Source organism: Galactobacter caseinivorans, assembly GCF_003640665.1.
GTDB lineage: Bacteria > Actinomycetota > Actinomycetes > Actinomycetales > Micrococcaceae > Galactobacter > Galactobacter caseinivorans.
This window is the reverse complement of the sequence record NZ_QQXL01000003.1, coordinates 1-115343: the sequence shown is the minus strand read 5'-3', so window position 1 is coordinate 115343 and position 115343 is coordinate 1. Positions and strand designations below refer to the sequence as shown.

Here is a 115343-nt window from a genome sequence, read left to right as displayed (position 1 = left end):
GGCTGCTCCTGGGTGTTCACGGCGCTCTGGCTGCCGCTCCAGAAACCGGTGCTACCAAACTGCGCACCGGTACCGCCCGAAATCTGCGAGCCGTCGATCGACGCGTTGCTCACGGGCATCTGGCTGGCAAACGCCCACGTGAAGTCGGCAGAGTTGCCGACCTTAAAACGCAGGGACTGCCAGCGGCTACCGCTGGTGTCCGTGGCGCGGCGCACGCGGTAGCCGTCTTCCATGTCCTGGGGTGCCTGGCCGCCGAGCAGTGCCTGCACCACATCGCCGGAGAGCTGCTTGGGAGCAAAACCAGCCGGGTTGTCGATGTTGGAGCGCACGTCCGCCGGGGTCCCCTGACCCGTGTAGTCATACGTCCAGCCTTCACGGCCACGGCCGATGAGGACCCAGCCGCCGCCGTCGGTGTTCATGTCGCAGTAGAACTGCTCCGGGGCGTCCATCTTCTTGGTGAGGAGCCAGTACAGCCCATCCTTGGTGGTCCTGGTGGTCTGCTTGATGTCCCAGCAGGAGGCCGCTGCGAGGGCCGAGGTGGACCCGTCGTAGTTCACGGCCTTGGGCGCATCCGCGGCTTGCGCGGGAGCTACTCCCGACGGAAGCACCAACCCCACCACGGCGAGTGTGGGCACGGCCAACGCGGCCAGCCATGCCTGTGCACGGCGCCTTCGGCGCGGTGTCTGGCTTCTAGTTTCCATCGGGTGCTGCCTTTCAGTCATGGGGAAGATCCCCCAACCCCAGATCTGTTGCTTGAGTGATGCCTACTTCTGTGACGCGCTCTTCCAAGACGAGAGAGGCATCTGGTGAGCCGGCGGGCAGTGCCCGGGCTCAAAATATCCGGGCCTTAGCAGCTCGGATCGTTGGTGAAGGAGTGACGCTCCACCACGTACCGGTCGCCCTTTTTGAGCATGTCGTAGACATGCACAGCAGTGCGGGTGCCCGGAGCGGACGCTGGATTCTCTACTGCCTTACCCACCTTGACCTCTACGGCCGAGCTGTCCAGGCAGACAAAAATCCGACTCTTTCCGTCCTTCAGATCAACGGTGCGCGGAGTGCCCTTGATGACTGGCTTCCCCGTGACGGTGCGTCCGTTGACGGCATTGTTGACGTATTCGCTTTGCAGCTCCTTCAACGCGGTTCCTGCTGCGTTGTCGTCAAACTCTGATTCGGCTTCCTTGGCGGCCCGCTTCTGGTCGCCTTGGCTCTTCTTGCTCGGCTCGCCGCTGGTTGCCGCGCCATCGAGGAAGGACGTGATGGCCTTGCTCTCTTCTGCGTGCGCCTTGCGGTAGGTCGGCGGAAGTGTTTTGGGTACGGTCTTGGCCGCGTCTCCCGTGGCCTTGACCTCGGGGGCGTCCACCTCGCCGGAGGCACCGGCGGACGGCGCTGCGGAGCCGGATTCAGAGGCCCCGGGAGTGGAAGAACCGGACGCCGCCCCGGACTCGGAGCCGCTCGGCGCAGCCGAACCGTCGGACGCGCTGGCGCCTGCCGTGGACGAGGCGCTGTCGGAGCCATTCCCCGCAGCGGCGGGGTCAGTGGATCCGGACTGGCACGCCGAGAGCGTCAGAGCGAGGCCCAGGCTGAGCGCGCCAACGAGGGTGCGGGTTGCGCCGTTCATGCGTTGCCTCCAGTTGCGGGGTGAGTGGTGCGTTGTGAGGGCGCCAGGAGAGATGTGGTGCGGCGCAGCAGCATGCCGCGGCGGCGGGGCGTGGAACGCGCCCGGTCAACGAGTTGGGCCAGGGCGTCCGTTGCCGGCTCCGGGTGAGCCTCGCGGGGCTCGCTTCTGGCCACCTCGGGGTGGGCAAGGCGCTGAGCCACCAGCTCCTGCAACGTGTCGAGGTCGCGAACCACGACGGCGTTCCCCTCGCTCTCCATAAGCGGGGTGAAGGCCAACTGGTGACCGTCCACGTGCTCACCAAGCTCGGGATCACGCGGGACCACCAACGGGATCACTCCCACCGCACGGGCGTCCAGGATGGAACCGGGCCCGCCCTGTGTGATCACCACATCCGCGCCGTCATACCAGCGCAGCAGCGTGTCGCGATCTGTGGCCTGCACGGACTCGATGCCGCCCTGGGGGGCACGGCTTGCACCGTGCTGAACCATGATCCTGAGGCCGGGATGCTGCTCTGCCAACGCCTCAGACCAGGCCACCAGGCGGTCAAAGGGGTGCATGTCGGTGCCGACGCTGATCACCAGACGGGGCCCGGACTGATCGCGGTGCTGGCCGGTCATAGCAGTGCCCCAATGTTGTTTGCTTCAGGGAAAGAACGCTTTTGGCGTTCCCATTGCACGCAGAACACATCCGAGAGCGGGTAGCAAAGCTTGGCAGTCAGCGAGGGAACCTCTACCCGGTCACAGCACTCCACGTAAGCGGTGGTGATACCCATGGCCCGCGCAATCGCGAAGAACGGCACCGCAACGCCGGCGCCGTCGGACACAATGACGTCCGGTCGCTCGGCGCGCAGCACCTGCACCGCAAGGGCCATGTTCTTGATGGCGTTGGGGATGTTGCGTGTAGTGGGCCAGTGGCTCCACACCACGCGCTCCCCCGCCAGCGCCAGCTCCGTGTCCGGCTGTTGGGCGGTGACCCAGAGCCGGTCATGCCCCTGCCACCAGCTGCGCAGGGCCAAAAGATGGGCCAGGTGCCCGCCGGGCGAGGTCACAAGAAGAATCTTCATCGCGAGGTGGCCCCCTTCCAGCCCTGGCGCTTGCCACGGTTGCTTCCCCTAGGGCGGCCGGTTTGTTCGGCGGCGGCCGACGGCGTGGGCGTGCCTTCCGGCGCGCTATCCGACTGCCGCTGCACGATCACGGTGTTCTCAGCCTGCTCCGCCTCGCCGAACCCGAGCGCCTGCATGCGCGCTTCCTCGGCGGCCTGGGCTGGGGTCAGCTGCGGGGCTGGCCGGCCAGCGCCTCGCAGGGTGCGACGCTTGGGGGCCGCGGCTCCCTGCTGCGGGGCCGCGTGACGGGCCGCGCGAGCCCGCGCTGACTCGGCCTCCGCCTCACGATCCGAAGCCCCCGTTGTGGGGTTCGCGACGCGCACTGCGGGGCCAACGGGCTCTGCAGCGGGCACGGAGGCGGCCAGGCCGCGGGGGTCCTGTTCGGGGGTGGGCAGCGGCCGGATGGGTGCGGGTTCAGTGGGAGCAGCGGGGGTGGGAGCGATTGCGGCAGGGGCGGCACCAGAGGCGGCGACGACGTTGCTGCGACGGCGCCCAGAGGAACGTGGCTTCTCAGCGAAGACAATCTCTACGCCGTAGCGCGTGTCGATGACTTGGTCCACGGCCTCAAGGAACTCGGCCACGGGGGTCTGTGCATCTGCCACCAAGACCGGCACCGCCACATCCGCGAGGCGGACAAAGCGGGACATGCCCAACTCCGGGGACACCTGGCGCAGCACCGAGGTGGTCTCCACTGCCTCTAGCAGTTGCGCGGTGGCCTGTCCGGTATCGATCACCTGTGCAGCGTCAATGACGGCCACGTCTGGGTTGCGCTGACGCTCATTCTCCACGGAGGCCATGCTCTGCAGCAGCGATTGGGCTGCCAGCGGGGAACCGGTAATGATCACAGCGGGGACACCTGGGCGGGTGCGCGCGAGCCGGTCCATGAGGCGGCGGACTCCCTCCATGTCGCCGTCCCAGTCCAGCACTTCGTGACCGCTCACGGCCGCGAGACGCCCGGCGTCGATCGCGTTCTTGGCCATGCGGTCCCGGAGCAGAACCATGGCAAAACCGGCCATGAGGCCCAAGAAGAGGCCAGCGAAGACCGCCACGACCACGGTGGGCATCCAGGAACGGGCCGAGGCCTGTGCCGGGTCAACCAGCTGCCCCGGATCCACGTTGACCTGCTGCTGCTCCGCCAGTGCCAACTCCAGCTGGGCCACGTTCTTGGCCAGCTCGGGATTGGACTTGGACTTGGCAATGAGCGCACTCAGGCGGTCCGAGCCGGCCTTCACGATGCCCTCGGCGCGTTCCTTGGTGTGATCCAGGTACGCCTGCGCCACGGCGTTAGCACGCTCGGCGGACTTGGTCCCGGAGGCCCCCTGGACGGTAAACATGAGGTTCTGGCTGCCATCCGGCGCGGCCACCTCCAGCTGACGAGACAGCTCCCCCGCGCTCGGGGACCCGCCCAGACGCTCAGAGGCCTTGTTCAGCACCACATCGGAGCTACCCGCGCGCGCCTCGGTTGACACGTTCACGGGGACGTTGGTGGTCGTGGAGAGGCCACCCGCAATGGGGTACAACTGCACGGTTGCCGTGGCCTTGGACTTGACCGGGTAGGCCATCACGGGGGTCTGCTGAAGGTTTGGTTGAGTCCAAGATTGCATAGCTGAGAGGCTGTGCTGGAAGGATGGCAGCCATGCCGAAGAATGTGTTCAGTGATGAGTTCAAGCGTGACGCTGTCGCGCTGGTCGAGTCGGGCATCCCGCAGAAGACAGTCTGTAAGGATCTTGGCGTCTCGAAGTCCGCGCTCCAAGCGTGGGTGCGCGACTCGAGGTTCCAGTCGCATGGGATGACCCCGTCGACCGATCCCGTGGAGCGGCGAGAGATGGCGCAGGCGGTGAAACGAATCCGTGAGCTTGAAATGGAGAACGAGGTCCTCCGCCGTGCAGCAGCGTATTTATCGCAGGCGCATATCACGCCCCCAAAATGATTTACCCGCTCGTCCGTGAGATGGCTGCGGCCGGCGCCCAGGTGAGGGTGCCGGTCGCGGTGGCGTGCCGGGTGCTGGGGTTCAGTGAGCAGGCCTACTACCAGTGGTTGCGGTCCCCGAAATCTGCGCGCGAGATCGAGGAAGCACACCTGATCGAGGTGCTGCGTGAACTGCATGAGGAGGACCCCGAGGGCGGGTACCGGGTGCTCGCTGATGATCTCCACGATCTCGGTTATCAGATCAGTGAGCGGCGGGTCTGGCGGCTGTGCAAGAGCGCTGGCATTCAGTCAGTGATCGTGAAGCGTAAGCGCCGCTACCCGCAGGCTGGCGAGCCGGTGGGTGATGATCTCGTGCAGAAAGACTTCACCGCCGGCGAGTTGGATGAGAAATGGCTCACTGACATCACCGAGCATTGGACGGGTGAGGGGAAGCTGTACTTGTGCGCGATCAAGGACGTCTGCTCGAACCGAATCGTGGGATACGCCATTGACCGCCGGATGAAGGCCTCGCTGGCGGTGAGAGCGCTCGAAAACGCGGTGGTGCAGCGCGGTTACCCGGAGGGCGTGATCGTGCATAGCGATAGAGGGAGTCAATTCCGAAGCCGGAAGTTTCAGAAGGCCTTGAAACGGTACCAGCTGCGGGGCTCGATGGGGCGCGTGGGTGCGTGCGGGGATAACGCGGCGATGGAATCGTTCTTCAGCCTGTTACAGAAGAACGTGCTCGACCGGAAGGCTTGGGCCACCAGGGAAGAACTTCGGCTCGCGATCGTGTCATGGATCGAGGGGAAATATCACCGCAAACGCCGCCAGCGCCGGTTGGGGAAGCTGACACCGGTCGAGTTCGAGACCATAATGAGAAGCGCCGTCGCTCTGGCGGCATAAACCCCGGACTCAACCAAACCCTCAGCAGACCCCGGCCACGGCCGTCACCACAAACACCACCAGCGCCACGATCAGCGCAAGCCGAGCGTGACGGCGCACGGACTGAAGCATCGGTCCGATGGCTGTGGTGCGGTCCTGAGCGGTCGTGGTCATCTGTGTGGGTCTTTCTGCTCGCCTTGCCTCTTCAACGTTCAAGAGGTGCGGTCGAGTCGGTGTGCAGAGGTGCTGTGCGGTTCCGGGCTAGCGCCCGCAGCCGCTGCTTAAGCGCTGGTGCCGAGGGGTACCCGGGCGGAGGATTCGATCAGGTCAAGTGCCGACCGGAGCCTGGTGGAGGAGGTTGAGGCGGTGTACGGGAAGTACTCCACGCGCACTCCCTGCTGGCCAAGACGGCGCTCCAAGTCGAGACCCTTTGGCGTGCCACGCCAGTCATCGCCCTTGAAGAACACGTCAAAACGAACGTCATCCCAGGTGAGCAGGCGGTCCACTTGGCGTTCCACGTAGACGGCGTCAACGCAACCCATGGCGGCCACGATCTGCACTCTCTCCTCCTCCGGAATGACCGGAACAATGCCCTTGGTTTCCAGGAGCACCGCGTCAGAGACCACGCCGGCGACCAGGTGGTCGCAGCGATCCGCACTGTGCTTCAGGATGTTCAGGTGGCCCACATGGAAGAGGTCAAAGGCGCCGGCGGCGTAGCCCACGGTGCCTTGGCGTTCCCGACCGCCTGCTCCTTGCAAAAGCCCGCGCATCAGTACGCGCCTCGACGAGTCGCCACGGCGCCGACGGTGCGGCCAAGCAAGGCGATATCACCGGCGACGGTCCAGCGCTGGACGTAGTGCAGATCAAGGGCGAGTGACTGATCCCAGTCCAGGTCGCTGCGTCCGCTGACCTGCCACAGACCGGTCAAGCCGGGCTTGACCTCCAGGCGGCCCAGCGCGTTGCTGTCGTAACTGGCGACCTCCTCTGGCAGTGCAGGGCGGGGGCCCACCAGCGACATCTGACCAAGGAAGACGTTCAACAGCTGGGGCAGCTCATCGATGGACGTGACGCGAAGCCACCGGCCCACCCGGGTGATCCGCGGATCATGCGTGAGCTTGAACAGCGGGCCAGCGGCCTCGTTCTGCTCCAGCAGCGCGGCGCGAATCTGATCCGCATCCTGGCGCATGCTACGGAACTTGAACATGGTGAACTGCTGACCGCGCAGGCCAACTCGGCGCTGTGTGTAGACAGGGGCGCCGGGCGTATCAAGACGCACAATCAGCGCGACCAGGAGCAGCAGCGGAGCCAGGATCAACAGGCCAAGACCGGACAACGTGATGTCCAGGCCGCGCTTGGCGATGCGCTGGGCCCAGTGGCCGGCGGCCTGGATTCCCGTGGCTTCAGGAGCCTCGGCGGCGGCGGCGGGGGCCGGCACGGTCAGCGTCTCAACCGTCAGAGTCTCAACGGTCAGCGTCTCAACGACCGGCGCATGGACCGCGGGCCGTGCTGTGACGACGGTGTGAACGGCTGCCGGGGCCTGGGTGGCGGCCGGCTCAAAAACATACGATGCAATGGCGGAGATATTCGCATTGCTCAGCGCAGAGAAGTAGCGTTCTTCAAACTGCTGGTGACTTTCAGCGGAGTGAATTTTTGCAAACTTCACCCCATCAACAAAAGTGCTCATTCTGTGTTCCCCCAATAAAGCTCTTGTATCTGCCCCTGCGCGGCAAGGGCTGACTCCAAGAAGCCATAGGGCCCCAGAGTTGGTGTGCTACCCCCCGCGCACTCGACACTGGCTCGTTGCCCCCAAGGCAACTAATACAGCGTCATACCCAAGGGTAGTCAAATATCTATCTCCGTCAACTCTGGGCACGGAGATATATCTTGAACTTTCTGAAGTTTCCTCCAAAAGCCCGTCTTAGCGCACAAAAACCCCGCTAAGACGGGTCCCACTCACGGCGGTCAGCCCTCCGTGAGTTCCGCCACGTTCATCCACTCTTCCTCAAGAGCGTCCACCTCAGCCAGGAGCTCGCGGCGCAGCTCGTCCTGCTGACGCACGGTCTCAAAATCCATGGCATCCGCGGCCGCTGCCAAGCGAGCATCGGCCTTGCTCACCTCTTGCTCCGCCTTCTTGAGGCGCCGGGTGATGCGCTGCATGTCCTTGCGGGCCTCGCGCAGCTCCGCCTCGCTTGGCCCCTCGCCAGCCGCGCTGGCACCGGCGCGTGCCCCAGAACCGCCACCGGCCGACGTCGGGCGGGAGTCACCCGCACCCACGACGCTTCCCTCGCCAGCCGCGCGGCGCTTCAAATACTCATCCACGCCGCCGGGCAGGTGGCGCAGCCGCCCACCCAGGACCGCGTACTGCTGATCCGTGACGCGCTCAAGGAAGTAGCGATCGTGGGAGACCACAATCAGCGTCCCTGGCCACGAATCCAACAGATCCTCCATGGCCGCCAGCATGTCGGTATCCAGATCATTGGTCGGCTCATCCAGGATCAGCACATTGGGCTGCTCCAGCAGGATGAGCAGCAGCTGCAGGCGCCGCTGCTGCCCACCGGAGAGATCCTTGACCGGCGTGGAGAGCTGCGCAGAGGAGAAGCCAAGCTTCTCCAGCAACTGACCGGGCGTCAGGTCCTGCGACTTGGACCCGCCGCCAAAGGTGTAAGAGGTGCGCAGGCCGGCCAGGACCACGCGCACCGGGTCCTTCATATGCTTCTCCAGCTCATCCATGCGCTGCGTCAGCGTGGCCACCTTCACGGTGCTGCCGCGCTTGACCACGCCCGTGGTGGGCTGCAACTCGCCAGAGACAAGCGACAACAGAGTGGACTTGCCCGCACCGTTGGGGCCAAGGATGCCGGTGCGCTCCCCCGGAGCAAGGCGCCACTCCACCTTGTTCAGCACCTTCTTCTCGCCGTAGCTCACGCCGGCGTCAATCAGGTCCACCACGTCCTTGCCCAGGCGTGCCACGGAGAGGGACTGCAAGGAGACCTTGTTGCGAATCTCCGGGACGTCCGCGATGAGCTCGTTGGCTGCGTCGATGCGGAACTTGGGCTTGGAGGTGCGTGCCGGGGCCCCGCGGCGCAGCCACGCCAGCTCCTTGCGGGCCAGGTTCAGGCGCCGCGCCTCAGAGGAGGCCGCCTGACGATCGCGCTCCACGCGCTGAAGGATGTACGCCGCGTATCCGCCCTCAAAGGACTCCACCAGCCGGTCGTGCACCTCCCACGTGACGGTGCAGACCTCGTCAAGGAACCAGCGATCGTGGGTCACGACCATGAGCCCGCCGGAAGCGGGGCTCCAGCGGCGCTTCAGGTGCTGGGCCAGCCAGGTGATGGCCTCAACGTCCAGGTGGTTGGTGGGCTCATCCAGGGCCAGCACGTCCCAGTCACCGGTCAGCAGCGCTGCCAGGGCCACACGGCGGCGCTGGCCACCGGAGAGATCCGCCACCGGCGCGTCCCAGTCCAGGTCGGAGAGCAGCCCGGAGATCACGTCGCGGACCTTGGGGTCCCCGGCCCATTCGTACTCCTCGCGGCCGCCCACCACGGTGTCGCCGACGGTGCGCGCATCCTCCAGGGTGTCCCCCTGATCCAGCACGCCGACCGTAACGCCGCCGCGCACGGTGACGCGGCCGCCGTTGGGCTCGCGCAGGCCGGATAGCATGCCCATGAGCGAGGACTTGCCGTCGCCGTTGCGGCCCACAATGCCAATGCGGTCGCCCTCGTTCACGCCCAAGGAGACGGAGTCAAAAACGACTTTGGTGGGGTATTCAAGATGCAGGGACTCGGCCCCAAGAAGATGTGCCATATCCCCTCAAGACTAGGGCAGGTGCGGGCCCGCCCACGACTCGGTTGCCGCGTGAGGACACGCACGCTGGCAAAGCACCTGCCCGACGGCGTGTGGCCGGGTGCGCGGTTCAGCGCAGCAGGCGGGCGCCCTGTGACGGCCCCTGGGCCGGGATGGCCCGGACCTCCAGCTCGTCGCTCAGTTGGGTCGCGATGCGTTTGGCCTCGCGGCCGTCGCGAGCCAGGACGGCCACGGTGGGGCCGGATCCGGAGACGAGGCTTGCCAGCGCACCGGCGTGCTTGGCGGCCTCAAAGACCTGTTCCAGCTCCGGCGCCAGGTGCACCGCTGCCGCCTGCAGATCGTTGCGAAGATGCGGCGCCACGGTTTCTGGGTCGCCGTCGCGCAGCGCGGTGACCAGCTCCGGATCGATGCCGATTCCCTCCGCCTCGCCCCGTGACGCGCTGGCACGCAACTCATCCAGGACCCCGTACACGCGCGGCGTGGAGAGGCCATAGCTGGCGGGGATCAGGACCCAGTGGCTTGGCTCCACGTGCAGGAGCGGGGAGAGCTCGTCCCCCACACCGAGACCCACGGCGGCCCCACCCGTCATGGAGAAGGGCACGTCCGCACCCAGGCGGGCACCCAGGCGCATCAGCTCGCCGCGGGAAAGTCCAAGGCCCCACAGCGCATCGCACGCCACAAGCGCGGCCGCAGCGTCCGCGGAACCACCGCCCATGCCGCCGGCCACCGGGACGTGCTTGGCAATGCTCAGGCGCACACCGCCCTCGTGCCCCGTGTACTCACACAGGAGCCGGGCCGCCTTGACGGCCAAGTTGTCCTCACCGGTCGGGACCTCGTCGGGTTCAAGGATGATCGTGGAGGCCTCGCTCATCTCCGCGTAGGCGGTGCCTGCCTCGGCGGGATAGGCGGTGACTAGTTCCTGCAGGTCGAGTGCCAGGTACAGGCTGGCCACGTCGTGGTAGCCGTCCTCACGCAGCGGACCCACCTGAAAGGCCACGTTGATCTTGCCCGGAGCGGCGGCGGTCGCGAAGTCCCTCACGACGTGGCCCCCCAGCGGAGCCCGTCGGGAGAGTGTGGTGCGTCAGTGATGGGGGGTGCGTCGATGGCGTTCGGCGCGTCCGAGGGGTCAAGCATCTCGCGCACGTCTGGCGCCTTGCGCGCGTCCGGCTGGCCGGCCACGTGCCCGGCCGCCTGCGCCGCCGCTGCGATGGCGGCAAACTCCTTGATACCGAGGGACTCCCCGCGCGCCTGCGGATCAACTCCGGCGGCCCGCAGGAACTCCTCGGCGGCCACCCCGCCACCGGCCCACCCGGAGAGGGCGGCGCGCAGGGTCTTGCGTCGCTGGGCAAAGGCGGCGTCGATCACCCGGAAGACGTCCACGCGCGCCACGTCCTGGCGCGGGGGCTCGTGCCGGGTGAACGCGACCAGACCGGAGTGGATCTTGGGTGCCGGCCAAAAGACGTTCTTGCCGATCACGCCCGCCTTGCGGGCATGGGCGTACCAGGCGGTCTTGACGCTCGGCACGCCGTACGTGCGCGAGCCGGGCCCCTCCACCAGCCGGTCCGCGACCTCATCCTGCACCATCACCAGACCGTGTTCCAGGCTCGGGACGGTGGCGAGCAGGTGCAGCAGCACCGGAACGGCCACGTTGTACGGCAGGTTGGCCACCAGAGCGGTGGGCTCACCCGCCACCTGGGTTACCCGCAACGCATCTGCGTGAATCAGGGTGAGATCCTCCTGCCGGCCCGGGCGCCACTGCGCCACCGTGGCGGGCAGACGCTGCGCCAGCGCCTCCTCGATCTCAATCGCCGTGACGTGGCGCGCCGCGTCGATGAGCCCAAGGGTCAGCGACCCAAGGCCAGGGCCCACCTCCAGCACGTGCTCGCTCGGGTCAATCCCGGCGGCCGCGACGATCCGGCGAATGGTATTGCCATCAATCACAAAGTTTTGACCGCGCGTCTTGGTGGGCCGGATGTCCAGCTCCTCCGCCAACTTGCGGATGTCCACGGCGCCAAAGAGCGGGCTCACCGTGGCCTCAGCGGAGGCGGCGGTCGGTGCGGAGCCCCCAGCGGAGTCCGGCTCGGAAGGAACCGAGGGCACCGAGGTGGCTGCGGTGCCTGCTGCGGCTGCGGGCTCTGTGGGAGGAGTCGACTGCGGATTCACCCGGTCAGTCTACTGGGGTCCCCCGGCCGGGCCGCGCGGGGCCGCTTGCCCGACGGCGCATGGCCACCGGGCGCGCACTGTCACCGGGCGCGCGCTGTCACCGGGCGCGCACTGTCACCGGGCGCGCCGCGCCCCCAACGCGACGACGCCGCCCCGGTGAGGGAGCGGCGTCGGGCAGTGAAGCGGTTGTCAGGGTTTAGCGCAGGCCCAGCTTGCTGGTGCACGCGGGCCACTGGCCCCAGCCCGCACGCTTTTGCAGCTTGCTGGCCACGGCCACCTGCTCAGAGGCGCTGGCCTGGTGCGGGAACGCGGCGTACTTGCCGCCGCCCATGGCGTCCCAGGTGGACTTGGTGAACTGCAGGCCACCGTAGTAACCGTTGCCGGTGTTGATGCCCCAGTTGCCGCCGGACTCGCACTTGGCGAGCTTGGACCACACGCCGGACACGCCGCCGGTGGAGGTGGTGCCGCCGGAAGAATCCTCTGCGGAGGAGCCGCCCTTGTCCTTCTTCGCCTTGGATTCCTTCTCCTTGGCTTCCTTCTTTGCCTCCGCAGCGGCTTCCTTCTTGGTCTTGGTCCCGACGGAGACCACCTCAGCCACCGGCTTCTTGGTGGTCTTGGCTGAGCTCTTCTTGCGGCCAAGCTCCTCGCCGTTGCGGTACCGCACCTCGTAGACGATCTCTTCCGAGCCGTCCTTGCCCTTGGTGGTGGTCTTCTTCTCTCCCACCACCAGATCGTCGTCCTCGATCTCCTGGGTCAGGTGCTTCAGGGAGCGCTTCTCTGTGACCTTCTTGGTGGAGATGTTGGCCCATTCCACCTCCATGCCGTCCGTGATCACGGTGTTGCCCGCGGGGCTGATCGTGTCATCAGAGTCAGCCGTGACGCCCTGTTCCTTCAGGAACCCGGCCACGTCAAGGGCGGTGGTGGTCTGCGTGCTGGTCTTGCCCGCACGGTTGAGCGTCACGCTCTTGGGCGTGGTGACGGAGAGCGGGCTGGCGGAGGAGGCCAGCTGAATGTTCTCTCCGAGGGAGAGCTTGCTCTGCTCTGACAGGCCCAGCTGATCAGCCAGGTCACCCGCGGTCTGCGCGGTGGTCTGGACCGTGCGAGGGGTGCCATCCACCACCACGGTGACGTCCCTGGCCAGGCGAACGTTGACGGTGGAGCCGTCAGCGATGGAGTCATCAAGGCCCGGCGAGACCTGGTCGTGGCCATCCACTTCGAGGCCAGCGGCCCGGAGAGCGTCATGCACCGTGGAGCCGAACGTCTGCACCGAGCGGGACTCCCCGTCCACGCTGAGCTGAACGGTCTTATCGCTGCTCACAAAAGCCGCGGTTCCTACGACCAGTGCACTCAAAGTAATGCCCTGGGCGCCCATCACGAGCCATCGTTTGCCGCGCTTATCCACGTGTGTCCTACCGTCGGAATCGATTGGGCGCAGTGCAATCCGCAAGCCCAAGGAGTGACTCAACCGTAACCTTTCCGTGACCTTGGGGCAAGAGAAGGTGACGGTGAAACAGCACACGCCGGCACGGGAGGGCCCCGATCAGCGCCGAAAGGAGCCGGCGTCAGCGCCGAAAAGAGCCGTAGACGTCCGCGGTATTGGCTCGCAGGGCGCGGCAGAAACCTTTCACGTCCACGCCGAGCGTCTCGGCGAGCGCCCGGACGGCGAGCGGGATAAGGTACGGCGCATTGGGGCGCCCACGGTAGGGCATGGCGGTCAGGAAGGGCGCGTCCGTTTCCACCAGGAGGCGCTCCGGGCCCACCAGCGCCAGGGCTTGGCGCAGCTCGTCGTTGTTCTTGAAGGTCGCGGTGCCACCAAAGGAGAGGTACCAGCCCTTCTCCCGCGCCACCCGGGCCATGTCCAGACCGCCGGAGAAGCAGTGGAAGACCACGGTCCCACCGAAGCGCTCCTCCTCGAGGATGCGCATGACGTCCTCATGCGCGTCCCGGTCGTGAATCTGCACGGCCAGGTGGTGCTTGGCTGCGATGGAGAGGTGGCGGCGGAAGGAGTCGTGTTGCGCGGCGCGGCCGCCCTCCCCCGTGCGGAAGTAGTCCAGCCCCGTCTCACCGATGGCGCGCACACGTGGGTGGGAGGCCAAGCGCGAGATCACGTCCAGTTCCGCCTCCAACGTGCCGCGCTCCGCGGCCACAGCCGCGTCGTTGGGGTGCAGGGCCACGGCGGCGAGGACGCGCTCATCGGCCTCCGCGGCCTCCACGGCCCATCGCGAGGATTCGGCGTCGCAGCCCACCTGCACCACGGCCTCCACGCCCACGGCGGCCGCGGCGTCAAGCGCGTCGCTCAGCGACACCTGAACCACGCCGTCGCGAAAGTCCAGGTGCGTGTGGTTATCCACGACGGGGAACGGCAGCGGCTCCGGGGCGGGCGGGTATTCCAGGCGGCGCTTGCGCCCGTCCCCTGCCTTGGTGGAGCGGCGGACGTGCTCGCCGGCTGCGCCAGACGGCCCTTCCCCGGCCTGCCCGTCCCCTGACTGCCCGTCCTCTGGGTGCGCCTGCGCTGCTGGTGCGACGCGCGGAAGGTAGGCGGGAGGGGTCTGACCGGGCACTGCGGCGGGAGAGAACGGCATGGCTTCCAGGGTAATGGGAGCGGGCCGGGCACGCAGAAGGGGCGTCGCATGCGCAATGCATCCGACGCCCCTTGGGTCCGCTGGAGCGTGCCTTCATGACACCTATCACCGGAACTGGTTCTCGCCCGCCCTCTGAGGCCGAGCTGAGGCGGCCCCGTGCTGGCGGCCGACCTGTCCAGCTTGGTGCCCACAAGCAAAAGTGTCAACGTTTGGTCTCGGGGCCGGGAGCCAGGTCACAACTGAGTTCACGAAGCGTCTTAGTGGGTCCCCAAAGTGCTCCGCATGCTAGCGCTCACATGCGCCCGCCCACTGGGGTACGGTGATTCTGCTCACGCCTGCCGCGCTTCAAGGAGTCACCTTGTCCTTCACCCTTCTGGACGTCCAGTCTGCCTCCCAGGCGCTCGAGGAATCGCTGGCCACCGTGGTGGACGGACACTCGCAGGTTTGCCACCGGATGGTGACCGTGTTGCTGGCAGGCGGCCACGTCCTCTTGGAGGACGTCCCGGGCGTGGGGAAGACGGTGTTGGCCAAGAGCCTGGCGCGCGCGGTGGACGGCACGGTGAATCGGATCCAGTTCACCCCGGACCTGCTGCCCTCCGACGTGACCGGCGTACAGATTTTTGATCGCCAGAGTAAGGACCTGCGCTTCCATGAGGGCCCGGTCTTTGCCAACGTGGTGATCGCGGACGAGATCAACCGGGCCCCGGCCAAGACGCAGTCCGCCCTGCTAGAGGCCATGGAAGAGCGCCAGGTCAGCACGGACGGCACCACCTACCCCCTCCCCACCCCGTTCATGGTGGTGGCCACACAGAACCCTTGGGATCTGGATGGGACCTACCCCCTCCCCGAGGCTCAGCGGGATCGTTTTATGGTGCGCCTCTCCCCCGGATATCCGGACGCGGAGGCAGAGGCCCGCATGCTGACACGGCACCGGGTCTCTGACCCGCTGGACGTGCTGCGCCCCGTGGCAGATGCGGCCACGATTGCGCACCTGCAGGGCCTGGTCACCGAGGTGCACGTGGCCGAGGAGGTCACCGATTTCTTGGTTCGCCTTGGACGCGCCACGCGTGAGCACCCGGAGATTCGCCTCGGGGTTTCCCCCCGCGCGCTGCTGCAGTGGATGCGCATGGCTCAGGCGGAGGCGGCCAGTACGGGCCGCGACTATGTGACGCCAAGCGACATTGTGGATGTGGCGCAGGCCGTGGCCGGGCACCGCGTGGTGCTTCACGTGCCGGACGACGCTCGGGGCACCGCGGCAGCCACCATCATCGAGGCGGTCCTCGCCTCGGTCCCCGCGCCCAGTCCCAGCGGACGCGGCGCCTTGGCCGGTCGCCGCTAGCCCGGGCCTGCGCGTGCGCGTCCCCCGCCCCACTCTGCGGGCCGTCCTCCTTGTCTTGCTTGGTGCCGCCCTCCTGGCGGCGGCGAGCTTCCTTGGACGCCCCGAGCTGGCCGCCTTTGGGGGCCTGCTCATCGCGCTGCCGCTGGCGGCGTGGCTGCTTGGTTGGTGGTGGGTGCGCCCCCGCGGGCCCCAGCAGGTGCGGGTCCAGCGGCGCCTGAATGAGACCCCGGAGGTGGGGGGCCAGTCCTTGGTGCGCCTCACGGTGGAGGGACATGACCCCGGCCCCGGGCGCGAGCTGTTGCGTGGGTTCCAGCCTCAGCACGCCACAAGCCGCGGCGACGAGCCCGTGACCTACCTGGCCCGTTTCCCGTTGCGCGGCGGCTACCGCCTTGGCCCCTTCCTCAGCATCAGGACCGACCCCTTGGGGCTGGTGCTGCGAACCCAGCCGCAGGACCCTGGGCACGAGCTCACCGTGGCCCTGCCGCCCTCCACCCAGGTCTCCGATGGCGACTGGGAGGAGCTGCTTCCCTCGCGGACCCAGAAGGGTTCCGAGGCGGATACGCTGACGCGCCCCTACCAGGAGGGTGATCCCTACCGGCGCATCCACTGGCCGGTGTCCGCGCGGCAGGGGCGCATGATGGTGCGCCCGGACGCCGAGGATCACGACGGCGTGCCCGCCGTGATGCTGGATCGCCAGAGCGCACACTACGGCGGAGCGCCCACCTGGGTGCATGAGCCGGGCGGCGGACGGACCGCCTCCACTGCCTCCTACGACGCGGCGCTACGCACGGCGGCCGCGGCAGCCACGGTGTTGCGCAAGGGCACCCCCGGCGCGGACATCGCGGCCTTCCCTGCGTGGACGCAGGGGCGTCTGGACACCCTGCTGGCCAGCTCGGTTCCCTCCCCCTCCACGGCGCAGCCCACTCTGGGCGCGGGCCTTGGCAGCCTGGTCATCATCACTGGCATCCCTGGGGACGCTGCGGCCACCTGGCCGGGACGGCACTCCCGCAGGCGGGTCACTGTTCTGATGCATGGGCCCGACGACGCTGCCCCGCCTTCCGCGGTCCTCGCGGCGTGGGAGCGGGCCGGCTGGACCTGGCGAACGCTCAGCGCACACACCCTGGCGGGTGCCTCGTGAGCGCCACCCTGATGGGCTCACCCGGGCAGCGCCCGCCCGTGGAGGACGAGCCGGGCCGACGCTCGGGCGGGGCCTACGCCGACGCGACAGCGGGCAAGCGAACCAAGCGGGCGGGCCTGGATCACCCCAGTCCCGTTCGCATCTCCAGCCCGCGCAGAGAGTTCGGCGAGCAGCTGGTGCTGCTGGTGATCGTGCTGCTGGCGGTCCTGCCCGTGCTTGGGCTGCTGGTGGACGGGGGCACCTGGTACGCGCCGCTCTTTGTTAACGCGGCCGCGGTGGCTCTGGTGGGATCCCTCTCCCGCATCGTGACCCGCCGCTCGTGGCCTGGTTGGGTGCTGCAACCGCTGGTGGTGGCGTCCACGACGCAGATGATTGCCGTCCCGGCGACCCAACGCTGGGGGCCATTGCCCGGTCCGGAGACGCTTGCGGGCCTGCGGGACGCGACCCAGAACCTGGCCTCCGCGCTCGCCAACGACGTGGCCCCCATCCAACCGGTCACGGAGGTGACCGCGTTCTCCGCGGCCTGCGTGGGGCTCCTGGTGTGGGTCCTTGACATGCTCTGCCGGGGCCGCCTCCGTGCCCCAGCGCTGGGGATTCCCCTGGTCCTTGCCCCCGCCGTTGCGTCATCCTTCAGCATCGAAAACCCCCTCGGCACGGTGGTCTTGGCGTGCGTCGGAGCCGCCGTCGTGGCGCTCCTTCTGCTCCCGCGCCGCCCACTACCGGCCCCGGTGACGCGGGGCAGCGAGGCCGGCACGCGGCGTCGGGCCTCTCTGCAGGCCGTCCGCGCCCTCGCAGCCACCGTCACCGTGGCGGCCGCCGCCGTGGCAGCTGCTGCCGCGCCGGCGCTCGTGGTCCCGGAACCGGAACGCGGCCAGTTCCCCGTGGGCTCGCGCTGGATCACCCCCGGTTCCTTCATGGGCGTGGACCCACTCCTTGACCTGAGCCGCGACCTGCGCAGCCCCCTCAGCCGCACCGTGCTGCGCTACAGCGCGCCGGCCGACTCGTCTGTGTACCTGCGCACCAACACGATCAGCGACCTGCTCGCGGCGCAGTGGCGCCCCTCAGAGGAGGGGTTCACGCCCTACCAAGCCGGGGACACGCTCGCCGCAGAACCGTGGGGCACCAACCAGGCGAATGCAGCAGACGGCGCGGGGAGCCCCAGCGGTGCGCCCGCACACGCGCCGACCGCACAGGAAATGGTGGGCACCGGGTACCCCAGCTGGGTCCTGAACGGCGGGGAGGCGGACAGCTGGACCGGAGAATCCACGAACCCGAACACCACGGAGGCCCAACGCAAGCCGGGCGCCGCGGTGGGGATCGACGCCGTGGGCTACGCCTCCCCCTGGGTGGCTCTGCCGCAGGACACCACCAAGGTGACGGGCCTGGACGGGTCTTTTGCGCAGCAACTGAGCACCGGCACCCTGCGCCAGCGCGCCAACCAGACCGTGGAGGGTGGCAGGTACACGGCCCAGCTTCTGCAGCCGCCCAGCTCCCAGCAGCTCAGTTCCTCCCCGTCCCTGAAGGACGTTGCCCAGGAAGGCCTCGACACCAACGGCGAAATCGCCGATCCGGCATCCGGGGCGCGGATTGACTCCGCCGATCCCCTGAAGGCGGATCAGGACCGGATCCCGGAGCCGGTGCGGACACTGGCGCAGCGAGTCGTCAAGGATGCCGGGGCACAAAACCGCCCGGACCGCATCGCCGCCGCACTGCGGGATCACCTCACCTCGGCCCAATACAGCTACTCCGAGCAGGCCCCGGTCTCCTCCAACGGGCGTTCCGGCGGCCTGGACATGGTGCAGCGCTTCCTGGAGACCAAGTCAGGCTATTGCGTGCACTTTGCCTCCACCATGGTGCTCATGGCTCGTTCCGAGGGCATCCCGGCCCGGCTTGCCCTGGGATACTCCCCCGGCACATCCAGCAAGCAGGCCGGGAACGTGGCAGGGGTGGAGGGGACCACCTTTGACGTGAACTCGCGCAACGCCCACGCCTGGGCGGAGCTGTACTTCGTCAACGTGGGCTGGGTGGCCTTTGACCCCACCCCCGGCCGCGCCGGAACCACCTCCGACGCCCTGGTGGAATCACCGGGGGCCAGCAGCAGCTCGGCGGCGCCGAGCACCTCCGCCAGCGCCACCCCCTCCAGCGCCGCGGCGGACCCCACCCGCACCACGCGCGATGCGGCTTCCTCGGCCGCCGACGCCACCTCCACTAGCGGCAACGCCCAGGCCGGATCCTCCCCTGCCGCAGCGCAGGCCCCGCCATGGCTGTGGCCCACAGTGGGGGCCGTCCTGGCCGCGGCCCTGCTGCTCGGTGGCGCGTGGGGCGCACGCTCCGCGCTGGCCTCGCGCCGCACCGCCACCATTGGCGCCGGCGGCCCAGGGGCCGCCGAGCTGGCCTGGCGCCAGGCCGCCCGCGCCGCAAGGCACGGCTCCTCCGCCTGGACGCGGCCCTCCCCGGAGGCCGCCGCCGCGTGGTTCCCGGACGGTGAGGCGCACGACGCCGCGCAGAGGCTCGCAAGCGCCGTCGACCGGGACCGCTACGGGCCGAGTTCGGGACGCGCCGGTGCCGCGCCGGAGACCGACCGCGCCGCGGGTGAGCGGCTGCTATCGGACCTGGACGTGCTCCGGGCCGCCGCGGAACAGCGCAAGCGCAAGCACTGACTCCGGCGGATGGGGCTGCAGCCCGGGCTGCGGCGGGGCACCGGCGGGGCACCGGCGGGGCACCGGCGGGGCACCGGCGGGGCTGGATAGGGGCACAGTGTTAGCCAAAGGTCACGGTTGCATCACGGCTTTCATCGCCCCATACTCAGAGAATCACTCGCGTTTTTTCGCCGGGTTCACGCCCGTCGCCCTGCACCCAGGAGCCCCTGCATGAACCCCTCCCTCCCCCCTGCCTTGACCGGCCGCCGCCTCGCGGGGATCGCGCTGACCAGCGGTGTGTTCTTGAGCGCCCTGGTCGCCGGTGCGCCCGCCGCATCAGCCGCTACCGTTCACGCGGGCTCCTCCGTGGCCGCACCCAGCGTGCATGCGACCGTGGTTGCCTCGCCGTGGGCCGCATCGGTCTCTGTGGCAAACGTTTCCGTCGCGACGACGCTGGCGAGGACCGCAGCCAACAAGTCCATCAGGAAGACCACGCTGAAGACCACCGCGGCGCTGAAACTGCGCAAGGGTAGGTCCACCAAGACGGCACGGCTTGCCACCCTGCCCAAGGGAACCAAGGTCACCTCCACCCTGCGTGCAGGCAACGGCTGGTACCGGGTGAGCCACAAGGGCAAGACCGGATACGTGTCCCCGAGCTACGTCAAGGTCCTCTCCGTCGCGCCAGCTCAGCCAGCACCCAAGAAGAAGGCCGCGAAGAAGAAGGCCACGCCCGGTAGCTTCTCCAAGCTCAAGGTGGGCTCAAACCTGAACTACCAGGGCTTGAAGTACTCGGTCCTGAACGGTGGGGTCAACAAGAAGCGGCCCGTTGGCCTCATGATGTACCTGGACGGCGACTACTACCCGGGCTACAAGGGTGCGGTCTCCAACTCCCCCACCGGATCCAAGGCCAAGGCCATGGCCAAGGTCGCGGCCAAGCGCAACATGCTGCTGGTCATGCCCAAGCACGTGACGGCCGGGTACACCCGGTCCATGGGCTACACCTGGTGGTACAAGTCCGGGACCACAGCGGGCTACATCAAGCGACTTGACTCCTACCTGCGCAGCACCGGCGGCATCTCCAAGTCCAACGTTTGGTACATGGGCTACTCCGGCGGAGCCGAGTACATCACCTACGAACTGGCCAAGCGCTCTCAGGACTCCTACGGCTACGGCGGCACCATCCTGCTGGCCGGAGGCGGCGCCCCGTCCTCCATCTCCAAGCCGAGCACGGCGTTCCGCACCAATTTCGACATGCACTGGGTGGTGGGCTCCAAGGACGGCTACGGCCAGTCCTCCAACGCCAACGAGTGGTCGGCGTACAAGGCCAGCGCCAAGGGCCGCGGCTACTTCACCTCCAAGGGCTTCAAGACCACCCGCACCGTGCTGGCCGGCAAGAATCACCATTCGTACAACCTGGCCTCCGTCATGGAGACCGGCTTCAAGGCCGGCAAGCGCTAACCAGCAGGTAGTGGGGCGAGCCAAGCGCCGAGCCCCCACCCGCCGCCGTCCGGCGCCAACGCAAAAGTGCCCCACCGGATTTCCGGTGGGGCACCTTGCGTTCATACCGACACTGGGCCGGCGGGGACAATCAACGGCCGGCGTAGGGATCGGCGATGCCGATGTACTGCACGGTGGAGTACTCGGCGATACCCTCGGCGCCGCCCTCACGGCCCAGGCCGGACTGCTTCACGCCGCCAAACGGGGCGGCGGCGTTGGAGATGACGCCGGCGTTGAAGCCGACCATGCCGAACTCGATCTGCTCCGAGACGCGGAACATCCGAGAGACATCCGCCGTGTAGAGGTACGAAGCGAGCCCGTACTCAGAGGCGTTGGCCAGGTCGATTGCCTGCTGCTCCGTGTGGAACGTGGTGATCGGGGCCACCGGCCCAAAGATCTCCTGGCGCAGGATCGTGGCGTCGTTGGGGACGTTGTTGAGGACGGTGGGCTGGTAGAAGTAGCCCTCGCCCTCCACCTTGTTGCCGCCCACGGCGACCGTGGCGCCCTCGGAGACCGCGGCCTCCACGAGCGCGTGGACCTCATCGCGTGCCTTGGAATCGATCAGGGGGCCAACGGTGGTCTCCGGCTCGGTGCCGCGGCCCGTCTTCAGCGCGGCCATGGCCGCACCAAACTTGGACGCAAACGCGTCCGCGACGGTGTCCTGAACAATGAAGCGGTTGGCTGCCGTGCAGGCCTCGCCCATGTTGCGCATCTTGGCGGCCATGGCGCCCTCAACGGCGGCGTCCAGATCGGCGTCCTCGAACACCAGGAACGGGGCGTTGCCACCCAGCTCCATGGAGGTGCGCAGCACGTTGTCAGCGGCGGCCTTCATCAGCTGCACACCCACGGGCGTGGAGCCGGTGAAGGAGACCTTACGCAGGCGGTGATCCGCCATGATGGGCCCGGAGATCTTGGATGCCGAGGCGGAGGAAACCACATTCAGCACGCCGGCGGGCAGGCCGGCCTCCATCATGACCTGCGCAAAGAGCTGCGAGGTCAGCGGGGTCAGCTTGGCCGGCTTGAGCACCATGGTGCAGCCCGCGGCGACGGCGGGGCCCACCTTGCGGGTGGCCATGGCCAGCGGGAAGTTCCAGGGGGTGATGAGCAGGCACGGGCCCACCGGCTTATTCTGCACAAGAATCTTGTTCTTGCCCTCGGGGGTGGTCAGGTAGCGACCGTAGTGGCGCACCGCCTCCTCGGAGAACCAGCGCAGGAATTCGCTGCCGTAGGTCACCTCACCCAGCGCCTCGGAGAAGGGCTTGCCCATCTCCAGAGTCATGACGAGCGCAAAGTCCTCCTTGCGTTCCTGGATGATGTCGAAGGCCTTGCGCAGGATGTCTGCGCGCGTGCGCGGGGCGGTCAGCGCCCACTCGCGCTGGGCGGCGTCTGCAGCGTCCAGAGCGGACAGTGCGTCCTCGCTCGTGGCCGAGGCCAGCGTGGCCAACACCTTGCCGGTCGCCGGATCAAACACGTCATAGGTGCCGCCATCGGAGGCGTCGCGCCATTCCCCATTGATCAGAAGACCCTTGGGGATGGAAGCGATCAGCTCCGCCTCGCGTTCCGCAGTCACGTTCATCTCTCTCCTTCGAAAAATGCCCTGGGTACAGCGGATGCCGCACACCAAGAACAACGGTAAGTCTTGCAAGGGCCGCGCCGCGAAAGCGTGACGTGACCCTCGCCGCATGCAGGTCAGAAGGGGCGACGCCGTGCGCTCACCCTGACGGGGCGAGTCAGCCCTTGCGTGCCTTCAGCACCGCCTCATACAACTCCCGCTTGGATACATTTGTTCCCTGGGCCACGGTGGCGCAGGCCTCCTTGAGCCGCTCCCCGGCGGCGATGGCTGCCTCAACGGCCGCGACCAGCGTTTCCGGGCGAACGGGCGGCGCGGCCGGGGCGCCGTCCACCACCATCACGATCTCGCCTCGCGGCGGGACCTCCCGCACGCCCTCCAGGAGGGCACCGAGGGTTCCGCGCCGAAACTCCTCGTAAAATTTGGTCAGCTCCCGGGCCAGGACGGCCCGGCGCTCGGCGCCGAACGCCTCTGCCAGGGCCTGAACCGTGGCCTCGATGCGGTGCGGGGCCTCATAGAAGACCATGGTGCGCCGCTCCCCGACCAGCTCATGCAGACGCTCGCGCCGCTCCCCCGCCTTGCGCGGCAAGAAGCCCTCGAAGGTGAAACGGTCGGTGGGAAGTCCGGATCCGGCCAGGGCCACCAATGCGGCGGAGGGACCGGGGATCACGGAGACCTGGATGCCTCGCAGAGCCGCCTCTTCCACCACACGAAAGCCCGGATCGGAGACTGTGGGCATGCCGGCGTCAGAGACCACCACGACCTGCGCGCCGGACTCCGCGGCGTCCACGAGTTCGCGGGCTCGGTCCGCCTCATTGTGTTCGTGATAGGCCACGGCCTTGCCGCTGAGCTTCACGTCCAGCCCGGCCAGCAGCTGGTGCAGGCGGCGGGTGTCCTCCGCCGCGACGACGTCAGCTTCTGCCAGCGCCCTGCGCAACCGCGGCGGCGCGTCCTCGAGATTTCCAATGGGCGTGCCGGCCAGGACGATGCGCCCGTCCTCGGGCTGATCGGATGAAGAGGTGCTCACCCACGCAAGCCTACGCGGCCCGACGCGACGGTCAGCGGCCAGCGCGTTGCCCTCCCCTGCGGACACCCGCCGGTAGAGTGACGCCCGTGAGTCAGACCGCCACCCCAGCCCGTGCACACACGGCACCGCTCGCTCCGGCGTCGGCCTTCTCGCTTTCCTCCCTCATGACCCGCCTCACGGGCACGACGACGGGTTCCTGGCGCGGCGTTCTGGGGCCTGCCGCCTTCTGGGTCCCGCTGGCCATCATGCTGGTGGCGGGGTTGCTGCGCTTCTGGAATCTGGATCATCCGGGCAAGATCATTTTTGATGAGACGTACTACGTCAAAGATGCCTGGAGCTATCTTCACTTTGGCTACGAACGCGAGTGGCCCAAGGACATAGACAAGGCCTTCGCCGAGGGCACCGCAACGCCCATGGACAAGCCCGAATACGTGGTGCATCCTCCGCTTGGAAAGTGGATCATCACCCTGGGAATGCTGGTTTTTGGCACCGAGTCCGGCCTGGGCTGGCGTGCAGGCTCCGCCCTCATGGGCACACTGGCCGTTCTCTTTGTCACCCTGGCCGCCCAGCGCCTGTTCCGCTCCGTCCCGTTGGCCGCCGTCGCCGGAATCTTCATGGCCGTGGACGGGCAGCAAATTGTCCTCTCCCGCACCGGCATCCTCGACATTTCCTACGGCGCCCTGGTGGCCCTGTGCTTCTACCTTGTCTTGGTGGATCGCGACTGGGGCCGACGCCGCTTGGCTCAGAAGGTCGCGTCAGCCGCCCAGGCGGGCGGCGGGGTCCCCAGCAAGGCGTTCATGAGTTGGGGCCCATGGGTGGCGCTGCGGCCGTGGCGCATTGCCCTTGGCATCTCCCTCGGTGCGCTGTGCTCCATCAAGTGGTCCGGGCTGGCGTTCGTTGGCGTGTTTGGTCTGCTCATTGTCTGGTGGGACTGCCAGGCACGCCGCACCGCCGGCATCCAGCACTGGCTCGCCGCCGGCGCAGTGCGCGATGGCCTCCCCGGCTTTGTGCAGTTGGTTCCGGTGGCGCTGGTGACCTACGTGGCCACCTGGACCGGCTGGTTCCTGAACCCCGGCGCCTACGGGCACGGACTCACGGCCAAGGCCACCGGCTGGGTCACCAACATCCCGGAGCCGCTACGGGATCTGTGGAACTACCATTCCACGGCGTACACCTTCCATCAGGGGCTCACGAGCCCGCACCCTGCCGCCTCCAACCCCTGGACCTGGCTCTTTGCCGGCCGCCCCGTGCTGTTTCAGTACGACACGAGCGAGTCCCACGGCGTGCCTTGCGACGCCGGCCAGAGCTGTATCCAGGTGATGACGGAGCTGCCCAACCCGGTGCTGTGGTGGGCCGGCACCGCCGCCCTTCTGGTGGTGCTGTGGGCATTCCTGGCCAAGCGCGACTGGCGCGCGCTCGCTCTGCTGGCCGGGATCGTGGCCGGCTACGTCCCGTGGCTGTTCTTCCCCTACCGCACCATGTTCATCTTCTACACCACCGGCTACCAGCCCTTCATGGTGCTTGCCGTGGTGTACGCGCTCTCCCTCCTTGCCCTTCCACGCGGCGCCAGCGCCACACGGATCAAGGTCGGCACCGCCGTGATCCTTGGCTTCACCGCCCTGGTGGTGGTGGTCTCCTGGTGGTTCTGGCCGGTCTGGACCGGGCAGACCATCACCCCGGAGATGTACCGGATGCGCATCTGGTTCCCCAGCTGGGGCTAGGACGCCGGCACCCCGAGCACCCCGAACACCCTGAGACTTCGTCGCTTTGCCACTCTCCACCACCTGTCACCCCCAAGGAGGGATCATGCAGGAATACAGCGCCGCCTTAGAGGTGGATCTGCCCCCGCACTTCAACACCACCCAGTTGCTACTTGACCGGGACGCGGCAGCGCTGCCGTACCCGCTCTACCTGGTGCAGCACCATCACACCGGCGAGTGGGTGGAGGTGGATACCTCCACGTACATCGACCTGGTTCGCTCCCTGGCCAGGGCGCTGGTCGCCGACGGCCTGCGTGAGGGCGAGACCGTGGCGATCATGAGCCACACCTGCTTTGAGTGGGCCCTGCTGGAGCAGGCCATTTGGTTTGCCGGCGGCATCAGCGTGCCCATCTATGAGACCAGCTCGGTCTTCCAGGTGCGGTGGATCCTGGAGGACTCCGGGGCGCGCCGCGTGTTCGTAGAGAACGCCGCCTGCGCCGCAGTGGTGGGCCGCGCTGCCTCCGAGTTGGGCGCGGCAGTGAAGGTCATGCGGATCGATGAGGCGCCCGCGGACGCCGTCCCCGATTCCACCCCGGTGCCGATGGCCCCCGGCGTCTCCTCCCTCGTGGCGAGCGGCCGTGAGTCCGGCGTGCCGCCCGTGGAGATCGAGTCCCGCCGCGCCAAGCCGGGGCTCTCCGACCCAGCCTCCGTGGTCTACACCTCTGGCACGGTGGGCCAGCCCAAGGGCTGCATCATCACCCACGCGAACTTCTCCCTGGTCGCCGCCAACCTCAAGGTGAGCATGGCGGAGGTAGTCCCCGCCGGCTCCCGCACGGCGATCTTCCTCCCCCTGGCCCACGTCCTGGCCCGAGCGGTCCAACACGCCTGCGTGCACACCGGCACCGTGGTGGCCCACACCTCCCCCGGCCGCGTCACCGTGGATCTGCCCGCCATCAAGCCCACCTGGCTCCTGGCCGTGCCGCGTATCTACGAGAAGCTGCAGGCCGGCGCGCTCAATAGCGCGGAGGCGGACGGCAAGGGCGCCATCTTCCGCCGGGCGGCCGCGGTAGCGACCCAGCGCGGACGGGACGACGACGCCGCGGCGCGCGGTGAGAAGGTTCCTCGCCGCCCGCTCCAGGCAGCCCAATACGCACTGTTTAACAAGCTGGTGTACCCCAAGATCCGGGCGGTCATGGGCGGCGAGGCGGCCTGGTCCATCTCCGGCGCCTCCGCCCTGAACCCGGACCTTGCCTACTTCTTCAACGGGGTTGGCCTGGGCGTCTTGGAGGGCTACGGCCTCACGGAGACCACGGCCCCTGCCCTGGTGAACCGCCCCGGCCATGCCCGCGTGGGCACCGTGGGCCAGCCCATCCCGGGCACCACGGTGCGCATCGCGGAGGACGGCGAGATCCTCCTGAAGGGCATCGGCATCTTTGGCGGCTACTGGCACCGCGCGGACGCCACGGCGCAGGCCTTCAACGAGGATGGCTTCTTCCTCACTGGGGACCTGGGTGAACTTGATTCCGAGGGCTACCTGCGCGTCACCGGCCGCAAGAAGGACCTCATCGTCACCGCGGGCGGCAAGAACGTCTCCCCCGCCCCGCTGGAGGAGGTCGTCAAGGCCGGGCGCATTGTGTCCCAGTGCGTGGTGGTGGGTGATGACAAGCCGTTCGTTGGCGCGCTGATCACCCTGGATCCAGAGGAACTGGATCCCTGGGCCAAGGCCAACGGCCTGCCCACCGGCCTCAGCTCGGCGGCGGCCGCCAAGGATCCCCGGGTTCTCGAGGAGGTCCAGACATACGTGGACGCCGCGAACCGCACCGTGTCCCGAGCGGAGGGGATCCGCAAGTTTGTGATCCTGCCCCAGGACTTCACGGAGGCGGACGGGCACGTCACGCCGTCCATGAAGCTGCGACGCAAGGCCGTGATCGAGTCCTTCTCGGAGGCCATCGACTCGCTTTACACGCGCTGACGCACCCGGGCCAAGCGGCCCGCACAACCCAGCACAACGCCGTCGGGCCCGGAACTGAGATGGATCAGTTCCGGGCCCGACGGCGTTCGGTACAGCCGGCGCGGCGGCCCACGGCCGCCGCGGGGGCTAGCTCAGGCGGAACTCGCGCTCGGCCTGGCGCAGCTTGGAGCGCTCGCGGCGCGCCCGCGTGGGCCAGGTGAAGATCAGGATCAGCAGGACCGCCACGGCCACGATCCCGGCCAGGGTCAGCGCGGCGTCCATCCAGAACTGCGGGGGGTACAGGCGGATCAGGGTGTCATCCATGAAGAACTCCCAGTTGCCGCCGGTGAAGAAGAGCTCATGGAAGCCGGTGAAGAAGGTCTGCCAGCCAAGCACCGCCATGGCGCCGAGCGCGGCGAAGAGGCCAAGTGTGACCCAGGCGCCGGCAAAGAGGCCGCGGCGGATTCCGCCGGCGTAGCGCGAGCGCAGCACCAGGAAGCTGATCGCGATGATGACCACGGCGATCACGCCAAGCAGGTAGGCCAGGTGCACCAGCGCCTGAACGTCAGCCATGTGCCCCACCTCCTCATCGCGGAAGAGCTTCACGCCGCCCGTGGTCTGGACGCCGTTGGGCGTCATGAGACCGCCAAGGTAGTCCCGACCGGCAAAGCTATTGATGAAGTTGAGCCCGTAGGAGCCAAAGGTCATGCGCTGCTCGCCGTTGAAGCCAAACTGATCCTGGGGGAACCCGGGGCGGTTGTACTCCAGCCACAGGAATCCGCCAGAGGCCACGGAGCGGATCGCGAGCACCACCAGCACCAGCGGCGTCAGGATTGCCACCACCCACTGCAGCACCCGCGGGAAGACCGGCTTGGTCTCCAGCGCGGCCTTCAGCGTGGTCTCGCTCGTCACACCGGGCACGTCCAGGCCCTCGGTGTCCTTGTAGCGCGTGGTCTCCGGCTCCGGCGCCGCCTCGCGCAGCGCGGCGGTGGCCGGGCTTGCCTGGGTGGTGGACTGCGGGGTGATGGGCTGCGCGGCGGTCTGAGTGGTGCGCTGCGCACTGGCTGTGGACGTCGCTGCGAAGGGCGCGGTCATGGGCTCGGCGATGGGGCGGTGACGGAGCACGGGCTCCTGCGCCGGCTCATCCTCCACGGGCTTGGCCGACGCGCCAGGGGCGTCGCCAGGCACCACGACGGGCACCACGACGGGCACGGCTTCGGTGGGCGGGCCGGAGGCCTCCAGGCGGGCCGCGCGGGCGGCGCTTGATTCGCCTGCGCCCGAGTTAGCCGCACCCGAGTCGGTTGCAGCCGAGTCGGTTGCGGCGGCAGATCCGGTGTCGGCAGGCGTGTCGGAGTCCAGGGAGCCGGGAACGTAGCTCTGGCCCGCGTACTCCCCGGCCTCCCACCACTCCGGCTCCTGGCCGCCGTTGGGGGGCTGGGGGGTCTGGTTCTGGCTCATGGGCTCCTCCGGGGAACAGGGTGGCTCCGGACCCGCCGACGGCGGCGCACGGTCAGTACTGCTGGCCGGCGCGCGAGGCGCGGAAGCCAGGGGGTGTCAGTGATCCTCAGGGACCAGGTGCAGGCCGGGCTTGGCCGGGGGTGGGGCATCTTCCCCGCCAAGCCGCTCGCGGGTGCGGCGCGGGGAGAGACGGCCCGCGGTGTCCGCGTCGCGCTTCTCCGCCTGATGCAGGGCATCTGCCAGAGCGTAGACATCGTCCCTGTCAACGCGTGGGCGCTGCTGCGGGATCTCCAGGCGAACAATCTCCCAACCACGCGGGGCCGTGAATCGGTCCACGTGGAAGGCGCACAGGTCATAGGTGTGCGGTTCAGGCAGGGTGGCCAGCGGCCCAAGGACGGCGGTGGAGTCCGCGTACACATAAGTCAGGGTGGCCACGGCCTCACGGCCGCAACCTTGGCGCGAGCACAAGCGTTGGGGTTCCACGGCGTTTAGCCTACTCGCTTGCGACGCCGCCCACCGGGTGAACCGCCGGGGCGGGGCGTTAGGCTTCACGTGTGCCAGCTCGCTTTTCGCTAGATCCCACCACCGCCCGCTCCGGCGTGCCCCGCCAGGGTCACGGACGCCGAAGGGACCGGCGGGGACGCTCGGGGCGCGGATCCCTGCTGCCGCCGGGTGTACCTGCGTCCCTGACGCGCCAGGAACGCTTCGAGGACCTCGTGACTGACTCCGCGGAGCGCCTGCGCGAGCGCTGGGGCACCAAGGTGGAGCGCATGTCCTTTGAGGTGGCCTTTGTCCCGGACGCAGAGGCGCTTCTGCGCGCCGAGGCTGAGGGTGAGGCGCCGCCCTTGGGCGCCAGCCTGCCTGGCAGGCGCCAGGAGCCCCCGCGCGTGATCGTCTTTCGCCGTCCCCTTGAGACGGTGGCGGGCAGCGCTGAGGCCCTGCCCTGGCTGGTGCACGACGTGGTGGTGGAGTTGGTCGCGGAGCTCCTGGCGATGCCCCCGGAGCGCGTTGACCCCGACTATCGCGGGGAGCCCCCAGAGCAGGATGACTGAGCAGGACGACTGATCCGGATGACTGTGCCGGACAGCGGAGCGCAGGCGCTCAGCCCAGCCCCGCGGCGTCGGGCGCTGCGCCCACCAGCCGGCGCTACGGCGTGAGGTTGACTCGCGCCGAGGACGGCGCGTCCTGCATCCGCGGCACTACGGTGGAGGCGATGCCCGCCTCACCCTGGGTGGTGAGCAGGGAGGCGTAGGTCTCGCCGCCTGACCCGGAAAGGCGCAGCGCGGCTGGCTTGCCCAGGTCCGTGACCTTGATGCTCTGGCTGGTGCCTGCACCGAGCTGAATCACCTTGGCAGGGCCAGACACGCCGTCCTGACCAATGGGCACCACGCTGACCTTGCCAGCGCCGGTGGGTGCAGTCAGTCGCAGGGTGGCGTCGCCAACGCTTGGCACCGCGACCAGCTGGTCTGTGGAGAGCTGCTCGGCGGCCTGGACGTAGGCCACGTCGCGAGGCTTGGCGGGATCGGTGCCGCGCAGCACGCGCGCCCCGGCCACCACGGAGTCCTCGGCCCGCACCACAAAGGTGTAGCTGCCCGCTGGCAGCGAGGAAACGCCGACGGAGGCCACACCGGAGGCAGGAACCTTGATGTCCTTGGCCACCGAAGTCTCCTTGCCGTCCCCGCCAAGCGCCACGAGTTCGGCGGTGGTCCCCTGCCCGGAGAAGTCGGTGATCTGCACCTGCGGGGTCTGCTCCCCCGCGTTCTCTGACACGCCAACGGCCTTGGAGGCCGCCTGATCCTGCAATTGGATCCCGGGCAGTGTCTGCGTCAGGCCCGGCCCTGCCGTCCCCTGAATCACATCGATTCCGCCCGGGGTGGTGCCACGCAGGATGCTCTGGTTGATGCTCGCGCCCACTGCCGCGCCGCTGGACTCCACCACAGCCGTGACGGCCTCGGAGTCCCGCGCGGTGCCGCCCAGGTTGATGGTGCGAGTTTCCCCGCCGCCCAGCGTGAACGGCAGCACCGCGCCGGTCGTGGCCACGCCGTCCGGCGTGCGCACCTCCACGGTGACACCAGCGGCGTTCTTGGAGGGATTCGTGACCGTCAGCACCGCCGTATGGCCCACCGTGGTGGAGGCGCCGGTGAGGACGGTGGAGTTGCTCGGGGCAGTGCAGGAGGGCGCGGCGAGCCCGGCCAGATCCCCGCCGCTCTGGCTGATGGTGCGGATCGCGGCGGCCTGGGAGCGCAAGCCACCTAGGGGCTGCACCCGCAGCCACGCGGCGTCGTTCTGCGTGATCCCGCTGGCCAGCGAGCTCTTGACGCCTGAGAATCCGTCGGTGGCTCGCACCGCTTCCTCTGCCGCCTTCTCTGCTGGGAGATCCGGTGAGAGGGTCTTCAGGTTCTTGTCCCCGGGGGCCAACAACGCGGCGCCAGGCAGGCGTTGGGCGTTGTCGCCGACGGCGATGGCCTTGATGCTGGACGCCGCCGCGGCCGCACCCGGTGCATACGCGCGGTCGGTCGGGGCGTCGTTACCGACGCGATGCACGGTGGGCGCGCAGGAGAAGACCGAGTCCCCGGCGGCCAGCTCCACGGCGGGCACCGGCATGGCTTCGTGTTGTGCGGAGGGCCAGACGCGATCGCCCACGGCGGCGGCCGCGGTGGCCAGCACCAGCAGGGTGCCGGAGGCGATGGCCACGGCCTTGCGGCCCTTGGAGGATCCGCTGCGGGCGGGAGTTTCTGTGCCCGACGGCGTTGTGCTCACGCTGGCCGCGCCGGTGCCCGACGGCGCCGGTGTGGTGTCTTTCTCGCGCTTGGGGCGCTTCGTTTTACCCTTCGTGGCGTCCGCGACCGGCCCGGCGGACAGGGCCTCCTCGCGGGCCTCCCTCCGACGCTCAGCGGCCGCCAGTGCCTCGGCGTCAGCAGAGTCAGCGGCCGGGGTCTCTGCCCCGTCGGCAGGCGCCTTGTCATCGGTACTCTCCTCAGCGGCGTCGACCGTCTGGGTCTTTTCCGCGTCGGCAACCTGAGGCTCGGAGGTCTCTTGGGCTCCCGTCGACGGCTTGGCCGCGGACGTCTCTTCCTCGCGCGGCGTTGCGTCGCCGGGCACCTTGTCCTGGGGGACCTCCGGGCTCATGCTTCCTCCTGGGCGGCGCGCGCTGCACTTGGCTTGCGCTGCGCCACCGACGGTCGATAAACGCGCTGCGTCAGCGCGTCAGCGCGCCAGGCACGCGGTACGGGAATGATGGAGAGCAGGGCAATAGCCAGGGCCAGTGCCGTGAGGATGAGCCACGGAGCGGACCACCACTGGCTGTACCAGACGCGCACCTCGCCGCCACCGGCGGGCAGTTCAAAGGCCTGCGCCCATTCCTTGCTGGCGCTGGTGAGTTCCTGCCCGTTGAGGCTGGCGTGCCATCCGGCGTTGGCGGACTCCGCCAAGACCAACAGCCTGCCCTCCGCCCCGGAGGGAACGCTGGCACGCTTCACCTGGCCCTCGCGGCTGGGAATCAAGCGCTGAAGAACGCCGTCGGCTGATTCGACGCGGACCCGAGCAGTAGAGGAACCCGTGGTGGTCACCTCTGAGGCCGTGCCCTCCTGCGCATTCACGCGCCAGATCCAGGCGTCATCGCCGGAGGCGCGCCCCACGGGGCTCAGCCCAGGAACCGCATCCAATTCGCGAGCCAGCACGTCCGCGCCGGTGTTGCCGGACCTGAGCACCACATAAGAGACCGCGAGCGAGCTGAGCTCCTTGCGGGCATCGATCTGTTCGCCGGAGGCCAGGGAGGCCACGGCATGGCGAATGGCCTGATCCGCGGTACTTGCCTCGGAACGGCCCGTGCTGGCTGGGTCCCAGGGCTGACCGGAGAGGCGCTGGGCGGCCAGCTGAGAGGAGAGATCCTCCAACCGCACGCCGTCGCCGGAGGCCAAGCTCGCCTCCAACTGGCCGTCCCTTGACACGCTGATCATCAGCGTTCGTTCGGCAAATTGGCCCAGCCCGCGATCCGCGGCGGTGGCCGGAAGCGGGCTGACCTGGGCTGGGTTGACCAGCTGGGCGGTGGCCAGGGAGTCCTGACCGGACTGGCCGGGAACCACGCGGGGAGCAACCCACAGCGTGGCAAGCGCCACCAGGCTGATCGCCACCAGGGTGCTGAGCACGCCTGCGGTGGCACGGGCGGCGGCAGGGGCCCGCACCAGCGAGGTGCCTGCCAGCGCCTCACGCTGCGCGGCGGCGGCCAGCAGGATGCTGAGGCCAAAGACGGAAACGAAGGACCCGGAATACGGGGACACCACTTGGGTCCCCACCACCGTGGCGTCCAAGTGAGCCAACGCAGTTCCACCGGTCACCGCCACCAAACCCACGGCGACCAGGACGCGGGAGCTGGTGGTGCCGGGCCCGGTCCGCACTAGCGAAAGCAGGGCCAACAAGCCCAGTGGCACGGCGACTACCAGCATGAGAATCACGGGCCAGGGGCCAGAGCCAAGCAGCTCAAAGCCCGGCAGCGCGCCGTTGGTCTCAACGGCCACCGGCCAGCCGAGCAACTGCTGCCACAGCGGGGCGGCCTCGGTAGCCCGGGCCACGCCGGGCTGCACCAGCAGCACGCGCGGGTCCGAGACGGCGCGAACCAAGAGCGGAAGGGCCAGCAGCAGGCCGGGCAGCGGCACCCACCAGAGGGCGCGCGAGCGGCGCGAAAGGACGGTTCCCACGATGCCGAACACCAGCAGCGGTAGCGCCAAGACGGGCTCCGCGCAGATCAGGACCGCGGCCAGCAGGGAGGCAGCGGCGGCCGCCGACCAGGAGGGAAGCTTTCCGGTCCCGGGGCGTGGATCCGCGCTGTCGCCGCGGGCGGCGCCGACGGCCCGCATCGCGGCCAGGACAAAGAGGGGCAAGATCACGTGCACCACGGCGGCGCCGGGGCGGCCCTGTGCCAGCGCAATCTGCAGGGTGGGAGAGAGGCCCCAGGCCAAAGCGCCAAAGAAGCGGAAGCCGGCGCTGCGGGTCAGCGCTCCCAGCGCACACCAGCCGGTCAGAGCGGCCAACGGCATGGCGAGCACATAGAGCGCCACGCCCGCCTGCTGCGGGTGACCAAAGGAGATCACGCCGCTGAACCAGAGCAGGAAATCAAAGGGATCCGGTGCGGCGGCCGCGCCGGTTCCGAGCGGCTGCCAACCACTGATGGCCCGGTCCCAGAGCATGCCGACGCTGGTGCCCTGCGGGATCAGCGAGCCACCCTGAGCCGCGGCCGCCCCCAGGAAGCGGTGCAGGCCGAGCAGGGAAAGGGCTGCGGTCAGGAGCACGGCGATCAGACCGCCGCTGGCGCTGCCGGGCGGGCGTCGTCCAGGCTCCAGTGCCTCAAAGCCGTCGTCGCCGCCGGAGGCCTCCGCGTTCAATGCGGGCGCGGCAGTGTCCTGGGGCAGCATGCGCTGCTCACGCAGGGAGCGGCGGCGCTCACGAACGGCGGAGGGAGAGACGAGCAGGGCCTTGACGACGCCGCTTGGCACGCGACGGTTTTTGGCCACGGAGCGCCGGCCCGCGGCCAGCTGCCGGGGGCGAAGCAAGCCAGTGGCTCCCGCGCCCAAGTCGATGACCGCCCCGGAGGGGTCCTTGGCCACCAGGCGGCCAATGGCCTTACCCAGGCCGGCCAGGAGCATCCAGACGGCAAGGAACGGCACCAGCGCGGCCGGCGCGTACTTCAGCCGGGTGTATGCGGCGGCACGGCGCTCGGCGCGCGGCCCGCTCACGGACTCCACCTCATCGCCGTGGTGCAGCACGTGCGCGTCCGGCACCATGATCACGCGGTGCCCAGCCAGCCATTCGCGCCGACCCAAATCAACGTCGTCGCCTATTCCAGGCAGAGCCGGGTCAAAACCGCCCAGCTTCTCAAAAATGTCGCGCCGCACCAGCATGCCGGCAGAGTTCACGGCGAGGACGTCGGAGGCGCCGTCGTACTGGCCCTGGTCCACCTCGTCCGGGCTCACGCGATTGAAGCGGCGCCCAGCGCGGGTCATGGACAGGCCAACGTCCTGGAGCCGGTCCGGATGCGCCGCATCCATCAGCTTGCCACCGGCCATGGTGACGGAGGGGGCCTTCTCTACCGCGTCCAGGAGCGCCTCGAGGGCGCCCGCCGCCGGGGCGGAATCGTCGTGCAAGAGCCACAGCCACTGCGCGCTCTGATCCCCCGGATCAATGGAGGGAAGGTGGTCAAGGGCCTGAGTAATGGCCCCACCAAAGGAGGCTCCCGGCGCGTCCAGCACCACGGAGTCGTCAGGAAGAGCGTCCACCAACAGCGCGCGACTGCCATCCGTCGATCCCGTGTCCACCCCCAGGCACAGCTCTGGGGCCCGCGTCTGAGCGGTCAGGCCCGCCAGCGTGGCATGGAGAAACGGTGCACCGTCGTGAGAAACGACGATGGCGGTGACATGCGCGGTGCCAGGAATCAGTTTGCTCGCTTCCGGAGTCGGCGACGCTCGCGCTCGGACAGGCCGCCCCAGATGCCAAAGCGTTCGTCATTCTTGAGTGCATATTCAAGGCATTCCGAGCGCACGGTGCAGCCGGAGCACACCTTCTTTGCATCTCGGGTTGAGCCGCCCTTCTCGGGGAAGAACGCCTCGGGGTCCGTCTGAGCGCAGAGCGATTCCGTCTGCCAGCCCAGCTCGCCCTCTTCTTCCTGACCCGGGAAAGTCCCGAGCGGGATCCACACCTGGTGGCCGGTGCGCTCGGCGGTGGAAGGCATCTCCGTGACGGGGGCCAAGGCCTCCGTCTCCGGGTGCTGCTCCAGCAGAGCCGTCGCCGCCTCGTCCAGCCCCTCGATGGAGCTATAACGCTGCCCCGCCTCGGGATCTGCCGGGTCCAGGAACCAGTCGCTGGGCACGGTCCGCGAACGCGCGGTCCGATCGCTCTCAGTGTTGGCGCTCTGGATTCGCTCGACGTACCCCATGGTGGTTCACCCTTCGTCTTGCTGACTGTCTTTACTACCCGTCTCGGCTCCCGTGCCCCACGGGCCGGCCCGGCCGCATTCGGGCGGTTCCAGGGACGGGGTCTCGCTCTAATTACACTTGTGTAAGTCGAGGCCGTCAAATGCCAGTTCGTGGATTTACGGCCAAAATCGCGGCATGTGCACCGCCCAGACGCTTATTTTCGAGATATTGGAGGAAATCATGGTTCCCACGATCGACGCAGCGCCCGCCTCACTCGGCACCTGGGCCAGCGCCCGGGCTGCCTCCACCTCCCCCGCACTCACGGATGTGAGCAGGCCGCCGGCTCGCGTTGAGCTCAGCGGCAGGGTGCTCGTGAACTGGTGGGCCAAGGACCTTGGCCTGTTGGAGAACGAGTTTTCCTTAGAACCAGGAATGCGCGTTCTCTTCCGCACTCCCGCGCACTGGCGCACCCTCCCCCTGGTCCTCGCAGCCCTGTCCCTGGGGGCCACAGTGCTGGAATCCGGGGACATTGCGGCCGCGGACGTTGACCTTCTGATCACGGATCAACCCACCGCGGCGGACGCGCTGGACGCACCGGAGATTTTGGCCGTCACGCTCCAGACCCTTGCGGTCGATTTTGGCTCGGCACTGCCCGCCGGCGTCATTGATCACGCGGCCGAGGTACGCGGCTATCCCGACCGCCTTGACCTCCAGGAGGCCACCGCGTCGCAGGCTCGCTGGGTCGCCGGGGCGGGCACAGCACATTCCCAGGGAACGCTCAGTGAATTTCTCGCGCTGGCGGCCGCGGAGGGCGCGGCTGGGGCCGCTTCAGCGACCACTTCACTGCCGGCGGCTTCTGGCGCGCTGCTTGCCACGGCGCAACTGCTGGCCGCCGGGAGCGCCGGGAGCGTTGTCCTGCACGACGGCGCGGCGCCGGCTGAGGCGCTCAGCGCCCAGGAACGCATCACGCGCGCAGGCGGCGTGGCGCTCTAGCCGACCACGCGGCGTCGGGCAGTCGGCGCAGAGCCGCCTTAGCCCTGCGAGGGGTCCTTCGCGTGGTTTTCCTCGCGAGCCACCTCGGCGTCCAGCGCCTCCTCCTCCATGGGAAGCGCCGGGTCAAAGCCGGCGGCGCCCTCCAGGTTGGCGGCCACGGCGAGCGCGTGCGCCTCTGCCTGGGTCATGGCCCCTGCGGCCACCTGGCTGTGCAGCAGCTCGTGGTCGCCGGCAAACTCCGGCTCCTGGTCAAGGGCCTCGTTGAAGACCCAGAAGCGGTAGGCGAAGTAGCGGAAGATGGTGCCGAGCACCAGGCCAACCACGGAGCCAGCAATGAAGATGGCAGCCTGGCTGTTCATGTTCAGCACGTACTTGGTGAAGGCCACGCAGCCGGCGGCGATGAGCAGGCCGATCGCGTTCATGAGGAAGAAGAGCAGGGCCTCGCGCCCGGCGTTGGCCTGCTTGCGGTGGCGGAAGGTCCACCAGCGGTTGGCGGCCCAGCTAAAGAGGGCGGCCACGACCGTGGCCCAGCCCTTGGCCCAGACCTCGCCCTGGTGGAGCGGGCCGTTCATCAGGTAAAGGAAGATGGCCGAGTCGATGACCCAGGCCACAGCGCCAACCACTCCGAACTTGGCGACCTCGCGCCAGAGCATCCGGATCAGTCCCAGCACTCGTTGGTACAGCTTGTTCACACTTGTCCTTACCTTGGCAGCCATGGGGTGCACGTCCCATGGACCTACCGGGCCCGTGGGCGCAACAATGACTACGTTGCGCGCGCAACAGTTCATCCTAGCGCGTGCTTTCTGTTAACGCGCTGGTGGCACGCCTCACTCTGACGGCGTTACGGGGCGTCTCTCAGCGGATCTCAAGGGCTGGTTCGCTAACCTAGTGTGGTGCGCACCCCAAAAATCGGCGTCATCGGTGGAGGCCAGTTGGCCCGCATGATGGCCCCCGCAGCCCTCAACCTCGGCCTTGAGCTCTCCATCTTGTGTGAGGCGGATGACGTGTCCTCCGCCCACGCGGTGGCCAGCGCCCCCATCGGGGATTACAAGGACATGGACACCGTGCTCAGCTTTGCCCGGGCGGTGGACGTGGTCACCTTTGATCACGAGCACGTCCCTCAGCCCATCCTGGCCGCCATGGAGGCGGAGGGCATCGCGGTGCACCCCGGCTCCTCCGCGCTGCTCCACGCGCAGGACAAGTTGGAGATGCGCCGCGCTGTGGCGCGCCTTGGCCTGCCCAACCCGGCCTGGGCGGAGGCCGCCACCACCGAGCAGGTCACCGAGTTTGGCGAGGCCACCGGCTGGCCCATCATCGCTAAGACCCCTCGCGGCGGATACGACGGCAAGGGCGTGCGCGTGGTTGGCCGCGAGGACGTGGAGGGGCTGCAGGAGTGGCTTGACTCCGCGAGCGTGCTCCTGGAGGAGAAGGTGGACTTCTCCCGCGAGCTCTCCATCCTGGTGGCCCGCAACCCCTCCGGCGAGGTCCGTGCCTGGCCGGTGGCTCACACCATTCAGGTCAACGGCGTGTGCGACGAGGTGATTGTGCCCGCCCCCGAGCTGGACCAAGCCGTGGCCGCAGCGGCCGTCTCCACCGCCACCACTCTGGCCCACGAGCTGGGCGTCACTGGCGTGCTCGCGGTGGAGCTCTTTGAAGTCCCCGGCCGCGCACCCGGCTTCATCATCAATGAGCTCGCTATGCGCCCGCACAACACGGGCCACTGGTCCCAGGACGGCTCCTACACCAGCCAGTTTGAGCAGCACCTGCGCGCCGTCCTTGACTGGCCGCTCGGGGAGACAGCCCCGTTGGCCGGCCCCACCGTCATGAAGAACTACTTGGGCGGGGACAACCAGGAACTTCACGAGGCCTTCCCGGCCGCGCTGGCCGCGGACCCCACCGCCAAGATCCACATGTACGGCAAGTCGGTGCGGCCGGGGCGCAAGATTGGCCACGTGAACGTGGTGGGAGTTCCCGGGGAAGATGTTGACGTGTTGCGCACCCGGGCGACACGTGTGGCGGGTATCGTGCGCGACGGCGCGTGATGAGTTCGCGTCGCATCCCCCCTTGCGGTGATGGGACGCAGGCACAAAGTCCGACGCCGGGTTGATCCGGGCGCGGGACGCGCGTGAAACGCTGGGCAAGCGCCGCAGTGACTGGCGTGGCAGTGATGATGAAAACCAAACGAAGGACCAAGGGCACCATGAGCACCGAGAAGCAGAACCCACGCGTGGGAATCGTGATGGGCTCCGACTCCGATTGGCCGGTCATGCAGGCCGCAGCCGACGCCCTGGACGAGTTTGGCATCAGCTATGAGGTGGGCGTGGTCTCAGCTCACCGCATGCCCCAGGACATGATTGATTACGGGCGCACGGCCCACGAGCGCGGGCTGAGCGTCATCATCGCTGGCGCGGGCGGCGCGGCGCACCTTCCGGGGATGCTTGCCTCCGTGACCCCCCTTCCCGTCATTGGCGTTCCCGTCCCGCTGAAATACCTGGACGGCATGGATTCCCTGCTCTCGATTGTGCAGATGCCCGCCGGCGTCCCCGTCGCGACAGTGTCCATCGGCGGGGCGCGCAACGCCGGCCTGTTGGCCGTGCGCACGCTGGCCGCCGGCACCGACGCGGAGGCGGGCCGGCTGCGCTCGGCACTGCTTGATTTCTCCGAGGAACTGCGCCGCGTGGCCCAGGCCAAGGGCCAGGCGCTGGCCGCCGCCCGGGCAGGGCAGGGCGCATGACGGGGACGCTCTTGAGGCAGGACGATCCGGTCCGCCACCCGGAGGATCAGACGGCCCCCGTGCGCACCAAGCGCGCCTGGACCCTCTGGCTCCTCACCCTTCTGGTCCCCGGCGGCGCGCAGATCGTGGCCGGAAACAAGCGCCTCGGCCGCGCAGCGCTGACCGTCACCATGACGTGCTGGGCGCTCATCTTGGTGGCCCTGGTGCTCTTGCTGGTGCAGCGTTCCTGGCTCATTTCCCTGGTGGCTCACCCCACGTTCCAGCTGATCGGCGGGATTGTCCTTGCCGCGCTGGCGCTGGGCTGGCTGGCCATCTTCCTCAATACCCTCAGCATCATTCACCCAGGGCTCTTGGCCCCGGGCATGAAGGTCATTGTCACCGTCGCCGTCCTGCTCGGTGTCGTCGCTACCACCGGATCCTTGGGCTACGGAAGCTATGTGTTGTTCAAGGGCCGCGCAGCCCTGTCCGGAATCTTTGCCTCCGGCCCACCCATCGACGCCGTGGATGGGCGCTACAACATCCTGGTGATGGGCGGGGACGCGGGCTCAGACCGCGTTGGCCTGCGCCCGGACTCCTCCGCCGTGTGGTCCATCGACGCCGCCTCAGGGCGCGCTGCGGTGATCTCCATTCCGCGCAATCTGCAAAACGTCCCCTTCCCCACCGACTCCCCCATGCACAAGGTCTACCCGGACGGCTACAGCTGCGGCGACGAGTGCATCTTCAACTCGATCTACCCGATCGTGGAGGAGAAGCATAAGAACCTCTACCCCGGCGTCTCCGACCCGGGCGCGCAGGCCACCATGGAGGCGGCCAGCCAGGTCACCGGCCTGAAGGTCAAGTCCTATGTGGTGGTGGACATGGGCGGTTTCCGCGAGCTGATTGACGCCATGGGCGGCGTGAACATCACGGCCGGCGGCTGGGTGCCGTACAACACCAAGAAGCCGTGGCCGGGCACCAACCTGAAGACGCACTGGTTCTCCCCTGGCAAGAAGCACTTCACCGGCAACCAGGCGCTCTGGTACGCCCGCAGCCGTGACTTCACCACGGACTATCACCGCATTCGCCGCCAGCAGTGCCTGCAACAGGCCATGATCAATCAGTTCACCCCGCAGAACCTGCTGACGAACTTCACCCAGATCATGGACACGGGCAAGCAGATCATTCACACCAATCTGCCCCAGGGCCAGCTCGGTGACTTTGTGAACCTGGCGGATAAGTCACGCAAGAATCCCTTCCTGCGCCTCACGCTCGGCGCGCCTGACTTTGGCATTCCGGGCAAGAAGTTCTCCACCTACCCGGACTACGACCAGATCCATGACCGCGTGAAGACCCTGGTCGCCACCGCGACGGATGAGGGCGCCAAGAAGGCCAAGGCGGACAAGGAATCCAAGGCGGCGGCCAGCCCCAAGTCCTCTTCCAAGTCCTCCAAATCCTCCAAGTCCTCTGACGGGGAGAACGAGAGCAAGCTGAAGAACGGCGAGGCAGCCGTGCCCACCAAGCAGCCCAACGGGGAACCGATCACCGAGAAGTACCTGGTGCAGCTGGAGTTGAACGGGCAGAACTCCACCATCGAGTCCATCGTCCAGAACAACGACGCCTGCTCCGCAGGCTAGACCCCCCACACCCAGGAGTAGACGTGCAGAAACTGAGCAACACCGTCCGCGACTATGCCTGGGGGTCCAAGACCTCCCTGGCCGAACTCTTTGGCCGCGAGCCCTCCGGCTCGCCGGAAGCGGAGCTGTGGATCGGGGCGCACCCGGGCGCGCCGTCCGTCTTGGAGCCCCAGGGGCTGCCGCTGGACGCGGCGATCGCCTCCGACCCCGAGGGCATGCTGGGTGCCGCAGTGGCCTCCGAGCATGGGCGCCTGCCGTTCCTGCTCAAGATCCTTGCCGCCTCTGAGCCGCTTTCCCTCCAGGTCCACCCGAACCTGGAGCAGGCCGCGGCCGGCTTTGCGGCGGAGGAGGCCACGGGTCCCGCGCAGGATGCCCCGGATCGCAACTACCGCGATGATCAGCACAAGCCGGAGATGATCGTGGCGCTGACGGCCTTCGAGGCGCTCAGTGGCTTCCGCGACACCGCCGCGAGCGCGCCGGCCTTTGACTGGCTGGCAGCCCATGTGGAGGTGGAGGGCGCGCGCAACGCGGCCCTGAACATCGCCGATGCGCTGCGCGCCGGAGACCTGGCCCCCGCGGTGGCGTTGCTGCTGCAAGCGGACGACGACGTGCGCCGGCTTGCGCTGCTCGGCGCGCGTGCCGTGGATGCGGCGAGCGACGACGCGGCCGCGACCAATCCGTCCCTTGGCCTGCTCCCCCGCCTGGCGGCCTTCCACCCCGGGGACACCGGCGCGCTCTTGGCGCTGCTGCTGCACCTGGTCTCGCTCAAGCCCGGCGAGGCACTCTCCCTCCCCGCGGGGAACATCCACGCCTACCTGCACGGCACCGGCGTGGAAATCATGGCCAACTCAGACAATGTGCTGCGCGGTGGGCTCACTTCCAAGCACGTGGACGTGCCGGAACTGTTGCGGATTGTGCTCTTTGAGCCGCTGGATCCGCACCGCGTCCAGCCGCTCTCCCCCGCGCCGGGCCTGGAGATCTACCGCTCCGGCTTTGCCGAGTTTGATCTGGCGCGCATCAGCCACGCAGAGACCCCGGTGACCCTGCCAGGCAGCGGTGCAGCCGCCGTCGTGGTGGTGGCTGGCAGCCTCACGCTCACCGCTGCCGACGGGTCAACCCTGGAACTGGAACGCGGCGAGAGCGCCTTCGTTGAGGGTCAGGATCTGCCGGTCACGGCGCAGGGCAGCGACGGCGTGGAAGCCTACCTGGGCTACACCGCAGGCTGAACCGGCCCGCGGCCCCTGCCACGCGGCGTCGGGCACAAAAAAACCGAGGTCCCCGTCCGCTTGCCCCTCCCAGGAGGGGTGAGCGGACGGGGACCTCGGTCGTGGTGGGGCCAGCCGCGATCAGCGGGTGAAGGGCTCCCACTTACTGCTGCGGTGCTCCGCCTCCACCATGCGCACGGTGCCGGACTTGGCGCGCATGACCAGCGACTGCGTCACAATGCGGTCGCCGCGGTAGCGCACGCCGCGCAGCAGGTCGCCGTCGGTGATGCCGGTGGCGGCGAAGTAGCAGTTATCGCTCGTGACCAGATCAGTGGTGGTCAGCACGCGGCCCAGCTCGTGGCCAGCGTCAAGCGCCTGCTGCTTCTCTGCCTCATCCTTGGGCCACAGGCGGCCCTGGATGACGCCACCAAGGGCGCGGATGGCGCAGGCGGTGACGATGCCCTCCGGGGTGCCGCCGATACCCATGAGCGCGTCCACGCCGGAATCGGGACGGACCGCGGCGATGGCCGCTGCCACGTCACCGTCCATGATCAGCTTGGTGCGGGCGCCGGACTCGCGAATCTCGCGGATGAGGCCCTCGTGGCGGGGGCGATCAAGCACGGTCACGGTGACCTGGGAGACCTTCTTGTTCAGGGCCTTGGCAATCAGCTGGATGTTCTGCTTGACCGGCAGGCGCAGGTCAACGAACTCCGCGGCGGCGGGACCCACCACCAGCTTCTCCATGTAGAACACGGCGGAGGGGTCAAACATGGACCCTCGCTCCGCCACGGCCAACACGGAGAGGGCGTTGTTCACGCCGAGCGCCGTGAGGCGGGTGCCATCGATGGGATCCACCGCGACGTCCACCTCGGGGCCGTCGCCGGAACCCACGTGCTCGCCGTTAAAGAGCATGGGCGCCTCGTCCTTCTCGCCCTCGCCAATGACCACAATGCCGTTGACGTTGACGGAGCCAAGCATGGCGCGCATGGCGTCCACTGCTGCGCCGTCTGCTGAGTCCTTGTCTCCCATGCCAACCCACGGGCCGGAGGCAATCGCGGCGACCTCGGTCACGCGCACCAGCTCCATGGCCAGGTTGCGGTCGGGCTCGGCGTCGCTGACGGAGAGTCGGGGGGACAGGTGCGAGTAGTCGTGTTCGGCGGTCACGGAGATCCTCTTCTGATCAGTGGCGCGCGGCGGCAAACGCCACCACACCGTGCGCGTTCCATCCTAGTCGCTGTCTGCTGGGGTGGCGGCGAGGGGCGATTGGGGTTGTGGAGTGCAGTGCGAGACAATGGCCGGGTGTCCCAGACTGACCCGTCGCCCACCGCACCCACGCCTCCGACTCCGCACACGCCGTCGGACGCTTCCGCCGCGCCCCGCGCGCCGCTCCCCGGTGAGCCCGGCTTCAAGGCCCCGCTCACGGAAAAGCAGCTCAAGCGCGCCAGCCAGACGGTCAAGGGCATGGTCATCTCCGTGGTGCTCACGCTGGCTGTGGCCCTGCCAGTGGTGTTCCTGAACCCGGGCAGCAACGTGGACACCTACCGCAACCGCATCAACGTGGACGAGATTGCGCAGCAGACCGTCACGACGCAGAACTTTCAGGCCATCTCGCCTCAGTTCCCGCAGGGTTGGTACGCCAACGCGGCCAGCTGGAATCCCGGAGCGGCGGACGGCGTGGGGTTTTGGCAGCTGGGCATCGTCAAGGACGACACCCACTACGCCAAGGTCCTGCAGGCGGACAAGGCCAATCCTTCCTGGATCTCGCTCGCGACGGAGGGCTCCGTGCCCACGGGGCAGACGGTGGATGTTGACGGGACGGCGTGGGAGCAGCGGGTGCTGCCCGCCTCCAAGAGCCCCCAGACCATCCTCACGACCAAGATCAGCGGCTACACCTTTGTGATCACGGCCGATCAGGGCGAGGACGCGTTCCTGACGGAGACCGCGCGCCTGGTGCAGGTTTCCGCCGCGGCGAAGTAGCGCTGCACAGGCCTGTTTCCGGGCGTAATCTGGTGAACCATGAGCCAAAACCTCTCCCCTGACCAGGCCCTGACCACCCTGATGGAGGGCGCCCACCGCGCACAAAGCGGAGCCCCTCAGCGTCCCAATACCTCGGTGTCACACCGCTCGGTACTGGCGGACGGGCAGAACCCCATCGCCGCCGTCCTGGGTTGCTCCGACTCGCGCGTGCCCATGGAGTACGCCTTTGATGCCGGCTACGGGGACCTCTTTGCGATCCGCACCGCCGGCCACACCCTGGGCGAGACCGTGGTGGGCTCGGTGGAGTTTGCCGTAGCGGAGCTGGAGGTCCCGCTGGTGCTGGTCCTTGGCCACACCTCCTGCGGCGCCGTGACCGCAGCGGAGCACACCCTCTCCACCGGCCTGACCCCCGGCGGGTCCGTGGCCTCCCTGGTGGAGCGCATCCTGCCCTCTGTCATCGCCTCACAAAAGGCCGGCGGCACCTCGATCGACGACGCCGTGGCCATGCACACCCTGCGCACCGCGGAGCGCCTGCGCGAGGCCTCGCCCATCCTGGCCGAGGCCGAGGCGGCCGGGCGGCTGAAGATTGTTGGCGCGGTTTACGACCTGGCCTCCGGAGCCGTCACGCTCCTGGGCTAACTCCCGCCCCTGAGCACCCGCGCCTCGCGCTGCGGCCCGTTGGCCACCATCGCCAGCGGGCCAAACGTGTCCAGCGCCAGCTCCCCCTCGGTGCTCATGAAGCGGGCAAACACGTCGGTATGGCTCACGCTGATCGCCTCCACGCCGGTGATCCGCACCGCCCAACGCACCAGCGCTGGGTCCCACGCCCCCGTACGGAAGGCGCCCTGAGCGCCGTCGTCCCGGTTGTCCGGTTCCGGCGGCGCAAACGGCAGCGCGCCCTCACCGGGCAGCGGCCCGGCGCCATGCCGGGTGGCGTAGCTGCGCAGGCAACCGATGGCCCTCACCTGCTCGACGCCGCTGGCTCGGCACAGCGCGCGGGCGGGGGCCGGGGTGGTGGTGGACCAGGTGGTGTGGGGCTGGGCGCCAAAGTTCTCGTCCAGGCCAAAGCCCTGTGCGCCCTCAAAAATGGTGTAGCCGTGGCTCAGTTCCTGCAGCAGATCCTCGGTGGGGCGCACGCGGGCGCCGGAAGTGGCCAGGGCGGCCACCAGCCGGCGGGCCAGGCGGGCCAGGGCGTCCCGGCCAGCCTCCACCCCCGTGAGTCCTTGCTGTTGCAGTTCCTGCACCATCAGCTCCAGGCGGTGCGCCACCAGCTCCGTGCGGGCGGCATCAGCGGCGGGGTTTGCGCCGGGGCTGGGGCCGCCAGCGCTGGGGCCGCCCGCGACCAGGTCACCGGCGCGCAGTGGCGACAACCCGGCGTCGACCAAGCGCTCAGCCAGGCCAATCGTCTCGCCAAAACCGGTACCAGTGGTCCCATGGGCTTGGCCGCCCCGGGCGGCCTCTCGGGCCAGATTCGCGGCGACGTGCAGGGGCGTGGTGATCAGCGCGTCCGCGCTCACGCTGAGGTCGGGACGCAGACCAAGCGCCCGCAGCGCCGTGGCCTCGGCCGCCGCAGCGAGCGGGGCAAAGGTGCAGTCCGGCCCCACCCACGAGGGCACGCCAGCCAGCGTGCCCGCCCCAAAGGTGGAGAAGGTGTGCTTCAACCCGCCCGCCACCACGGTGTGAGCGGCCTGCTGTCCGCCGTTGAAGCGAACCACGCGATCCGCCGGGTGCGGGCCGGCGGCCAGGGCGTCCACCGTGGCCCCCTTCCCCTCGTCTCCCCAGCCCAGCCCCACCACAATGTCCGCGCGGGGCCGGCCCTGTGCCTGCCTCATCTCCTGAACCCGCCGCGGTGGCCGTCGGGGCCTGCGCCGTAGCCCCCGCCTGAGCCGGCGTCGATCGCCCTCCGCGTCATCCCGGCCTCGATGGCCCGGGCCACCTCCGGGCCTGCCGCCCGGAGCAGGTCCTCGCGAATGTCCTCGGCCGCGCGGCCCTCCTCAAAGCCGATCACCGCGGCGATGGTCTCTGCGATGGCCGCGGGATCCTGAATGTCGATGATGGCGCGGTCCCCAAACAGGGCCGAGTAGTACTCCCGCGAGTGCTGCATCTGGGCGGAGTAGTTATCGATCAGCAAGATCTTGACGTCCCAGCGTTCGGAGACGGCCTGTGCCAAGGAGCGCTCATCCACCGGGCCCAGGGGCTTGCGGTCGCCGATGAAGCGGCGGACGTGGCTGGACTTGATTGGCACCTGCTTCTCATCCGCGATGATGAACGCGTAGCCGCGCTTGCGGCGCTTATCCCAGGCATCCGTGGCCGTGTGGTGGGCCAGGTAATAGAAGAGCAGCTGGCTGGTTTCGCCGTTGTTGCCGCCTCCGCCGCCCTCCAGGTAAAGGTGATCAAGGTTCTCGTCGATGCGATTGTCGGACTCGAACTGGCTGACCTGCAACGGCACGCGGTCGCACGTTGCGTCCCCGTAGGTGGCGATGCAGATCTGCGGATCCGTGGCGTAGGCCCGGCCCATGAGCAGACCAAAGAGGCGCGAGAGCTTGGCCTGCACGGTGCGCGGGACCGAACCCATGGAGCCGGTCGAGTCAAAACCCACCACGATGGGCGTGGAGAGCGGGTGGTCCGGGTTGTCACGGGACTCGCGGATGTTCCTCCCGTCCGCGCCGGCCAGGGACGGGTCAAGGTCGGGGTGTGGACCCTGGGCCCTGCCCTGCTTCACGTCCCGGTCGTAGGAAAAGTTTGAGCCTGCCTCCATGCGGGCGCGGGTGACGTTGTCGAAGGTGCTGCTGCTCCAGTGTCCGGATCCCATGATGCGCTCCCTGTTTTTGGTCCTCGTGACCATTTCTATGGTCACTTAGACCATAAGGGGGTGGGGTGGTCCGCGTCAAGAGTGAGAGGGGTCGGAAGCGAACGAAAGCGGCCCTATCGACGAGAAGCGGCCCACACGGGTGCTTGGCGCCGATAAGCCCGCTTCGCCCAACCGCCCACGCCCACCCAAGCGGCCCTATCGACGAGAAGCGGCCCACACGGGTGCTTCGCCGCGATAAGCCCGCTTCGCCCAACCCACCACGCCCACCCAAACGGCCCTATCGACGAGAAGCGGCCCACAAGGGTGCTTCGGGCCGATAAGCCCGCTTCGCCCAACCGCCCACGCCCACCCAAGCGGCCCTATCGACGAGAAGCGGCCCACAAGGGTGCTTCGGGCCGATAAGCCCGCTTCGCCGCGCCCGAACCGCCCGAGCCCGGCCCGTCTACGCCTCGTCGCGGCGGAACGGCGGGAACACGGCGAGCGCTCCCCCGGGCCGGTACACCGCGCTCGGCCGCCCAGTCCCCATGGACCGGCTCTGCCCCGTGGCCTCCACGAAGCCGTCCGAGGCCAGGACTTTGCGCCGGAAGTTGGACAGGTCCGGCGCGCTGCCCCAGACCTGTTCGTACACCCCGCGCAGCTCGCCCAGGGTGAAGGATTCCGGCAGGAACGTCAGCGCTAGCGTGGTGTATTCCAGCTTGGATCGCACCCTTTCCAGGGCATCCGCGGTGATGCCGGCGTGATCAAAGGCCAGCTCCGGCAAGTCATCCACGTCCCACCAGCGCGCCTCGGAGGCGTCGCTGCCGGCGGCGGGCTGGGGCAGGTCAGCGACCAGCGCCACGTACGCCACGGACAGGACCCGCCCGCGCGGATCCCTCCACGGGGTGCCGTACGTCCCTAGCTGCTCTAGGTGCACGCGCGAGGTACCCAACTGCGTGGCCATCAATCCGGTCTCTTCTAGCAATTCGCGCGCCGCGGCGTCGGGCAGGTCCTCGCCGTCCAGCATAAAACCGCCCGGGAGCGCCCAGGCGCCGGAGAATGGTTCGACGCCGCGGCGCACCAGAAGAATGCGCAGCGCGCCTTCGCGCAGGGTGAAGACGGCGACGTCGGCGGCGATCGCCACGTGGGCGGCGGACGGCGGGAACGGGGGCATGGGTCCTCTTCTGTGGTGGGCTCCCCCGAGCCTAGTGGCCCGCTGCCGCGCCGACCCGCCCCTGGCGGGCGCGGGGTAACCTGAATCACATGGATGCCCAGCCGCAGCTTGAATCCTTTGTCCGCTACTGCGCCGATTCGGAGGCGCTGGCGACCTTCTGGGCCTCCCTCTTTCGCGTGGACGTGGCCCGTTCGCGCGACGGTTGGCCCACCGTATTTCCAGACCCCGACGCCTCGTTCCCGCTGGCCTTCCAGCCTGCGCCAGACGGCATCCAACCCCTTGATCCGCGCCGCCAGCGCGCCCACCCGGACCTCACCAGCGCGTCGGCGCAGGCCCAGCAGGACGCCGTCGAGCGGGCACAGCAGGCCGGGGCGGTGCCTGTGGACGTGGGCCAGCTCCCGGAGGAGACGCATGTGGTCCTGGCCGATCCGGAGGGCGCGCCGTGGTGCGTGATTGAGCCTGGCAACAACTTCCTCGCCGGGACCGGCGCTCTGGGGGCTTTTGCGTGCGATGGGACGCACGCGGTTGGCGAGTTCTGGGCGAACGCACTGGGCTGGCCGCTGGTCTGGGATGAGGGCGACGAGACCGCCATTCAGTCCCCCGCTGGCGGGGCCAAGATCACCTGGGGAGGGCCGCCGGTGGTGGCCAAGAAGGGCCCGAACCCCTGGCACCCTCACCTGCGAGTGCCCGACGCCGCCGCGACAGCCGAGCACGCTGCTCGCCTTGTGGCGCTGGGCGCGTCAGTGGACGCGAGCGGGCACGCTGGCACCGGTGGCCTCGCGATGCTGGATCCGGATGGCAACGAATTCTGCCTGCTTCCGGCGCTCGGAACCGCTCGGGACGATTCCGCGCGAGGCGGAGAACCCCACGCTGCGCGGGTGCGCTTGAGCGGGCGCCTCTTGTGCGCGGATTCCGAGCAGGCCCAGGCGGTCCGGGACTTCCTGGTGGAGCACGTGCGTGCCACCCGCGCGGAGGCTGGATGCCTGAGCTTTGAGGTGACCGTGTCCGCGGATCCGTTGGCCTGGGACGTCGAGGAATGGTTTGCTGACCGCACGGCCTTTGATCTGCATCAGGCCCGCGTCGCGGCCAGCCCCTGGGGCGCCGCGACCGCCGGAATCACCCGCGAATACACAGTGGAGGAATCAGCATGAGCGTCACGACTGTTCAGGTTGCCGACGGCGAGGGCAGCATCGCGCTGCGGGTGAAGGACACGGGAGGCGACGGCGCGCCGGTGGTGCTGGTGCACCCCTGGCCGCAGCGCCTGGAGATCTGGGACCGGCAGGAGACCGCCTTGGTGGGCGCCGGGCACCGTGTCATCTCTTACGACCGCGCTGGCTTTGGCGAGTCGGAGCCCACGGACTCCTACGACTACGACCGCCTCACGCAGCACCTGAGCGGCATTTTTGAGGCGCTGGATCTGCGCGGGGCCACCCTGGTGGGCTGGTCCATGGGCGGCGGGGAGGTGGCCCGCTTCGCGGCCGGCCCCGGCGCTGACCGCCTCAGCGGCGTCGTCTTCCTTGCCGCGGTTCCGCCGTTCCTGCTCAAGACCGCGGACCATCCCGGCGGCCCCGTCACCGATGAGTCTTGGCGAGAGGGCAACGCATTCCTGGCCAAGGATCGGGACGGATTCCTGGAGATGATTGCCACGGCCTTCTTCTCCGTGGACGGCGAATTGCTGGTGGGCCCCGAGGTGCGTGAGCAGGCGCTTGGCTGGGCTCACACCGCGGATCCGAACGCCATTGCCGGCTGCCAAGAGGCCTTCAGCACCACCGATTTCCGCTCGGACCTGGCCAAGATCACGGTCCCGGCCGCCATCATCCACGGCGATTGCGACCAGATGGTTCCCTTTGAATTCTCCGGTGCCCTCACGCACCAGGCACTGCCTGGCTCCATGCTCACGCTCATCGCCGGAGCGCCGCACGGCCTGGGCATCACTCACGCCGACCAGGTGAATGAAGCCCTGCTCGCGTTCATCGGTGACGTGCACGCCCAAGCAGGGCGGTAACATTTTGACCATGGCTGACTCCACGGAATTCCGCACAGAACACGACACGATGGGCGAGGTTCTCGTCCCGATCAACGCCCTCTACCGCGCGCAGACCCAGCGCGCCGTAGAGAACTTCCCGATCTCGGGCAAGACGCTGGAGCACCAGCACATCCGCGCGCTGGCGCAGGTCAAGCGTGCCGCCGCGATCGCCAATGCCGAGCTGGGTGTCCTGGATGCCGAGCGCTCCGAGGCCATCGTGGCCGCGGCGGATCAGGTGACCTCCGGGGACTTTGACGATCAGTTCCCGATCGATGTGTTCCAGACCGGCTCCGGCACCTCCTCCAACATGAACATGAACGAGGTCCTGGCTGAGCTCGCCACCCGCGCGCTCAAGGCCAACGGTTCCGAGACCACGGTTCACCCGAACGATCACGTGAACGCCTCGCAGTCCTCCAACGATGTTTTCCCGACCTCGGTGCACGTCGCGGCAACCAACGCCCTCATCAACGACCTGATCCCGGCGCTGACCTACCTGGATGCCTCGCTCTCCCGCAAGGCGGAGGAGTTCAAGGACGTCGTCAAGTCCGGCCGCACCCACCTCATGGACGCCACCCCGGTGACCCTTGGCCAGGAGTTTGGTGGCTACGCCGCGCAGATTCGCTACGGCATTGAGCGCGTCAACGCCTCCCTGCCCCGCGTGGCAGAGGTCCCCCTTGGTGGCACCGCCGTGGGCACTGGCATCAACACGCCGGACGGCTTCCCGCAGCGCGTGATCGACGAGCTCTCGCAGAACACCGCGCTGCCCATCACCGAGGCGCGCAACCACTTTGAGGCTCAGGCCAACCGCGACGGTCTCGTGGAGGCCTCCGGCCAGCTGCGCACCATCGCGTACTCCATCATGAAGATCAGCAACGATCTGCGCTGGATGGGTTCCGGCCCCAACACGGGCCTGGGCGAGATCGCGATTCCGGATCTGCAGCCGGGCTCCTCCATCATGCCGGGCAAGGTCAACCCCGTGATCTGCGAGGCCGCCATCCAGGTCGCCGCACAGGTCATTGGCAACGACACCACGATTGCCCTCTCCTCCACCAACGGCGCCTTTGAGCTCAATGTGGGCATCCCGGTCATGGCCGCGAACCTGCTGGAGTCCATCCGCCTGCTCTCCAACGTCTCCCGCGTCATGGCGGACAAGATGGTGGACGGCATCCAGGCCAACGTGGACCGCGCGCTGTTCCTGGCGGAGGCCTCCCCGTCCATCGTCACGCCCCTGAACAAGCACATCGGCTACGAGAACGCGGCCAAGATCGCTAAGAAGGCCGTCCACGAGAAGCTCACCGTCAAGGAGGCCACCGTGGCTCTTGGCTTTGTGGGCGACGGCGAGGGTCAGGTCCCCGCCGACCAGCTGGACGCGCTGCTGGACGTCACCACCATGACGGGCAAGCACTGATTTTCACTCTGTCACGCGGGCCGCTTGCGCGGCGTGCGTGATAGGTGCTCGACGGCGTTCGGTCCCCTTGCGGGGGCCGGGCGCCGTTTGCGTTCGGGGACGCCGCGCGAACTTTGCAGTGTCCTGGCGCACTTTGCCGTGGCTACAGACACGGCAAAGTGCGCCCAGACACTGCAAACCCTTGTCCTACACCAGCGCCGCCCTCGCCAGAGTGAGCCGGGCACTACGCTCAGCCCATGACCGTGACCCTTCGCCGCATGGACCCCACCGGCGCCGATCGCGAGGCCCTGATCGAGTTCATGACCGGCAACCCGTTCCCGTTTCACCTCTGGCCCGCTCCCCCTCGCGAGCAGGTGGAGCAGGCCATCGCGGAGGGCGCCTATCGCGACGATGACAACGACTCCTTCTGGATTGATCACGCCGAGCACGGCCGGGTGGGCTGCTTCCGTTTCGAGGACATCCAGGACTCCACGGCCATGTTTGACCTGCGCCTGGCCGCCGCCTGGCGCGGACGGGGCCTGGCGACCGATATCCTGCGGGCCGCCACCGACCACGTCTTCACTACCCATGCCAACGTGAACCGTTTTGAGGGTCAGACCCGCGAGGACAACCTGGCCATGCGCCACAGCTTTGTGCGCGCGGGCTGGGTGCAGGAGGCCTACTACCGCGAGGGCTGGCCGGTGGAGGGCGAAGATCCCAAGGCCTCCGTGGCGTATTCCGTGTTGCGCCGAGACTGGGCCAACGGGACCACCACACCCCTGCGGTGGGCTCTCCCGGGCGCGCTGAGGGCCAATACCCCTACCGGGGAGTAAACTGCCTGGGTGCATCTCAACGACACCCGCGCCTGGAATCGCTTCTACGCGCAGGGGACCCCCGTGGACATCGAACCGGTCACCGGTTCTCTCAATGACCTGCTCGACGCGCGTGTGGCGGAGTTTGGCGACAAGGATGCAGTCAGCTTCTTTGGCGCCACCACGAGCTATCAGCAACTCGGGGCATCCGTGGAGCGCGTGGCCGGGGCGCTGCTGGAGCTGGGCGTCAACGCCGGGGACCGCGTGGCCCTGGTGATGCCCAACTCGCCGCAGCACGTGGTGGCGTTCTACGCCGTGCTGCGCCTGGGCGCCATCGTGGTGGAGCACAACCCGCTGTACACGCGGGACGAGCTGGAGGCCCAGTTTGTGGACCACGGCGCCCGGATCGCGATTGCGTGGGACAAGGTGGCACCCACCCTGCAGTCCCTCTCGGAGCAGGCCCGCCCGTCCACGATCATCTCCGTGAACATCACGCGAGCCATGCCACTGGCCACGCGAGCGGCCTTGCGCCTTCCCATCGCCAAGGCACGCGAGTCGCGCGCCAAACTCACCGCAGCGGCGTCGGGCACTGTGCCCTTTGCCCGCCTGGAGAAGCACGCCCCACTGCCCGCCTCTCACCCGCGGCCCGTGACGACCGACGTGGCGTGCCTGCAGTACACCTCTGGCACCACGGGGCTGCCCAAGGGCGCCATCATCACGCACCAGAATCTGTGGGCCAACGCCCGCCAGGGTCACGCATGGATGCCGGACTTTCACCGCGGCACCGGCAGCATCTACGGCATGCTGCCCATGTTCCACTCCTTTGGGGTGCTGCTGTGCGTCATTTACTCCGTGGAGACCGCCTCACGCGCGGTGCTGTTCCCGACCTTTGATCCGGAGCTGGTGCAGGCCGCGGCCAAGAAGTTCCCGCCCACCTTCATCCCCGCCGTCCCTCCCATGTTTGACCGGCTGGCCCGCGTGGCCGGCCAGGGCAAGTTGGACCTGACCCAGGTGGTGTATTCCATCTCCGGCGCCATGACGCTGACCCCGGCCATCGTGAATCGCTGGGAGGAGCTGGCCGGCTCCATGCTCAATGAGGGTTTTGGCATGACGGAAACCAGCCCGGTTGCCCTCGCCAATCCCTTTGACAAGGCTCGCAAAATCGGGGCCATCGGCATCCCGTTCCCTTCCACGGACATCAAAGTCGTGGACGTGAAGGACCCCACACGGGAGGTGGCCCAGGGCCAGGTCGGTGAACTGCTGATCAGCGGCCCGCAGGTCTTCCAGGGCTACTGGAACCGGCCAGAGGACACCGCGGCGGCCCTGCTGCCCGGGCGCTGGCTGCGCACCGGCGACCTGGTGGTGCAGGACGAGGACGGCTTTGTGACCGTCGTTGATCGCCAGAAGGAGCTGATCATCACGGGCGGCTTCAACGTCTCCCCCTCAGAGGTGGAGCGCGTGGTCAACACGGTGCCAGGCGTGGCCGAGTCCGCCGTGGTGGGCATGGCGCGCGGCGGCGGCGCGGAGGTGGTGACGGCCGTGGTGGTCCTGGAGCCCGGCGCCACGTTTGACGACGCAGCCGCCCGCGCCACCGCCCAGGAGCACCTGGCCGAATACAAGCGGCCCGGCCGCTACCTGATCTGGGAGGAGCTGCCCAAGTCGCTCATGGGCAAGGTCCTGCGCCGCACCGTGCGAGACACGCTGATCGCCGACCGCAAGGCCACGCGCGCAACCACGCCGGAGGGTTAGGGACCCCGGGGCCTGCCCGGCCAGGGGGAGCCCCTAGCGCCGCTAGGCAGTTGAGGCTTGCGCCGCTGGGCAGTTGGGGCTTGCGCCGCTAGGCAGTTGAGGCTTGCGCCGCCGGGCGCCGCGCCTGCCCCTCGGAAACGAACCACGCGGCGTCGGACAGCGGGTGCTTGCCCGCCGGATCCGCGAAGCGCGGGTCCTGGGAACGCGCCCACTCGATGGCGCGGCGGTGCAGCGCAGGCACATCCTCCAGGTCATCCACGGAGCGCCATTGCACCGCCAGATTCTCGTCGTCGTTCACGCGCGCCTCCCCCGACAGCGCCTCAAGCGCCATCACCACGTCCAGGTATTGGGCGTGATCGCCGTTGGGATACACGGTGGGCTGCGTGGTTTGCACGCCCACCAGCCGCAGGGCCCGCGCGTGCACGCCGGCCTCCTCCCAGACCTCGCGAACAATCGCGTCCGCCGGCTCCTCGCCCGGCTCAAGGATGCCGGCCGGGACCGTCCAGCGTCCGTTGTCGCGGCGCTGCACCAAGAGGACCTGCATGCTCGACGCCGCTGGGGCGGCTGCGCGCGCATCGGCACCTTCCGTGTGCGGCGCGTGGCGCAACACCGCACCCTTCACTCCCGGCATCCAGAGCGGCGCGTGGCCAATCTTCGCGCGCAGGTCCAGGACAAATTGCGGTGTGCTCATGCTCTCACTGTGCCATCAGGCCGGGCCCCTCGCACCCCGGCACCGCCCGTATTTTTGGCCTGAAGCGGCCCAAAACACGCCCGCGCCGTGGCGCGCCGGACCCCCACAAAGCGATATTCTGATGGACGCAACTTCTGGCCTGCCCCGGGCCTGGAATCTGCACCGTGACAAAAGGAGTCCTCCCCGTGCCCACCCCGCATATCAGTGCTGAGACCGGCGATTTTTCCCCGCTGGTTCTGATGCCTGGTGACCCGCGCCGCGCCCGTCGCATAGCGCAGACGTTCTTCACCGATCCCCGCCTGGTGACCGAGGTCCGCGGGATCGAGGGGTGGACCGGCACGGTGAACGGCACCGAGGTCTCCGTCATGGCCTCTGGCATGGGCATGCCGTCCATGAGCATCTACGCCACGGAGCTGGTGCGCTTCTACGGCGCGCAGCGCATTGTGCGCGTGGGCACCGCTGGCGGTATTGCGGACGAGGTACAGCTGGGTGAGTTGGTCATTGCCAACGCAGCACACACTGATTCCTCCATGGCAGACTTCCGCATTCCCGGAGTGCGCTTCTCCCATGCTCCCGCCTATGATCTGCTCTCCGCAGCCGTGGATACCGCCCGAGCCAAGGGCATTTCTCACCGAGTTGGCTCCATTTTCAGCTCCGACACCTTCTACTCGGATCGCCCCGAGCAGACCCGCGGTTTGGCCGATCATCACACGCTTGCCGTGGAGATGGAGGCGGCAGCGCTCTACGGAATTGCCGCGCGCGAGGGCATCGAGGCACTGGCGGTCTGCAACATCACCGACCACCTGTTCCGCGAGGAATCCATGACGGCGCAGGAACGCGAGACGCGCTTTGAGCCCATGGTTGAGGTGGCCCTCGGCGCCCTGATGCGCTGACGTGCCCATCCCTGACGTGCGAACGCGCTGAGCCGCGGTTCCGCCCGCCCCACCTTCTTGGGCCGCTCCTCTAGGGCCTCTTTCCTGACATACCCCGGCCTTTCGTGCGTGCCGCCGCCCGGCTACGCCTGTGCCCCCCCCCCCTTTGCTGTTCATCCCCTCCCCCGAAGGACCGCATGACCCCCCTGCCTGCCCAGTCCCCGCTGCCACCTCAGTCCCCCCTGCCAGACGGCCGCTCCGGCGACGTCAAGGTACTCCGTGCCGCAGCGACCGGTCCGCGCAAACGCACCTTCGCCTCCCCCTTCCGTTCCGGCCGCCAGGTGGCGCTACCGGAGTCTGAGGTGAAGGCTGAGCCGGACATCCTGAGTGAGCTGGAGGACCTCGCGGACGGAGTGCTTCACTCCGAGGACCTTGCCGAGCCGTCGGCCCCGGCGGCCGGCCCGGCCTCGGCTCCCAGCCCCGCCAAGACGGTGCGCAAGCGCCCGGCGCGCTCCGCCAAGGCAGCAGAGCCCTCACTGCCCGACGACGCGCCGGTCGCCTCCCGCACGAGCCCTCGCGTGGTCGCTGCCCCTGTTGCCTCAGTTGCCTCAGTTGCCTCAGAGTTGAGCCCGCCCGCATTGAGCGAGGATGAACCAAGCGCCGCGGAGCTCAGTGCCGAGGAGGCGCTGCTTGACCACGACTTCGTCGACTTTGAGGCGGAGCTCGAGCTGGGCTTCGGGACCGACCTGGAGGCAGCGCTGGATGTGGCCTTGGGCCTCGAGACGGGCTCCAGCACCGGAGCCGAAGAGTCGCACCCAGTGCCCGAGCCTGCCGAGCCTGCCGAGCCTGCCGAGCCTGCCGAGCCTGCCGAGCCTGCGATCACCCTCACCCCCTCCGACCTTGCCTTGCACTCACGCGGCGCGGACGCCGCCACATGGCTGGCCGGACGCGTGGGCCATCGCATGGACGAGGCACTGGCCGCCGCCAACCGCGATCTGCTGGCCATGACGCCGTCGGCCCAGGCCAACGGGACGCACCGCACGCCCTCGCACCAGCGCGCTGCAGCGGTTTTGCTGCAGCACGGCTTTGGGCTGGATAAGCGCCAGCCCAGCGTGCGCACGGCGTTCTCTGCCACGGCCGGGCCCAACGCAGGCGGCCCCACCGCTCTCTTTGTGATCGAGGACGGGGCCCTGCACGGGCCAAGCACCGCCCCGAGCGCCGACGCCACCAGTACGGCCGCCACCCACGCCGCCGCCGTGCTGGGAGGAGCCCTGGCGCTCGCGGCCGTGGCCCCGGGCCTTGGGCTCACGGTCAAGGTGCTTGGAGTTCCCGGCAGCGAGGATTCCTCCGCCCTGCGCTCTCTGGTGAGGGACGGCTTCCTGGACGGGGCCACCGTGGTCCTCACGGCGCGCGGCGGCGAGCGCGCCCAGGTCGGCGCCAACCCGCCGGCGGATCGCCAGTGGGACGTGGTCTTCACCGGGCGCGCGGCCTCGGCCACGGGCGCCGGGACCCTCGCGGGTGACGCGGCGGACGCCGTCGTGCTGGCCCGGACCGCCATTGAACTGGCCCTGCGCCACGTCCCACAGGGCGCCACGGTGCAGGTGGACGAGTTCCCGGCGAGCCCCGCGAAGGAGGGTGCGCCGGAGCGAGCGGGCCTGCGCGTGCGACTCCACGGTGCCTCGCCTGATGTGCTGGATTCCACCGCGGACCGCGTGCAGTCCTGCCTGGAGGCCGCCGTGCTTGGCACCGGAACGCGCATGAAGCGCACCGTGACCACGCCGTCTGATAGCGGTCTGCGCCAGGATTCGGTGCTGGTGGGGGCCTACCGCGCCGCGGCGAACCGTCGCGGCCAGGAGGTGGAGCTGGTGGCCAGCACGGCGTCGTCCACCGGATTGGGCCTGGTCTCGCAGGGCGTGCCCACCCTGCACCCGTCGGTGCCCCGCGGGTCGGGGAGCACCGCTCACTACGCCCTGCTCGACGCCGCGTACGGCCTGGCTGTGGCGGCGGCGGCCGGGTGCCTGGCTGGGACGGCGCGCGACTCGGCGTAGGCGCGGCGCAAGCGCGGCGCAAGCGCGGCAGGCGGGCGTGGTGGGGCGCGGAGCGCGGAGCGTTCCCTGGCCGCCCGCCCCTGGCGCTGGCACCGACACTGACACTGCAACGGACACTGACGCACTAGACGCACAGGGCCAGCGCGGTGCCAAGCAGCAGGGCCGGGCCGAAGGCGATGTGGGCGCGCCGGTCGCGCTTGATGAGCAGCACGACCGCCGCCTGGACGCCCGCGAGCAGGATGGCCACGGTCGCGGCCAGGAGGACATGTCCCCAGGAGAGGCACCCTGCTATGGCGCCAAGCGCGGGCACCATCTTCACGTCGCCAAAGCCCAGCCCGGCCGGGGCCAGTAGGTGCACTAGCAGGAACAGCGCGCCCGCTGCCAGCGCGGCCACCAAGGTGCGCAGGCTCCGTCCGGGGTCCCCCGCGAGCAGCCCGGCTACGACCAAGGCCGGGATCACGCCCGCGTTCAGGGTCAGCACCCAAGGGTTGGGTAGGCGATGGGTTCTGGCGTCGGTCACGGCGAGGACGGCGCCGGCCACCAGGAAGACCGCGCACGCCAACGCGACCAGCACCAGGGCCACCAGGTGCCCCGGTCCCCCATGTGTCAGCTCCCCCGCTAACTGCAGCATGGGTAGAAGCTAGCCCAGTTCGGCGGCCCGTGGGGCTGAAGGGCCCGGCCCTGTGGAGAACTCAGGCGCGGCGAAGGGCACCGTGCCGTCGGGGGTGCGGCGGACCGGCGCGCCGTGGGGGGCAAACCGTGCGCGCAGGGCCGGTGCGGCCCATCCCTCGAACGGGTCCACCCCTCGTGCCAGATCTTCCCCTTCTTCTTGGATCCGCCGCTTCTTCTTGGGGCCTGCCCCTCATCGACCCGCGTTGGCCCCGCGACCGGCCACGGCCAACACCGACTCCACGACGGCGCCCGCGGCGGCCTCGAGATCCGCCGCAGGGGCGGACGGGGAGAAGGACAGCCTCAACGCACCCAACGCCGCGGGCGCGTCCCATCCCATGGCGGTCAACACCTCGGAGGGCTCCGACGAGCCTGCCGCACACGCCGAGCCAGAGGAGGCCAAGACCCCGCGTCGCCCCAGCTCAATCAGCACCGACTCCGCGTGCACCCCGTCAAAAACAAAGGACACGATCCCGGGCACGCGCCGTTCCGCGTCCCCACTCAAGGAGGCCTGCACCACTCCCGGGCCACCAAGACCACCCAGGGCGCCCGCCAATCCGCCAAGCACCACTCCCGCCATCCGCTTCCCGGGCTCCTGCCCGCACGCTGCGACGCCGGACGCGTACGCCGCCACGTCCTCGGCTGCCGCTTTCAGGGCCAACGCGGTGGACACGGCCCCGGGCACGTTCACGGTTCCGGAGCGGCGGCCGTCTTCCTGCCCGCCGCCGTCCAGCAGGGGCTCCAGCTCTATTCCGCGCCCCAGCGCAAGGAGCCCTGCCCCCTTCATCCCACCCAGCTTGTGCCCGGAGACCGCCAACGTGTCCGCCGCCGCGGCCAAGTGCTCTAGGCCAAGCCACGTACCGGCCTGAACCGCGTCCACGTGCACCCGCGCGCCGGCGGCGTGGGCCAACCGAGCGACGTCGGGCACCGGCTGCACCGTACCCACCTCGTTGTTCACCGCCATGAGCGCCACCAGCGTGGTGTCGGGGCGCAGCCGCGCCGCGACGTCCGCCGGGTCCACCACGCCGCTGAGCCCCACCGGAATGGTCTGCACCTCAAAGCCGTGCCAACGGCCCAACTGGGCGGCGGCTCGCAGCACGCTCGGGTGCTCGATCGCGGACACGAGCACGTGCCGCCCACGCGGCCGGGCCAGCGCCAGCCCGTGCAACGCCATGGCATTGGATTCGGTCCCGCCGGAGGTAAAAATGACCCGCCCCGGCCGCACCCCCAAGGCCTGCGCGGCCACGGAACGCGCCCAGTCCAGCGCGCGGCCCGCCGCCTCCCCCGCCTCGTGATGGCTGGCCGGATTGCCAAACTGTTCCGTGAAGAGCGGCAGCACGGCGGCGAGGATCTCCGGGCGGACCGGCTGGGTGGCCGCGGCGTCGAGGTGAATCATGGCCGCGGCGCCTCCAGCTCGGCGGCGCCCGGCTCGGCGGCGCCCGGTTCCTCAGCCCCCGCCTCAAAGTCCAACCCCAGGTCCAGCGCCCGCACCGAGTGCGTGATGGCGCCGGAGGAAATCACGTCCACCCCGGTCCCAGCGATGGGCCCAATCGTCGCCGCCGTCACCGTCCCGGACGCCTCCACGATGGCCCGGCCGGCGATGTGGCGCACCGCCCGCGCTGTGTCCGCCAGGGTGAAGTTGTCCAGCATGATGGTGTGCACTCCGGCCGCCAACACCGGGTCAATCTGCTCAAAGCGGTCCACCTCCACCTCCACGTGGACGGTGTGCCCCCAGCGGGCCCTGGCCGCGATCAGGGCCCGGGTCAGGTCCTCCCCGGATCCCAACAGCGCCAGGTGATTGTCCTTGGCCATCACGGCTTCAGAGAGGTTGTCGCGGTGGTTGGAGCCGCCGCCGCAGCGCACGGCGTAGCGCTCCAGGACGCGCAGTCCAGGGGTGGTCTTGCGGGTGTCCGCGACGCGGGCGTGCCCTCCGGACTGGCGCACCAGGGAGACCAGTTCCGCTGTCGCCGTGGCGATGCCGGAGAGGCGCTGGAGCAGGTTCAGGCCCACCCGCTCTCCCAGCAGGACTCCGCGGGCGGGGCCTTCGACTCGCGCCAGGACTGCGCCTGCGGGGAAGGCCGCACCATCTGCTAGCAGGAAGTGCACTCGGACCTCCGGGTCGGCTTGGCGCATGGCCTCGGCAAAGACGTTGGCGCCGGACAACACGCCCGGCACACGCGCCACCACGGCGCACCGCGCGCGGGCGCCGGCCGGGACCAGGCCCTGCGCCGTGACGTCGCCGTGCGGGGCGTCCTCGGCGAGCGCCATCGCGACGATGGCTTCCACTGCGGCGCGCGGGGGCTGCGCAAGGGGGAAGGATTCAGTGGCGGGCCCGTTGCCCGACGCCGCGTGGCCGGGTTCTTTCCCCGGGGGCGGTTGGGCGGTCATCGCGCCACCTCCTTGGTGTGGGTCTGGTGGATGGAGTTGCGTCCAGTGGAGTGCTGGCCGCCGTTCTGCGAGCCGCCGTGAAGGTCATTCTGAGCGGTGGGATGCGGATTGATCAGGGTGATTGTCGAGCCGGGCCTGGCACCGCCACGGTCCGTGCCTGCGGTGTCCACGCGGTGGTGTGCGCCAAGGGATCCCTCGCGATACAGGGCAGCGGTGGCGACGAGACGGGCCGCGATGGACTCTGAGGAGGCGCGGGCATTTCCTGGCGCTTCGGACTGGCCCGGCCGCTCCAGCTCGCGCAAGGCCACCCGCAGTCCGGCCTCGTCGCGGTCCACGCCGAGCCTCGCATCCGCGATGGTCCGCACAGCCTGCAGCGGCGCCCCGCATCCTTCGTCCAACTCCACGGGCAGGGGATCCGCCAGGGCCAGCGACCCCGCCTCCAGGTGCCGTCCCGAGCCGACGGTCGCCACCGCAGCGAGGCCCGTGTGCACCGCCTCCAGCAACGAATTAGACGCCAGTCGGTTGGCGCCGTGCAGGCCGGTCCGGGATGCCTCGCCCACCACCAATAGCCCGGGTACTGTGCTGCGCGCGTGCTGATCCACGGCCACGCCGCCCATCCAGTAATGCTGGGCGGGGCGCACGGCCACAGGCCCTCGCTCCAGGTCGAGTCCGGCGCGCTCCAGGGCGGCGGTGACGGTGGGGAACCTGCGGGCCAGGAATCCGGGCCCCCGCCTCTCAACGATGGGGGCGGCGTCTAGCCACGCCCCGCCTTGGGCCGCGGCCACCCCGCGCGCCACCACATCGCGTGGGGCCAGCTCCGCGCGCTCGTCCAACGCCAGCATGAAGCGTTGGCCGTCGGCGTCCCGGAGCACTGCGCCCTCGCCGCGCAGTGCCTCCGTCAGCATGAAGCCGGCCTCGGCGCTGTACGTGGGGTGGAATTGCACCATCTCGGCGTCCGCCAGAACCGCGCCCGCGCGCCAAGCCATCGCCGCGGCGTCGGCAGGGTTGGGGTGGCGTGAGGTGCGCGTCGCGTAGACCCCACTGATGCCGCCACTAGCCAGGACCACGGCATCCGCCCGGATCCGCGCGCCGTCCGGCAGCAGCACGCCGGTCGCGGCGCCGGCCTGCACCAGCAACCCTGCGCCGCGCTGGTCGCCGCGCAGCTCCAACCGGCCCTCGTCTTCAAGACGCAGGGCGTGGCGCAGCACGGCCTGGATGATGCCCGCGCCGGTGGCGTCGCCGCCGCAGTGGGCAATGCGCGCCGCGGCGTGGGCGGCCTCCCTGGTCAGCGCCACGCTGCCGTCCGGCGCGGCGTCCCACACCGTGCCCCAGCGCGTCAGCGTCGCCACGTGGTCCGCGGCCGCAGAACAGATCGCGGCGACCACGGCAGCATCGCCGTGCAGGGCACCGGCCTCCAGCGTGTCCGCGACGTGGGAGCCAACCGAGTCTCCGGCGGCCACGCCAGCGGCCGTCACGGCACTGAATCCGCCCTGCGCTTGGACGCTGGCGGAGGCGGCGCACGCGGCGTCGTCCAACAGGGTGACGTCCACGCCTGCCTCTGCCGCTGCGATCGCGGCGGTCAGGCCGGCCAGCCCGCCGCCCACCACCACCAGGTGTGTCATCGCGGCTTCGCCGCCAGCATGCGATCCAGCGCCACGCGCGCATCCGCGGCCGTGTCCGCGTCCACACTGATCCGGTTCACCACGCGACCGGCCACCAGTTCCTCCAGGGCCCACGCCAGGTATCCGGGGTGGATGCGGTACATGGTGGAGCAGGGGCACACCACCGGATCCAGGCAGAAAATGGTCTTGTCCGGGTGCTGGGCTGCCAGGCGGTTGACCAGATTGATCTCCGTTCCGATTGCGATGACGGCGCCGGGCTCCGCCGCTTCCACCACGCGGCGAATCACATCAGTGGAGCCGGAAACGTCCGCAGCCTGGACCACTGGCAGGGGGCACTCGGGGTGCACCACCACCTGCACGTCCGGATACTGTGCGCGGGCCTTCTCAATCTGTGCCACGCTAAAGCGCTTGTGCACGGAGCAGAATCCGTTCCACAGGATCACCTTGGCTGCGTCCAGCTCCGCTTCTGTGTTGCCGCCCAACTCCTGGCGCGGCTTCCACAGCGGCATGGCCTCCAGAGGGATCCCCATGGCGTGGGCGGTGTTGCGACCCAGGTGCTGGTCCGGGAAGAAGAGCACGCGCTGGCCTGCCTCAAAGGCGCGCTCCAGGACCGTGGCGGCGTTGGACGAGGTGCAGACATATCCGCCGTGGCGGCCCACAAAGGCCTTCAGTGCGGCAGAGCAGTTCATATAGGTCACGGGAATGACTGGCACGCGTCCACTCTCATCCGCCTCAGTGCCATACACCTGGGTGAGCGCCTCCCAACAGGCCTCCACATCCTCCTCATTGGCCATATCCGCCATGGAACAACCGGCGGCCAGATTGGGAAGGATCACCGATTGCTCGGGGCGGGAAAGAATATCCGCGGTCTCCGCCATGAAGTGCACGCCACAAAAGACAATCGCCTCCGCGTGCGGGTGCTCCAGCGCGGCGTTGGCCAACTGAAACGAGTCGCCAACATAGTCGGCGTGCGCCACGATTTCATCGCGTTGGTAAAAATGCCCCAGCACCACAACGCGGTCTCCGAGTTCCACACGCGCCGCGTCGATCCGCGCGTGCAGCTCGGCATCGCTCGCGTCCGTGTATTCCTGAGGGAGCGGCCCCTGCCGCGGTGCGGAACCCGGGATGTGGTCCGCCCGGCTGGCACCGGGCCCATAGCCCGGGTCCAGGTCAATGTCCCATGGATTCGCGGTGAGTTTGGTGTCGCAGGAGGATGCACCGGGACGGGTCAGATTGAGCTGGACGCTGGTCATGAGGGGTCCCCTTCCGGGTCCGGGATCCCCGACGGGTCCCGCTGGCTGATGGCTGTGTAGAGGCGGGGTGGGCGGTTGCGCACTCCGGTGAGGACCTCGCCGCTGTCCTCAATCCCGCCGCGCGCGAGCACGGTGCGGCGAAAGTTGGCCGGGTCCAGGGCCTGGCCAAGGACCGCCTCGTAGACCCCGCGCAGCTGGGCCAGCGTGAAGCGCTCCCCCAGGAGCCGGTGCGCCACATCGGCGTACTCGACCTTGGCGCGCAGCCGGGCCAGCGCATATTCCACGATCCGGCGGTGATCAAAGGCCAGGCCGGCCAGCACCTCGGGATCGTCGGCGGGAAACCAGGCCACATCCGGATCGCGCATCAGGTCCAGGTCGGACTCCGCGAAGCGCACCAGCGCCCAGTAGACAACCGAGACCGTCCGGGCGCCCTCGCCGCGGTCCGTGCCGCCAAAGGTGTAGAGCTGCTCCAGTAGGGTCGGGGCCAGCCCAGTGGTCTGCAGTAGGTTGTTGGCGGCGGCGGTGCGCAGCGAGGTATCTCCGCGCAACGGGCCACCGGGCAGCGCCCATTGGTTCAGGTATGGCTCCCGGCGCCTGCGCACCAGTGGAATCCAGAGCCGGGGGCCTGCGCCGCGCTCGGCACTTTCACCAACACTCGGAGGCGACCCCGCGGCGTCGGCCCCGACGCCCCGGCCCAACCCCGCGCCGTCGCCCGCCGGGGAGCGCAGCGTGAACACGACCGTGGAGACGGCCAGGGGCGGGGTGCTCGCCTGGCGTTCGCTGACGTTGGCCCAGTACATCTAGGACCTCCTCCGCTGCGGCTGGGACTGGATCTCTGAGAAAACTACTTAGTGTCGGATTGACTCTAAGTGCAAGCATACTCCTCCCCGACCCTCGCCGCGGCTTCGGTCACGCACCCCCGCTTCGGCGCCCTCAACGTCCAAAACGGCGGCAAGAATCCGGATCACCCGATTCCTGCCGCCGTTTTCGGTCAACCCTTACCGCATCGCGCCATCCAGCAGATCCGCTACGAGGGCTGCGACCTCACTGCGCTCGGAGCGAGTGAGCGTCACGTGCCCAAAGAGGCGGTGCCCCTTCAGGGTCTCCACGATCGCGGCGATGCCGTCGCCGCGGCCCACGTGCAGGTTGTCCCGCTGGGCCACATCATGCGTCAGCACCACGCGGGCGTTCTGGCCAATGCGCGTCATGACGGTCAGCAGAACGTTCTTCTCCAGGGACTGCGCCTCATCAACAATCACGAACGCGTCATGCAGCGAGCGACCGCGAATGTGTGTCAGCGGCAGCACCTCCAACAACCCGCGCTCCACGACCTCCTCCAGAACGGCGGGCGAAACCAGCGCCTCCAGCGTGTCCCGCACGGCCTGCCCCCAGGGGCCCATCTTCTCCGCCTCGGACCCGGGCAGGAACCCCAGGTCTTGGCCGCCCACCGCGTACAGCGGGCGGAAGACGATGATCTTCTTGTGCTCGCCGCGCTCCAGTACCGCCTCCAGTCCTGCGCATAGGGCCAGCGCGGACTTGCCGGTTCCGGCGCGCCCGCCAAGCGAGACAATCCCGACGCCCGGATCGGAAAGCAGGTCGATCGCCAGTCGCTGCTCGGCCGAGCGCCCACGCACGCCAAAGACCTCACGATCCCCGCGCACCAGTCGCAGCCCGCCGTCGGCGTGCACGCGCGCCAGGGCGCTGGAGGTTCCAGCGTGGATCACCACTCCGGTATTGACCGGCAGCTCGTCCACTTCAGGCGTGTAGACGGCGTCGCCTGCATAGAGCTGCTCGACGGCGGCCGGCGCCAGTTCCAGCTCGGCCGTTCCGGTCCAGCCGGTGTCAGTGACCTGCTCGTGTAGGTATTCCTCGGCACCAAGCCCCAGCGCTGAGGCCTTCAGCCGCAGCGGCAGGTCCTTGGAGACCAGCACCACGTCAGCTCCCTCGGTGGAGAGGTTCAGCGCCACCGCGAGAATGCGCTGGTCCGCCTCACCCCCGGCACGGAATCCCGCGGGCAACCCTGCGGTGGAGACGTGGTTCAGTTCCACCCGCAACAGGCCGCCATCCCCGACCGGCAGCGGCTTATCCAGGCCGCCGTTCGCGGCACGCAGGTCATCCAGCAGACGCAGTGCTCGGCGGGCAAAGGGGCCCACCTCCAGGTCGTGGCGCTTGGCCTCAAGTTCGGAGATCACCACTGCAGGCAGCACCACGAGGTGCTCGGCGAATCGGTGCAGGGCCCTGGGATCGGAAATCAACACGCTGGTGTCCACCACGTAGGTGCGCACGCCGGTGGGGGTGCCCGAGGTCGTGGCCGCGGGCTGGAGAGTCGTCGTCATGGCTTTCCCCTTATCTGCCGGGGGTCGGTTACCCCCGACACCGCCAAGCTATGCCCGGGCAAGAAACGTCTGGGCGGGCCACGCGGTAGTGGCAGGTGAACGGGCCACGAACTTCAGGCGTTGCAAGTCGAGCTACGAGGACAGTGGGATGACTGGATCGTCCCAGCTCGGCAGCTTCTCCCGCACGCTAGGTAGCGAAGTCTCTGGAAAATCACGAGGTTGTCGCAGAGCTACTGACCTCCCGAGTGCGTACGAATCATTGCTCCAAAACAGCTTGCTAGCGACCTCCAAGGAGTACTGCCCATTTTTCTGAACAAGATACTCAACCTGATAGCCGTCTTTTGTCATTGCCCTAAGGTAAAAAGAGCCGGAAATCTCTGTCTCCGTCACAGTCCAGGCCTTCGACTCGAAATAGCGCCGGACCGGATCTAGATCAGACCTTTCGCCTTTAGCGCCACTCGGGAAATGGGCCCTGTTCAGCATTATGTAGTAAGAATTCTCCCCATTGGCCCCTTTCAAGTAATCCCAAGCTACACCGTTGGGTGCGGGATTTGGGGAAATTCCACTGCCGATCCAGTGCCACGATCCTCTATCGATTGCGTTCTGACTCTGTTCAAGAATCTCTCCAGCCCGATCAGCACGTTTTATGGCCAGGTCAAATTCTTGCTCTTGCCCGAGTTTTGCAACGTCCCCTTGAGTCAATCCATCTGCATCCAACTCTGACGTGATTGGAGTGGCTTCCGGCATAGACTCACCCTTTGTCTGATTATACGAGCATCCTGAAGTAAGGCCAAGTAAAAGAATTCCCACCATAATTGCATGGAGTTTCAAGCGATTTTTTGACATATTAAGGCCTACCTCTTTTGATAATCTCTATTATATGTGAGAGGCTTGTACTTCCGGGCGTCAGATAGCCAACGCCTCCTTCCAGATGCGCTGAATGGCCATCAACTCCCCTTAGCCCTCCCTCATCGGTCGCCGAAAAGTCGATCGCTCCAAGATCTTGAGGATCCTTTCGACTTTGACCGCCGGCACCCAACCCGGCGTTTGCAACCAGATCCAATTCGCCCTTGGTTCTGAATATTTGGTCGGCATTAATAGCGGTAACGGGCTGATCCAAAGTAAACCCCACCGAGCCGTAGTTCACAAAAGAATTGACTCGGTACCTTGTTGCCCAAAGTCCCTCTGCGGCCGTCGTGGATCCATACGAATGCGCCAATACATTTACCCGTTCCGGGGCATCACCCCCGCGCGCCGCGCGAAACCCATCCATGAACCCATCCATGAACCCATCAAACCTGATGCCCCCACGCTTCGCATAGCCAGAGTCTGCGACTTAACCGCAGACATTTGATCTTTCATCGAAGTCAAGGTTGTCTGAGCCCCTGGCACGTTCACCGTGACATTGTTGGCTGTGTCCATATTCCCAATCGATATTGATGCAGTGAGGGCCTTGTCTGCAATTCGTAGGCCCACTAGCTGGGCCACGCGGTTCTCGGCCAATGAACACCTTACTGCCGCGACTTTATCAGCTTCGGCGAGGCCTTCATTCAATCCCTTGAGTTGTTCATCAAATTCTTGACGGCTGAACCCAGAGCGATACCCGCCCAGTATTCTATAAGCTACTTCCGGGTCCTTCAAAGCAGCATCAAGCGCTTGGCGCGAGGCAACGTTTCGCGCCGATGCTGGTATGCCGCCCATATTTTCAATCTCAAACTGGACATTAAGCGGAAGTGCGCGAATGTCACCGGGGGTCAATCCGAGTTTCTTCCATTGCCGAGCCGCCTCTTCGTAGGAGCTCAAGCTCCTCTTGAAAAGGCGTCCGGGCCGGCCTGTGATCTGTTCTGCCACAATCATGGCCAGGACGCTGTTACTGAGTCCGCCGCTGCCCGCCTTCTCGAACGCAGCCGCCACTGTATCGGCGAAGGTGGCGTCAGTACCGTTTTCGCTCCGCCACCTTGTACCGCCCGAGACCAACGTCATCTGTTCCACGGGAACCCATGAGCAGGCCGCTTCGAAGGCAGTCCACGCACGCTGGAAATCGTCAAGATTGCGGCGATCCGTGGAATCGTTGGCCCTCAACGTCGTCGCGAAGTACTTGAGATTCTTGGGCCGAGCAGAGCTCTGACTCGCCGCAATGGGCGTCGGCCTCATCTCCGGCTCGTTTGGCTTTTCATCAACAACATCAACCACGGTTGGCGGGATGCCTACGGAGTCACGTTCTTTTTGCCTGGTGCGCCACCGTGAGAGTGCACCCTCACGAGCCCGCTCCCCATCAACTGTGCGGAAGAAATCGCTGACGTAGCCGCCCCAGCGTCAAAAACAACCCCCATGAGTGTCCCCCTTGCCACAGCGGCGATACGCCGTCGGCGTCAACCGGAAATTGCCATCTTGTCTTTACGACATTGACTGTAGCAAATACCGTCGCGCTGAAGCTCAGATTCTCAGGAAGACGGACCCTTCAGCCCCCGAAGCGGCGCGAGCGCAGCTCAAAGTCGCGCAGAGCGCGCAGGAAGTCCACCCGGCGGAAGTCCGGCCAGAGCGCTTCGCAGAAATAGAACTCGGAGTATGCGGACTGCCAGGTCATGAAGCCGGAGAGGCGCTGCTCGCCGGAGGTCCGGATGAGGAGGTCCGGGTCCGGCTGCCCGGAGGTGTAGAGGTGACGGGAAATGGATTCGGCGTCCATTGACTCGGCGATCTGCTCGGTGCTGCGCCCGGCGGCGGCCTGCTCCAACAGGAACGAGCGAACGGCGTCCACGATCTCGCGGCGCCCACCGTAGCCCACGGCCACGTTGACGTGCATGTCCTCGCGATCCCTGGTCCCGACCTTGAGCTCTTCCAGCTTGGCCGCCAGCGACGCCGGCAACAGCTCGATGGCCCCGACCGGCTGCACGCGTGGCCCCCCGGGCTCACCCAAGAGGGACAGGGTGTTTTCGATGATCCCGAGCAGGTCCTCGAGCTCCTCAGAAGGGCGGCTCAGGTTGTCTGTGGAGAGCATGTAGAGCGTGACCGTCTGAATGCCGAGCTCGCGGCACCAACCAAGGAACTCGTGGATCTTGTCCGCGCCGGCCTGGTGCCCCTCAGCTGTGGGTGCGCCAGCCAACTTGGCCCAGCGGCGATTGCCGTCCACAAGAACGCCAATGTGCCGCGGGAGTTTCAGAACATTCAGCCCACTGGCCAAGCGCCGCTCATAAAGGCCATAGAGAAAGGCGGGCCATTGCATCCGGCCTCCTGAAGGCGTCCGTGGCGGGCGGCGCAGCGGTGCGCCGGGTGAAGATGAGTGAAGCTGGGGCTGGTTCTGAGAAAGCCCCGGGCAGTACGAGGGACCCACATGGGCCCCTGCTCACGGTACACCGCACGGCGCCGATTCCCGAGGCACACCGGCGTTTGCGCGTCCGACTCCCAGCCTGCCCCCAGCCGTCTCTGGGCAACGCCCGCGCTAGTTCCCGTAGGCTTATTCCATGCCCCATACTGCACGACGCTCGGTGACGGATAGCGCCCCCGCTCCGAGCACTCTTGTCGAAGAAATCAAGCCGCATCTGCGTGGCTGGCTGCACGCCGGAGCGGCGCCGCTGACGCTGATTCTTGGCATCATTCTCATTTGCTTGGCGCCCGGCCCGGCCGGCAAGGTCACCTCCACCATCTACGTGCTGACGGCGCTGAGCCTGTTCACCATGTCCGCCGTGTATCACCGCGGCAACTGGACCCCCAAGGTCAAGCGCGTCCTCAAGCGCCTAGACCACACCAACATCATGTTGGTCATCGCTGGCTCCTACACGCCCCTGGCCTGGTTCCTGCTGCCCCGCCAGCATGCCGAATGGCTCCTGATCGGCGTGTGGACAGGCGCCGTCCTTGGCGTGCTCTTCCGCCTCTTCTGGACGGATGCCCCGCGCTGGCTCTACACGCCCGTGTACGTGCTGCTTGGCCTGGCCTCCGTCATCTTCATGGGCGAGTTCTTTGCCGCGAGCGTCCCCGCCGCGACCCTGATCTGTGTGGGCGGTGCGCTCTACATCACCGGCGCCGTCTTCTACGCGATCAAGCGCCCCAACTTCTCCCCGCAGTGGTTTGGCTTCCACGAGCTCTTCCACGCGTTCACCATCGGCGCCTTCACCTGCCACGCCATCGCGATCTTCATCGCTGTGCTCGGCGCGCGCTGATCCTGTATCTGTGAACCGGCACACAGAACGAGGGCCTCACCACTTGCCGTGGTGAGGCCCTCGTTCTGTGTGTCCAGTGACGCGTCCGGCTGCCTAGCGACGCGGCGGTTCGTCGTCGGAAAGGTCCGGAGAATCGGTGCCTGCGGCAGGCGTGCGCTGGCCCGGTGCCAGATCGGCGGCCCGGTTCGCGGCCTCTTCCTCGCCGGCCACCACCATCTCAGCCTGGCGTTCCTGCTGCTCGGACTGATACCGGATCCGGCGGATGCGCCGCATCATGTCAACGATGAGCAGGATCACCACCACCGCTAAAAGGCCGGTCGCCACAAAGCCCGCAAAGCCGGGGCCAATGTCGCGGAAGCGGTCCTCGTTGGTGCTGGGCACTGACGGGGTGGTGGTCGCGGCCAAATATGCCGAGAACAGGGTCTGCACGGGGGGCCTCTCGTCCTACACGGTCGGCAACGTGCCAACCACCCACTATCTTAACGGCCAGAATCCTGCCCGACGCCGCTGGGTCGCCTACCGGCGTCCCGCTCAGTGGGCGGCGTCGTCCGGGTGGTGCCCCGCGTCGTCGAGCACTGCATCGCTCTCACCGGGGCAGTGCGCCGCCGGCGCGTTCTCGGAACGGCCCACCGCATCCCCCACGCCGTTGCGCAGGCCAGCGAAGACGTCCGCCTCTGGCAGCTGCGTCTCCACGCGGGTCAGCGCCAGCGTGTAGTCCTCCCACGGGTACACCCGGGCGGCCAGCGCGGTCGGGACCGCAAAGAAGAAGCCGTTGGGATCAACCTGGGTTCAGTGTGCCAGCAGGGCGGCGTCGCGGCGGTCCATGAAGTCCGCCACGGGAATGCGCGTGGTGGTCTCGTGGCGGGCAGCGCGGCCGGTGCCGGTGCGCTCCTCTTCCTCCAGCCACTCCAGACGGTCCTGGAACGGGGACTCCAGGCCCGCATCAAGCAGACCCTGGTGCCAGGCGCGGAACTTCTCCGGGGCAAAACCGCGGTCGTAATACACCTTGGACACGGTCCACGGCTCGCCAAGCTCCGGGTACTCCGCCGCCAGGCCGGAGGCGCGGAAGGCCTCCATGGACACCTCATGGGTGCGGATGTGATCCGGGTGCGGGTACCCACCGTTCTCGTCGTACGTGACAATCACGTGCGGCTTAAAGGAGCGAACCAGGCGCACCAACGGCGCGGCGGTGGTCTGCAACGGCTGCGCGGCAAAGGCGCCAAAGGGAAGCGGCGGCAGCGGGTCACCCTCCGGCAAGCCGGAGTCCACAAAGCCAAGCCACCGGTGCTGCACGCCCAGGGCGGCCACGGAGCGGGCCATCTCCTCGCGACGCAGCCCACCAAGATCGCGGTGGGCACGGGCCAATTCGGTGGCCTCTGCCACCAGAATGTCGCCACGCTCGCCACCGGTGCAGGTGGCAACCAGCACATCCGCCCCGGCGGCAACATAGGCGGCCATCATGGCCGCGCCCTTGCTTGCCTCGTCATCCGGGTGCGCGTGCACCGCGAGAATGCGCAGGCCGCTGGAATCCGGGAGGGACGTAGGTACTGCTTCTTCCACGGCGGGACTTCCTTATCAACTGAATTTCACACGAATTGAGCTGTACTGCGCATCTATGACCCGTCGGCTGTTGCACCCGACAGGCGGTAAGCTGAGGCACGATGTCTTCCCCCGCCGCGGCCACCGGTGAACAGCTTCCGGAGCCAGCCACCAGCCTAGCCAATCGCTACGGGCGTCCCAAGCGACGCCTGACCAAGCGCGCCAAGTTGATCCTCTCCTCCATTCTTGTGCTGGCGTTGATCCTGGGCGCACTGTTCCTCTCCACGCGCAATACCAAGACCTTTGAACCAAAGGACGTGGCGTTCAGCCTGGTCTCAGATCGCCAGACCGATGTCACGGTGGCGGTCTCCATGAAGGCGGGAGAGAAGGTCACCTGCGGCCTCCAGGTCCTGAGCGAGGACTTTGGCGTGGTGGGCTACAAGGAGGTGCTCTTTGACGGGAGCTCCCCGGAGCTGAAGCCCAGTGGCGGCCGCGTCACCGTGCAGCACAAGGTGCCCATCCGCACGGTCTTTGCCGGGGTCTCCGGCGGCTCCGACGCCTGCTGGAATAGCTAGACCCGACACGCCCCCCTCCCCTTCGTTGGGCGCTTCCAGGCATCGTGGGTAGACTCCTGAATCAACGTGGAACCGCCCCGTCGCACACCACAGTCGGGATTGAACCGAACGTGGTCCATCGACGGGGTTTCTTGTTGCCTAAGGGGCCAGCCCACCCGGCTGGACCGTGAGAGCAACGCCCGGTTCCGCGACGAGTGCCAGCACCGTCCCTCCGGGGCGGCCCAACAAGGAGGATGACGTGGCGAGCAACAACGAATCCGAGGTGTGGTTGACGCAGGAAGCGTACGACCGCCTGAATAACGAGCTCACCGAACGCACCGGCCCGCTTCGCGCCGAGATCGTCGAGCGCATCGAAGAGGCCCGCTCCGAGGGTGACCTCAAGGAGAACGGTGGCTACCACGCCGCCCGCGAGGAGCAGGGCAAGAACGAGGGGCGCGTGGTGTACCTCAAGCAGCTCCTGGAGCAGGCACAGGTGGGCGAGGCCCCGGCCGACGACGGCATTGTGGAGCCCGGCATGGTGGTCGTCGCGACCATCAACGGCACCAAGACCACCTTCCTCTTCGGCTCCCGCGAGATTGCCGATGACGCGGACATGGACGTCTTCTCGGAGAAGTCCGCGCTCGGCGCGGCCATCCACGGCAAGGGCGTCGGTGCCAAGTTCACCTACGAGGCACCCAACGGCAACGAGATCCCCGTGGCCGTCATCTCCGCCAAGCCCTACAAGGGCTGATTCCCGGGGTTTTTAACCCCCTGTTCGACGACGCGAGCCCGCCTTCCGTACGGAAGGCGGGCTCGCGTCGTCGGGCACCTTTTCACCCGGGTGCGGGTCCCGCTAGTTGATGACCTGCGGGTCGTAGCCCACCTCGCGCAACGCCGCCAAAACCCACTGGGAGTGCTCAGCGCCCTTGGTTTCCATGTCAATCGTGATCGCGACCTCCCCCATGGAGAGCTCGCCACCAATCCGGGTGTGGTCCACGCGCGTGACGTTGGCGTCGTTCTCAGAGATCACGCGGGAGATGGTCGCCAGCTCACCGGGACGATCCTGCAGCATCATCCGCACGGTGACGTAACGACCGGCCGCCGCGAGGCCACGCTGGATCACCTTGAGCATCAGCAGCGGATCAATGTTGCCGCCGGAGAGCACCACGGCCGTCTTGGTGGGCTCAAAGCCCGCCGCGGCCAGCGTGCCCTCCAAGAGCGCCGCCACGCCCACTGCGCCGGCCGGCTCCACCACCAACTTGGAGCGCTCAAGCAGGAAGACCAGCGCACGAGCCAGGGCGTCCTCAGAGACCGTGACCACGTCATCCACCAGCTCGCGGATGATCTGGAAGGGCAGCTGGCCAGGACGGCCCACGGCGATGCCATCCGCGATGGTGCGCACGCGCTTGAGCGGCACCAGCGCGTCCGCCGCCAGGGAGGGAGGGTAGGCCGCCGCATTCTCCGCCTGCACGCCAATCACGTTGATGCTGCGCCCCAGCTCCGCGGCACGGCCCTTGAGCGCCACCGCGGTCCCGGCCAGCAGGCCGCCGCCGCCCACCCCCATGATGACCGTCTCAACATCGGGGTACTGATCCAGGATCTCCAGGCCAATGGTCCCCTGACCCGCGATGATGTCCGCGTGGTCAAAGGGGTGCACAAAGACGGCGCCGGTCTGCTCCGCGTACTCCTGCGCGGCGGCCAAGGCCTGGTCCACGTTGTCCCCGTGCAGCACCACCTCCGCGCCGTGATCCTGCGTGGCGGCCAGCTTGGGAAGGGCCACGCCAAGCGGCATGTAGATGCGGGCCTTGATGCCAAGGCCCTTGGCCGCCTGCGCCACACCCTGGGCGTGGTTACCCGCGGACGCCGCGACCACGCCGCGGGCCTTGTCCTCCTCAGAGAGCTGCGCCATGCGCACGTAGGCGCCACGCACCTTGAAGGAACCGGCGCGCTGCAGGTTCTCCGCCTTCAGCCAGATGGGCGCGCCGACCAATTGTTCCAAGGCACGGGAGTGGTGCAGGCCAGTCTTCTCCACCACGCCCTCTAGCAGGCTGGCGGCGTTGCGGACGTCTTGCAGGGTGACGGGCAGGTGGGCCGTCGGATCCTCTCGCACCGCGGCTGCGGCGGACGTTGTACTCACGGGTACTCCTTTGAGGCCCCAGCCGGCGGCTCAGGGCTTTCTTGCTGCTGTGACGGCTCCTGCTCAGTGGCGGGGCTGTCTGGGACGTCCGGGGACGCCGCCGTCTCGGGGTCTTGGACGGGGCTCACGGCCGGATCTCGTTCCCAGGCACGGGTGGCCAGGTACTTGACTACGGTGTTGACAACGGCGATCACGGGCACTGCAAAGAGCGCACCGGCGATGCCAAAGAGCAAGGATCCTCCGGCCACCGCGAGCACCACGGCGAGCGGGTGAAGGCTCACCGCGCGGCCCATGATGAGCGGCTGGAGGATGTGGGATTCAACCTGCTGCACCAGCAGCACCACGCCAAGCATGATGAGCGCAATGACCCAGCCGTGGGCCACCAGGGCCAGGAGCACGGCGATGGCTCCGGTGAGCAGGGCACCAAGGATCGGGATGAAGGAGCCAAGGAAGACCAGCACGGAGAGCGGCAGGGCCAGGGGCACCTGCAAGATCGCGGCGCCTGCGCCAATGCCGATCGCGTCGATGAGCGCCACCACCAGTTGCACGCGCACGTAAGAGACCAGGCTCTTCCACCCCTGGCGGCCGGCGCCGTCCACGGCCGGGCGGGCCTTGCGCGGGAACAGGCCGGAGACCCAGCGCCAGATCCGCTCCCCCTCCAGGAGGAAGAAAATCAGCGCGAAGAAGGTCAGGAGCAGGCCGGCGCCCAGGTGCGTCAGGACGCTCACGCCGCTGGCCGCGGACCTGAAGACCTCGGAGCTGTTGTTCTGCAGGGCCTCCACGCCCTTGGCCACCCACGAGTCCACTTGCTCCGTGGTGACGTGCAGGGGGCCGTTGGCGAACCAGTCCTGGATCTGGGCCAGCCCGGCGCGGGCCTGTTCCACCAGGTCCCGGGCCCCGTGGGCCATGGTGCTGCCCACTAGCCAGAGCGCCCCTCCCACCACCACGAGGAAGAGCACAAAGGTGGCGGCGACGGAGAGACCGTTGGGCCACTTCAGGCGCTGGCGCAGCAGGTTCTTGAAGGGAAGCAGCAGGCCGGCCAGGAGTGCGGCGACCATGAGGGGGATGACCAAGGTGGAGACCTGGGAGAGGCCCCAGAAGACGCCGGCGCTGACCAAAATGACGACGGCGATGCGCCAGGAGTAGTCCCCTGCGATCTTCAGACCAGGAGGAACGTCCGGCTCGGCGCTGAGCTTCTTCGCGGTGCTCTTGTCCTTGTCCGGGCCGCGGCGCGGGGAACGAAGCGCCACGCGCCCGGCGTCCGTCCCGTAGCTGGCATCGGCGCGGTTGGCTTCCTCAATGCGGCGGCGGGCGGCCTCAAGCCACTCGGGAGCCGCGCCGTCGCGGGCGCTGCGACGCAGCGTCCACCGCGGTCGTTCCTTGGACATCCCTGATCCCCCTGAGGTGACGTAGCGATTGGTGACGCAAATAAAGGTGACGTTCACCGGCTGGGCCGACACGCGCCGTCGTGCAGGCATAAAGCAAGCGTGGCGCGCCTCGCAGCGGCCCTGGCTAAACCGTACTCCGGCCAGGCGCTCGGGCTAAAACGTCTTCGGCGTGCTGAAGACACGGCAAAGGGGACCCGGCGTGTGCCGAGTCCCCCTGTGATGCAGCCGTGGGATTAGTTCGACACCATGGATCGAATGATCGCGATGACGCGAATCATCTCCACGTAAATCCACACCAGCGAGAGCGTCAGGCCAAAGGCGCAACGCCAGGCGAAGCTCTTGGGGGCCCCGGCCTGCATGGCCGTCTGAATGTCCTCGAAGTCGGTGACAAGGAAGAACGCGCCGATCGCGATGGAGATCACGCCGATCACCAGGCCAATCCAGCCGGTGCGGAAGTTGAACGCGCCACCGCTGACCATGGAGATCAACATGTTGACCAGCGAGAAGATGACGATGCCCCAGGCCGCGGCAAACACCACACGACGCATCTTGGGCGTGGTGCGGAACTTACCGGAGCGGAAGAGGAACAGGCACAGCGCAAAGATGATGCTGGTGCCCAACACGGCCTGAATCACGATGCCGGGGTAGATCAGCTCAAACATGGCGCTAATGGCGCCCAGCAGGAAGCCCTCCACCACCGCGTAGATCACGGAGAGCGTCGGGGAGACCTCGCGACGCATCTGGTTCACGAGCGCGATCACGAGCGCGGCGATGCCCGCTGCGCCCACCACGAGCCAGACCGTGGTCATGGAGCCGCCGTTGAGCGCGGCGTTGCGAGCCACCACGGCCAGCAACTGCCAGCCAACAAAGCCGCCGACCAGCAGGCCGGCGATCATGATCAGCATCTTGTTGAGCACGTCGTTGACGCCCATGCGATCGCCCGTCTGGGGCGGCTTGGGCGGCTGCGAGTACATCTGGTCCAGGCTCTCAGGGCTGGGGGTCGGGAACGCGTTAGCGGCGTTGCCCCGGCGCAACTGATCCTGGAAGCTTGCGGACTTAAAAACGGGATTGCTTCCCTTGGCCATGACATCACTCCTGTAAGTGAATTGGTCTTGCAAGAAGTCTACAGAAAAGCCCTGTGAATCCGCTGTTGGGGCGCTCCGCCGTGAGCGATACGGCCAGGGGTTGGCAGGCGCCGCTCGACGGCGTTCGGTTGCCCTCACGGGGCCCGTTCAGTCCGCGGCGGTCGCGTCGGCGGCGTCCGCGCACAGCGGGCGTCCGCGCTCAGCCGGCGTCCGCGCTCAGCCGGCGTCCGCGCTCAGCGGGCAATGGCCGTGAGCGACCCGGAGGCGATCTCGGTGTGCCCTGCGTCGTGGATGCGCACGCTGGCGGCCGGCGCCAGCCGAGCCATGTCCGCCCGATGAAGTGGCACCAAGCGGGCCGGGCAGCCAGCCTCCGCCCAAGCCCTGAGCCGCTCTGGCCCCTGCCGCACCGCCCAGTCGAAGGCTGCATGGGCCGACTGCGCCGCGGCCTTGCCCGTGCTCATGCCCAGGGCCGTATCCACGCCGATCTGCAGGGACGGCACTCCCTCCGGCGCCGGCCACTCGTGACTGGCCGGGCGCCCGCTGTGTTCCATCTCCGTCCCGGCGACCTGCAACTGCTTCATGCGGCCGCTCAGCGGGTACATCGCAGGAGGCAGGCCGGCCGCCAGCGCGTCTCCCACCCGGACCATGACGGCGCCCTGGGTCTCCAGTGCCCGGAAATCCTTGGGCTTGCCCCTGCGCACGCTCTTCCCCTGCCCATCTGGGTACCACTGCTCCCACATGGGGTCTTCAGGGAAGGCGATCCAGGCCTTCACGGAGGCGAGCGCTGCGGCCAGGCAGGTGTCCTCGTGGCTGGCGGGGTGCTCGGGGTCGTTGAGGACTCCGATGGGCTGAATCATGTCGACGGCGGGCACGGGTCCATTCTGCCCGGGTTTGCGGCCCGGCTTCGACCTTTGCGGCTCCCACACGAGCCGCAAACCTCGATCCGGAGCCGCAAACCCAAACTCACGCGCCGCAAACCTCGATCCGGAGCCGCAAACCCAAACCCTCGCGCCGCACACCTCGCCCCGGAGCCGCACACCTCGCACCACTCCACGTGCGCCCCGACGGACGGGGCCAGCCGCGCGCGAGCCATGTTACTGGTGGGGCCCATGGGGCAGAATGGACTCAGTTGCCCCCCATCACTTGACTCTTCCCCCCGGAGTTCACCATGCGCCTGACGCGCCCAGCCGCCCTCTTCCTTGCACCGCTCGCGAGTGCGGCCCTGCTTCTCACGGGCCTCTCCCCCGCACAGGCCGCGCCCCCCGCGCAAGGTCTGCCCCTCAACACCTTGCCCACCCAGGAGCCAACCGCGCTGGGACAGGACGCCAGCGCGGGTCCGGGCCCGGCGGCGTCGGGCAGGGGAATTGGGATGCCACAGGGCATCGCCGCGCCGCTGTCCACCACCACCGACCCGGACGGCAGCGTGTGGGAAACACGCACGCGCCAGGTGACCAAGACGCGCACCGTGGTCAAGACCAGGACCGTCGTCAAGACGCGCCCCGTCACCAAGACTCGAACGGTGACTAAAACGCGGACGGAGAATCGCACCCGAACGCAGGTGCGCACCAGCGCAGCGCTGCGGCTCAGGGCCACGCCGTCCTCCCAGGCCCGGAACCTGACGACGCTGAAGAAGAACACGACCGTCAAGGCTTCCACCGTCAAGAAGAGTTGGCGCAAGGTGTCGGTGGGCAAGCGCACCGGATGGGTGGCCAAGAAATACCTGAAGAGCACCAAGGTGAAGTACAAAGTGGCGGTTAAGTACAAGGCCAAGCAGAAGTACAAGACCACCGAAAAGTACAGCGTCAAGGAAAGCTACACGGTGCCCCAGAAGTACACGGTCACGCAGACGTACCGCGTGCAGGTGACGCCCGCCACCGCGGCACCCAAGAGCTTCACCGTCAGCGGCGCCGGCTGGGGCCACGGCGTGGGCATGAGCCAGTACGGCGCCCAGGGCATGGCCAAGCAGGGCAAGACCTCGGAGCAGATCCTGGAGCACTACTACAACCCCGCGCAGCTGACCACGACCACAAGCTATGCCTCCAGCGACATCAAGGTGCAATTGCTCAAGGCCACGACGGCGAGCGTGACTCCCGCCGGCGGCCAGCTGCGACTGGTCAAAGCAGGCAAGGTCATCGCGACCGGCACCGGCACGGCGTCCGCCTCCGTCGGCGTGAACCCTGCGAGCGCCAGCAAGGCCAAGGAACTCAAGGTCCGCTTTAACAACAAGGACTACTACGGCGCCGTACAACTGCAGTGGCAGAACACCCGGGCCTGGACCGGCGGGCCACTCACCACCGTGGCCGTGCCCCGGGCTAACGAGGGCACCGGCACCGTGAATTATCGCCATGGGGTCATGAACCTTGCCCTGCTTGGCGGGCAGGTCAACGTGATCAATCAACTTCGTCTCAACGATGAATACCTCTACGGCCTAGCGGAGATGCCCTCCTCCTGGCAGGGTGCGGCGCTGCAATCCCAAGCCATTGCCGGGCGCACCTACGCCATGCGCAACATGACCTCCGTGAAGTCCGCCTGCGGCTGCAATGTCTACGACGAGGTGGCCTCGCAAAAGTTCACCGGCTGGAACAAGGAGAACGAGGGCACCGGCGCCAGCTACGGCAAGAAGTGGGTGGCCGCGGTCAACGCCACGCTGACCAAGGCCGGCGGCTCGCCGACCGGAGGGAAGGTCATGATGCACGCTGGCAAGTTGATCGACGCCACGTACTTCTCCTCCTCCGGAGGAAGCACGCGCTCGGGCAAGTCGGTCTGGGGCGGGGAGACCCCGTACCTGCAGGTGCGCGATGACAGGTGGGCGCTGCCCCCGCACGTCAGCAGCACGGCATGGTCCTCGCCCGTCTCGCAGGAGTCCATGGCCAAGGCCTTTGGGTTGCGCGAAGTGGCGTCCGTGAGCCTGAAGTTCAACGAGAACAAGGCCAAGAACCCGGACGCCGACACCAGCAACATCACGCTCACCGCCAAGGATCGCGCGGGTCAGAGCGTCTCTCTGAGCGGGCCGAGCTTCCGCAGCAAGATCGGCGGGACACGGAGCGCCTGGATTCAGGCGGTCAAGGCCGGCTGATTCGGTCGGGTGCCGACGAAAGTCGGTCCCCGCGTGGAACCCCGCTCTCAACCGGACCACTGCGGCACCGCCGCCGGGGTACGGGGCGTCACCTCACGCCGTCGGGCAGGGCATTCGAGGTACCCCCAGTCGGGTTCGAACCGACTTCCTGGTACCCCCAGTCGGGTTCGAACCGACACTGTGCGGATTTTAAGTCCACTGCCTCTGCCAATTGGGCTATGGGGGCCCGTCGCCATCCGCTGGATGCGACCCGTTCATTCTACCGGTCTGCATCCGGTCGCCATCGACCGGGCACGGCGGGGGCTAGGTAGTTTGCGGCGCACCCACCAACGCCAAAGGGCCGGCGTCCCGCGAACGGAACACCGACCCTCGGCGTAGAACCCGGGCCTCACACCAGGTGAGGCCTCAGATCACTTGGCCTCGGCCTTCTTGGCCGGCGGCGTTGCTGCCTCGACGAAGTCGGCGCGGGGGTCCTCCAGGTTGCGGATGTCCCAGACGTCGCGCCCGGCAACGATCTGGTTGAACCAGCCGCCGAACACACGAATCTTGCGCTCCCAGGTCGGCATGGCCAGGCCGTGGTAGCCGCGGTGGGCAACCCAGGCCGGGAAGCCCTTGACCGGGAACTTGATGATCTTGGCGACGCCCATGCCGTAGCCAAGACCGGCCACAGCGCCGAGCGACTCGTGCTTGTAGTCCTTGGCCTGGCCCACGCCGTAGCGGGTGGCGTAGAGGTTGGCGGCAAGCACCTTGGACTGGCGGACGGCGTGCTGAGCGTTGGGCACGCACGTGTTATCTGGCAGGCCGTGGCCGGTCAGGTCCGGCACGGCAGCGACGTCGCCGGCGGACCAGGCACCCTCGATGACCTTGCCGTCTGCGTCCACTGCGCGCAGCTTGGCGTCCACGACCAGGCGGCCGCGGGGCTCAATGTTGAAGTCGGTGTTGCGCACCACTGGGTTGGCCATGACGCCGGCGGACCAGATGAGCGTGTCAGCATCGAACTCGTCGATGACCTCACCCTTGTTGTCCCCGGCCATGGAGGTCAGCTTCAGGTGGTGGTTGGTGGCATCGCCAAGCGAGGTGTTCAGGCGGACCTGAATGCCGCGGCTGCGCAGGTGCTCCACGACCCACACGGCGGTGTCTGCCTTGATCTCGGGCATGATCTTGGGCATGGCCTCGATGAGCTGGAAGTCCAGGTCAGCCGGGGTGATGTTCTGGCTGCGCTCGGCGGCCAGGCGGGCCGCGGACTGCAGCTCGGAGATGGTCTCGACGCCGTTGAAGCCGCCGCCAACCACGATGAAACGCAGGGCGCGCTTGCGGGCCTCGAGGTCCGGGGTGTTATCTGCGAACTGGATGCGCTCCTGCACCTGATCTCGCAGGTACACGGCCTCCTCGACGCGCTTGACGCCGATGCCGACCTCTGCCAGGCCCGGGATCGGGAAGGTCTTGGTGATGGCACCGGCGGCCATGATGACGTCCTGGTAGGGAACCTCAAAGCTCTCGCCATCGGAACCCTGCACGGTGGCGACCTTGGTCGCGTGGTCAATCTTGGTGACCTTGCCGCGCAGCAGCTCCGTCTGGCGGAGGTTGCGGGCGTGCGGCACGGTGATGTGGCGGGGCTCAATGGAGCCGGCCATGACCTCAGGAAGGAAGGGCTGGTACGTCATGTACGGCAGCGGGTCCACGAGGGTCACAATGCCGCCATGAACCTTGACCTTCTTCTGGAGGGCCTTAGCGACGTAGAAACCGAGGTAGCCGCCGCCGACGATCAGGATGCGCGGGCGCTGCGAGAGCTTTGGGGTGGTAGCCATGCCTCTATCCTAGGCGGTCCGGGGCAGTTTGTGAAAGTTCCCACGATCTAAATCACAGTGCCCGACGCCGCGGGCTCACCACCCCTTTCCCCGCTCAGTTCCGGCGTGGGGGCTCAGGCAAAATCCCCCGCGGAATCCGCAGCGAGGTCCTGATCCTGGTGCGTTGCCAGGTCCGCGGCGAGGTCAAGCGCAATCCCGTCCAGGATGTCGTGTTCACTCGTGACGGCAGAGCGCACGCCCCCTCCGGTCGCGGATTCGATGCGGCGCAGCAGCGTGCGCCAGATGATGGCCCCGGCCTGGATCACGTCCACGCGGCCGGGGTGGATGTAGGCCAGCTCCGCCAGGCGGTGCTTGGGCAGGGCGATGATCTCCGCGCATGCCGCCTCCACGATGGGCAACGGCAGCGTGGCCCCGTTGATGCGGGCCGGCTCGTACTCGCGCAGATCAAGCGCGTGAGCGGTCACTGTGGTGATGGTGCCTGCGACGCCGATCACGCGCTCCACGCTGGTCAGGTCAACCGCAGCGGCCACCTCATCCAGCAGCGCCTCTGCCGCCTCCTCAGCGGCAGCGATCTCCGCCTCCGTGGGCGGGTCCGAATGCAGGAAGCGCTCGGTGAAGCGCACGGCGCCCATGTCCACGCTCAAGGCGGAGATCACGCCGGAAACGTCACCCAAAACGCACTCGGTGCTTCCGCCGCCAAGGTCCACGACCAGGAGCCGCTCCTGCGTGCCTGCATCCACAGCACTCACGGCGCCAAGGAAGGAGAGCCGGGCCTCCTCCGCGCCCGGAACCACGATGGGCCGCACGCCCAAACGGGACTCCACTCCATCCAGGAACACGTCACGATTAGCCGCGTCACGGGTGGCGCTGGTGGCCACAAAGCGCACGGCGTCCGGGCGGCTCTTGCGCAGCCGCTCCGCCACGTCGTCCACCGCAAGGAAGGTGCGCTCCAGCGCCTCCTCGGCAAAGCGGCCCGTGGTGTCCACGCCCTGCCCCAGGCGCACTATCGCCATGCTGCGCTCCTGGTGGCCCAACTGGGGCGGGCTGTCCTGAGAGGCCTCTGCTACCAGCAGGCGCAATGAGTTGGTGCCACAATCGATCGCTGCAACGCGCATCGGTTCCTACTTCCGTGAGTCCGAAGGACGGCTTCTACTGCTGCTGTTGCGCTTCCTTGGCCGCCCGCTTGGCGGCGCGCTCGCGGCGCTTAGCCTCCGGGTCTCCGGCCTGGGTGCGCACGTGCCGGGAGCGATCCTGCTCCGGCACAGGGCTCTCGGTATCCCACGCGCCCGCGCAGGCGCACACCTTCGCGGTCCACCATTGGCTGATCTTGCCGAGGGTCTCATCGCCAAGGGCATTCACTCCGGGGCCGGCAGCGAGGGAGTGCCCCACCATCACGTGCAGGCACTTGACCCGCGCTGGCATGGCGCCGGCGGAGACACCCTCAATCTCCGGGACGGCGCCCACGCCGGAGCGCAGGCCAATCGCGTCCCGTACGGCGATGTATTGCTGGTGCGCCGCCAACTGCGCGGCCTGCAGCTCCTGGTCTGTCTCCAGGCGCTCATTCATGGTGACCATCTCCCCGGCGGCCTCCAGTCGGGAGACGGCGGAGGTGATGACCGGGTGCGTCAGGTAGTACGTGGTGGGGAAGGGGATTCCGGAGGAGAGCCGAGGCGCGGTGGTGGCCACCAGCGGGTTGCCGCACACGCAGCGCGCACCGATCTCCACGATGTCCCTTGCGGGGCGCCCCAACTGGCGCGAGACCGTGTCCAGGTCCTCCTGGCTCGGCGTGCGTTGCTCCTGCGTCAGTGCCTCTGGGGCCGCTTGAGCTGCGGCCTGGGGTCCGGTGGACACGATGAACTCCTGAAGGGGGTTGAGTCAGACAAAAATCACTACACAAGCAAGCGCAACTACGGCGTGGAGGAACGCACCACGGAGTCCCACAGCCCGTCGCCCCAGGGTAGCCCCTGCCTGTACTCCCCCGGTTTCACGGCGGCCGCCTGCTCCTCATCAGAGCGCGGCGGTTCCCCCTTCACCACGTACTGCTTCTCTCCGGGCAGCGCCTGGCCAATCCGGTCGCGAGCCTGCTGCTGCACATACTCCGGGTCCTCCCAGCGCTTGAGCTCATCCTGCAGCCGGTCCTGGGCGGCCTGCTGCTCCGCGATGTCAGCCTGAGCGGCGCGCAGCTCGGTCTGCTGGCGCACATAGGTGGTCACGGCCGGGAAGAGCATGAATCCGGACACGATGAGGATCACGGTGAGCGCGATGACGCGCGTGCTGAGCGAGCGCGCCGGGGTGGGCGCGGTGGCGCGAGGCGCTGGCACCCGTTCGACGACGCGCGGCGCCTCCCCTGCCTCGCGGATGGCGCCTTCCAGCGCCACGCGTTCAATCAGGCGACGCTGCTGCTTCGCGGGGTCCTGGTTCTTGCGGCGGCGCGCCCCTCCGGGCAGGTTCTCACCGGCGAGGTCCGCCTCGATCTCCTCCGCGACGGCCTTGCGGGCGCGCTGAACACCCTGCCCAAAGGACTGTGCCCCCTTGCGGGCGGTGCGCGTGGCCGCGGCACGGGCGCGGCGCGCGGCCTCGGCGGCGCGCTGGCCGGTGGTGTCCGCGTCCTCCGCTTCCTCGCGCCCCCGGGCCAGGCGCTCCGAGGTGGGTACCGCCGGGCCGGCGCCGTCGGGGAAAACCCGCGCCGCGGCGTCGGGCAGGTCCGGTTCCGAACCGGCCTGGCCCATACCGATCTGTTCCGCGCCTGCTTGCTCCGCTGCCAGCCGCTCAGCCTGTGCCTGCGCTGCACGCTCGCGGGCGGCATTGCGCGCCGCCGCGTCCTGGGCCTTGCCGGTGTGCGGCACGCGTGGGGGTCGATTCGCCACCGTCTCACCCCTCCTGGGCGGCCAACTGGCCGCCAACGCTTTGACTCGCATCGCCTTGGCCTCGGGGAAAAACACCGAGGGAGCCACCCCGCTGGGGTGACTCCCTCGATGTTAACTAATCAGCCTGGGAAGTCCTGGGAGGACCGCCCCGCCGCCGCCGGACTGAACCCGAAAGGATCAGGCTCCGAAGCGGGGGAACGCGGTGCGGCCCGCGTACTCCGCGGCGTCGCCCAGCTCCTCCTCGATGCGCAGCAGCTGGTTGTACTTGGCCACGCGCTCGGAGCGGGCCGGCGCACCGGTCTTGATCTGACCGGAGTTCACAGCCACGGCCAGGTCGGCAATGGTGGTGTCCTCGGTCTCGCCGGAGCGGTGCGAGGAGATGGTGGTGAAACCGGCGCGCTGGGCCAGGGAGATGGCATCCAGCGTCTCGCTCAGCGAGCCAATCTGGTTGACCTTGACCAGCAGCGAGTTGGCCGCACGCTCCTGGATGCCGCGGGTGAGGCGCTCCGGGTTCGTGACGAAGAGGTCATCTCCCACGATCTGGACCTTGTTGCCCAGCTCGGCGGTGATGGTGGCCCATCCCTCCCAGTCGTTCTCATCCAGGGGATCCTCGATGGAGACCAGCGGGTAGGCGGCAACCAGCTCTGCGTAGTAGGCGGTCATCTCCGCGGCAGTGCGGGACTGGCCCTCAAACTGGTAGGCGCCGTCCTTGAAGAACTCGGAGGAGGCAACATCCAGCGCCAACGCCACGTCCTCGCCGGGCACGTAGCCAGCCTTGTCGATGGCCTCAACAATCAGGTCAAGCGCGGCACGGTTGGAGGGCAGGTTGGGGGCAAAGCCACCCTCGTCGCCCAGGCCCGTGGACAGACCCTGCTCCTTGAGCACGGCCTTGAGCTGGTGGTACACCTCGGTGCCCCACTGCAGGGCCTCGGAGAAGGTGGCGGCACCAATCGGGGCCACCATGAACTCCTGGATGTCCACGTCTGAGTCTGCGTGGGATCCACCGTTCAGAATGTTCATGAGCGGCACGGGCAGCACGTGGGCGTTGGGGCCGCCCAGGTACTTGTACAGCGGAAGGGAAGCGGACTCGGCGGCGGCGTGCGCCACGGCCAGGGAGACGCCAAGGATGGCGTTGGCGCCAAGGCTGCCCTTGTTCACCGTGCCATCCAGGTCAAGCATGGTCTGGTCAACAAAGCGCTGATCCGTGGCATCTAGGCCAACCACAGCGGGGCCGATGGTGTCGATCACATTGTCGACAGCCTTCTGCACACCCTTGCCCTGGTAGCGATCCACGTCGCCATCGCGCAGCTCAACTGCCTCCCACTCGCCGGTGGAGGCTCCGGAGGGAACCGCGGCGCGGCCCAAGGAACCGTCCGTGAGCAGGACCTCGACCTCGACGGTCGGGTTTCCGCGGGAGTCAAGGATTTCGCGGGCGTGAACGGCATCGATAAGTGCCATGAACGTGTCTCCTTCATTGGTGTCTAGCGACCGGGGAGCGGAGCGCGGCCTCGTCGTCGCGTCACACTTCCCCAGAGTACCCATGCGCGGCACACGCCGCGGCCGTTATGACAGGGATCGGATCAGCGCGGAGCGCAACGCGCGCTCCGAGTCCACGCCAGCGGCGCGGGCCCTGGCCACCAGGGCCAGGAGTTCCTCTCCTAGTCGTTCCTCGGATTCCCCCTGCTCGACGACGCTGTGGTCGCCGCGGCCGGGCCGGTCACCTGGCCGGTCGCCGGGGGTTGGCGCGGCGCTGCGATCCAGTGCCTTGTGCGCCAGGACCAGCGCGGGTAGCGAGGCGGGCAGGCCCCGCAGGGGGTCTGCCTCCACGGGGAGCTCGCCGCGGTCCGCGCGTTCCTTGGCTTTGGCCTGCTGCCACGCCGTGATCGCCGCCTCTGGATCCGAGTCCGGGTGCTCCAATACGCTGCCGTCCTGCGCAAAAACGTGGGTGTTGCGGCGCAACAGCTTCTGACTCAGCGCGTCCGCGACGTCCGCCAAGTCAAAGTCCCCGCGCTCTTGGGCCAGGCGCGAGTGCAGCAGAATCTGGAAGAGCACGTCGCCCAGCTCGGAGGCTAGCGGCGCACCAAGACGACCCTGCCCCACCGTCTCAGCGACCTCCGCGGCCTCCTCTACCAGGTACGGCGTCAGGGACTGCGGGGTAAGGCGTGCCGTCCACCCACAGTGCTGGCGCAGGGCATCCGTGATGGCCACCACCCGTTCAAGGGCCTGGGCATCTGCCTGGATCTGGGCGGGGGTTCTGCTCATCGATTCAGCGCGGCTCAATCCTGGTCGCTGTCCTCGTCGTCCACGTCTTGAATCAGGTCCTCGTAGGCGTCAGAGATGAGCTCCGCCAGGTCGCGGCGCTCATCCAGGCCAAGGAAGGAGGCCTCTACGGCGTTCAGGGTCAGCTCCAGCAGATCCTCCGCGTCGTAGTCAAAGGCCGCGACAAGCAGCGCCAGCTCATCGGAGAGCGTGGTACCGGACATGAGGCGATTATCCGGAGAGATGGTGACGTTAAATCCCGTGCGGAAGAGCACGTCGATGGGGTGATCCTCCAGGTCCTCACCCCAGGCGGCGGTGGCGCCGGTCTGCAGGTTGGAGGACGGGCAGATCTCCAAGGCAATGCCGCGATCCCGGACCCAGGAGGCCACGGGACCGGCGGTGAAGATGGTCAGCTCGTCCAGGTCCTCGTCATCGTCCGCCTCCAGCGTCTCGATCTCCAGGTCCTGTGCCAGGCGAACCCCGTGCCCCAGGCGCAGGGCGCGGGCGTCCACGAGCGCCGAACGGATGGAGTTCAGCCCGGCGGCCTCACCCGCATGCACCGTGACCGGGAAGAGGTTGGTGGCCAGCAGGTCAAAGGCGTTCTGGTGATCAGAGGCAGGGAATCCGTCCTCCGGCCCAGCAATGTCAAAGCCGACCACACCGGAATCCCTATGCCGCAGCGCCAGCTGGGCCACCTCAAAGGATTGGCGTTCGTGGCGCAGGGCGGAGAGGATCTGACCCACCTCGATATCCACGTCGTCTTCCGCCGCGTCCTGCACCGCTTCGTCGATCCCGGCCTGGACCGCTTCCACGGCCTGGTCCATGCTCAGGCCGGCACTCACGTGCTGCTCCGGAGCCCAACGGACCTCGGCGTACACCACGCCATCCGCCACCAGATCCTCCACAAACTCGCGGGCCACGCGGGTGAGGTGGGGGGCCGTCTGCATGACGGCGACGGTGTGGACAAAGGTCTCCAGGTAGCGCTCAAGCGAACCGGAGTCAGCACTGTCCAGGAACCACTGGCCCAATGCCTCTGGGGTGGAGGCGGGAAGGGTGTGCCCCACCTCTGCCGCCAGATCGATGATGGTGGCCGGCCGTAGCCCGCCGTCTAGGTGGTCGTGGAGTGAAACCTTGGGAAGGTCGCGGATGTCCAGGGTGCGCTCGGCGGCGCTGTTCTCGCTCACAAGACCAGCCTACGGGTTCCTGACGAGGATGCCAGGGGGAAGAGCCGGCGTTGTCAGCGCTACAGCGCTGGGTCCGCACCGGGCCGCTGACGCGACCCCTCGGCGTCGGGCGATGCGCCCTTGTGGTGCTCCTTCTGAGCCTGCGACTGCACCAGCGCCTGCGCCTGGGTGTCCAGCACCGAGGAATGCGGGCGGAAACGCAACAGCAGACGGTGGATGAGCTGGTCCAACACCCAGCCGAGCACAATGGCAATGGCCACGGAGATCACGATGGCGAGCAGCTTGTTGTGCTCCATCCAGCGCCCGGCCAGCGCACCAATCGCCACGGAGTAGAAGCCCCAGAGGATGCAGCCCAGGGTGTCGAAGAAGGTGAAGCTGCGCTGGGAGTAGCGCGTGGCGCCGGCGGTGAAGTTCACGGCGACGCGGCCCACCGGGATGTAGCGGGCGGTGAAGATCAGCACGGCTCCGCGTTGTTCCAGCTGGTGCTCCGCCATGTCAAAGACCTTGCGGATCCGTGGCCGGTACATCCATTTGAAGCGAGAGGTGCCCACGCTGCGCCCAATCCGGTACGCAATCTGGTCGCCGATCAGGGCTCCCGCCGCTCCGACCAAGGCCAACGCCACCACATGCCAGGCGTCCCAGCCCACCCACACCGCGGCCAGCGCGACGATCAGGGATTCACTTGGCAGCACGGGGAAAAAGCCGTCGATCACGCAGAACAGGAAAATAATGGGAAGAACCCACCACGCCGTGGACGCGCCCAGGACCCAGTCATTGATGATCTGGTTAATTTGGTGCAATGACATGCGGTGGTGGTCCTTCCAAGGCCAGGGCTACTCCCCCATTGTGCTGGACACGGCTGGGCATTCCATCCACCGACGGGACGACTCTGGCTGGGATGTGGGCTGCTCCGGGTCCCACCGTGGTGGGACCCGGGCCGTGCCCGCGAAGCCGACTCCATCAAGCCTGCTGAGCCGACTCCAGCAGGCCGGCGCAGCCGCTTCTGTCAGAGCGACCGGGCCACGTCAGGAGAGGCGATCAAGCACAATCCCGCGCGAATCGGGACGCGAGCCCTCCGGCCCAATCCGCACGGCGCCCTCCAGAGAGGCGCGGGCGCGCTCAAAGCGCTCCGGGGTGTCCGTCATCAGGGTCATGATCGGCTGCCCGCGGCGCACCACATCGCCGGGCTTGGCGTGCAGGCGAATGCCCGCGGCCGCCTGCACCGGGTCCTCCTTGCGGGCGCGCCCGGCGCCCAGGCGCCAGGAGGCGGTGCCGACGCCGAGGGCGTCCAAGGCGACCATCACGCCGTCGGCCTCTGCCAGCACGCTCTCCTCATGCTTGGCCTGCGGCAGCGCAGCGTCCGCGTCTCCGCCCTGGGCCTGGATCATGCGGCGCCACACGTCCATGGCCTTGCCGTTGCTGAGATTGGCCGCCACATCCACGCCGGTGATACCCGCGCCTGCGAGCATCTCCGTGGCCAGGGCCACGGTCAGCTCCACCACGTCCGCGGGGCCGCCTCCGGCCAGGACCTCCAGCGACTCCTCCACCTCTACGGCGTTGCCCACCGTCAGGCCAAGCGGCGTGGACATGTCCGTCAGCAGCGCCACAGTGTTGACCCCGGCATCGCGGCCCAGGTCCACCATGGTGCGCGCCAGCTCGCGGGCCTTCTCCTCCGTCTTCATGAACGCACCGGAACCCACCTTGACGTCCAACACCAAGGCACCGGTGCCCTCGGCAATCTTCTTGGACATGATGGAACTGGCGATCAACGGCACGCAGTCCACGGTGGCCGTGACGTCGCGCAGCGCGTAAAGCTTCTTGTCCGCGGGCACCAGGTTGGCGCCGGCCGCAGCCACAATGGCGCCCACCTCAGAGAGCTGCTTCCACATCTCTGCGTCGCTGAGCTCCGCTCGCCAGCCCGGGATGGCCTCCAGCTTGTCCAGCGTGCCACCGGTGTGGCCAAGGCCGCGGCCGGAGAGCTGCGGCACGGCCACCCCAAAGGAGGCCACCAACGGGCCAAGCGGCAGGGTGATCTTGTCTCCCACGCCGCCGGTGGAGTGCTTATCCGCCGTGGGCAGTGCCACGCCCTGCGGCGTCGCGAGGCCAGCATAGGAGAGGGTCTCCCCCGTGCCGATCATGGCGTGCACCCAGCGCGAGATTTCCTGACGGCTCATGCCGTTGAGGAAGATCGCCATGGCGAGGGCACTCATCTGCTCCTCCGCCACCACCCCGCGCGTGTAGGCATCCACGACCCAATCAATCTGTGCGTCGCTGAACACCCCCGAATCGCGCTTGGTGGTGATGATCTCGACGGCGTCAAAGGCCTCCGTGGCCATGGTGTCCTCCTGGTGTTGGACCGTTTCCCCGGGCCGCGGCCCGGGCGGGAGCTGGTGGCTCCCCTTGGGGGGTTCAAAAAGTGTGGCGGGCACTGCGGCTGGTGAGTCGATGCCCGCCGGGCTCTGCGATATCCGGTTGGCTAGGCGATGTCCGCCGGGCCAAACGCGTCCGGCAGCAGTTGTTCCATGCTCACCACGCCGTGCACGCCCAGTGCCTCAAAATCCGGGCCGGCATGCTCGCTGAGCAACTGCCGGCAGCGCCCGCAGGGCATGATGACCTGGCCGTCCGCATTCACGCACGTGAAGGCGCGTAGCTTGCCGCCCCCGGTCATGGCCAGCTGGCCCACCAACCCGCACTCCGCACACAACGTGACGCCGTAACCGGCGTTCTCCACGTTGCAACCGACGACGACGCGGCCGTCCTCGGTGAGGGCGGCCGCGCCGACGCGGTAGTGCGAGTAAGGGACGTAGGCGTGGGTGGTGGCTTCCGTCGCTGCCGCGAGGAGTGCCTCCCAGTTGATCGTCCCGCTCATAGTGCTACTCCTTGACGTAGGGTTCACCGCTGGCAGCTGGCCCGCGGGATCTCCCGACAAGCCCGGCCACGGCGAGGATGGTGACGATGTACGGCAGCATCTCCAGGAACTGGCTCGGCACGGGGGTGCCGACGATGGAGAGGACCGAGGCCAGGTTGTCCGCGAAGCCGAACAGCAAGGCGGCCAGGGCGGCTCCGATGGGGTTCCACCGTCCAAGGATCAGTGCCGCGAGGGCAATGAAGCCACGCCCGCCGGACATATCCTTGGTGAACATTTCCACCGACACGAGCGTGAAGAACGCGCCGCCGATGCCGGCGATGGCGCCGCCAAGCGTGACGTTCCAGAAACGCAGGGCGTTGACCTTCACGCCGAGGGTGTCCGCGGCCTTGGGGTGCTCTCCCACCGCGCGAGTGCGCAGGCCCCAGCGGGTGTTCTTCAGCGCGAACCACACGGCGAAGACCACCACGTAGAGCAGATAGCCGATGATGGACTGCTGGAAGAAGATGGGTCCGATGACCGGGATGGACTCCAGCAGCGGGATGGGCAGCGTCTCCAGGCGCGGGGGCTGATTGAAGGCCTCCGGGTCCGCGACCATGACCTGCCCAAAGAGGAAGCCAGTGAGGCCGGAGACCAGCACGTTGAGCACCACACCGACAATGATCTGGTTCACCAGGTACTTGATGGCAAACACAGCCAGAATCATGGAGACCAGCGCGCCGGCCACGGCCGCGGCGATCAGGCCAAGGTAGGCGTTGCCGGTCATGGTGCCAATCAGCGCGGCGGAGAAGGCGCCGCCAAGCAGCTGCCCCTCAATCGCGATGTTGACCACGCCGGAGCGCTCACCGAGCACGCCGGAGAGCGTGCCGAAGATCAGCGGAATGGACAGGATCAGGGAGCCCTTGAGCAGTCCCGTGAGGGAGATGTTCGGGGTGCTTCCACCGGAGACCGCCCAGGCCAGGAAGCCAAAGACGAACAGCACACCAAAGAGCACAATGGCCCAGGTGGGCAGCGTGGACCCGGTGCGGGCCAGGGCAAGCGACCAGCCCGCGATCGCCAGCAGCAAGAAGCCGGTCACGAGCCCGGCCACCATGCCAGAGACCACCAGGGCGGGCAACTGCACAAAGTCGCCGCCGCTGGCCAGGCCAAAGGTTGCGGTGTCGTGGCTGCCGAGGGCGCCAAAGAACACGAAGGCGACAATCGCCAGCGCGGTCAGGACAAGGGGGATCTTCCAGGACGGGCGGCGCGTCACATCTGCGGCGCTAGGTGCCGGCTTGAGGGCTGCGGTGCTCACTTGGACCCTCCTTCGGTGGTCTCGGGCGCCGTCGGGCCCGCTTCACCCGGTGGGGTGGGCGGTTCCGGATCGGCAGCATGCTTGGCGGTGCTTGGTCCGGCGTCCACCGCGGAAGGCGAGTCGACGGCGGTCGGTGCGTCAGCGGCGTCGGGCACAGTACCGGCGCCCTTGGCTGCGTGGGCGCCCACCGTTGCGGGTGCCGCAGGCACCTCAGCGACGTGGGTGGTGGGCTTGGGGGCCTTGGGCTTGGGACCCTTGGCCAGGCGGTTCAGACCAAACATGGTGCGCACCAGCGGCGGGGCCGCGATGAAGAGCACGATGAGGGACTGGACCACGAGCACGATGTCGATGGGCGTGCCGGTGCTGATCTGCATGTTGGTTGCCCCGGCGCGGAAGGCGCCAAAGAGCAGGCCGGCAAAGAAGGTGCCCCACGGGGTGGAACGGCCAAGCAGCGCCACCGTAATGGCGTCAAAGCCAATGGAACCCGCCGCGCCGTTGGCCAGCACGTGCTCGGTTCCGGAGATTTGCGCGCTCGCAGCAAAGCCGCCCAGGCCACCGGCAATCGCCATGGCCAAGAACGTGGCGCGCTTGACGCTCATGCCCGCCGTAGCGGCCGCGGCCGGGTTCTCTCCCACCGCGCGCAGGGTAAAGCCAAGCGTGGAACGGTTCAGGATCCACCAGACCAGCAGCACCAACAAGATGGCGACGATGAAACCAAGGTGCAGGCGCGTCCCGGGGATGATGACCGGGTAGTCCGCGGACTTGTCCACGATCGGGGAGATGGGGTTGGTCTCGCCGGGGCGCAGGAACGCCGGGGTGTTCAGGATCCAGTCAAGCAACTTGATGGCCACGTAGTTGAGCATGATCGTCAGGATCACCTCGTGGGCGCCCGTGGTGGCCTTGAGCCAACCCACGATTCCGCCCCACAGTGCGCCACCGAGCACGGACATGAGGATGACGACAAGCAGGTGCAGGCCAAGGGGCAGGTGCCACGCGAAGCCGGCATAGGCACCGAAGATGGCGCCGACCGTGATCTGGCCCTGCGCACCAATGTTGAACATGCCCGCACGGAAAGCCAGGGCAACACCCAGGCCGGCCATGATGAGCGGCGTCGCGTTGGTCAGCGTCTCCGTCAGCGGCAAGAAGCCCGAGTCCGGGGAGACAATGGCGCCCTGGAAGAGCGCAAGGTACGCCTCCGTCGCCGCCGTCCAACCGGCGCCCAGCGCGGTGCCGGGGCGGGCAAAGAAGTAGGTGGCCGCCTCCTGGAAGTCCTCGTTGGTGACGGCGATAAGAATGCCGCCCACAATCAACGAGACCAGAATCGCCAGCACCGACACCAGCCAGCTACCGCCGGCGATGCGCTGCAGCAGCGACTTCTCGCGGTGAATCATCTGATCCTGCGCGCTCACAGGACGCCTCCTTCTTCTACGATGGCCGTGGTTTCAGTGGGGCCATGCGCATCTGCCGCAACCGCGGCCTCTGACTGGGTCATGCCTGCCATCATCAGGCCAAGCACATCCCGAGATGTGTCTGCGGGAACAATGCCCACCACGCGGCCCTGATACAGGACGGCGATGCGGTCGGCGAGCTGGATGACCTCATCCAACTCGGTGGAGACGATCATGACGGCGGTGCCGCGATCCCGCTCCTCAACAATGCGCCCGTGCAGGAACTCGATGGAACCCACGTCCACGCCGCGGGTGGGCTGGGAGGCAACAAAGAGGCGCAAGGGGCGCGAGAGCTCGCGCGCCATGACCACCTTCTGCTGATTGCCACCGGACAGCGTGGACGCCGCGGCCTGGGCGTTGGGCGTGCGGATATCAAACTCGTCGATGCGGTGGGCGGAGTTGGCGCCCATCGCCTTCAGGTTCAACGAACCTGCCTTGGAGAACTGCTCAGTATCGAAGAGGTCAAGCACCAGGTTCTCTTGCACCGAGAACGCGCCGACCAGGCCGTCAACGTTGCGATCCTCTGGCACAAAGCCCACGCCGGCGCGCAACACCTGGTGGGTACCCATCCCCACCAATTCCTTGCCGTCCAACGTGATGGAACCCGTGACGCGGCCCTCCGTCAGGCCCATGATGGCCTCGGAAAGCTCCGTCTGACCGTTGCCCTGCACACCGGCGATCGCCAGGATCTCTCCCCCGGAAATCTCCAGGGAGATGCCGTCCACCAGGCGCTGCCCGTTGGCGGCAGTGACGGCCAGGTCCTGGACCTTGAGCACCGTCTCGCCCGGCTCCGCCGGGGTCTTGTTGACGTTGAGGTGCACCTCGCGGCCCACCATCAGGGCGGCCAACTCGGTGGGGTCCGCCTTGGGATCCGCCTCACCGACCACACGGCCGCGGCGAATCACGGTGATCACGTCCGCGACCGCCTTGACCTCGCGCAGCTTGTGAGAGATGAAGACCACTGAGGTGCCGCTGGCGGCCAGCTGGCGCATGATCTCTAGCAGCTCATCCGTTTCCTGCGGGGTGAGCACCGCTGTGGGCTCGTCCAGGATCAGCACCTTGGCGTTGCGCACCAGGGCCTTGATGATCTCCACGCGCTGCTGCACGCCGACCGGCAGATCCTCCACGATTGCGTCCGGGTCCACGTCAAAGCCGTAGCGGGAAGAGATCTCGCGGATCTTGCGGCGGGTCTCCTTCAGATCCAGCACGCCACCGCGGGTGGTCTCGGCGCCCAGTGCCACATTCTCAGCGACGGTAAAGACCGGCACCAGCATGAAGTGCTGGTGCACCATGCCGATTCCGGCGGCCATGGCATCACCGGGGCCGGTAAAAGTCTGGGGGGTGCCATCCACCAGGATGCGACCTGAGGTGGGCTGGTACAGGCCGTAGAGCACATTCATGAGCGTGGACTTGCCCGCGCCGTTTTCGCCAAGGAGCGAATGGATCTGGCCGGGTTCCACGGTGATGGAGATGTCCTGGTTGGCGTAGAAGTCGCCAAAGGCCTTGGAGATGTGATCGAGTTCGAGCTTCACGTCGCTCCCGTGTCGGAGGGTTGTGCGCCGCGTGAGCGCCGCCGGAACGGGGCGGGCCGCTCACACCACAGGGGAATGAGCGGCCCGCCTCGCGAAGGATTACTTCTTTGCTTCGACCTTGATCTTGCCGTCGATGATCTGCTGCTTCAGCGCATCCACCTCAGACTTGGTCTCTGCGGAGACCTTGGAGTCAAAGTCGTGGAAGGGGGCAATGGAGACGCCGCCGTTGGCGAGCGTGCCCACGTAGGCCTTGCCATCAAACTTGCCGTCCTTGGCCTCCTTGGTGACGTCCTCAACGGACGTACCCATGGCCTTGACCACGGAGGTCAGCATCAGGTCCTTGTACTGCGAGGCGGACTCGTAGCCGTCGGAGTCAACCCACACCAGGGCAACGTCCTTGCCCCCGGCCTTGGTCTCCTTGACCGCGGCGGCCGCGCCCTTGCCCACCGGGCCGGCGACGGGCATGACAACGTCGGCACCCTGATCCAGGAAGTTCTGGGTCACGGTCTTGCCCTTATCCTGCTTCTCGAAGTCACCGGTGAAGGTGCCGTCCTGCTTGGCGGAATCCCAGCCCAGCAGCTTGACGGTCTTGCCCTTGTCCGTGTTGTACTTGGCCACGCCCTCGGCAAAGCCCTCCATGAAGATGGTCACGGTGGGGATCTTCATGCCGCCAAAGGTGGCGACGGTGCCGGTCTTGGACTGGGCCGCTGCCACGTAGCCGGCCAGGTAGGCCGCCTGCGACGTGTCATAGGTCAAGGACTTGACGTTGGGCAGCGTGATGGAGGAATCATCCACAATCGCGAAGTTCACGTCCGGGTTCGCAGTGGCGGCGGCCTTGGTGGCGTCTGCCAGCAGGAAGCCCACGGAGAAGGTCAGGTCGCACTTGGCGCTGACCATGCCGTTGAGGTTGGTGGAGAAGTCTGAGTTGGCCTTGGACTCGGCCTGCTTCACCTTGATGCCGAAGTCATGCTCGGCCTTCTTCAGGCCCTCGTAAGAGGACTGGTTAAAGGACTGGTCATCAAAGCCGCCCGAGTCGGAAACGATGCAGCCCAGGAAATCCTTGGCGGCTGCGTCGCCGGACTTGCCGGATTCTTCCGGTGCTGCGCCACACGAGGCGAGGGCAAGCGCGCCGGCGCCCAGGACTGCGGCGGCCGCCATGACGCGACGGCTGTTCTTCATGGTCTTCAAGAGGTCCTCCTGCGGGGGTGATGACCGCGCGAACACCTCATGGTGCACAAGTGACCTTCCGGGCCCCATCGCGCGTGCAACGATCAGAATACCCCGGGGGCAGAGTGAGTCTGCACACCTTTCAATGCTGACGCCGTCCGCAGGCCCGCTGTGAGGTCAGCCACGCTGGTCCATGGCGCGCAACACAGCCGCCGCCATCACCCGCACTCCGGTGTCGATGGCGCGCTCGTCCGGCCGGTAATTTCCCTGATGCAGATCATAAATCTCGCCGCCCGGGGTGCGCGTACCCAGTCGGAACATGGCACCGGGGCGCATCTGGGTCATCCACGCAAAGTCCTCGCCGCCCATGGACTGGGGTGTGAGCTCGATGGCGTCCGCGCCAATCTCCTGCCGCGCGGCGTCCTCAATCAGCGCCGTCTCTGCCGGCGCGTTCACCACGGGAGGCACGCCGCGGATGTGCTCCAGCTCCACCTCAACGTTGTACGGCGCGGCCACCTGCGCCACCACCTCGTCCAGCAATTCCCCTGCACCCTCCCACGCCTGCCCGTCCAGGCAGCGCATGGTTCCGGAGAGGGTGCCCACGGATGGAATGGCGTTGGGGGCGTTGCCCGCGTTGATCTGGCCCCACACCACTGACACGGCGGAGCGCACGTCGATGCGCCGCGAGAGCACCGCGGGCACACCGATCGCGATCTGGCTCAGCGCAAAGACCAGGTCCTCGGTGAGGTGCGGGCGCGAGGTGTGCCCGCCACGGCCAACCAACTTGATGCGCACCGTGTCTGAGGCAGAGGTGATGGCGCCAATGCGGGTGCCGATGTGCCCCACGTCGATGCGTGGCTCGCAGTGCAGCGCAAGCACGCTCGGCACGCCGTCTAGCACGCCCTGCTCAATGACCGCCTTGGCGCCGCCAGGCATGCGTTCCTCCGCCGGCTGGAAGATGACGCGGGCGCGCCCACGCAACCGTCCGGCGTCGTGCAGGTCCTTCAACACCAGCGCCACGCCCAGCATGACCGTGGTGTGGATGTCGTGACCGCAGGCGTGGCAGACGCCCGCGTTGAGTGAGGCAAAATCCAAGCCAGTGCGCTCCGCGAGCGGCAGCGCGTCAATGTCCGCGCGCAGTCCCATGACCAGCTCGCCCTCGCCAATCTCCACGTAGGCGCCGGTGCCGCGCAGCCTCACCGGCTGCAGCCCAGCCTCGGTGAGCGCCTCCACGATGCGCCCCGTGGTGCGCTCCTCCTGGAAGGACAGCTCCGGGTGCGCGTGCACGTCGCGACGGAAGGCGATCAGGCGGTCCCGGTGGGCGGCTAGATACGGCGCGATCGGCGGGGTCTTCTGGGGCTGCTGGACAACGGATTCACTCACGGCTGTGCTGTTCTTCCGGTCGACAAAGATGAGACAACGAGCGCCATTTCCCGCGCTGTGCGCCATTTTAGGCACGACGGCGTGTGATTCAGGCCATTCGTCTCGTTACGTTGCGCGCCCTCACATCTGGGCGACGCAACGGCCCGGCGGCTCCATGCCGAGCGGACGTTAAAGGACGTCCGTCTCGCCGTGGGCCTTGAGCGCCTCCACGGCACCCTTGACCTGCTGCGCATGGTCCTTGGTGGTGACGAGGAGGGCGTCCGGGGTGTCAACGATCACCACGTCCTCGATGCCGATCAGGGCAATGACGCGGCGCGTATCGGAGACCACGATGCCGCTGGCCCCGTCCACGTAGACGCGGGCCGAGTCGCCAATCACGGTCATGCCAGAGGCATCCGCGGCGGGGTTCAGGCGGCCAAGGGCCGCAAAGTCTCCCACGTCATCCCAGGTGAAGTGGCCCGGGATCACGGCCACATCCCCGGCCGCGGCCGCGGGCTCCGCCACCGCATAGTCGATGGCGATCTTGGGCAGCGACGGCCACACCTCGGCCGCCACAGCGTCCCGCTCCGGGGTGTCCCAGGCGGCGGCGATGCGCTCCACCCCGGCGGCAAGCTCCGGCTCGTTGGCGCGCAGATGCTGCAGCATCAGGGAAACCGGGGCCACAAACATGCCGGCGTTCCAGAGGTACTCCCCTGATTCGACGTAGTCCTTGGCGACCTGCTCGTCCGGCTTCTCAACAAACTCGATCACATGCATCGCGTGCGGCGCGCCATCCACGCCCAGGTCCGCGCCGCAGCGGATGTAGCCAAAGCCCGTGGAGGGGTACGTGGGGTGAATGCCGATGGTGACGATGCGGCCGGCCGCTGCGGCGTGCACCGCCTCTACCACTGCCTCCTGGAACACCTCCACGGGACCAATGACCTGGTCAGCGGCGAAGGAGCCCATGATCGTGTCCGGGTCGCGGCGGAACAGAATGGCGGCGGCCAGGCCGATGGCGGCGGCCGAATCCTTGGGCTCCGCCTCCAACACCAGGTCAAGGTCAGAGATCTCTGGGAGCTGGGAGCGCACCGCTGGCCCGTGGGCCTGGCCGGTGACCACCATGACGCGTTCCCCAGCCAACGGGCTGAGACGGTCATAGGTGGCGCGGATCAGTGTGCTGCCGGACCCGGTGAGGTCATGCAGAAACTTGGGGGCGGCGGCGCGGGAGAGCGGCCACAGACGGGTGCCAGTGCCCCCGGCCGGAATGACGGCATGGAAGCGCGCAAGCAACGGATCGTTCATTCGCCACAGGCTACCGGAGTGAGGGCAAGGAACCGCGGACGCGCGCGACAGCAATTTCGTCACAAAAACAGCACCAAATTCCGTACGGTGGCGCGGAGGCCGCGTTGCGGGGTGAGCATCGACACACGCGGGATTAAGTGGGAGTTCGCTGGGAGCGAGGTGGTCTAAGATCGGGCAGGAACGCTTACATCGGCGCGCACCCTTTTATGCGTGGAGAAACCACGACGCCCGGTGATGCTTGGAGGTATTTCAGTGTCGAAGGCTTCTTCTGGCACCCTGTACCGCGGCCGAGAAGGCATGTGGTCATGGGTCGGACACCGCGTCACCGGTGTCGTTATTTTCTTCTTTTTGCTGGTCCACGTGTTGGACACGGCCCTGGTCCGCGTGGACCCGGGTGCCTATGACGCGGTCATCTCCGCGTACAAGAACCCGCTGATGGCTGTGGGCGAATTTGGGCTGGTCGCTGCGATCATGTTCCACGCCTTCAACGGCCTGCGCCTGATCCTGGTGGACTTCCTGAAGCAGGGCCCCAAGATCCAGCGCCAGCTGTTCTGGACCGTCATGGTGGTGTGGGTTGTGGCCGTTGCCGGCTTTGGCGCCCGCCACCTCACGCTCGCATTTACCGGTGGAGGTCACTGACATGACGGCACAGATCGATGCCCCCCGCGCCAAGCGGATTGACCCGAAGTACAACCGTTCGCGCAAGTCGCGCAACAACTTCGAGATGACGGCCTGGCTGTTCATGCGCCTCTCCGGCGTGGTCCTGATTGTCCTGATCTTTGGGCACCTCATCTCCAACCTGCTGGTTGGCCAGGGCGTGCACGCCATCGACTTCGGCTTTGTGGCCGGTAAGTGGGCCTCCCCGCTGTGGCAGGTCTGGGACCTGACCATGTTGTGGCTGGCCATGCTGCACGGCACCAACGGCGTGCGCACCATCATCAACGACTACGCCGAGAAGGACCGGACCCGTTTCTGGCTCAAGACCGTGCTGTACGTTGCCACGGCCTTCACGCTGATCCTGGGCACCTTGGTCATCTTCACGTTTGACCCGTGCATCAGCGAGACCGTGGCCCAGGCACTCGACCAGTGCCGCGCCTGATCCGCCGAGCCGACCAGACTTCTTAAGGAACACACGAATGCAGGTACATCAGTACGACGTCGTGATCGTCGGAGCCGGCGGAGCCGGCATGCGCGCGGCCATCGAGGCCGGACAGCGCGCCCACACCGCGGTCCTCACCAAGCTCTACCCCACCCGCTCCCACACCGGCGCGGCTCAGGGCGGCATGTGTGCCGCTCTGGCCAACGTCGAGGAAGACAACTGGGAGTGGCACACCTTCGACACCATCAAGGGTGGCGACTACCTGGTTGATCAGGATGCAGCAGAGGTCATGGCCAAGGAGGCCATTGACGCGGTGCTGGATCTGGAGCACATGGGCCTGCCGTTCAACCGCACGCCTGAGGGCAAGATTGACCAGCGCCGCTTTGGTGGCCACACCCGCGACCACGGCAAGGCGCCCGTTCGCCGCGCCTGCTACGCAGCGGACCGCACGGGTCACATGATCCTGCAGACCCTCTACCAAAACTGCGTGAAGCACAATGTGGAGTTCTACAACGAGGTCTACGTCCTCGATGTGCTCCTCAACGAGACCGAGGCCACGCGCGAGGACGGCACCAGCTACCTCCAGAAGCACGTCTCCGGCGTGGTGACCTATGACCTCTCCACCGGAGAGATTGCGGTTTTCCAGGCCAAGGCCGTGGTGTTTGCCACCGGTGGCGCCGGCAAGGTCTTCAAGACCACCTCCAACGCCCACACCCTCACGGGTGACGGCATGGCCATGGCCTTCCGCCGCGGCATTCCGCTGGAGGACATGGAGTTTGTGCAGTTCCACCCGACCGGCCTGGCCGGCCTGGGCATCCTGCTCTCCGAGGCCGCTCGCGGCGAGGGCGCCGTGCTGCGTAACTCCGAGGGTGAGCGCTTCATGGAGCGCTACGCCCCCACCATCAAGGACCTGGCCCCGCGTGACATCGTTGCGCGTTCCATGGCCAATGAGGTGCGCGAGGGCCGCGGCTCCGGTCCCAACAAGGACTACGTGCTGCTTGACCTGACGCACCTTGAGCCCGCGCACATCGACGCCAAGCTGCCGGACATCACCGAGTTTGCCCGCACCTACCTGGGTGTGGAGCCGTACACGGAGCCGGTGCCCGTCTTCCCCACGGCCCACTACGTGATGGGTGGCATCCCCACCAACATCAAGGGCGAGGTCCTCCAGGACAACGACACCGTGGTCCCGGGCCTGTACGCCGCCGGCGAGGTGGCCTGCGTTTCCGTGCACGGCTCCAACCGCCTTGGCACCAACTCTCTGTTGGACATCAACGTGTTTGGCAAGCGCTCCGGCATCGCTGCCGCCGAGTACTCCAAGACCGCGGACTTTGTGGAGCTCCCGGAGAACCCTGCTGAGTTTGTTGAGGATCTGGTGGCCCACGTTCGCGAGAACAACGGCACCGAGCGCGTGGCCCTGATCCGCAAGGATCTGCAGGACACCATGGACTTGAACATGCAGGTGTTCCGCTCAGGTGACACCATCGCTGAGGCGCTCAAGGACATTGAGTCGCTGCGCGAGCGCTACAAGAACATTGGGATCCAGGACAAGGGCAAGCGCTTTAACCTGGATCTGTTGGAGGCCATCGAATTGGGCTTCCTGCTTGATCTGGCAGAGGTCATGACGGTCTCGGCGTTGCACCGGCAGGAGTCCCGCGGTGGTCACTACCGCGAGGACTTCCCGGATCGCGATGACGCGAACTTCATGAAGCACACCATGATCTACAAGGACGAGGACGCCGTCACTGAAGGCATCAAGGGCATGCGCTTTGATACCAAGCCGGTCATCTTCACACGCTACGAGCCGATGGAGCGTAAGTACTGATGAGCACAGCAACCGCCGAGCCGGCATCCAAGGTTGAAATCAAGGCTGGTAGCGCCGACGCCATCCAGTCCTTTGACATCACGCTGAAGGTCCGCCGCTACAACCCCGAGGTGTCAGATGATGCCCACTGGGATGAGTACAAGCTGACCATGTACGGCACGGATCGCGTGCTGGATGCGCTGCACCGCGTGAAGTGGGAGGAGGACGGCTCGCTGTCCTTCCGCCGCTCTTGCGCACACGGCGTCTGCGGCTCCGATGCCATGCGCATCAACGGCCGCAACCGCCTGGCCTGCAAGACCCTCCTCAAGGACCTGGACACGTCCAAGCCCATCACCGTGGAGCCCATCAAGGGCCTTCCGGTGGAGAAGGATCTGATCGTGGACATGGAGCCGTTCTTCCAGTCCTACCGCGAGGTCATGCCGTTCCTGATCGCCAAGGGCCATGAGCCCGCCAAGGAGCGCTTCCAGTCCCAGGAGGACCGCGAGCGTTACGACGACACCACCAAGTGCATCCTGTGCGCCGCGTGCACGTCCTCCTGCCCGGTGTTCTGGACCGACGGCCAGTACTTTGGCCCCGCAGCGATCGTCAATGCGCACCGCTTCATCTTCGATTCCCGCGATGATGCCGGCGACATGCGCCTGGAGATCCTGAATGACAAGGAAGGCGTGTGGCGCTGCCGCACCACCTTCAACTGCACCGAGGCCTGCCCCCGCGGCATCCAGGTCACCAAGGCCATCTCAGAGGTCAAGCAGGCCATCCTGCAGCGCACCATCTGAGGCTGGCAAACTGCCCCGTGCCCTGCGACTCTTGGCCCTAGGCAGTCACCTCAAATAGTCACGAGGCCCCGTTCACCACGGTTGTGGTGGGCGGGGCCTCGTGCCGTTCTCGGGATTGTGACGGCGATGACTAACACGAAGTGGGCAGCACAGCAGTCCCGATCTTCGTGAGCTTCGTGTCGGAGTCGCCAATGATTTGGGAGTCTTTGTGGGGCTCCTGTCCACGGTCCTGATCATCCTGGCTGCCATGAGCGCGGACACAGCCATGTATCTCACTGTCCAGGCACGAGCCGCCGAGATTGCCTTGCGTAGAGCCATCGGAGCCAGCCGCCAGGACCCTGCCTTGGCCATCCGCGGCTAGGGGACGCTGGGGACGCTGGGAACACAAGCATCGGCGATCCCAGCACGCTCTGCCCCGTGGCCGTCAGCTTTCCCGGAGGCCGGGTAGGCGCTACCCAGAGGCTCGAACGGCGAGGCACCTCTTCGAGGACCACTCATTCTGTGCGGCGCCCACCTTCAGCGGCGCCAAGCCTACAGCGGCTTGGCGGAACTCCCCTGCCAGCGCTCGGACACCAAGCGGAGGGGCAGCTCGCGGATGGCGCCGGTTGCGTCCACCAGGACAAAGTCCGCATGGGACCCTGTCCGGACCACGGCCCATTCCAGCTGCTGCTGGGCAGCCAACGCCTCTCCCCAGGCCAACCCGAAAGCACTGATCATCAGCTGCGGGTCGGGGCGTTGCGCCGGCGCGAGCTGCATCCACGACTTCAGCTGCTGCTCCAAGTGAACGGAGAGCCTGGCGGCGTCTCCCCCAATCCCGGCCTCCTTCAGGCCCGCCAAGAGCGAGGCCATCCACGCGCGCTCAGAGTCGGTCGGCGGGCCGGCAACCGTCCTCTGCGGAGCGGTCGCGGGCACGGGCACAGGCGCAGGCACGGGCATGGAAACGGGCGCCCCTTGGCCATGCTGAGGGGCGCGCTGGGGGCGCTGTTTTCGGTGGGGGAACCAAGCCATACCGTTAGCATACGGTGTTACGTAAGGTCGGCGCACATCACTCCGACCACAGATCGCCGGGGTCAGCTCACGCCCAAGGGGAAGGTCGCCCGCAGCTTCCAGTCGTTATCGCCAACGTCGCCAAAGAGCGAAATCCTGTCGGCCTGAAGAGTCCACCGGTCCTGGGACTGAGCCTCTTGCACCTGATCCAACACCGCGTCGTCGAGCCCCTGGGCCAGCGTCACGTGCGGAACGTACGGGTACGCGCTGGGCAGGGCCAGCGGCCCGGCCTGCAGCGCCGCATGCAGGCTAGTGCACCTATCCCCGCCGGCCACCACCTTGCAGAACACCACGGGGGTGATGGGGCGGAAGGTATCCGTGCCCTCAAACTGAATCGTGAACGGGTCCGCCGCCGCGGCCACTGCCGCCACATGGTCCACGACCGCGTTCCAGTCCGTCACGGGAACCCCGGTCACGAGCGTGACGTGGGGTGGGACCATCGCAAACTCGTCCCCCAGGCGCGCACGCAAGGCCCCTAGTCGGCCGGCCTCCGGTTCGGGAATGGGCACCACGATGCCCACCCGATCCTGACCGGCCACCACGGGCCTCACGATGCGCATGGGTTCACTCTCCTCAGGCCCTGCCGAGCGGCCGCAGCAGGCCGATACGGTCGTAGACGGCGTCGAGGGTCTGCTGTGCGGTCTCCCGCGCCTTGTTGGCACCCACGGCCAGCAAGCGGTCAAGCTCCGCCGGGTCAGCCAGCAACTCCAAAGTGCGCGCACGGACCGGCTCAAGCCTTGCCACCACGGCGTCCGCGACCTCCACCTTCAGGTGCCCGTACATCTTGCCCTCAAAGCTCTGCACCAGCGCGTCCACGGGGGTCTGCGTGAACGCGGACAGGATGGAAAGCAGGTTGGAGACACCGGGCTTGGCCTCGCGGTCAAAGGCGACCACACCGCCGTCATCCGTGACAGCGGACTTGATGCGCTTGGCAATGACCTTGGGATCATCCAGGATGTCGATGCGCCCGTTGGGAGACTGCGCGGACTTGGACATCTTGGAGGTGGGGTTCTGCAGGTCGTAGATCCGCGCACCCTCTGCCGGGATGATGGGCTCGGGGATCTTGAACGTCTCACCAAAGCGGTGATTAAAGCGCTGCCCCAGCGTGCGGGTGAGCTCCACGTGCTGCTTCTGGTCATCCCCCACCGGCACGCCGTCCGCCTGGTACAGCAGAATGTCCGCGGCCATCAGCACGGGGTAAGTGAACAGGCCCACGTTGGTGGAATCCTGACCATAACGCGTGGACTTGTCCTTGAACTGGGTCATGCGCCCGGCCTCACCAAAGCCGGTGATGGTCTGCAGGACCCAAGCCAGCTCGGAGTGCTCCGGCACATGGGACTGCACAAAGAGGGTGGAGCGCTCCACGTCCACGCCCCCGGCGATGTACTGCGCCACCGTGGCGCGCGAGCGCTCGGCCAGGTTGGTAGCGCCGTCCGGGGACGTGAGGGAGTGCAGATCTGGGATGAAGTAGAACGCGTCGTACTCGTCCTGCAGCTTCACGTAGTTGACGAGGGCGCCCAGGTAGTTGCCCAGGTGCAGCGAATCTGCGGAGGGCTGCATCCCTGACAGGATGCGTGGCTTGGTGGTACTCATGCTGTTTTCCCTTCACGGGGCGCTGCGGTTGGGGTGCTCCCCGTTCCCGCGCGTCAGTTAAGAATCAGAATTGGTAGTCGACCACAAGTGGCGCGTGATCTGACCAGCGGGTGTCGTAGCTGGCCGCGCGGTCCACCACGGACCGGACCGCCCGGGCCGCGAGGGTCGGGGAGGCCATGTGGTAATCGATGCGCCAACCAGTGTTGTTATCAAAGGCCTGCCCGCGCTGGGACCACCAGGTGTAAGGCCCCTCCACGTCACCGGCCAGGTCACGGGCCACGTCACGGTAGCCAATCTCCTCGCCAAAGAAGCGGTCAAAGTAGGCGCGTTCCTCTGGGAGGAACCCGGCGCGCTTCACGTTGCCCTTCCAGTTCTTGATGTCCCGCTCGGTGTGGCCCACGTTCATGTCCCCTACCAGCAGCACGTCCCTGCCGTCCGCTCGCATGGCAGGCAGCTTCAGGACCATCTCATCCAGGAAACCAAACTTGTCCTCCTGCTTGGGCGTTCCCACCTCACCGGAGTGCACATACACGCTAGCGACGGTGAGCGGGATGCCCTTGATCGTGAAGTCTGCCTCCACCCAGCGGCCGGTGGTCGCGAAGCGCTCGCTTCCGATCCCGATCCGGGTGGCATCAGGCTTCTCGCGGGAGGCAATCAGCACGCCGGCGCGGCCCTTGGCCTCCGCCTCCGCGTGCACCACATGCCAGTCCTGCGCCAGGAAGTCGTTGACGATCTTGTCCGGCGCACGCACCTCTTGCAGGCACAGAATGTCTACATCCCTGGCCTGAAGCCACGTGGGCATGCCGTTGCGGAACGCGGCCCGGAGGCCGTTCACATTCACGCTGGCGATGCGCGTGGCATCACCCTTTGGCTCGTAACTTGCAGTGGCGGCGATGGTCTCAGTCACGCCCTCTACCTTAGCGGCACTGCCCGACGGCGTGCGCTTGGCTTGCGCCCAGACGTGCCAGTCAGTCGATAATTTCGCCCTCAACCGGCCCTGCGTGGCGGTCCTTGCGGCGCCCCTTGATCATGTCCCTGGCGTTGGAGGCGGTGATCTGGATGGTGTCCAGCGCGCGCTCCACCATTTCAGCGGACTGCGGCGTGCCCTTGCGCAGATTCTCCGTGATGACCCCGTGCTGGACCTCGATGATCTTGAAGGAGTGATCCAACTTGATCTCGTGATTGCGCTCCGCCTCGTCAATGATGCGGGCGCCATCCTGTACGCCACCCGTCTTGGCGGCGATGTTGGCGTTGGTCTGGTCCCACTTGCGCCCCACGGCGCGGGCACCAGTGCGCAGGATAAAGAACACCGCGGCCGCGAAGATGAGCCACAGCCCAGCGATGATGGCGACGATCCACCCGATGACCGCGTTGGTGTTCGCGGCAAAGATGATCGCGACCAACAGCGCCAGCACCAGGATGCTCAGCACGGCGGTCCCGAGGACTCCGACAGGCTTCTTCTGGCGCGGATCGGCGCCGTTCGTGATCTCAGGCATGGCCCTATTCTCTCAAAGCCTGGCGGCAGCCCCCACCATGATCGCCCAGGGATGAATTAGGCGCCGAGCCGCCGGGAGACCCGGGGTGCCACCCCCGGGAGGCCCGGCACCCCTCACCAGGAGACGAGGCAGAAAGGGTGACCCTGCGGGTCAAGGTAGACGCGGAAGTTGCGCCCTCCCTGACCGGTCAAGACGGCTCCGATCGCCAGCACTTCCGTCTCACCCACGTCAAGATCCGGGACCTTGACGTCAAGATGGGCCTGCTGCGGGGTGACCTGCCCAGGCCACTCCGGCGGCTGATAGTCCGGCACGCGCTGGAAGGCGATGGCCGGGCGGTCCGCTGCGTCTCCGATGCTGACCCAGGAACCGTCCTCATCACTCTGGACGGTCACCATCCCCAGCAGTTCCTGATAGAAACCTGCCAGCTGCGCCGGTTCCTCACAGTCGATCACCAGTGCTTGCCACGTGCCAATCATGGTCGCCTCCTCGAGAGGGATTGCGGTGTAGACCGCCGCGCTACAGGATCTTGCGGCCCAGCCGGCCCGTACTCGTGCTGTCCCGCCAGTCTGTCCGGGAGCCGGTAGGGGCGCAACCCCTCAGCGAAGGAACAGTCCCTCATCGCAAAAACAGTTTGCGCAGCCGCGTGGTCGCCATGGTGAGGCCCAGGGCGGCCATGATCACGAAGTAGAGCACGTGCCACAGCATGGAGACGTCGAAGTAGCCCACCGAGAGTTGGCGCAGGAGCTCCACGCCATGCCACAGCGGCAGGGCTTGGATGACCCATTGGACGGCCTGCGGGTAGACGGTGAGCGGGAAGAACGTCGCGGAGAACAGGAACATGGGCATGGTCAGCATGTTGATCCAGTCCAACTGCTGAAAGCGCTTGATGAAGGTGATGAGCCCCATGAACAGCGCCGAGAAGGCGAACGCAATCAGCACGGCCCCGGGAATCATCAGGAGGCCCCAGGGATTGGTGATGAGGCCGGCGCTGAACGCGATGATGGCAAAGCCGACGGCGTAGAGCAAGCCGCGCAGAAGCGCCATGATCACCTCGCCGATCACCACATCCAGTGGGCCAAGAGAGGTGAAGAGCATGACGCGGTACAGCTTGGAGTGGTTGAGCTTAAAGAACATGTTGTTGCTGTCAAACAACGCGCCATTCATGGCGGAGGTGGCAAGGAGGGCGGGCGCGATGAACGCCGCATACGTGAGCACGCTGCCGCCTGGGCCGGGCAGGTCCCCGATCGCCGGACCCAAGCCGTAGCCCATGGAGGCCAGGTAGAGCACAGGCTCCAGGAAGCCGGAAAGGATGACCACCCACGTGGCGTTCTTGGTCGCCATCCAGCTGCGCTCCATCACGGAGCGCGCGTTGCGCCCGTAGAGCGCACCAAACGCACGCTTCTGCGGAATCAGCTCCTTGGCACGGGAGGTGCCTGGGGTCGCGGACGCGGCTGTCTTCGCTGCCGCCTGAGGGTCCGTCATTTGATGCCTCCCAGGCGTCGGGCAAAGTTACGGCGAACCAGAGCGAAGCCGAGCGCCGCCAGCGCCGCCAGGACCAGGACGTGGACCAGGGCGAGCCACGCAGGGACAAAGTGCCCATACATGAGTGCACGGGCCAGCTCGGTGCCGTGCCAAATGGGAGAGATCCACCCGATCCACTGAAGGAAGATGGGCAGGTTCATCAGCGGATAAAACGTTCCGGAGAAGAGGAACAGCGGCGTGAAGATGAAGCGCATGATGATGGAGAACTGCCCCTTTTCCTCTCGAATGGTGGCCGAGTAAGCCATGATCGGAAGGCCCATAGCCAAACCGGCCAAGGCGGAAAGTGGGATGGCGACCAGCGCCCACCAGGAGTGCACTGCGCCAAAGAGTCCCACCACCCCCAAGAACAGGACAGTCTGAACCATCATGCGCAGGCTGACCGCCAGGATCTGCCCCTGCGCAATCTGATGCGGCGTGATCGGCGTGACCAACGGTCCCTGATAGAGCCGGTGCCACTTGAAGCCATCCATCACGGGGAATGTGCCCTCCGTGACACCCGCGCTGACTGCCGCAGAAATCAGCAAGGCCGGCGCAATAAATACCAGGTACGGAACGCCGTCGAACAGGGAACCGTTGCCAGTGAGCAGCGAGCCAAGCCCAATGCCCATCGCGAGGACGTACATCAGCGGCACGCCGATGGCGTCCGCGAGCAGCACGTCGGCGTAGCGGCGCATGGTCCGCAAGTAATATTCCGCGACAAACCAGGTGCCAAAGCGCTTGGCCTTGGCTGCCGAGACCTCCGGGTCATGCGCGTGCAGCTGGGTGGTGAAGAGGGTGGCGCCGCCGCCGATGGAATCGGCAGAGCCGGACGCCACGGGCTGGGTTGAAGGCTGGGGCTCAGTCAACGAGGGACCGTCCCGTCAGGCGCAGGAAAACGTCCTCGAGCGAGGAACGGCGCACCAGCGAGGAGACGGGGTTCAGCCCGCGGGCAATGACCTGCTCCAGCGCCGCTTCGCCGTCGTGGGCGTAGACCAAAACGCGGTCCGCGAGGATCTCGATCCGGTCCCCAAGACCCTCCAGAGTCTGGGCCGCTGCGCGGTTCTGGGCCGAGCCAAAGCGAACCTCAAGCACCTCCCGGGTGGAGTAGTCGCGGATGAGTTGGGACGGCGAACCCTCTGCCATGATGCGGCCCGCGTCCACCACGATCAGGCGGTCACACAGCTGCTCCGCCTCATCCATGAAGTGGGTGGTGACCAGCAGCGTGGTTCCCTGTTCTTTGAGGCGAAAGAGCCGGTCCCAGAGGATGTGGCGCGCTTGCGGGTCCAGCCCGGTGGTGGGCTCATCCAGCAGCAGGATCTTGGGCTCGTTGATCAGGGAGCGCGCAATCGTGAGGCGGCGCTTCATGCCGCCGGAGAGCGCATCCACCCGCTCCCCGGCCTTGTCCGTGAGCTGCGCAAAGTCCAGCAGCTCCTCCATTTTTGGCTTCAGATAGGACCGGCTCAAGCCAAAGTAGCGGCCGTAGACGTAGAGGTTGTCCCGGACCTTAATCTCCTCATCCAGGTTGTCCTGCTGAGGCACCACGCCCAAGTGGGCGCGCACGCGGGGCCCCTCCTTGTCCGGATCAAGCCCCATCACGCTGAGCTCCCCGCCGGAGCGCGTGGAGACACCGCCGATCATGGACATGGTGGTGGACTTACCGGCGCCGTTGGGGCCGAGGAAACCGAAGGACTCCCCGGGGGTGACTTCAAAGTCGATCCCGTCGACGGCGGTGAAGTCGCCATAGCGTTTGGTGAGGCCGCTGGCGCGGACCACGGCGGAGGAGGAGGCAGTGATGTGGGACACCGTCACTACGCTACCCACTTGAACCGATTGGGACAAGCCAATCAGAGGGGGTGGTTGCAACCGATTTGTGACCGCGTCGGCGGCGGCCCACACCTAGGGTGTAAACACGGCTCCGCTCAGGATCCGATAACCGCCGGCTGCGAGGATTCCCATGCACCAGAGCTTCCATCCTGCCCGACGCGCAGTGGCCGCCGCTGTTGCTTCCCTAGCCTTGGCGGCCGGCGGCCTGGTGGGCTGCACCCCGGATTCTGCAGCCCCGCCATCCGCTACCGACTCCCCCACAGCAGCGTCACCTGACGCGACGAAAAATGCCGCCCTGAGCGCGTTGAAGATTCCCGGTGATTCCATGGGGAACCCCGGCAAGGTGGTGTTTGATCAGCAAATTCAGGGGCCCACCACGGTGTCCATCACTCCGCCGCAGGGCCACGCCTTGGAGGTCTACCTGGCCTGCGCGCAGAAGCTGGATTCGGTGGACCTCTCGGTGGGTGATGTTGAGACCCCAGAAGACCAAACCCAGAAAAGCAGCGGCCCCTGCGAGCCCGCTCTGCAACGGCAGCTGACAGCCACTCGGCGCACCAGCGGTCAAGCGATGAACGTGCGCGTTGACGTCCCGAAGGAGGTTTCGTTTCGGGTGGTCATTCGCCTGTCCGCCGATGCCATCGACGTGTCCAAGCCCAACGAAACGCAGACCATCGTGAACCGACTCGTCAGGGGTCCCTCCACCTTCAGACTCAAGACAGACCCGAGTAAATACCTGAACGTCAAGGTCACGGCGCTCATGAAGAACAGCAGATTCAAGATCGACATTCTCGACGCGAAAGAGAAGGGCCGCCCCGTGACCGGCCTAGCCGGCCAGGGAGACGGTCCTGATGCCTCCGCTACTTCCGGATCGTCCGCCCCCACCCTCACAAGCGAAGTCATCGTCAGGGTCACCGGGGATCCCGTCCGGCTCGTGATCAAGGAGTCCTCCCAGCCACCGGAGGAATAGTCCCTCGCGGGGTACTCCCAGGGAGTTCACCCAAATTTCTTATTCTGAATCACTCAGGATATGGCAGAGTGGTGAGCGTGCACACACCGTTGAACAGCGTCCCCGGCCATGCGCCGGAGGCTGTCTGGACCGAAGCGCTCCGCCGCTCGGGGCGCCGTGTGACCAAGCAGCGCCTCGCCGTCATGGCCGCGGCCTCCACGCACCCCCACGCCACAGCAGAGGAACTGCACCGCGCATCCCGCGGCGCCATCCCCGACCTGGCACTGGCGACCACACACATGATCGTCAACGACCTCACCAGCTCCGGCCTACTGCGCCGCCTGGAGGTCCCCCACTCCGCTTCACGCTACGAGCCAGACCTCGGCGATAACCATCACCACGCCCAGTGCGTCAGGTGCGGCCGCCTCGAGGACGTAGCGTGCGCCGTCGGGCATGCGCCTTGCCTGACCCCCACAGACACCCACGGGATGAACATTCTCGTGGCAGAGGTCCTGTACCGAGGCATCTGCGCCGCATGCGCTGCCGAGGACCGGACCTCAGATGCACCCACCACCCCCGAAGTAGAGGAGCACAGCCATGGCTGAGAACACCTCCGGTCACGCAACCGGCTCGACCACGCAGGCCGGCATCCCGGCCGTCAGCGACCGCAATTCGCTCACGGTCGGCGCCGATGGCCCCATCGTTTTGCACGATCACCACCTGGTGGAGACGCTGCAGCACTTCAACCGCATGAACGTCCCCGAGCGCCGTCCGCACGCCAAGGGCGCCGGCGCCTTCGGCGAGTTTGTCGCCACCGAGGACATGTCCAAGTACACCAAGGCCGCCCTGTTCCAGAAGGGCGCCACCACGGAGACGCTGCTGCGCTTCTCCACCGTCGCCGGCGAGATTGGCTCCCCCGACACCTGGCGTGACGTGCGCGGCTTTGCGCTGAAGTTCTACACCTCCGAAGGCAACTTCGACCTGGTCGGCAACAACACGCCCGTGTTCTTCCTGCGCGACCCCATGAAGTTCCCCCACTTCATCCGCTCGCAGAAGCGCCTCCCGGACTCCGGCCTGCGCGACGCGACCATGCAGTGGGACTTCTGGACCCACAACCCCGAGTCCGCACACCAGGTGACCTACCTGATGGGCGAGCGCGGCCTGCCCAAGACCTGGCGCGAGATGAACGGCTACGGCTCCCACACCTACATGTGGGTCAACGAGGCCGGCGAGAAGTTCTGGGTCAAGTACCACTTCATGTCCCAGCAGGGCGTGCACAACATCTCCGGCGCCGAGGCAGACGCCCTGGCCGGCACGGATGCCGAGCACCACCGCCGCGACCTCTTTGACTCCATCAAGGAAGGCAACTTCCCCAAGTGGGACCTGCACGTGCAGATCATGCCTTACGAAGAGGCCAAGACGTACCGCTTCAATCCCTTTGACCTGACCAAGGTCTGGTCCCTCAAGGATTACCCGCGCACCAAGGTCGGCACGCTGACCCTGAACCGCAACCCGGAGAACTTCTTCGCCGAGATTGAGCAGGCCGCCTTCAGCCCCGCCAACATGGTCCCCGGCATGGGCATGAGCCCCGACAAGATGCTCCTGGGCCGCAACTTCGCCTACGCGGATGCCCAGCGCTACCGCATCGGCACCAACTTCCAGCAGCTCCCCGTCAACAAGCCCAAGGTGCCCGTGCACACCTACAGCTTCGAGGGCAACATGTGGGTAGAGAGCACCGGCGCGCGCTCCTACTACGCCCCCAACTCCTTCGGCGACTCCTGGTCGGATGAGACCGGCCCCGTGGATAACTCCTGGGAGTCCGACGGCGACCTGGTGCGTAGCGCTTACACGCTGCACGCTGAGGACGACGACTTTGGCCAGGCCGGCACGCTGGTCCGCGACGTCTACAACGACGCGCAGCGCGCCGAGCTGGCAGACACCGTGGCCGGCGCCCTCTCCGGCGTGATTGAGCCCGTGCTCTCCAACGCCTTCCAGTACTGGAAGAACGTTGACGCGGACCTCGGCGCCACGATCGAGGCCAAGGTCAAGGGCGCCTAGTTCCCCCGATCACCAAACCCTCCCGGGCATGCTCCTGGGAAGCCAAGCGGCCCCGACTCTGGATGATTCCAGGGGCGGGGCCGCTCGGCTTTTTGTGGGGTGGGCCGGGCGGGGGCCGGGGCGGGGCTGGACGGGGGTGGCGTGGGCCGGGGCGGCGGCGGGGCCGGCGGAAGTGTGCCGAAGCAGGCCTATCGCCCACAAGCAGGGTTCACGCCCGCTTCACGTCGATAAGCCCGCTCCGCCGACCCACCACCCCGAGGCCTAAGCAGGCCTATCGCCCACAAGCAGGGTTCACGCCCGCTTCCCTCGCCGACCGCCGGACCGCACCACGCGCCGTCGAGCGCTCCCCCCAACGCACGACGGCGGCCGCGCACCTCTAGGAACCGAGGACAGTTCGTCCAGTTCGCACAGCACGCCGCCAACAGAGGCTCCCGCCGAGTTTGCCTCCGCCTCGCGGCGCGGCACTGACTTTCTCAAGCAGGGCGACGGCGCACATCGACAGCGGCGAGTGTCGTCTCGTTGGGGGCGTTTGCCCGCGGAGTGCGCTTTGCCAAGGCCAAGGCGCGCAACGGCCGACGAGTCCGAAAATGGAGGGAATCGACTGGTGTATAGATTTTCAACATAGGTCGTTGGTATGGTTATGTCATGGACCCGAACAAGTTGGCGCGAGACACCGCACGGGGCCTCACCGTCTGGGCAGTTATGAAGGTTCTAAGTAGGGGCCCGACGCACGGCTACGCCCTCATGAAGGAGTTACAGGCGAGCGGCCTGACCCATCTCAAGAGTGGGACCATCTATCCGCTCTTGCATCGCCTTCAGACTGAAGGGGCCGTGGACGCAGAGTGGGACCACCACCAGACGGGGCCTGCCAAGAAAGTTTTCACCTTGAGCAATTCGGGAATTAAGGATCTGGAAGCGGTGGAACGAGAGCTCTTCCAGATCATCCGGGACATCAGCGAAGGAGAAGCCAATGACTAGTACACAATCCCTCACCGAGTACAGTGCATCCCTTGCCCAGTCCTTGAGGTTGAAGGGCATGCCAGAGCCAGACATAGAAGCCATCGTTTCGGAAGTGGCGGCTTCGGAAGTTTCTGATCCGGTTGCAGAATTTGGCCCCAGTCGCGACTACGCAGAGCACTTTCCTGTGCTCACCCCAGTCGCGCGCGGCGGCAAGCTTTGGTGGTGGGGCTTCGCGGTGGGGGTGTTGTGGGCAGTCATCGCCATTCTCCTTCTTGCCACGGGGACGTGGACGGCGCCGGCACCCGCGCTACTGGTAGGCGCTCCGCTCGTTGGCTGCGTCCTTCTTGGAGGCTTAGTGAGCACCGTACAGACGGCGCGCCGCCGCCCCTGGCAGAGGAACTGAAAATGCGGCGGGAAGCCATTAGCTTCCCGCCGCACCCCAGTCCGATCCAATGATCAGTCGAGCCCAAGTATCCACCGAAGAGCATCGTATACGCCTGCCGCACTGACTCCACCAAGCAGATTCTTGGCCCATTGAGGGACACTACTGTCCCACCACTTGACGAAAGCTTCACGCCCCTTGAGCACATAGCTCTGCATCGACTTCCAAAGGGCGGGGGAAGTCTTCTTGATGACTTCAACGGCGGCCTTGACCGAGACGCGGATCCACACCGCCGTGGGGCGCACGGCCGAAGCCGTGCCCGTGCGGTCGCCCACAGGGTTCCCAACGCCGGATTGGGCTTCGCGGACCTGCGCACTGGCGTCAAGGGCACGCTGAGCCTGGGCGCGAGTCTCTGGCGATGCGTTCGCCAATACAGCGCGCAGTTCCTCGGACCATGCGGTCGAGGGCCCGACAGGCTGAGCCTGCGGAGTGGTTGCGCTGGATGGGGGCGCAGCAGTCGCCGCGCCTGCTCCCGTTAGACCCAGCGTGGTCACCAGAGCACTGGCGACTAGAGACTTTCGGAGGGTTTGCATGACAGCCATCGTGAGTTCCTGGTAATTGTTTGGGGTTAGTTCGGCTTGATGCACTAATCAACTTAATATGTCACTTCACGTTTCTCGCAGAGATTCTGTGACAGTTCCCCGTTGTTACACGATTTGTTGCGTAAACGTTGCACGCTCACGCCTGCAGATCCGGGTATCTGACTGCTTCCGTCAGGCCTCATGGTGTCTCAACTGATGCGCGGCGCATGGCGGCGAAGAACGACACCGTCTGGCACCCTTCTGCGCAACATCTACATCGATGAGCAGCGCACCCACCTGGCCGACACCTTCGCCGGTGCCCTGATCACTCGAGGTTGAGCGCGCAGTCGCCGAGCCTGCTCCCGTGAGGCCGAGCGGCCCCGCCTCCGGATGATTCCAGGGGCGGGGCCGCTTGGTTTTCCGTGGTGTTGGGGCCGGGGCGGCGGACGTGGGCCGAAGCGGGCCTATCGCCCACAAGCAGGGTTCACGCCCGCTTCACGTCGATAAGTCCGCTTCCCTCGCCGACCGCCGGACCGCACCACGCGCCGTCGAGCGCTCCCCCCAACGCACGACGGCGGCCGCGCACCTCT

General features: G+C 67.4%; 102 protein-coding genes, 1 tRNA gene and 2 pseudogenes (1 of these 105 running past the window's edge). 35 read left to right on the top strand and 70 right to left on the bottom strand.

What is annotated here, in order from left to right; all coding sequences use genetic code 11:
* From DWQ67_RS05960 to DWQ67_RS05940, 5 genes are all read right to left on the bottom strand, one after another.
* Positions 1–701, bottom strand: the start of a protein-coding gene (locus tag DWQ67_RS05960; RefSeq protein ID WP_158595386.1) for a fibrinogen-like YCDxxxxGGGW domain-containing protein. It extends 2314 nt beyond the left edge of the window; the window shows 701 of its 3015 coding nt (coding positions 1–701); it begins with the start codon at positions 699–701; its stop codon lies beyond the left edge, outside the window.
* A gap of 146 nt (positions 702–847) precedes the next feature.
* Positions 848–1618: a hypothetical protein gene (locus DWQ67_RS05955; protein WP_121484680.1), complete on the bottom strand. Its 771-nt coding sequence runs from the start codon at positions 1616–1618 to the stop codon at positions 848–850.
* Positions 1615–2235: a glycosyltransferase gene (locus tag DWQ67_RS05950; protein ID WP_121484679.1), complete on the bottom strand. Its 621-nt coding sequence runs from the start codon at positions 2233–2235 to the stop codon at positions 1615–1617. The genes DWQ67_RS05955 and DWQ67_RS05950 overlap by 4 nt, the downstream gene beginning before the upstream one ends.
* Entirely contained in the window at positions 2232–2681 is a 450-nt protein-coding gene (locus tag DWQ67_RS05945) for a glycosyltransferase family protein (protein ID WP_121484678.1), read from the bottom strand. The genes DWQ67_RS05950 and DWQ67_RS05945 overlap by 4 nt, the downstream gene beginning before the upstream one ends.
* Positions 2678–4324, bottom strand: a complete 1647-nt coding sequence (locus DWQ67_RS05940; protein WP_147433633.1) for a YveK family protein — start codon at positions 4322–4324, stop codon at positions 2678–2680. The genes DWQ67_RS05945 and DWQ67_RS05940 overlap by 4 nt, the downstream gene beginning before the upstream one ends.
* 32 nt (positions 4325–4356) lie before the next feature.
* On the opposite strand from DWQ67_RS05940, the gene DWQ67_RS05935 reads away from it, so the two are divergent.
* Positions 4357–5531 (top strand): IS3 family transposase gene (locus DWQ67_RS05935; protein ID WP_121484676.1). Its coding sequence is split into 2 segments (ribosomal slippage): positions 4357–4636 and positions 4636–5531, totalling 1176 coding nucleotides; the frame shifts between segments, so codons are not numbered across the junction.
* 21 nt (positions 5532–5552) lie between these two features.
* Here DWQ67_RS05935 and DWQ67_RS14210 read toward each other — a convergent pair.
* From DWQ67_RS14210 to DWQ67_RS05900, 8 genes and pseudogenes are all read right to left on the bottom strand, one after another.
* Positions 5553–5684: a hypothetical protein gene (locus tag DWQ67_RS14210; protein ID WP_267899646.1), complete on the bottom strand. Its 132-nt coding sequence runs from the start codon at positions 5682–5684 to the stop codon at positions 5553–5555.
* 107 nt (positions 5685–5791) lie between these two features.
* Entirely contained in the window at positions 5792–6280 is a 489-nt protein-coding gene (locus DWQ67_RS05930) for an adenylyltransferase/cytidyltransferase family protein (RefSeq protein WP_121484675.1), read from the bottom strand.
* Positions 6280–7194 carry a sugar transferase gene (locus tag DWQ67_RS05925; protein WP_121484674.1) on the bottom strand — a complete coding sequence of 305 codons (915 nt, stop codon included), beginning with the start codon at positions 7192–7194 and terminating at the stop codon, positions 6280–6282. The genes DWQ67_RS05930 and DWQ67_RS05925 overlap by 1 nt, the downstream gene beginning before the upstream one ends.
* A gap of 278 nt (positions 7195–7472) precedes the next feature.
* Positions 7473–9311, bottom strand: a complete 1839-nt coding sequence (locus DWQ67_RS05920; RefSeq protein ID WP_121484673.1) for an ABC-F family ATP-binding cassette domain-containing protein — start codon at positions 9309–9311, stop codon at positions 7473–7475.
* 109 nt (positions 9312–9420) lie between these two features.
* On the bottom strand, positions 9421–10350 hold the full coding sequence (locus DWQ67_RS05915) for a 4-(cytidine 5'-diphospho)-2-C-methyl-D-erythritol kinase (RefSeq protein WP_121484672.1): 930 nt from the start codon (positions 10348–10350) through the stop codon (positions 9421–9423).
* A 158-nt stretch (positions 10351–10508) separates the two neighbouring features.
* Positions 10509–11339, bottom strand: a pseudogene (gene rsmA, locus DWQ67_RS05910) (16S rRNA (adenine(1518)-N(6)/adenine(1519)-N(6))-dimethyltransferase RsmA); the annotation flags it as partial.
* 331 nt (positions 11340–11670) lie between these two features.
* Positions 11671–12876, bottom strand: a complete 1206-nt coding sequence (locus DWQ67_RS13995; RefSeq protein ID WP_121484671.1) for a resuscitation-promoting factor — start codon at positions 12874–12876, stop codon at positions 11671–11673.
* Between the two features lie 160 nt (positions 12877–13036).
* Positions 13037–14056 carry a TatD family hydrolase gene (locus tag DWQ67_RS05900; protein WP_121484670.1) on the bottom strand — a complete coding sequence of 340 codons (1020 nt, stop codon included), beginning with the start codon at positions 14054–14056 and terminating at the stop codon, positions 13037–13039.
* A gap of 358 nt (positions 14057–14414) precedes the next feature.
* On the opposite strand from DWQ67_RS05900, the gene DWQ67_RS05895 reads away from it, so the two are divergent.
* From DWQ67_RS05895 to DWQ67_RS05880, 4 genes are all read left to right on the top strand, one after another.
* Complete coding sequence (locus tag DWQ67_RS05895) at positions 14415–15395, top strand: AAA family ATPase (protein ID WP_233555935.1); 981 nt, start codon at positions 14415–14417, stop codon at positions 15393–15395.
* 13 nt (positions 15396–15408) lie between these two features.
* On the top strand, positions 15409–16533 hold the full coding sequence (locus DWQ67_RS05890) for a DUF58 domain-containing protein (protein ID WP_158595385.1): 1125 nt from the start codon (positions 15409–15411) through the stop codon (positions 16531–16533).
* Complete coding sequence (locus tag DWQ67_RS05885) at positions 16530–19193, top strand: DUF3488 and transglutaminase-like domain-containing protein (protein ID WP_121484668.1); 2664 nt, start codon at positions 16530–16532, stop codon at positions 19191–19193. The genes DWQ67_RS05890 and DWQ67_RS05885 overlap by 4 nt, the downstream gene beginning before the upstream one ends.
* A 210-nt stretch (positions 19194–19403) precedes the next feature.
* Entirely contained in the window at positions 19404–20630 is a 1227-nt protein-coding gene (locus DWQ67_RS05880; RefSeq protein WP_121484667.1) for an SH3 domain-containing protein, read from the top strand.
* Positions 20631–20760: 130 nt separating this feature from the next.
* Here the strand turns inward: DWQ67_RS05880 and DWQ67_RS05875 are convergent, their stop codons facing one another.
* Both DWQ67_RS05875 and rsmI read right to left on the bottom strand, forming a co-directional pair.
* On the bottom strand, positions 20761–22245 hold the full coding sequence (locus DWQ67_RS05875) for an NAD-dependent succinate-semialdehyde dehydrogenase (protein ID WP_121484666.1): 1485 nt from the start codon (positions 22243–22245) through the stop codon (positions 20761–20763).
* A gap of 154 nt (positions 22246–22399) precedes the next feature.
* Positions 22400–23266 carry a 16S rRNA (cytidine(1402)-2'-O)-methyltransferase gene (gene rsmI, locus DWQ67_RS05870; RefSeq protein ID WP_121484908.1) on the bottom strand — a complete coding sequence of 289 codons (867 nt, stop codon included), beginning with the start codon at positions 23264–23266 and terminating at the stop codon, positions 22400–22402.
* A gap of 86 nt (positions 23267–23352) precedes the next feature.
* On the opposite strand from rsmI, the gene DWQ67_RS05865 reads away from it, so the two are divergent.
* Together DWQ67_RS05865 and DWQ67_RS05860 are read left to right on the top strand one after the other, a co-directional pair.
* The gene (locus DWQ67_RS05865; RefSeq protein ID WP_233555934.1) at positions 23353–24987 is read left to right on the top strand and encodes a dolichyl-phosphate-mannose--protein mannosyltransferase; all 1635 of its coding nucleotides are present in this window, start codon (positions 23353–23355) and stop codon (positions 24985–24987) included.
* A gap of 85 nt (positions 24988–25072) precedes the next feature.
* Positions 25073–26938 (top strand): AMP-dependent synthetase/ligase, encoded by a 1866-nt coding sequence (locus DWQ67_RS05860; protein ID WP_121484664.1) that lies wholly within the window; start codon positions 25073–25075, stop codon positions 26936–26938.
* 126 nt (positions 26939–27064) lie between these two features.
* Here DWQ67_RS05860 and DWQ67_RS05855 read toward each other — a convergent pair whose 3' ends face one another.
* Both DWQ67_RS05855 and DWQ67_RS05850 read right to left on the bottom strand, forming a co-directional pair.
* Entirely contained in the window at positions 27065–28375 is a 1311-nt protein-coding gene (locus DWQ67_RS05855; RefSeq protein WP_121484663.1) for a DUF1461 domain-containing protein, read from the bottom strand.
* 96 nt (positions 28376–28471) lie between these two features.
* Positions 28472–28858: a DUF3499 domain-containing protein gene (locus DWQ67_RS05850; protein WP_121484662.1), complete on the bottom strand. Its 387-nt coding sequence runs from the start codon at positions 28856–28858 to the stop codon at positions 28472–28474.
* A gap of 71 nt (positions 28859–28929) precedes the next feature.
* Between DWQ67_RS05850 and DWQ67_RS05845 the strand changes: the two genes are divergently transcribed.
* Complete coding sequence (locus tag DWQ67_RS05845; RefSeq protein ID WP_199712623.1) at positions 28930–29427, top strand: metallopeptidase family protein; 498 nt, start codon at positions 28930–28932, stop codon at positions 29425–29427.
* 94 nt (positions 29428–29521) lie between these two features.
* Here DWQ67_RS05845 and DWQ67_RS05840 read toward each other — a convergent pair whose 3' ends face one another.
* The 3 genes from DWQ67_RS05840 to DWQ67_RS13990 are packed head-to-tail and all read right to left on the bottom strand — an operon-like array spanning position 29522 to position 35303.
* On the bottom strand, positions 29522–31504 hold the full coding sequence (locus DWQ67_RS05840) for a DUF5719 family protein (RefSeq protein WP_121484661.1): 1983 nt from the start codon (positions 31502–31504) through the stop codon (positions 29522–29524).
* Positions 31501–34776, bottom strand: a complete 3276-nt coding sequence (locus DWQ67_RS13875; RefSeq protein WP_267899648.1) for a glycosyltransferase family 2 protein — start codon at positions 34774–34776, stop codon at positions 31501–31503. Before DWQ67_RS13875 ends, DWQ67_RS05840 begins: the two co-directional genes overlap by 4 nt.
* Before the next feature lie 26 nt (positions 34777–34802).
* Positions 34803–35303 carry a WhiB family transcriptional regulator gene (locus tag DWQ67_RS13990; protein ID WP_121484659.1) on the bottom strand — a complete coding sequence of 167 codons (501 nt, stop codon included), beginning with the start codon at positions 35301–35303 and terminating at the stop codon, positions 34803–34805.
* A gap of 175 nt (positions 35304–35478) precedes the next feature.
* On the opposite strand from DWQ67_RS13990, the gene DWQ67_RS05825 reads away from it, so the two are divergent.
* The gene (locus DWQ67_RS05825) at positions 35479–36276 is read left to right on the top strand and encodes a TIGR03089 family protein (RefSeq protein WP_147433631.1); all 798 of its coding nucleotides are present in this window, start codon (positions 35479–35481) and stop codon (positions 36274–36276) included.
* 38 nt (positions 36277–36314) lie between these two features.
* On the opposite strand, the gene DWQ67_RS05820 is transcribed toward DWQ67_RS05825, so the two are convergent.
* Entirely contained in the window at positions 36315–36992 is a 678-nt protein-coding gene (locus tag DWQ67_RS05820; RefSeq protein ID WP_121484657.1) for a GtrA family protein, read from the bottom strand.
* 177 nt (positions 36993–37169) lie between these two features.
* Here DWQ67_RS05820 and DWQ67_RS05815 point away from each other — a divergent pair, with 177 nt between their 5' ends.
* The 4 genes from DWQ67_RS05815 to manA all read left to right on the top strand — a co-directional run bounded on the left by DWQ67_RS05815 (position 37170) and on the right by manA (position 41849).
* Complete coding sequence (locus DWQ67_RS05815; protein WP_121484906.1) at positions 37170–38318, top strand: 5-(carboxyamino)imidazole ribonucleotide synthase; 1149 nt, start codon at positions 37170–37172, stop codon at positions 38316–38318.
* 158 nt (positions 38319–38476) lie between these two features.
* On the top strand, positions 38477–39010 hold the full coding sequence (gene purE / locus DWQ67_RS05810) for a 5-(carboxyamino)imidazole ribonucleotide mutase (RefSeq protein ID WP_121484656.1): 534 nt from the start codon (positions 38477–38479) through the stop codon (positions 39008–39010).
* A complete protein-coding gene (locus tag DWQ67_RS05805; protein ID WP_121484655.1) occupies positions 39007–40623 on the top strand; it encodes an LCP family protein in 1617 nt (538 codons plus the stop codon). Before purE ends, DWQ67_RS05805 begins: the two co-directional genes overlap by 4 nt.
* A 23-nt stretch (positions 40624–40646) precedes the next feature.
* Complete coding sequence (manA, locus tag DWQ67_RS05800) at positions 40647–41849, top strand: mannose-6-phosphate isomerase, class I (protein WP_158595384.1); 1203 nt, start codon at positions 40647–40649, stop codon at positions 41847–41849.
* Positions 41850–41969: 120 nt separating this feature from the next.
* Here manA and glpX read toward each other — a convergent pair whose 3' ends face one another.
* On the bottom strand, positions 41970–42992 hold the full coding sequence (glpX, locus tag DWQ67_RS05795; protein ID WP_233555933.1) for a class II fructose-bisphosphatase: 1023 nt from the start codon (positions 42990–42992) through the stop codon (positions 41970–41972).
* A gap of 135 nt (positions 42993–43127) precedes the next feature.
* Here glpX and DWQ67_RS05790 point away from each other — a divergent pair, with 135 nt between their 5' ends.
* Positions 43128–43805 carry a DUF4245 family protein gene (locus DWQ67_RS05790; protein WP_147433630.1) on the top strand — a complete coding sequence of 226 codons (678 nt, stop codon included), beginning with the start codon at positions 43128–43130 and terminating at the stop codon, positions 43803–43805.
* Positions 43806–43844: 39 nt separating this feature from the next.
* Positions 43845–44444, top strand: coding sequence for a carbonic anhydrase (locus DWQ67_RS05785; protein WP_121484652.1), 600 nt, complete (start codon positions 43845–43847; stop codon positions 44442–44444).
* On the opposite strand, the gene DWQ67_RS05780 is transcribed toward DWQ67_RS05785, so the two are convergent.
* The 3 genes from DWQ67_RS05780 to DWQ67_RS05770 form a co-directional block, all read right to left on the bottom strand.
* Positions 44441–45637, bottom strand: a complete 1197-nt coding sequence (locus DWQ67_RS05780; RefSeq protein WP_121484651.1) for an adenylosuccinate synthetase — start codon at positions 45635–45637, stop codon at positions 44441–44443. The genes DWQ67_RS05785 and DWQ67_RS05780 overlap by 4 nt on opposite strands.
* A complete protein-coding gene (locus DWQ67_RS05775) occupies positions 45634–46617 on the bottom strand; it encodes a hypothetical protein (protein ID WP_147433629.1) in 984 nt (327 codons plus the stop codon). The genes DWQ67_RS05780 and DWQ67_RS05775 overlap by 4 nt, the downstream gene beginning before the upstream one ends.
* Positions 46618–47059: 442 nt before the next feature.
* Positions 47060–47767: an NUDIX hydrolase gene (locus DWQ67_RS05770; RefSeq protein WP_121484649.1), complete on the bottom strand. Its 708-nt coding sequence runs from the start codon at positions 47765–47767 to the stop codon at positions 47060–47062.
* Between the two features lie 89 nt (positions 47768–47856).
* On the opposite strand from DWQ67_RS05770, the gene DWQ67_RS13985 reads away from it, so the two are divergent.
* The 5 genes from DWQ67_RS13985 to DWQ67_RS05740 all read left to right on the top strand — a co-directional run bounded on the left by DWQ67_RS13985 (position 47857) and on the right by DWQ67_RS05740 (position 53741).
* Positions 47857–48918, top strand: coding sequence for a VOC family protein (locus tag DWQ67_RS13985; RefSeq protein ID WP_158595383.1), 1062 nt, complete (start codon positions 47857–47859; stop codon positions 48916–48918).
* Positions 48915–49772 (top strand): alpha/beta fold hydrolase, encoded by an 858-nt coding sequence (locus tag DWQ67_RS05755; RefSeq protein ID WP_121484648.1) that lies wholly within the window; start codon positions 48915–48917, stop codon positions 49770–49772. Before DWQ67_RS13985 ends, DWQ67_RS05755 begins: the two co-directional genes overlap by 4 nt.
* Positions 49773–49782: 10 nt before the next feature.
* The gene (locus tag DWQ67_RS05750; protein WP_121484903.1) at positions 49783–51201 is read left to right on the top strand and encodes a class II fumarate hydratase; all 1419 of its coding nucleotides are present in this window, start codon (positions 49783–49785) and stop codon (positions 51199–51201) included.
* A 236-nt stretch (positions 51202–51437) separates the two neighbouring features.
* Positions 51438–52013 (top strand): GNAT family N-acetyltransferase, encoded by a 576-nt coding sequence (locus DWQ67_RS05745; protein ID WP_121484647.1) that lies wholly within the window; start codon positions 51438–51440, stop codon positions 52011–52013.
* Between the two features lie 9 nt (positions 52014–52022).
* Positions 52023–53741: an AMP-binding protein gene (locus DWQ67_RS05740; protein ID WP_121484646.1), complete on the top strand. Its 1719-nt coding sequence runs from the start codon at positions 52023–52025 to the stop codon at positions 53739–53741.
* Between the two features lie 88 nt (positions 53742–53829).
* Here the strand turns inward: DWQ67_RS05740 and DWQ67_RS05735 are convergent, their stop codons facing one another.
* Positions 53830–54432 carry an NUDIX hydrolase gene (locus tag DWQ67_RS05735; RefSeq protein WP_121484645.1) on the bottom strand — a complete coding sequence of 201 codons (603 nt, stop codon included), beginning with the start codon at positions 54430–54432 and terminating at the stop codon, positions 53830–53832.
* 185 nt (positions 54433–54617) lie between these two features.
* Here DWQ67_RS05735 and deoD point away from each other — a divergent pair, with 185 nt between their 5' ends.
* Both deoD and DWQ67_RS13740 read left to right on the top strand, forming a co-directional pair.
* Positions 54618–55325: a purine-nucleoside phosphorylase gene (deoD, locus tag DWQ67_RS05730; RefSeq protein ID WP_121484644.1), complete on the top strand. Its 708-nt coding sequence runs from the start codon at positions 54618–54620 to the stop codon at positions 55323–55325.
* A gap of 176 nt (positions 55326–55501) precedes the next feature.
* A complete protein-coding gene (locus DWQ67_RS13740; RefSeq protein WP_158595382.1) occupies positions 55502–57352 on the top strand; it encodes a zinc-binding metallopeptidase family protein in 1851 nt (616 codons plus the stop codon).
* Positions 57353–57476: 124 nt separating this feature from the next.
* On the opposite strand, the gene DWQ67_RS05715 is transcribed toward DWQ67_RS13740, so the two are convergent.
* The 11 genes from DWQ67_RS05715 to DWQ67_RS05670 all read right to left on the bottom strand — a co-directional run bounded on the left by DWQ67_RS05715 (position 57477) and on the right by DWQ67_RS05670 (position 68843).
* On the bottom strand, positions 57477–57983 hold the full coding sequence (locus DWQ67_RS05715; protein ID WP_121484642.1) for a prepilin peptidase: 507 nt from the start codon (positions 57981–57983) through the stop codon (positions 57477–57479).
* A gap of 231 nt (positions 57984–58214) precedes the next feature.
* Positions 58215–59417: a cysteine desulfurase family protein gene (locus DWQ67_RS05710; protein ID WP_121484641.1), complete on the bottom strand. Its 1203-nt coding sequence runs from the start codon at positions 59415–59417 to the stop codon at positions 58215–58217.
* The gene (nadC, locus tag DWQ67_RS05705; protein ID WP_233555961.1) at positions 59414–60289 is read right to left on the bottom strand and encodes a carboxylating nicotinate-nucleotide diphosphorylase; all 876 of its coding nucleotides are present in this window, start codon (positions 60287–60289) and stop codon (positions 59414–59416) included. Before nadC ends, DWQ67_RS05710 begins: the two co-directional genes overlap by 4 nt.
* A gap of 116 nt (positions 60290–60405) precedes the next feature.
* Entirely contained in the window at positions 60406–62031 is a 1626-nt protein-coding gene (locus tag DWQ67_RS05700; protein ID WP_121484639.1) for an FAD-binding protein, read from the bottom strand.
* Positions 62028–63284, bottom strand: a complete 1257-nt coding sequence (gene nadA, locus DWQ67_RS05695; protein ID WP_121484638.1) for a quinolinate synthase NadA — start codon at positions 63282–63284, stop codon at positions 62028–62030. Before nadA ends, DWQ67_RS05700 begins: the two co-directional genes overlap by 4 nt.
* Positions 63281–64084, bottom strand: coding sequence for an NUDIX hydrolase (locus DWQ67_RS05690; RefSeq protein ID WP_121484637.1), 804 nt, complete (start codon positions 64082–64084; stop codon positions 63281–63283). The genes nadA and DWQ67_RS05690 overlap by 4 nt, the downstream gene beginning before the upstream one ends.
* Before the next feature lie 198 nt (positions 64085–64282).
* Positions 64283–65620 carry a PhoH family protein gene (locus DWQ67_RS05685; protein WP_121484636.1) on the bottom strand — a complete coding sequence of 446 codons (1338 nt, stop codon included), beginning with the start codon at positions 65618–65620 and terminating at the stop codon, positions 64283–64285.
* Positions 65621–65752: 132 nt separating this feature from the next.
* Positions 65753–66367: a hypothetical protein gene (locus DWQ67_RS13610; protein WP_147433628.1), complete on the bottom strand. Its 615-nt coding sequence runs from the start codon at positions 66365–66367 to the stop codon at positions 65753–65755.
* Positions 66368–66467: 100 nt separating this feature from the next.
* A complete protein-coding gene (locus DWQ67_RS14325; protein ID WP_158595381.1) occupies positions 66468–66893 on the bottom strand; it encodes an alpha/beta hydrolase in 426 nt (141 codons plus the stop codon).
* Positions 66845–67813, bottom strand: a complete 969-nt coding sequence (locus DWQ67_RS05675) for an alpha/beta hydrolase (RefSeq protein ID WP_147433627.1) — start codon at positions 67811–67813, stop codon at positions 66845–66847. Before DWQ67_RS05675 ends, DWQ67_RS14325 begins: the two co-directional genes overlap by 49 nt.
* A gap of 268 nt (positions 67814–68081) precedes the next feature.
* The gene (locus DWQ67_RS05670) at positions 68082–68843 is read right to left on the bottom strand and encodes an isoprenyl transferase (protein ID WP_121484633.1); all 762 of its coding nucleotides are present in this window, start codon (positions 68841–68843) and stop codon (positions 68082–68084) included.
* A gap of 238 nt (positions 68844–69081) precedes the next feature.
* On the opposite strand from DWQ67_RS05670, the gene trhA reads away from it, so the two are divergent.
* The gene (trhA, locus tag DWQ67_RS05665; RefSeq protein WP_121484632.1) at positions 69082–69777 is read left to right on the top strand and encodes a PAQR family membrane homeostasis protein TrhA; all 696 of its coding nucleotides are present in this window, start codon (positions 69082–69084) and stop codon (positions 69775–69777) included.
* Between the two features lie 93 nt (positions 69778–69870).
* Here the strand turns inward: trhA and DWQ67_RS05660 are convergent, their stop codons facing one another.
* Together DWQ67_RS05660 and mca are read right to left on the bottom strand one after the other, a co-directional pair.
* Positions 69871–70206, bottom strand: a complete 336-nt coding sequence (locus DWQ67_RS05660) for a hypothetical protein (RefSeq protein ID WP_233555932.1) — start codon at positions 70204–70206, stop codon at positions 69871–69873.
* A gap of 102 nt (positions 70207–70308) precedes the next feature.
* Positions 70309–71337, bottom strand: a pseudogene (gene mca / locus DWQ67_RS05655) (mycothiol conjugate amidase Mca).
* A 101-nt stretch (positions 71338–71438) separates the two neighbouring features.
* Between mca and DWQ67_RS05650 the strand changes: the two are divergent.
* Positions 71439–71891 (top strand): DUF4307 domain-containing protein, encoded by a 453-nt coding sequence (locus tag DWQ67_RS05650; RefSeq protein ID WP_121484631.1) that lies wholly within the window; start codon positions 71439–71441, stop codon positions 71889–71891.
* Between the two features lie 238 nt (positions 71892–72129).
* Positions 72130–72621, top strand: a complete 492-nt coding sequence (gene greA, locus DWQ67_RS05645) for a transcription elongation factor GreA (RefSeq protein ID WP_121484630.1) — start codon at positions 72130–72132, stop codon at positions 72619–72621.
* Between the two features lie 102 nt (positions 72622–72723).
* On the opposite strand, the gene ilvA is transcribed toward greA, so the two are convergent.
* The 4 genes from ilvA to DWQ67_RS05625 form a co-directional block, all read right to left on the bottom strand.
* Positions 72724–74007, bottom strand: a complete 1284-nt coding sequence (gene ilvA, locus DWQ67_RS05640; protein ID WP_233555931.1) for a threonine ammonia-lyase — start codon at positions 74005–74007, stop codon at positions 72724–72726.
* Positions 74004–75485, bottom strand: coding sequence for an AI-2E family transporter (locus tag DWQ67_RS05635; protein WP_233555930.1), 1482 nt, complete (start codon positions 75483–75485; stop codon positions 74004–74006). The genes ilvA and DWQ67_RS05635 overlap by 4 nt, the downstream gene beginning before the upstream one ends.
* Before the next feature lie 143 nt (positions 75486–75628).
* Positions 75629–76480, bottom strand: a complete 852-nt coding sequence (locus DWQ67_RS05630) for a Bax inhibitor-1/YccA family protein (RefSeq protein ID WP_121484628.1) — start codon at positions 76478–76480, stop codon at positions 75629–75631.
* Positions 76481–76713: 233 nt separating this feature from the next.
* On the bottom strand, positions 76714–77352 hold the full coding sequence (locus tag DWQ67_RS05625; protein ID WP_121484627.1) for a peptidyl-tRNA hydrolase: 639 nt from the start codon (positions 77350–77352) through the stop codon (positions 76714–76716).
* Between the two features lie 296 nt (positions 77353–77648).
* On the opposite strand from DWQ67_RS05625, the gene DWQ67_RS05620 reads away from it, so the two are divergent.
* Positions 77649–79556 carry a SpoIID/LytB domain-containing protein gene (locus tag DWQ67_RS05620; RefSeq protein WP_121484626.1) on the top strand — a complete coding sequence of 636 codons (1908 nt, stop codon included), beginning with the start codon at positions 77649–77651 and terminating at the stop codon, positions 79554–79556.
* Between the two features lie 149 nt (positions 79557–79705).
* Here the strand turns inward: DWQ67_RS05620 and DWQ67_RS05615 are convergent.
* The 17 genes from DWQ67_RS05615 to DWQ67_RS05535 all read right to left on the bottom strand — a co-directional run bounded on the left by DWQ67_RS05615 (position 79706) and on the right by DWQ67_RS05535 (position 98645).
* A tRNA-Leu gene (locus DWQ67_RS05615) sits at positions 79706–79782 on the bottom strand.
* A 184-nt stretch (positions 79783–79966) separates the two neighbouring features.
* A complete protein-coding gene (locus DWQ67_RS05610) occupies positions 79967–81364 on the bottom strand; it encodes an NAD(P)/FAD-dependent oxidoreductase (RefSeq protein ID WP_121484625.1) in 1398 nt (465 codons plus the stop codon).
* Between the two features lie 113 nt (positions 81365–81477).
* The gene (locus tag DWQ67_RS05605; protein WP_121484624.1) at positions 81478–82479 is read right to left on the bottom strand and encodes a Ppx/GppA phosphatase family protein; all 1002 of its coding nucleotides are present in this window, start codon (positions 82477–82479) and stop codon (positions 81478–81480) included.
* A 34-nt stretch (positions 82480–82513) separates the two neighbouring features.
* Complete coding sequence (locus DWQ67_RS05600; protein WP_407645794.1) at positions 82514–83215, bottom strand: DUF501 domain-containing protein; 702 nt, start codon at positions 83213–83215, stop codon at positions 82514–82516.
* A gap of 56 nt (positions 83216–83271) precedes the next feature.
* Positions 83272–84231: an FtsB family cell division protein gene (locus DWQ67_RS05595; protein WP_158595380.1), complete on the bottom strand. Its 960-nt coding sequence runs from the start codon at positions 84229–84231 to the stop codon at positions 83272–83274.
* A gap of 177 nt (positions 84232–84408) precedes the next feature.
* Positions 84409–85689: a phosphopyruvate hydratase gene (gene eno / locus DWQ67_RS05590; RefSeq protein ID WP_121484622.1), complete on the bottom strand. Its 1281-nt coding sequence runs from the start codon at positions 85687–85689 to the stop codon at positions 84409–84411.
* 105 nt (positions 85690–85794) lie between these two features.
* A complete protein-coding gene (locus DWQ67_RS05585; RefSeq protein WP_121484621.1) occupies positions 85795–86493 on the bottom strand; it encodes a MazG nucleotide pyrophosphohydrolase domain-containing protein in 699 nt (232 codons plus the stop codon).
* Between the two features lie 14 nt (positions 86494–86507).
* The gene (locus DWQ67_RS05580) at positions 86508–87674 is read right to left on the bottom strand and encodes an adenosine deaminase (RefSeq protein ID WP_121484620.1); all 1167 of its coding nucleotides are present in this window, start codon (positions 87672–87674) and stop codon (positions 86508–86510) included.
* A 59-nt stretch (positions 87675–87733) separates the two neighbouring features.
* Positions 87734–88480 (bottom strand): DedA family protein, encoded by a 747-nt coding sequence (locus DWQ67_RS05575; protein ID WP_121484619.1) that lies wholly within the window; start codon positions 88478–88480, stop codon positions 87734–87736.
* Positions 88481–88699: 219 nt separating this feature from the next.
* Positions 88700–90010: a thymidine phosphorylase gene (locus tag DWQ67_RS05570; RefSeq protein WP_121484618.1), complete on the bottom strand. Its 1311-nt coding sequence runs from the start codon at positions 90008–90010 to the stop codon at positions 88700–88702.
* A 140-nt stretch (positions 90011–90150) separates the two neighbouring features.
* Positions 90151–90543 carry a cytidine deaminase gene (locus DWQ67_RS05565; RefSeq protein ID WP_121484617.1) on the bottom strand — a complete coding sequence of 131 codons (393 nt, stop codon included), beginning with the start codon at positions 90541–90543 and terminating at the stop codon, positions 90151–90153.
* 4 nt (positions 90544–90547) lie between these two features.
* Positions 90548–91834, bottom strand: coding sequence for an ABC transporter permease (locus DWQ67_RS05560; protein WP_121484616.1), 1287 nt, complete (start codon positions 91832–91834; stop codon positions 90548–90550).
* Positions 91831–93225 (bottom strand): ABC transporter permease, encoded by a 1395-nt coding sequence (locus DWQ67_RS05555; protein WP_121484899.1) that lies wholly within the window; start codon positions 93223–93225, stop codon positions 91831–91833. Before DWQ67_RS05555 ends, DWQ67_RS05560 begins: the two co-directional genes overlap by 4 nt.
* A 14-nt stretch (positions 93226–93239) precedes the next feature.
* Entirely contained in the window at positions 93240–94814 is a 1575-nt protein-coding gene (locus DWQ67_RS05550) for an ABC transporter ATP-binding protein (RefSeq protein ID WP_121484615.1), read from the bottom strand.
* A gap of 99 nt (positions 94815–94913) precedes the next feature.
* Positions 94914–95993, bottom strand: a complete 1080-nt coding sequence (locus DWQ67_RS05545) for a BMP family lipoprotein (protein ID WP_121484898.1) — start codon at positions 95991–95993, stop codon at positions 94914–94916.
* 165 nt (positions 95994–96158) lie between these two features.
* Entirely contained in the window at positions 96159–97430 is a 1272-nt protein-coding gene (locus tag DWQ67_RS05540; RefSeq protein WP_121484614.1) for an amidohydrolase, read from the bottom strand.
* 102 nt (positions 97431–97532) lie between these two features.
* On the bottom strand, positions 97533–98645 hold the full coding sequence (locus tag DWQ67_RS05535; RefSeq protein ID WP_121484613.1) for a mannose-1-phosphate guanylyltransferase: 1113 nt from the start codon (positions 98643–98645) through the stop codon (positions 97533–97535).
* Positions 98646–98879: 234 nt separating this feature from the next.
* Between DWQ67_RS05535 and sdhC the strand changes: the two genes are divergently transcribed.
* The 5 genes from sdhC to DWQ67_RS13735 all read left to right on the top strand — a co-directional run bounded on the left by sdhC (position 98880) and on the right by DWQ67_RS13735 (position 102706).
* Positions 98880–99284, top strand: a complete 405-nt coding sequence (gene sdhC, locus DWQ67_RS05530; protein ID WP_199712638.1) for a succinate dehydrogenase, cytochrome b556 subunit — start codon at positions 98880–98882, stop codon at positions 99282–99284.
* 1 nt (position 99285) lies between these two features.
* On the top strand, positions 99286–99744 hold the full coding sequence (locus DWQ67_RS05525; protein WP_121484611.1) for a succinate dehydrogenase hydrophobic membrane anchor subunit: 459 nt from the start codon (positions 99286–99288) through the stop codon (positions 99742–99744).
* 37 nt (positions 99745–99781) lie between these two features.
* Positions 99782–101569 (top strand): succinate dehydrogenase flavoprotein subunit, encoded by a 1788-nt coding sequence (sdhA, locus tag DWQ67_RS05520; protein WP_121484610.1) that lies wholly within the window; start codon positions 99782–99784, stop codon positions 101567–101569.
* On the top strand, positions 101569–102345 hold the full coding sequence (locus tag DWQ67_RS05515) for a succinate dehydrogenase iron-sulfur subunit (protein WP_121484609.1): 777 nt from the start codon (positions 101569–101571) through the stop codon (positions 102343–102345). Before sdhA ends, DWQ67_RS05515 begins: the two co-directional genes overlap by 1 nt.
* Before the next feature lie 208 nt (positions 102346–102553).
* A complete protein-coding gene (locus DWQ67_RS13735) occupies positions 102554–102706 on the top strand; it encodes a hypothetical protein (RefSeq protein WP_158595379.1) in 153 nt (50 codons plus the stop codon).
* 170 nt (positions 102707–102876) lie between these two features.
* On the opposite strand, the gene DWQ67_RS05510 is transcribed toward DWQ67_RS13735, so the two are convergent.
* The 9 genes from DWQ67_RS05510 to DWQ67_RS05470 all read right to left on the bottom strand — a co-directional run bounded on the left by DWQ67_RS05510 (position 102877) and on the right by DWQ67_RS05470 (position 109805).
* The gene (locus DWQ67_RS05510) at positions 102877–103257 is read right to left on the bottom strand and encodes a DUF3806 domain-containing protein (RefSeq protein WP_158595378.1); all 381 of its coding nucleotides are present in this window, start codon (positions 103255–103257) and stop codon (positions 102877–102879) included.
* A gap of 158 nt (positions 103258–103415) precedes the next feature.
* Positions 103416–103952, bottom strand: a complete 537-nt coding sequence (locus tag DWQ67_RS05505) for a 2'-5' RNA ligase family protein (RefSeq protein WP_121484607.1) — start codon at positions 103950–103952, stop codon at positions 103416–103418.
* Positions 103953–103965: 13 nt separating this feature from the next.
* Positions 103966–104985: a tryptophan--tRNA ligase gene (trpS, locus tag DWQ67_RS05500; protein WP_121484606.1), complete on the bottom strand. Its 1020-nt coding sequence runs from the start codon at positions 104983–104985 to the stop codon at positions 103966–103968.
* A gap of 64 nt (positions 104986–105049) precedes the next feature.
* Positions 105050–105892, bottom strand: coding sequence for an exodeoxyribonuclease III (locus DWQ67_RS05495; protein WP_233555929.1), 843 nt, complete (start codon positions 105890–105892; stop codon positions 105050–105052).
* A gap of 61 nt (positions 105893–105953) precedes the next feature.
* Complete coding sequence (locus DWQ67_RS05490; RefSeq protein ID WP_121484605.1) at positions 105954–106481, bottom strand: DUF5336 domain-containing protein; 528 nt, start codon at positions 106479–106481, stop codon at positions 105954–105956.
* 113 nt (positions 106482–106594) lie between these two features.
* Complete coding sequence (locus DWQ67_RS05485) at positions 106595–106957, bottom strand: VOC family protein (protein WP_121484604.1); 363 nt, start codon at positions 106955–106957, stop codon at positions 106595–106597.
* A 139-nt stretch (positions 106958–107096) separates the two neighbouring features.
* Complete coding sequence (locus tag DWQ67_RS05480; protein ID WP_121484603.1) at positions 107097–107963, bottom strand: ABC transporter permease; 867 nt, start codon at positions 107961–107963, stop codon at positions 107097–107099.
* Complete coding sequence (locus DWQ67_RS05475; RefSeq protein ID WP_233555928.1) at positions 107960–108868, bottom strand: ABC transporter permease; 909 nt, start codon at positions 108866–108868, stop codon at positions 107960–107962. Before DWQ67_RS05475 ends, DWQ67_RS05480 begins: the two co-directional genes overlap by 4 nt.
* Positions 108861–109805 carry an ABC transporter ATP-binding protein gene (locus tag DWQ67_RS05470; protein ID WP_233555927.1) on the bottom strand — a complete coding sequence of 315 codons (945 nt, stop codon included), beginning with the start codon at positions 109803–109805 and terminating at the stop codon, positions 108861–108863. Before DWQ67_RS05470 ends, DWQ67_RS05475 begins: the two co-directional genes overlap by 8 nt.
* A gap of 151 nt (positions 109806–109956) precedes the next feature.
* On the opposite strand from DWQ67_RS05470, the gene DWQ67_RS05465 reads away from it, so the two are divergent.
* The 4 genes from DWQ67_RS05465 (at position 109957) to DWQ67_RS05450 (ending at position 113808) form a co-directional block, all read left to right on the top strand.
* Positions 109957–110793 (top strand): hypothetical protein, encoded by an 837-nt coding sequence (locus DWQ67_RS05465; protein ID WP_147433625.1) that lies wholly within the window; start codon positions 109957–109959, stop codon positions 110791–110793.
* A gap of 158 nt (positions 110794–110951) precedes the next feature.
* Positions 110952–111377, top strand: coding sequence for a Fur family transcriptional regulator (locus DWQ67_RS05460; RefSeq protein WP_233555926.1), 426 nt, complete (start codon positions 110952–110954; stop codon positions 111375–111377).
* Complete coding sequence (locus tag DWQ67_RS05455; RefSeq protein ID WP_121484600.1) at positions 111370–112830, top strand: catalase; 1461 nt, start codon at positions 111370–111372, stop codon at positions 112828–112830. The genes DWQ67_RS05460 and DWQ67_RS05455 overlap by 8 nt, the downstream gene beginning before the upstream one ends.
* A gap of 645 nt (positions 112831–113475) precedes the next feature.
* Complete coding sequence (locus tag DWQ67_RS05450; protein WP_121484599.1) at positions 113476–113808, top strand: PadR family transcriptional regulator; 333 nt, start codon at positions 113476–113478, stop codon at positions 113806–113808.
* A 438-nt stretch (positions 113809–114246) separates the two neighbouring features.
* Here the strand turns inward: DWQ67_RS05450 and DWQ67_RS05440 are convergent, their stop codons facing one another.
* Positions 114247–114507 (bottom strand): hypothetical protein, encoded by a 261-nt coding sequence (locus DWQ67_RS05440; protein WP_121484597.1) that lies wholly within the window; start codon positions 114505–114507, stop codon positions 114247–114249.
* Between the last annotated feature and the right edge of the window lie 836 nt (positions 114508–115343).

Excerpts from the sequence above, each read along its gene's own strand:
- DWQ67_RS05955 (WP_121484680.1), bottom strand. The coding sequence starts at position 1,618 with ATGAACGGCGCAACCCGCACCCTCGTTGGCGCGCTCAGCCTGGGCCTC.
- DWQ67_RS05950 (WP_121484679.1), bottom strand. The coding sequence starts at position 2,235 with ATGACCGGCCAGCACCGCGATCAGTCCGGGCCCCGTCTGGTGATCAGC.
- DWQ67_RS05945 (WP_121484678.1), bottom strand. The coding sequence starts at position 2,681 with ATGAAGATTCTTCTTGTGACCTCGCCCGGCGGGCACCTGGCCCATCTT.
- DWQ67_RS05940 (WP_147433633.1), bottom strand. The coding sequence starts at position 4,324 with ATGCAATCTTGGACTCAACCAAACCTTCAGCAGACCCCCGTGATGGCC.
- DWQ67_RS14210 (WP_267899646.1), bottom strand. The coding sequence starts at position 5,684 with ATGACCACGACCGCTCAGGACCGCACCACAGCCATCGGACCGATGCTT.
- DWQ67_RS05930 (WP_121484675.1), bottom strand. The coding sequence starts at position 6,280 with ATGCGCGGGCTTTTGCAAGGAGCAGGCGGTCGGGAACGCCAAGGCACC.
- DWQ67_RS05925 (WP_121484674.1), bottom strand. The coding sequence starts at position 7,194 with ATGAGCACTTTTGTTGATGGGGTGAAGTTTGCAAAAATTCACTCCGCT.
- DWQ67_RS05920 (WP_121484673.1), bottom strand. The coding sequence starts at position 9,311 with ATGGCACATCTTCTTGGGGCCGAGTCCCTGCATCTTGAATACCCCACC.
- DWQ67_RS05900 (WP_121484670.1), bottom strand. The coding sequence starts at position 14,056 with ATGCCGTTCTCTCCCGCCGCAGTGCCCGGTCAGACCCCTCCCGCCTAC.
- DWQ67_RS05880 (WP_121484667.1), top strand. The coding sequence starts at position 19,404 with ATGAACCCCTCCCTCCCCCCTGCCTTGACCGGCCGCCGCCTCGCGGGG.
- DWQ67_RS05875 (WP_121484666.1), bottom strand. The coding sequence starts at position 22,245 with ATGAACGTGACTGCGGAACGCGAGGCGGAGCTGATCGCTTCCATCCCC.
- DWQ67_RS05860 (WP_121484664.1), top strand. The coding sequence starts at position 25,073 with ATGCAGGAATACAGCGCCGCCTTAGAGGTGGATCTGCCCCCGCACTTC.
- DWQ67_RS05855 (WP_121484663.1), bottom strand. The coding sequence starts at position 28,375 with ATGAGCCAGAACCAGACCCCCCAGCCCCCCAACGGCGGCCAGGAGCCG.
- DWQ67_RS05840 (WP_121484661.1), bottom strand. The coding sequence starts at position 31,504 with ATGAGCCCGGAGGTCCCCCAGGACAAGGTGCCCGGCGACGCAACGCCG.
- DWQ67_RS13990 (WP_121484659.1), bottom strand. The coding sequence starts at position 35,303 with ATGGGGTACGTCGAGCGAATCCAGAGCGCCAACACTGAGAGCGATCGG.
- DWQ67_RS05825 (WP_147433631.1), top strand. The coding sequence starts at position 35,479 with ATGTGCACCGCCCAGACGCTTATTTTCGAGATATTGGAGGAAATCATG.
- DWQ67_RS05820 (WP_121484657.1), bottom strand. The coding sequence starts at position 36,992 with ATGGCTGCCAAGGTAAGGACAAGTGTGAACAAGCTGTACCAACGAGTG.
- purE (WP_121484656.1), top strand. The coding sequence starts at position 38,477 with ATGAGCACCGAGAAGCAGAACCCACGCGTGGGAATCGTGATGGGCTCC.
- DWQ67_RS05805 (WP_121484655.1), top strand. The coding sequence starts at position 39,007 with ATGACGGGGACGCTCTTGAGGCAGGACGATCCGGTCCGCCACCCGGAG.
- DWQ67_RS05785 (WP_121484652.1), top strand. The coding sequence starts at position 43,845 with ATGAGCCAAAACCTCTCCCCTGACCAGGCCCTGACCACCCTGATGGAG.
- DWQ67_RS05780 (WP_121484651.1), bottom strand. The coding sequence starts at position 45,637 with ATGAGGCAGGCACAGGGCCGGCCCCGCGCGGACATTGTGGTGGGGCTG.
- DWQ67_RS05775 (WP_147433629.1), bottom strand. The coding sequence starts at position 46,617 with ATGGGATCCGGACACTGGAGCAGCAGCACCTTCGACAACGTCACCCGC.
- DWQ67_RS05770 (WP_121484649.1), bottom strand. The coding sequence starts at position 47,767 with ATGCCCCCGTTCCCGCCGTCCGCCGCCCACGTGGCGATCGCCGCCGAC.
- DWQ67_RS13985 (WP_158595383.1), top strand. The coding sequence starts at position 47,857 with ATGGATGCCCAGCCGCAGCTTGAATCCTTTGTCCGCTACTGCGCCGAT.
- DWQ67_RS05755 (WP_121484648.1), top strand. The coding sequence starts at position 48,915 with ATGAGCGTCACGACTGTTCAGGTTGCCGACGGCGAGGGCAGCATCGCG.
- DWQ67_RS05750 (WP_121484903.1), top strand. The coding sequence starts at position 49,783 with ATGGCTGACTCCACGGAATTCCGCACAGAACACGACACGATGGGCGAG.
- DWQ67_RS05745 (WP_121484647.1), top strand. The coding sequence starts at position 51,438 with ATGACCGTGACCCTTCGCCGCATGGACCCCACCGGCGCCGATCGCGAG.
- DWQ67_RS05735 (WP_121484645.1), bottom strand. The coding sequence starts at position 54,432 with ATGAGCACACCGCAATTTGTCCTGGACCTGCGCGCGAAGATTGGCCAC.
- DWQ67_RS13740 (WP_158595382.1), top strand. The coding sequence starts at position 55,502 with ATGACCCCCCTGCCTGCCCAGTCCCCGCTGCCACCTCAGTCCCCCCTG.
- DWQ67_RS05715 (WP_121484642.1), bottom strand. The coding sequence starts at position 57,983 with ATGCTGCAGTTAGCGGGGGAGCTGACACATGGGGGACCGGGGCACCTG.
- DWQ67_RS05710 (WP_121484641.1), bottom strand. The coding sequence starts at position 59,417 with ATGATTCACCTCGACGCCGCGGCCACCCAGCCGGTCCGCCCGGAGATC.
- nadC (WP_233555961.1), bottom strand. The coding sequence starts at position 60,289 with ATGGCGCTCGCCGAGGACGCCCCGCACGGCGACGTCACGGCGCAGGGC.
- DWQ67_RS05700 (WP_121484639.1), bottom strand. The coding sequence starts at position 62,031 with ATGACACACCTGGTGGTGGTGGGCGGCGGGCTGGCCGGCCTGACCGCC.
- nadA (WP_121484638.1), bottom strand. The coding sequence starts at position 63,284 with ATGACCAGCGTCCAGCTCAATCTGACCCGTCCCGGTGCATCCTCCTGC.
- DWQ67_RS05690 (WP_121484637.1), bottom strand. The coding sequence starts at position 64,084 with ATGTACTGGGCCAACGTCAGCGAACGCCAGGCGAGCACCCCGCCCCTG.
- DWQ67_RS05685 (WP_121484636.1), bottom strand. The coding sequence starts at position 65,620 with ATGACGACGACTCTCCAGCCCGCGGCCACGACCTCGGGCACCCCCACC.
- DWQ67_RS13610 (WP_147433628.1), bottom strand. The coding sequence starts at position 66,367 with ATGCCGGAAGCCACTCCAATCACGTCAGAGTTGGATGCAGATGGATTG.
- DWQ67_RS14325 (WP_158595381.1), bottom strand. The coding sequence starts at position 66,893 with ATGGATGGGTTTCGCGCGGCGCGCGGGGGTGATGCCCCGGAACGGGTA.
- DWQ67_RS05670 (WP_121484633.1), bottom strand. The coding sequence starts at position 68,843 with ATGCAATGGCCCGCCTTTCTCTATGGCCTTTATGAGCGGCGCTTGGCC.
- trhA (WP_121484632.1), top strand. The coding sequence starts at position 69,082 with ATGCCCCATACTGCACGACGCTCGGTGACGGATAGCGCCCCCGCTCCG.
- DWQ67_RS05650 (WP_121484631.1), top strand. The coding sequence starts at position 71,439 with ATGTCTTCCCCCGCCGCGGCCACCGGTGAACAGCTTCCGGAGCCAGCC.
- DWQ67_RS05635 (WP_233555930.1), bottom strand. The coding sequence starts at position 75,485 with ATGCCTGCACGACGGCGCGTGTCGGCCCAGCCGGTGAACGTCACCTTT.
- DWQ67_RS05630 (WP_121484628.1), bottom strand. The coding sequence starts at position 76,480 with ATGGCCAAGGGAAGCAATCCCGTTTTTAAGTCCGCAAGCTTCCAGGAT.
- DWQ67_RS05620 (WP_121484626.1), top strand. The coding sequence starts at position 77,649 with ATGCGCCTGACGCGCCCAGCCGCCCTCTTCCTTGCACCGCTCGCGAGT.
- DWQ67_RS05610 (WP_121484625.1), bottom strand. The coding sequence starts at position 81,364 with ATGGCTACCACCCCAAAGCTCTCGCAGCGCCCGCGCATCCTGATCGTC.
- DWQ67_RS05605 (WP_121484624.1), bottom strand. The coding sequence starts at position 82,479 with ATGCGCGTTGCAGCGATCGATTGTGGCACCAACTCATTGCGCCTGCTG.
- eno (WP_121484622.1), bottom strand. The coding sequence starts at position 85,689 with ATGGCACTTATCGATGCCGTTCACGCCCGCGAAATCCTTGACTCCCGC.
- DWQ67_RS05585 (WP_121484621.1), bottom strand. The coding sequence starts at position 86,493 with ATGAGCAGAACCCCCGCCCAGATCCAGGCAGATGCCCAGGCCCTTGAA.
- DWQ67_RS05575 (WP_121484619.1), bottom strand. The coding sequence starts at position 88,480 with ATGTCATTGCACCAAATTAACCAGATCATCAATGACTGGGTCCTGGGC.
- DWQ67_RS05570 (WP_121484618.1), bottom strand. The coding sequence starts at position 90,010 with ATGGCCACGGAGGCCTTTGACGCCGTCGAGATCATCACCACCAAGCGC.
- DWQ67_RS05565 (WP_121484617.1), bottom strand. The coding sequence starts at position 90,543 with ATGAGCGGGACGATCAACTGGGAGGCACTCCTCGCGGCAGCGACGGAA.
- DWQ67_RS05555 (WP_121484899.1), bottom strand. The coding sequence starts at position 93,225 with ATGATTCACCGCGAGAAGTCGCTGCTGCAGCGCATCGCCGGCGGTAGC.
- DWQ67_RS05545 (WP_121484898.1), bottom strand. The coding sequence starts at position 95,993 with ATGAAGAACAGCCGTCGCGTCATGGCGGCCGCCGCAGTCCTGGGCGCC.
- DWQ67_RS05540 (WP_121484614.1), bottom strand. The coding sequence starts at position 97,430 with ATGGCGCACAGCGCGGGAAATGGCGCTCGTTGTCTCATCTTTGTCGAC.
- DWQ67_RS05535 (WP_121484613.1), bottom strand. The coding sequence starts at position 98,645 with ATGAACGATCCGTTGCTTGCGCGCTTCCATGCCGTCATTCCGGCCGGG.
- sdhC (WP_199712638.1), top strand. The coding sequence starts at position 98,880 with ATGCTTGGAGGTATTTCAGTGTCGAAGGCTTCTTCTGGCACCCTGTAC.
- DWQ67_RS05525 (WP_121484611.1), top strand. The coding sequence starts at position 99,286 with ATGACGGCACAGATCGATGCCCCCCGCGCCAAGCGGATTGACCCGAAG.
- sdhA (WP_121484610.1), top strand. The coding sequence starts at position 99,782 with ATGCAGGTACATCAGTACGACGTCGTGATCGTCGGAGCCGGCGGAGCC.
- DWQ67_RS05515 (WP_121484609.1), top strand. The coding sequence starts at position 101,569 with ATGAGCACAGCAACCGCCGAGCCGGCATCCAAGGTTGAAATCAAGGCT.
- DWQ67_RS05505 (WP_121484607.1), bottom strand. The coding sequence starts at position 103,952 with ATGCGCATCGTGAGGCCCGTGGTGGCCGGTCAGGATCGGGTGGGCATC.
- trpS (WP_121484606.1), bottom strand. The coding sequence starts at position 104,985 with ATGAGTACCACCAAGCCACGCATCCTGTCAGGGATGCAGCCCTCCGCA.
- DWQ67_RS05490 (WP_121484605.1), bottom strand. The coding sequence starts at position 106,481 with ATGCCTGAGATCACGAACGGCGCCGATCCGCGCCAGAAGAAGCCTGTC.
- DWQ67_RS05485 (WP_121484604.1), bottom strand. The coding sequence starts at position 106,957 with ATGATTGGCACGTGGCAAGCACTGGTGATCGACTGTGAGGAACCGGCG.
- DWQ67_RS05480 (WP_121484603.1), bottom strand. The coding sequence starts at position 107,963 with ATGACGGACCCTCAGGCGGCAGCGAAGACAGCCGCGTCCGCGACCCCA.
- DWQ67_RS05465 (WP_147433625.1), top strand. The coding sequence starts at position 109,957 with ATGCACCAGAGCTTCCATCCTGCCCGACGCGCAGTGGCCGCCGCTGTT.
- DWQ67_RS05455 (WP_121484600.1), top strand. The coding sequence starts at position 111,370 with ATGGCTGAGAACACCTCCGGTCACGCAACCGGCTCGACCACGCAGGCC.
- DWQ67_RS05450 (WP_121484599.1), top strand. The coding sequence starts at position 113,476 with ATGGACCCGAACAAGTTGGCGCGAGACACCGCACGGGGCCTCACCGTC.